This is a genomic window from Lysinibacillus sp. FSL P4-0201 (assembly GCF_038593425.1).
GTDB classification, from domain to species: domain Bacteria; phylum Bacillota; class Bacilli; order Bacillales_A; family Planococcaceae; genus Lysinibacillus; species Lysinibacillus capsici.
On record NZ_CP151995.1, the window covers coordinates 4,031,433 to 4,146,775 of the forward strand.

Below are 115,343 nucleotides of genomic sequence, written 5' to 3' on the forward strand. Positions count from 1 at the left end.
CTATATTTCCCTACCAAAATTAACACAGTAGGTAAAAGTAGTCAATGCTCTCTACTTAAAACATACATATTTTATACTAGCTGTTCCTTCATTAATAATTATATAAATTACTTAATTATGATTCATCTATTGAACAAAATAAAAACAGCTACAACCTCAATTAGCGTTGTAGCTGTCCACTTTCAATTCACTTACCCCTAAGTGTTTGAATAAATTATACGTTTTGTGTGACAAGTAATACGGATGGTATAAAGGATAACGCAAACATAGCGATATACCATACGGAAGTACGACGTAATGAAAAGCGTACTTTTTTTCGTTCCGCATAAAAAATATCTAACATAACTGCAACAATAAAAGGCATTGTAATACATGCAATAGCTACTAATAAGATGTCAAAATAAATCATACAAGCACCCCTTTGTCTGTGAACATTTTTCATCTTTTTTGTGAACATTTTGTGATAATTTTATTGTACACATTTTCGTCACAAATTGTCAACGAGTTTTAAAGAAAAAAATGGCACTTTATGATTGATATCCATTGTGCATTATGCTCTATATTTATATGTTAGGCCCCTTAAAAAATTTCGTACGAATGAATCGCCACACTCTTTATAATTACGATGACTTGGATTTCTTAAAATAGCACCTAATTCACCTTTTGTAACTTTAATGCCGCCGTCATATAAAATCTCAAGCATCTCCTCAGTTGTTAAAGCTAAAGCAATTTTTACTTTCTTTAGCAGCATATTATTTGGGCTTTCTTTACCTGACACAGGTAAAGGTCCAACAGCCTGTCCTTCTCTTGGTTTCTGAGGCCCACGTTTAAAAGTAATTAATCCATTTAAAAATGCCTCTAACATTTTATTATTACATTTGATGTATTCCTCTGGCGCTTCTTCCTCATCATTAATCTTAATCAGCATATTTAATACTTCTTCCTTTGAATAATCCATGCCACCAAGTTTAAAAATTTCTACCATATCTACATTTTTTATATCGAACGCATAGCGTAAACGAATTAAGATATCATTATTTGTCATTATATGTTCCTCCTTTAATTAACCTTATATAGTAAAGAGCCAGGCTTAATTATAACAGAGAGTTTGCTGATTATTGCTAGCTTTCCACAAGTTGTTGTTGTTAGCAAATAGCGTGTGCATTTCCTACTTTTTAAATGTATGAAAAATTTAATCGCAACCATTCTAAGGTCAAGGAGGTGAGAACAATGGCTAACAATAACCGCAGTTCAAATAAACTTCTAGTACCTGGAGTACATGAGGCTGTCAATCAAATGAAATATGAAATTGCACAAGAGTTTGGCGTTCAGCTTGGGCCAGAAGCATCTTCTCGCGCAAATGGTTCAGTTGGAGGAGAGATTACAAAACGCCTTGTTGAAATCGCTGAAAAACGTTCAAAAGGTTTATTATAATTAAATACTAATAAGAAAAGAACGAATCCCATTTACATAATTGGAATTCGTTCTTTCGTGCTCTATAAAATTATGCTGTTTGCAATTCCTTCCCTGAGCTCTTAAGCGTTAGCATAACGATAAAGGAAATACAATACAGTGCTGCTAAGTAAATCATCACGACAGTCATATCGTAGCTTTGTAAAATAAAGCCTACAAAGATTGGTGAAAACCCACCTATAGCTCGTCCAAAGTTAAAAATGGTGTTTGTTGCTGTACTGCGAATGTGTACTGGATAAAAGCTACTAATTAATGCACCATACCCTGCAAACATTCCATTAGAGAAGAATCCTACAACCGCACCGCCTACTAATATCGCTACTGCACCTGTTGCAAACGAGTAAAAGAATACAGCACATGCAGAGGCTACTAAAAATATCCCGAATGTTCGCTTTGCACCAAAACGATCCATAAATCTGCCAAACGTCAGCATTCCAATGATCATGCCAACTGCGGTACTAATTGTCCACAATGCTGAGCTTGAAACCGATAAACCTTGCGATTTCTGTAACATCGAAGGTAGCCAAATCATTAGACCATTATAGCCTGCGATTTGAACAGTAGCCATTAGAATTAGGGAGAGTGTTGTCATGGTGATACGAGGTGAAGCAAATAATTGTGCTAATTTCCCGTTCTCTTGCTTATTATTTTGTTGTTTCTGCGCTGCTAACCATTCTGGTGATTCATCAATATTTTTACGTACGATAAAGGCGAAAATAACTGGTAGTAATCCTACAAAGAATAATGCACGCCACCCTAAAGTTGGTAAAATAATAGCACTTAATAAAGCGGCTAAAATTACTCCATATTGTGCACCTACACTGACATAAGAGGATGCTCTGCCTTGTTTATTCTTTGGCCAAGCCTCCGCCACAAGCGCCATCCCAATACCATATTCTCCGCCAGCACCTAAACCAGCGATAAATCTATAAACATAAACTTGTTCAATACTTGTTGCTACTCCTGTTAAGGCCGTTCCGATGGCAAACAAAATAATCGTATACGTAAACACTTTTACTCGACCATATTTATCTGCTAATACTCCGAAAATAATACCACCCAGTAGCATCCCAATATTCGTGATGGATGAAATCAATCCACCTGTTGCAAGATCAATATTAAATTCTGCAATAATCATTGTCATAGCAAAGGAAATAAACATAATGTCCATTCCTTCTAGCGTTAGCCCCGCCACTGAAGCAACCACGGTTTTTTTACGATAATCCATTCTTTTTAGCCTCCATTTTCTAGTTGTCGATCTCTTTTAGTGAATGGATTATAGCTGTCTTGTCCATTCTCTTTTGAAGCCTCACGGGACTTCCTTTAAAAGAGGAGTACGGAACAATAATAAAAGCCCTTCCGTCACAGAGGACAAAAGGGCATGACAAAGCAAAGATATTAGCTTAAAAATATCACATAGCCCTTTTCAGCCTCTCTGGACCGTATTAAAGGATTTATATATCGTTCATTTATACCGTTCTACATTCTATAAGATTACTGAAGAAAAAGCAATGGTCGAATAGTGGAAATTCAACACGGTATTTCTATAAAGTTTTGAGCAAACTGATAAATTAGATTGGCAGGTACAGCCAAATTAAGGTTTTGACCATCATCGAAGCCTGCTGTAATCAGACCAACCAATCGCCCATGCATATCCAATAAAGCACCACCTGAACTGCCATTTGATATAGCGGCTGTGAATTGAATCATAGACATTTGCCGAATATCACGAAAACCCGAAACAATCCCATCAGAAACTGAGTTAAACAATCCTAACGGACTGCCAATCGCCACAATTTTTTGCCCTCGAACTAATTGTCCATCCATTTTTACAGGTAAAGGATGGCTTATTCTGTCTACCTTCAAAATAGCCAAATCATGCATATCATGATATTTCACAAATTGATGGGTAATATACTCGTTGGTATCATTTTCATAGAGCACAGAATAATATTTTCCACCACCTACAACATGCAGGTTTGTTAAAATATATCCATCTTGGTGGAGAATGACACCAGAGCCATAGCATAAAACCTTGTCATCCTCCCCGAAGGTCTTAATCATCACAACAGATGTGGCTAAGGAGGCTAATTGCTCATAGCTCCACTCCTCTGTCGCATTCGTTTTTTGAGCAAAAATGTTCAATTGTCTTGAAGTACTTTCAATAGGCAATGTTATTTCTTTTTCATAGAAATGACGACACATATGTATGGTAGATGACGCTTCTATTATAGGGTACAAATTGGCAATATCTCCTTTGGGATTCATGTAACAAATATCGCACCCCAGTGACGATAAGAAATATAAAAATAGTAATTCATGCTGCGTAATGTCACCTATAAAAACAATTTTGGGGGACGTTGAATTTTCCCCCGAAAAAATTTGTGGTAAATAATAATCCATCCAATACAAAAATTTAACTGCAAAATTTTTTAACAACGTTTCATTAGGATAAGGCTGATTTTCTTTAAATAGTTGAATCATCTGTTTAAAGCTTAGCTTTTTTGTCCATTCAAGCTGATCACTCGCTAATTTACTGCACAAAGATAGCTTATACAGTAATTGCGGGTTTTCAGCAGCAGTCTGCCACATTCTCCAACTTTCCGACAATCTATCTACATCTTCCTTATTACGAATGACCTCAAGCTTATGCAGTCGTAAATAATAAATGCTTTGCTTGGAGAAATACTCCTCCATTTTTAGAATCTCATCTTTATAAAAATCTACAGAATCAGGTATACCGATATATCGTAGAAAAACAACTTCCTTCGTAAGAGAATGTTTGTTGTGATTAATTTGCATAAACTCCTGAAAAGTATTTGCTGATTTATTGTATTTAATTTTTAACGGTCTAGTTGTCACAATCATCTTCATACAACTCCTATAAGCTCTTCATTACATATAATGGTACTTATATACAATTCTCTGATGTTGCTCTAAATCCTCTATTGATGCAAACAAAAAAGCCCGACTCTATAAAGAATTGGACGTAGCTTTGGAATAAAGATTTAGAATAACAACTTCCGTTTTTTCTATTTGTTCATTATTATTCCATTAGTTGTTGATGCCACTCTAACATAATTAAACACAAAAAAGATGTTTTATTCATTCAATATAGTGGAATAGATTGAATGTGAACATATATAGGAGGGATCAATAATGACAGTCAAATTGACAGTAGAAAACGTAGTACAGGCGAAACAAGAAGTGGAGAAATTAGAAGCGCAAGGATATCTTCGAGATAACATTTACATCTTTGCGCACTATGAAGAACGTGAAGATGATATTAACGAAGCACTCGGGACAGAAGAAGCTGGCATTAGCGAGCAAGGGTTCCTGACTTCTATGAAGAACCTGTTGAATTCCCGTGGAGATGAACTCCGCAACAAGTTAGCTTCTGTCGGATTAAGTGAATCGGAAGCTGCTCAATTCGAGAAGGAACTGGATACAGGTAAATTGGTCATAGTTGCCAATAAGTAAAAACAAACCCGGGAATCCAATCCCGGGTTTGTTTCATTTTTACACCTTCGTCTCTGTATTCAAGATAGCCTTTCAACTATTGTCAATGATCTGCTCGAGGAAATTTTCTTCTTCTTCATTAAAGAGTCTTCTTTAACAATATGGTCCTATTCATAAAGAACGATAATTTTCCTTATTACGGAAAAGCACCCGATAATGGAATAACTAAATATGATTTCCATCAGATTATTTCTCCCAAATTAATACTGCACGTTCTAAAACTGAATCCCAAGAATCCTTTCCTCCAGGAACCATCTCTTCTGAATCAAATTCCACATAATATACCGCATCGTTATTTCCACTTTCAGGTAGAACAAAGGTATCTTCTTGTCCAAGCCTCTTTTCATCATCAATCAGGTTTCTCGAAGGCGAATCAGCCACTGTTTTTGTATAATAAATAAAACTCACAATCTTTTTCTCTCCATCAATTTCAATTCCCATAGGAAACGTTCCGTGAACACCTGCACGGCTTTTGCCATAATATCGGGAAACCAACTGATGATCATTTTGTCTTTCGATTTTGATCAAATCTTCCGAATAAGAAATAACCGTTTCATAATAGAAAACAGACAAATAGGTCCCTAATAAAATAAGTGCCGTTATGAAAACCGAAGTAATGGAAATGATCACTTTTTTCTTACGCCATTTTTTACTGATCTCTTTAAATTGAAAAGCCTTATTTTCTGCCGGGATATAAAGTTCCTGTTTCATGGTTTCATATTCTTTTTGACATTTTTCACAATGCTGTAAATGTTCGTCTACCATTTCTTTTGTATCTTCACTAACTACCTCATCAACATACAGAGGTAAAACATCTTGAATAATTGTGCATTTAATCTCTTTCATAATTCATCGCCTCCATATACTCGATAATTTGTTTTCTCGCTCTGTAAAAGGTAACCCTTGCCCACCCTGCACTTTTTCCAAAAAGACGTCCTATCTTTTCAAAAGGTAATTCTCCAAAAGTACGTAATGAAAAGACCTCCTTATATGGCTCATTCATCGAGTGAAGAAACTGATGAACCATGAAGGCATCTTCTTCATTCATCAAATGCTTTACAATTTGCACTTCCATACTTGATTCTTCTACTGCACCTGAATCTACTTGTCGTTTCTTTCTTTTGTAGTGTGAGAAATATGTATTTTTCGCAATTGTAAAAAACCATGCTCGAATATCCTTAGAACCATCAAATTTTTTTATTGCTTTTAATGCCTTAAAAAATGCTTCTTGTGTTATTTCCTCGGCTATGCGCTCATCGTGACTTAATGATAGGATATATAAATAAACTTCTTTAAAGTATTCCTGATAGATTTCCTCAAAGTCCACCTATTTTCACCCCTTTCACTTATATAACTCTTAGAATTTAATTACGTTACAAAAATATGTTATTTTCGATTACCAATCTACAAATGATTCAGGGGCAATATTGTTATTTTCACAAACATAAAAACAAGAGCCCCCTAGCATCTGACAAAACCTCAATAGCGACAAATTGAAAGGAGCAAAGAAAGGGAAATCTCATCCTCAAATCTTTGCTCCTATTTCTACTGTTATTTACTTGACTTTATTGGTAGTTCCATCATTTCATTGTCATTCAATATTGTTTGATTCAAAGTTGTCCAGTAATACACGCACTTCATCCGTTGATTTTGTGTTCATCAATTGACTTCTTAATTCACCAGCTCCTCTGAATCCTTTGACATAAATTTTGAAGAAGCGATGAAGTCCTGTGATGGAACGTGGTAGTTCTTCCGCGTATTGATCTTGAAGATCGAGCTGCAGTCTTAAAAGATTAAGATACTCTTTACTGCTATGCTCTTTTGGCTCTTTTTCAAAAGCAAAAGGATTTTTAAAAATACCTCGTCCAATCATCACGCCATCAATCCCGTATTGTTCAGCTAGTTGGAGTCCCGTTTGACGGTCAGGAATATCTCCATTGATCGTCAGTAGCGTATTAGGTGCAATACGGTCACGAAGTTTTTTGATTTCCGGAATAAGCTCCCAATGCGCATCTACTAGGCTCATTTCCTTTCTTGTTCGTAGATGAATCGAAAGGTTCGCAATATCCTGCTTTAATATATGCGTTAGCCAATCCTCCCACTCATTTACATCCTTGTAGCCAAGCCGTGTTTTCACGCTAACAGGCAGTCCGCCCGCTTTTGCTGCTTGAATTAATTCTGCGGCCACATCTGGTCGGAGAATAAGGCCACTCCCCTTCCCTCTTGATGCTACATTCGGTACAGGGCAGCCCATGTTAATATCAATGCCTTTAAAACCTAGCTCTGCCATCCCAATACTCATTTCACGGAAATATTCGGGATTATCTCCCCAAATATGTGCCACCATTGGCTGCTCATCTTCTGTAAAGAGCAAACGACCGTGCACACTTTTCTTTCCCTCTGGATGACAGTAGCTATCCGAATTTGTAAACTCAGTAAAAAACACATCTGGTCGACCTGCTTCACTTACAACGTGACGAAAAACAACATCCGTTACATCTTCCATCGGTGCAAGCACAAAAAAAGGCCGTGGTAAATCGCGCCAAAAATTATCTATCATGTTAATTCCAAATCCTCTCACTATGGACATATTGATATATTTACCTCATTACCTAATAGAGGTAGAAGCATTATTTATCAAGAGCTAATGTAAAAATCAACAATGTTTATTTTAACGAAAATCAGTCCTAAATGGTATTTTAACAAACAAAAAAGTAGATGGTATAGATTATTTCTACCTCATCTACTTTTATTATACCTAATTTTCATTTCTATATTTTTTCGAATGGATCCATTTGTGAGGTGGATTTAAACAAAATAGATAATATGACTGCAATACTATCGGGTGGAACTCAAATATTTACTTTCTATATTTGAGTTCTGCCGTTATCTTCTTGCATCTGTTTATTATACTGTACCTCTGGTTTCTCTGGTTTTTTCGACCAATAGGTAGCGAGAATCGGACCAGAAATATTATGCCAAACAGCCCCAAGTACACTAGGTAGGGCCGCTAAGGGACCGAAGTGGGCAGTGGCTAACGCTACACCCAGACCAGAGTTCTGCATTCCAACTTCAATTGAAATAGCTCTTCGATTGCTTTCATCGAGGCCTAATACACGAGCTGTTATATAACCAAATAACAATCCGAATGCGTTATGAAGCACTACAGCTGCAAAAATAATGGAGCCTGCCGAAGCGATGGTATCGACATTACCAGCAACAACAGCAGATACAATAATCATAATAGCAACTACTGAAATAAGAGGAATCACATTAATACTTTTTTCTACGATTTGAGGAACAACTCTTCTGATAATAATCCCTAGGATAATAGGGATAATAATTACTTGAATAATTGAAGTAAACATTGCTATGGGATCAACTGGCATCCATTTACCTGCAAGCAATAATAGGATGAATGGTGTGGCAATTGGAGCTAATAATGTCGAAAAGGATGTCATTGTGATGGACAAAGGTACATTTCCTTTAGCTAAATACACCATGACGTTTGAAGCAGTTCCACCTGGTACAGATCCAAGAAGGACTAGCCCTGCAGCTAATTCTGCTGGCAAGTTCATTATATAAGCAATTAAAAAAGCGGAAAGTGGCATGATAACATATTGAGCACATACACCAATAATGACTGGTACTGGATTTGTTATAACCAATTTAAAGTCTACTGCTTTTAGCGTCAGACCCATGCCAAACATAACAATGCCTAGCAAAATCGTGATATACCCCCCAAATATTAAAAAGGGTTCTGGAGCTATAAAGGCAATAACAGCAATACAAATAACCCATATAGCAAAGTATTTACCAGCAATTGTACTAATCGTTTCTAAAATCTTCATATTTCCACTCCCTATATTTTTATTTTCAATATTTTATTTGGATTGAAAAGTGTGTCAGGGTCAAGTGCTTGTTTAATCTTTTCCATCACTAGAAGTGCTTTACCGTGTTCTTTCTCTTGATATTTCTGCTTACCAATGCCCACACCATGTTCTCCTGTGCAAGTTCCTCCTCGTTCTAGTGCATACATCACAATCAACTCATTTAATTCATCAGCTTTCTTTATTTCCTTTGGATCATTCATATCAATCATTAATAGTACATGGAAATTTCCATCACCAACATGTCCAACAACCCCACCTGTAAGCGCTAACATATCAAGTGCTTCTCTTGCATGTTCAATAGCCCCTGCTAACTCGGATATCGGTAAGCAAACATCGGTTACCATTAGTTTTTTTCCTGGATGTCCATGGACATAGGCGTAAGCTAAATTATGGCGAGCTTCCCATAGTTGATTTCGGGCTGCATTATCCATCTCAAATACAATATTTTTGCAATTATGAGCCGCTACAATCTCTTTCATAAATTCTACATCCTGCCTTAAGCCAGCCTCATTTCCCTCAAATTCCAAAAATAAGGTTGGTTGTTCCTCATAAGCTGTTTGACTATACAAGTTCACTTGTTTCATTGAAGGTTCATCTACAAGTTCAACTCTTGCAATGGGAATTGCCGCTTGTAGAATACTCACAACTCCTTCCACAGCATCATTCACTGTTTCGAAGGACGCTCTAGCAGCCATGACACATTCAGGAATACCATAAACTCTTAACGTCAACTCAGTAAAACAACCAAGTGTTCCCTCTGACCCAACAAATAGACCGTTTAAATGATAGCCCGATGAAGATTTCTCTGCTAAATTCCCTGTATGAATCACTGTTCCATCTGACAGAACAACCTCTAAATCTCGAACTTGATCGCGCATAGTTCCATATTTAACAGATGTTGTCCCACTAGCATTTGTTGCGGCCATTCCTCCAATTGTCGCATCTGCTCCTGGGTCTACGGAGAAAAATAATCCATATTTCTTTAACTCTTTATTCAATTGAGAACGTGTCACCCCTGGTTGAACTTTCACAAGAAAGTCCTTCTCTCTAACTTCTACTATTTTGTTCATGAGTGAAAAATCAATTGTTATCCCATGATTATAAGGAATCACATGTCCTTCTAAGCTTGTTCCTCTTCCAAATGGCACTATTGGTACTTTGTATTGATTTGCTATGTTCATTATCTTACTCACTTCTTCTGTCTTTGTCGGAAATACCACAATATCGGGTAGACAGGCACTATGATAGGATTCATCACTGCTATGCTGTTCTAAAATCGTTTGATTGATTGTCACTTCAATTTCTGGAAGAACACTTCGTAGGGCCATCACTAATTCTTCATTTGTAGTAATCATTTTTTTCCTTCCCCTTTTGCTCTCATAGTATTTGGATGATTTAATTAATAATTTTATATGTCATACCAATTTTCTACATTCTTAAAATTGGTCCAACCTTTTTACATTGTACTAAATATTCAGAAAATATCAACTATTAATTTTTTTCTTAAATTGATAAACATGCTGTATTTCTGTATGATTAAAGCGTTTATAGTACTATGCATTTAAGGTGGTGAGATAGGTAATGCCTCAACCAAAGAAAAAAGCGTATCAAGTAATTGTTGATCAAATAAAGGAATATTTTTTAAATGGTGAATTACAGCCTGGGGATAAACTCCCGACAGAAAGAGAATTAGCGAGTCGTTTTAATGTCAGTCGAACATCGGTAAGAGAGGCACTTCGAAAGCTTGAAATAAAGGGATTTATTGAAATTAAACAAGGCAGTGGTAGCTTTATTAAAACAGCAGAGTCTCATACTTTAGGTGAAGAACTTTCCTCTACAGTTATTAATACTGAAAAAAAATTAATTTATGAAATGTTGGAGCTTCGCCAAGCACTTGAAGTGGAGTGTGCCTTTTTAGCTTCACGACGAGCTACTTCTGTAGACTTAGAACGAATTAGCCAAGCATTAGACATGATGGATCAAGGTAAAAATGATGTAGAATTAGGAATTCAAGCAGACCTAAGTTTCCATCTTAATATTGTTCTCGCCTCACATAATTCAATATTTTTACAATTGTTTCAAACCCTTAGTGAGCATATGCAAGACACAATCCGAGCTACCCGCAGACAACGCTTGGAAGATTCGGAACGAATGCAAGAGACTATTGATGAACATAAAAAAATTTACTTAGCCATCGCCTCTGGAGATGCGAACCAAGCTAAGCAACTCATGGAAAACCATATCACGCAAATAAGACGAGAATTGACAGAGTCACTTTTAAGTCATATTGGAGAAAAAAACAATTAAAACTAGAGATACACAATTATATATAGTTTATAAGTGATGAGATGTTCTGAATGGTTTTTGTCAGTGGGAATTGGCTCAATTAGTGAATGTTACAGATGGAAGAAATTACATCGAAAAAAACTCGGATTCGTATTTGATCGAATCCGAGTTTTTATTGATTTTAACTAAATTCCGTCCTAAAACGGTAATTTTTATATTGTATAGATGAGTTTAGTAATGTGTTACACATTTAACTTAAGCCATGCCACGGCTTCACAATGTGTGGAGTGCGGGAACATATCCACTGGCTGGATTTCCTGCGTTTGATAGCCGCCATCCTCTAAAATGCGAAGATCGCGTGCTAGTGTGGCTGGGTTACAGGATACGTAGACCACTCGTTTTGGTCGTTGCTCTAGAATAGTAGTTAGCAGTGCTTCATCGCAGCCTTTGCGCGGTGGATCAACTACTAGTACGTCTGCTTCCTTGCCTTCTTTATACCATCTTGGGATAACTTCCTCTGCTGGGCCTGCCTCAAAATAAGTATTTGTAAAACCATTAAGCAGTGCGTTGCGTTTGGCATCTTCAATCGCTTGTGGGACAATTTCCACGCCCATGACAGCCTTTGCTTTTTGAGCAAGGAATAAAGAAATCGTACCAATTCCACAATACGCATCAATGACACGTTCATCTCCCTGTAAGTCAGCATAATCTAGTGCTTGCTTGTAGAGGACCTCTGTTTGCTCTGGGTTGACTTGATAGAAAGAACGAGCAGAGATTTCAAAACGTACATTACCGATAGTATCAATAATAACGTCTTTACCCCAAAGGTTGATTGTGTCATCACCAAAAATAACATTGGTTTTCTCACTATTCACATTTTGCATAATTGATGTAACGTTTGGCACTAGCTTTTGGATTACTGCAATAGCTGCCTCTTTTTGTGGGAACTTTTTCTTTTTCGTTACAAGGACAACCATGACTTCTCCTGTTGCTCGTGCTTTACGGATAACGACATGACGCAACATGCCTTCATGTGTATGCTCATTGTAAGAGCGAACACCTAACGTTGCTAATTCCTTTTTCAAGCCTGCAAGAATAGCATCTGCTTCTCCTGTTTGAATTAAACAGCGATCCATATCCACAATGCTATGCGTTTTTGTTTTATAAAAGCCTGCAATCGCTTGTCCTGCTTCATTTTCAGAGAAAGGAATTTGTGCTTTATTACGGTAGTGCCAAGGTTCTTTCATACCTTTTACTGGGTGAACAGGTGCATGAATTTTACCAATCCGCTGCATCACATTGCGCACCATATTTTCTTTCCATTTTAGCTGCCCCTCATAGGATAAATGCTGTAATTGACAGCCGCCACACTGCTTGAAGTAATCACATGGAGCTTCAACACGGTCTGGAGATGGCTTGATAATATCTATTACCTTTGCAAAGCCATAGTTTTTTAATGTTTTTAACACATGGATTTCGGCCGTTTCGTTTGGCAGTGCGCCTTGTATGAATAGTGGATAACCTTCAACCTTTGCGACACCATTGCCATCATGCGTTAGATCTTCTATATAAACTGAAAGTCGTTCATTTTTTTTCACGGGTGCTGACATTCGTACATCCTCCATTTCAATCTCCTTATTGTAGCATGTGTTGGCGAATGAAAAAAGAACAAGACTTGGCTGTTGCGCGTCTCTGCTAATTAACTTGAAAAAAGAGTCGCTATTCGCGACTCTTTTCCTGCTCTTTTGTAATATGATAATCCCTTGGTGCCCACCAAAATGCACACAAGATCCCAAGAATGACGACAATAAAAGGTGCATAAAAAATTAAAAAACTTTGCATATGTGCTTTCCTCCTATGCGTGATTGTCTTCTTTTCCTGTCACATATTTTTTATTGAATAAGAATAGTTTCATCAATAAATAAAGTGAAGGAAGAAGAAGACACAGTCCTAAAATAAATGCGATAACTAAAGCGATCGCCATTTGTGTGCTTGTAAAGCTATCGTAAATGGTTAAATACGGATACAGTAGGTATGGATATTGAGCAATTCCATAAGCAAAGAAGGCTACTGCAAATTGAGCAATCAGGAGCCCAACTGCAAGTCCGTACTTTTTACGCATGGCAATGAGTACGACTGTGACAATAAATAAGACAGCTGAAATCGCAAACATCCACCATAAATTTACCATATGACTGTAGCTCTCTGGGTTGATGGATTTCATTTCATACATAATGCCAAGCGCACTAATCATTAGCGGTGCTGCCCACACAAGAGCATATTTTCTCATTAGTTTCGTTGCTTCGCTATCATTTGCTTTATGCGCGTACCATGTTAAAAATACGGCTGAAATATACAATACCGCAGCGATACTTAGTACCACCATGCTCCAAGCAAATGGACTTGTATATAAAGTCCAGTAGTTCAGCACAGGCTGCCCATCAATTACATCAACATAGCCTCCACCAGCAATGGCAAAGACAACGGATAAAGAAGCGGGAATTAATAAACCTGCTACACCATATGTCAGTGTATATCCGATATGGCCTCGTGTACCATACGATTCAAAGGCATAGTAGGAGCCTCGAATTGCCAATAGTACAAGCGAAATACTAACGGGCACAAGTAAAATCGTTCCGTAATAAAAAGCGGTTTGCGGGAAAAAACCTACGATTCCTACAAAGAAGAATACTAAAAAGACATTGGTAACTTCCCAAACAGGCGATAAATAACGTTTAATAATATTTGTTAAAATATGATTTTTTCCAATAAGTAGGCTATATGCATTAAAGAAGCCAGCACCAAAATCGATTGATGCGACTATGACATAGCCAAATAGGAATATCCATAATACTGAAATACCTAAAATCTCTAACGTCATAGGATGTCACCGCCTTTTTCAGAGTGGCGATCTTCAATCTCGCGTTCGATTGGGTTCTTTTTAAACATTCTTACCAATACGACAATACTTCCCACTGCTAATACTGCATAGACTCCTGCGAATAAAAGCAGCATTAAATCCACATGGTCGCTCGTCGTAGCTCCCTCAGGTGTACGCATTAGTCCATAAAGTATCCATGGTTGACGTCCAACTTCGGCAAGCCACCAACCTGCTTCAATCGCGATAATTGATAGTGGTCCTCCCGCTACGATAATCCATCTATACCATCGTGAATGAATAAACTGCCAGCCCCGTGCTTTCCCTACAACATAAAGTAATGAAACTAGCATCATAAACATACCAATGGAAACCATGATATCAAAGAGATAGTGAATATAGAGTGGCGGTAGATCCTCTTCCTCAAATTGATCTAAGCCGATTACCTCTGCATTAGGATTAAAATGTGCAAGAATGCTTAAAGCATACGGAATTTTGATAGCATATTTAACTTCTTCTCCATCTAAGACACCAAATAATACAAGAGACGCCTTACCTTCTGTTTCAAAATGCCATTCTGCTGCTGCTAGTTTTTCGGGTTGATATTCAGCTAAGTATTTTCCTGAAAAATCTCCAATCACAGCGGCTGCTATGGAGAAAATCAAGCCAATTTTCATTAGTAAAAGTAGTGATTTTTTATGGTATACATGCTTCGAGCCTTTTAACATTCTAAATCCTGCAATAGCTGCTAGCACAAATGCCGATGTCATGTACGCTGTCACAAGTACATGTGCAACCTTCGTTGGCATGGCGGGGTTAAACATTGCAAGAAAAGGTTGAATATTAACAAGTTCTCCGTCTACGATATCAAATCCTCTTGGTGCGTTCATAAAAGCATTAACGATTGTGATAAAGACTGCTGACATCGATGCTCCGACAGCAACAGGGATTAACAGAAGCATATGCTTTTTCTGACTATCAAAGCGATCCCAAGTATATAAATAGATGCCCAAGAATATCGCCTCAAAGAAAAATGCAAACGTTTCCATAAAAAGTGGTAACGCAATTGTTTGACCAGCGAGTTGCATAAAATTAGGCCACAATAATGATAGTTGTAAGCCGATTGCGGTTCCAGTTACCACACCGACTGCTACAGTAATGACAAAACCACGGGCCCAACGTCTTGCCATTAAGATATAATGTTCATCATTCTTTTTATACCCAGTCCATTGAGCAATCATAATCATTAACGGGACACCCACACCAATTGTTGCATAAATAATATGGAACGATAATGTTAACTCCGTTAATGCTCGGCTCCAATAGACCGCTGATTCATTAATCATCTCATTGCCCCCTTAACTTCCAAATATTCTTCCAAGAATAGAAAGTAGCATAATGATTGCAACACCAAAGCTTAGCCATATAAGCTTCTTTTCTTGTGACTTATACAAAGGCAACACTTCCTTTCCCTTATCCATACCCCCATTTTCCACTATTCCAACGAAAAAAACCTTAATAACGGACCGAAACTTCAGTCTATTATTAAGGTTTCAAATTTTGTTCAAGTAATATACGCACATTTGCCAAACATTTTTCTAATTTCATTCACATTCTTACTTCTAAAGCTTAGTTTATGGGATTTAGCCAGTTTTAATGATGGAACTTTAATTTGGAGCGGCCTCTCCTCCTTTGAGAGCGCTTCAAGCAATCAACCAAAAAATACAAAATAAAGCTCATCCACAATAAAATCGGATGAGCTTTTCGGGTTCATTAAATACGGTCTTCCTCTCGAATATCTGCGAGTGGAACAAAGATTTCGATGTGACGCTTTAGGTTTTCAAATGTAGCAGGAGCGTCTCCGCCATATTCGCCATCGAGGTTAAGGTGGACCTCATTTTCTGTAGTAACTTTGACAACGCTAGCTTTTTTGTAGATGACACGATCATCATTTAAATGTTCGCCTCTTAGTGCCATGGCAGCTAGTTGAATAAATTCAGGAAGACTTACCTTCTTTAGCACTATTAAAGTAAAGTAACCATCATTAATGCTTGCATCAGGAGCTAGTTTTTCAAAGCCGCCTACTGAATTCGTTAACCCACATAGGAACATCATAGCGTCGCCATCAAATACTTCGCCATCATATTCAATGCGCATATGTGAGGCTTTGATGGATGGAATCATCTCAACTGCCTTTACATAATAGGCTAACTGACCAAGCATTGTTTTCATTTTGCTTGGTACTTCGTATGTTAGCTCTGTAATACGTCCGCCAGCAGCAATATTGATGAAATAGCGTTCGCCATTTAAGAGACCAACATCCACTGGCAATGTGTCGCCTTGAATAATAATGTCTACTGCCTCTTCAATATTTCGAGGGATATGCACGGCACGGGCAAAATCATTTGTAGTGCCCATTGGAATTAGACCAACTTTCGGACGGTTTTCAAATGGACTTACACCTGAAACAACTTCATTTAATGTGCCATCTCCACCAACAGCGATGATGATATCAAAACCGCGTTCTACCGCATTTTTTGCTGCAAGCGTTGCATCGCCTTCACATGTTGTTGCGTGACAGGATGTCTCATAGCCTGCTACCTCTAGTTTTTCCAACACCTCTGGTAGATGTTTCTTAAACACTTCGCGTCCAGATGTAGGATTATAAATGATTCTTGCTCGTTTCATAACATACCTTCCTGCTTCATAAGATTCTACTTCATTCAACGATTTGTACGTTGAAATGTTGCAATACTCTTGTTATTTTTGTAATGCTTCTGTTACTTGCTTCTTAAAGTCCTCATAAACAAATGTCCAATATGTTTGATTGGAGATATTTTCTTCACGAATTTCTGCATAAAGAGCCTTTTGTGCCTCTTCAAATGTTGGATCTTCTTTATCTGGTAAGCTTGCTCGTTTCGTTACGACGAACTCTTGTAATTCTGGTGCGCGTGGTCCCCATTTTCCAATCACTTCTCCAGCATCATCTAATAATAGATAAACTGGAATTGCACGACCACCGTTTGTTAAATAACGATCAATTAGTTCTGTATCAGCATCACGGAAAACGGTACGCATATCTAATCCTGCCGCTTCAGCAATACGGCGAATAATTGGATTATTTAACATTGCGTCTCCGCACCAATCCTCTGTAATCGTTAAAATTTTAGGTTGTTTTTCTTTTAATAACTCAATAAAATCATCGTTTGTTGGTACTTCAAAGCCATCATAAATACGAAAGCTTTCTTCTTTTAACGTCGTCATGTTCTCCATATATTGCTGTATTGATATAGCTTCATTAAAATACTGTTGTTCTGTTTTCATTGGCTCGTCCCCCTTATTACTGTCTATTCTATATTTTGCTATGAATACTCTTTTTAAACAACTATTAAGTTTCGCAAAATGCAAATTTGTTACATTTTTGAAAATTAATAGCCGAGGGAGCAATGAAGCTCTCTCGGCTATTATGTTACAACGAGTATTATCGTTTGGCAATTTCTTGTTGTAATAATTTATTAACCATTGGTGGGTTAGCTTGACCTTTTGTTGCCTTCATAATTTGACCAACTAAGAAGCCAATCGCACGGTCTTTACCATTTTTGAAGTCCTCGATAGATTGAGCATTGTTATCTAAAACTTCTGTTACGATTGCTAGTAATGCACCTTCATCAGAAATTTGCACTAAGCCTTTTGCTTTCACAATATCCTGTGCAGATCCGCCATTTTCTACTAATTCAGCAAATACTTTTTTACCGATCTTAGAAGAAATTGTACCGTCTGTGATTAATTTCACCATTTCAGCAAGGTTTTCTGGTGTTAATGCAGTATCTTTTAGATCTTTTTGCTCTGCGTTTAAATAAGCAGAAACATCTCCCATTAACCAGTTAGCAGAAAGCTTAGCATCTGCCCCATTTGCTACCATTGCCTCAAAGAAGTCTGAGATCTCTTTAGAGATAACAAGAACTCCAGCATCATAAGGTGTTAAGCCTAGTTCTTCAACATAGCGTTTTTTACGAGCATCTGGAAGCTCAGGAATTTCAGATTTCACACGCTCTAACCATGCATCATCAATTGAAAGACGAACTAAGTCTGGCTCTGGGAAGTAACGGTAATCGTCTGTTCCCTCTTTAACACGCATTAAAATTGTTTTACCTGTTTTTTCATCAAAACGACGTGTTTCTTGCTCAATCACGCCACCAGATAATAATACATCTGCTTGACGTAATTCTTCATGCTCTAAACCACGACGAACATAGTTGAAGGAGTTCAGGTTTTTAAGCTCTGTTTTTGTACCAAATTCTTCTTGACCATAAGGGCGAATAGAAATATTGGCATCACAACGTAATGAGCCTTCTTCCATCTTACAATCAGATACGTCAGTATATTGAATAATCGATTTTAATTTTTCGAGATATGCATATGCTTCGTTTGGTGTACGAATATCTGGCTCAGAAACGATTTCAACAAGCGGTGTTCCTTGACGGTTAAAGTCAACTAGTGAATGGTCACCAGCATGTGAAAGTTTACCAGCATCTTCTTCCATATGAAGACGTGTGATACCGATACGTTTTGTATAGCCGTCTACTTCAATATCAATCCAACCATTTTTACCGATTGGTTTATCGAATTGAGAAATTTGATAAGCTTTCGGATTATCTGGATAGAAGTAGTTTTTACGGTCAAACTTTGTTTCTTGTTCGATTTCCATATTGAGTGCAAGTGCTGCACGCATAGCGAAATCTACTACATTTTTGTTCAGGACTGGTAGGACCCCAGGATAGCCTAAATCGATTACTGTTGTATTTGTATTTGGTTCAGCACCAAAGTGAGCTGGTGCTGGTGAGAAGATTTTTGAGTTAGTCTTCAACTCAACGTGTACTTCTAAACCAATGACTGTTTCAAAGTTCATGTTATTTTCCCTCCCACATTTGAGGAACTTCTTTATGGAACTCAGTTGCTTGTTCAAAAGCATGAGCCACACGGTAAATAGTTGCTTCATCGAAATATTTACCAATTATTTGTAAACCTAATGGTAGGCCGTTTTCAAAGCCACAAGGAATTGAAATCGCTGGTACACCTGCTAAGTTCATCGGGATTGTTAAAATATCGTTTGCATACATTGTCATTGGATCATCAACATTTTCACCAATCTTGAATGCTGGTGTTGGAGCTGTTGGTCCAATGATAACATCAAAGTCTTCAAATACTTTATCGTAGTCTGCTTTGATCAATGTACGTGCTTGTTGTGCTTTTTTGTAGTACGCATCATACGTACCTGCACTTAGTGAATAAGTACCTAGCATGATACGTCGTTTTACTTCATCACCAAAGCCTTGTGCACGTGTTTCTTTATAAAGGTCCATTAAATTTGTAACGTTTTCTGCACGGAAACCATAGCGGATACCATCGAAACGAGATAAGTTAGAAGACGCTTCAGATGAAGAAAGGATATAGTACGCAGCTAGTGCATATTTCGAGTGAGGAAGTGATACCTCTTCTACAGTAGCACCTAAGCCTTTTAATACCTCTAATGCCGCAAGCACTGATTGACGAGCTGCTTCACCAACTCCTTCACCAAGGAATTCTTTTGGCACAGCGATACGTAAGCCCTTAACATCACCAGTAAGAGCTGCAGCGTAATTTGGCACCTCAACATTCGCAGAAGTCGAATCATTTGGATCTAATCCAGCGATAGCTTCTAGTAATAGCGCATTATCTTCAACATTGCGTGTAATTGGTCCAATTTGATCTAGAGAAGATGCGAATGCAACTAGACCAAAACGAGATACACGACCATATGTAGGTTTCATCCCTACAACACCACAGTAAGCTGCAGGTTGACGGATTGAACCACCTGTATCTGATCCAAGAGAGAATGGTACTTCACCAGCTGCTACAGCTGCTGCAGATGCACCTGAAGAACCTCCTGGTACGTGGTTTAAGTTCCATGGATTTTTTGTTGTTTTATAGTATGAGTTTTCGTTTGAAGAACCCATTGCAAATTCGTCCATGTTTAATTTACCAACTGTAATCATGCCAGCTTCACGTAGCTTGTTGACAACAGTTGCATCATAGATTGGCATAAAGCCTTCTAGAATTTTAGAGGCACATGTTGTTTCTAAGCCTTCTGTTACGATGTTGTCTTTCACACCGATCGGTAGACCGAATAATGGTCCACGCTTTTCAAATGGTACTTTATCCATTTCAGCAGCTTGAGCAGTTGCTTTTTCTTCGTTTGAAGCAAGGAATGCTTGTACATCGCCATCAAGCTTTGCAATACGCTCGTATGCTTCTTTCGTTAAGTCAGCGATTGATAAGTTACCCGCTTTAATTTCTGCTTGTAACTCCTTAGCTGAACGTTCAAATAGCGTCATGAGGAATCCTCCTATGTTTTAGTATTACATGATAGCTGGTACTTTTACTTGACCATCTTCTTGTTCTTTTACGTTTAACATCATTACTTCGCGGTCTAAACCTTTTACTGCTACGTCTTCACGCATTACATTCACTAATGGTAAAACGTGCGTTGTTGGTTCAACATTTGTTGTATCCAGTTCATTTAACTGCTCCGCAAAGTCTGTAATTTTACCAAGCTGTTCAGCAAATTTCTCTGCTTCTTCTTCTGTAATTGCAAGACGTGCTAAATTTGCCACGTGCTTTACTTCTTCTTTTGTTAATTTAGCCATTTTTCACACCTCCGAATACTTGTTCAATTCATTGTTTTTATTGATAACAATAGGGTTGAATAAAGTTAACCATGCCAATAATCATAACATTTTTCATTTTAAAAATCACAACTTTCACTAAAAATATAGAAACTTTCACTACTATAACAAAGTGTTGTCTCTATCATCCTGTTGTGTTCCTCTATTTCAATCCATTACCATAAAAAATATAGTCAGCACAAAGGCTGACTATATTAATCATAGACATGCACGTAAGGGTCCTTGTCATTGGCCTTTTTGATGATTAATGCCTCAGGACCATTCACTGAAGTAACACTCACTTCCACATGAATATTATCAAATTGATTGATTAAAATCCCTGTTAAATATTGCGTAAATCCTATTATCTCTGCTTTGCCGAAAAATTGGATTGGGATTTCAATCGAAAGGTTTTGTATTTGTTTATTACGATAGAAACCAGTTCCGATCACACTTGTATAGTTAGAAAAATATTTATCAACATCTTGCTTGAAGTTCTTGAAGTTATTGTTGACATCTCGGTATACATCTTGTGAATCATCTGTTGGGAACAAGACGTAATTTTCATCTATACCTTCCCAATCAGCGATGCTGTTCTGCCCAGCTTTTGCTACACCATAGCTAAAGTATGTCCCTGGAATAATTTGATTACGGGCTTGCTGCTTAAACAGACCGACTACAATCGGTACATCCTTTAACTCTTCACGTGAACGTAAACGAGAAACGATTTCAGTAGCCATTTTTTTGCCCTGCTCAATAAGAGTAGACTCTGAAATTGGTTCCTCGTAATATTCGCCATACTGTTCTTTTTGATAGTAATAGATAGAATTTAAGGCAAGACCGATTGAAATCCCGCCTAGTTTCACTTTATTATCCTTCGTTTTTGTTAAGTAGTTTTGCTCTACAATATGGGATAAATAAACTGGAGCCTTTGTTGCTCGCTCCTCAGGTGTCATTGTGTCTGTTGTCGGTGGATTTAATCCATCCTCTGTTTGTGAACTACGAGCAAGCCAAGAGCTTACTGTACTTTCAGCTAAATATTGACCTTCTTGGAAGTAGTAGTTTTCTGTGTCGAACTCGTTTTGAGATAAACGCATTAAACCTGATTCAACTTCCTTCATATCATATTTCGTATAAATGTTAGATACCACTAGACCTCTACTTGCACTCTCTTTATAAGGGATAAGCGTCTTATAATAAGATTCATCAATTTGTATGCTTGGGATAATTGTTGTTTCAGCTTTTTCTTTCTGTTGCGTTTCCTGTGTAAGCTCTGTCTCCTTCTTGTCAGAAGGCACACAGCCGACTAGCATTGCAGCAGCTACGATTGCTGGAATGAGTCGAAAAGACTTCATTATTTAGTGCTCCTTTACTAATAGTCAATTTTAGGTCGACGAATCTACTCGACGCCTTGTTGTAACGGTTGTGCACTCAACATTGCCTCCTATTCATAAAAGGGAGGATATCATGCACTTATTAAATGAGGTTAAGTTGTTCAATTAAGTTATCTTCAGTCCAAACTTCGATACCCAATTGCTCAGCCTTTGTTAGTTTAGAGCCTGCATCCGCACCTGCGATCACTAGATCTGTTTTTTTGCTGACACTACCCGTGACTGTACCACCTAACTCTTCTATTTTCGCTTTTGCTTCGTTGCGTGTCAATTGCTCAAGTTTACCAGTTAAGACAATTGTTTTACCTGCAAAAGGACTATCACCTATCGCTACTTCTACTTTTTTACCTTTGTATGTCATATTCACGCCTGCTTCAGCAAGACGCTTAATGACTGCTCGTGCATCTTCATTTGAGAAATACTCCACTAACGATGAAGCCATTTTATCTCCAATTTCATAAATTGCCACAAGCTGCTCCTCTGTTGCAGCCATCACTGCTTCCATTGAACCAAATTCCTCTGATACGATTTTGGCTGCTTTTTCACCAACATGACGAATTCCTAGTCCAATTAATAAACGCTCCATCGAATTTTCCTTCGATGCTTGAATGGCATTTACTAAATTAGTTGCTGATTTTTCGCCCATACGCTCCAATTCCACAAGCTGCTCTACCGTTAAATGATACAGGTCAGAAACATCATGTATTAAATCTGCACGTAATAATTGCTCCACTACTTTATCCCCAAGACCGTCAATATTCATCGCGTTTCGAGAAACAAAATATTTTATGCTTTCTGCAATTTGCGCAAAGCACGCAGGATTTACACAGCGCAGGGCAACTTCGCCTTCAATCCGAATCAATTCACTATCACAAACAGGGCAATTTTTTGGCATGACAAAAGGGACTGAATCCTCAGGACGTTGTTCTATTAGCACACCCACAACTTGAGGAATAATGTCACCAGCTTTTCGAATAATAACTGTATCTCCAAGACGAATATCCTTATCTCGAATTAAATCTTCATTGTGTAAAGAAGCACGTTGAACCGTCGTTCCCGCTACTTGTACGGGGGTTAAAATCGCTGTAGGAGTAACAACACCTGTACGACCTACTGTTAAATCAATATCAAGTAACGTTGTAACAACTTCCTCTGCGGGAAATTTATAGGCAATCGCCCAGCGTGGACTCTTTGCTGTATAACCTAGTTCATCTTGCTGAGCATAACGGTCAACTTTAATAACAATTCCGTCAATCTCGTAAGCTAATTTTGGACGGTTTTCTGTCCAATGTTCTATAAAGGCCATTACCTCTTCAATAGTAGAGCATCGTTGGCGTTCTTTATTGGAAGGGAAGCCTAAGCCTTCTAAATAATCAAGCATTTCTGCATGACCGTCGATACCATATACTTCACCGTCTCCGCCAATGGCATAGATAAACGTTGATAATTGGCGACTGGCCGCAATTTTAGGGTCTAACTGACGTAATGAGCCAGCAGCAGCATTCCGTGGATTAGCAAATAACTCCTCACCGTTGTCAGCACGTTGGGCATTTAAGTTTTCAAAGGATTTTTTTGGCATATACGCCTCACCACGTACTTCAATCGTAATGGGTTCCTTTAAACGAAGGGGAATCGCACGGATTGTCTTTAAATTGGCGGTAATATCTTCTCCTACCACACCATCTCCTCTTGTAGCCCCTTGTACAAACATGCCATTTTCATATTTTAATGAAATAGCTAAACCATCTATTTTCAGCTCACATACATATGAAAATTGATCTCCGATAGCCTGACGCACTTTACGATCGAATTCTCGTAAATCCGCTTCATGAAAAGCATTTGAAAGACTAAGCATTGGGTAATCATGCGTCACTTTTTTAAAACCCTCTACCACTGCTCCACCAACACGCTGCGTAGGAGAATCGGGGTAAATAAGGGATGGGTTCGCTTCTTCTAATGCAATCAGTTCCTGTAATAGCTGGTCATAGACACTATCTGCTACGACAGGTTTATCTAACACATAATAGGCATAACCATATTCATGCAGTAATTTATTTAACTCCGCTATACGCTGTTCTATTTCGTTCATTTACGTTCCTCCGCTTACGCTTTTTCAATCGGTGCAAATTGAGCAAGTAATCGCTTTATACCAATTGGTTGTGGGAATGCGATATCAAGCTCTGTACTATCACCTTCACCTTTTACACTAACAACCATACCTGTTCCCCATTTTTTATGAATCGCCTTATCTCCAGCTTTCCATCCAAATTGATCTCCCCCCGTTGCTTGTAAACGTGCTGTGGCAGGTTGTGTTTGCTGAATAGCACCCAGCGTACGCTTTTGATGGCCACCGGTTGAACGATTGTTAGTAGCAAATGGTACTGTTGATGTTGTCCCTGCCTTAGAAATTGACTCTGTAATATCTTGAGAAATTTCACCTAAAAATCGGGATGCATTATTAAAGCTTGAACGACCAAAAATCGTTCGGCTTTGGGCACATGTTAAATATAGACGTTCCTCAGCACGGGTCACACCTACGTACATAAGGCGGCGTTCCTCTTCCATTTCTTCTTGATCGTCTAGTGAGCGTGAATGTGGGAAGATGTTTTCCTCCATACCGATAATAAAGACAACTGGGAACTCTAAGCCTTTAGCTGCATGCATCGTCATTAAAATAATATTGCCTTTAGATGCATCCTCCTTGTCAAGTGCATCAATATCAGCTATAAGGGCTAAATCTGTTAAAAAGGCAATTAAGCTTTTATCATCACTGCGCTCTTCAAAAGCCTTTGTGACAGATAAAAACTCTTCAATATTTTCTAAACGGCTTTCTGCTTCAATTGTTTTTTCGTTTTGTAACATTGCTCGATAACCCGATTTATCAATAACTTGCTCCACAATTTCAGTGACAGATAGATATTCCTGCATTTGTGTAAAGCCTTTAATCATGGCATAAAATTGCTCAGCCGAATTTGCTGCTTTCCCTGATAATCCCATGAAAACAAGATCATTCATCGCGTCAAAAATCGAACGATCCTGATCTATCGCATAACGTGCCATTTTTTCAAAGGAAGTTGCACCAATACTGCGCTTTGGCTCATTAATAATACGTGCTAGTGATAAATCATCATCATTATTAGCAATAAGTCGTAAATATGCTAGTAAGTCCTTTATCTCTTTTCGATCATAGAACTTTGTTCCGCCTACTATTTGATAGGCCATATTGGACTTAACAAGTACTTCCTCCATTACACGAGATTGAGCGTTTGTACGATATAAAATAGCAAAGTCATCAAATGAACGATTTTCTTTTTCAATTAACTGTTGAATCGTTTGTACAACAAATTGCGCTTCCTCCTGCTCGTTATAAGCTTTATATAGTGCAATCTTTTCACCTTCTGAATTTTCTGTGCGTAATTCTTTTGGGTAACGTGTTGTATTATTTTGAATGACGTCATTGGCTGCCTGTAGGATGCGTTTAGTTGAACGATAATTTTGCTCTAGCATAATCACCTTTGCAGTTGGATAATCCTTTTCGAAGGATAGGATATTCCCAATATCTGCACCACGCCAACGATAGATAGACTGATCGGAATCACCTACAACACAAATATTTTTAAATTTCTTTGCTAGTAATTGTACAAGTAAATACTGAGATTTATTGGTATCTTGATATTCATCGACATGAATATATTGAAATTTATTTTGATAATATTCAAGCACTTCAGGTACACGTTTAAACAACGTAATCGTCGTCATAATCAAATCATCAAAATCAAGGGATTGGTTGCGGCGTAATCTTTTCTCATAGCCTTTATAGACACGTGCAACTGTTTGTTCATAAGGATTCTTATCATTCATTTGGCCTGCGTAATCATCCGCTGCTATACACTCGTTTTTTGCTGCACTAATAGCATTTAAAATTGCTCGTGGCTCAAAACGTTTTGGATCAATATTTTCTTCCTTCATCACATTTTTGATGACTGAAAGCTGATCCGTAGAATCTAAAATAGAGAAATTACGAGAAATGCCTAGTTGATCGATATTACGACGTAAAATTCTTACACACATAGAGTGGAAAGTAGAAACCCACATACTATCGCCCGTACCATTACCAAGAATGCCATCAATACGTTCACGCATTTCTCGTGCTGCTTTATTTGTAAATGTAATCGCTAAAATTTTAGAAGGATATACTTCCTTTTCGATAACTAGGTAAGCAATACGATGTGTTAAAACTCGTGTTTTTCCTGACCCAGCGCCTGCCATAATGAGTAATGGTCCTTCAGTTGTTTTAACTGCTCTTTCTTGTTCAGGATTCATGCCTGCTAGTAAATTTTTTGTTAACTGTTCCATTTCGCACCGCCTTACAAACATTTGTTCTAAAATTATAACGTATTTTTAACAGCCTTAACAGTCGCAAGTGCAGCTTTTAAATCTTCGTAAATAATATTTCCAACTACTACCGTATCTGCAACGCGTGCCATTTCCTCTGCTTGCTTTACAGATGTTATGCCACCACCGTAAAAGAGTTTGGTATGCTTCAGTTCGTTTTTCACAGCACTAACTACCTCTAGATTGCCATACATTCCACTGTACTCTAAATAAAAAACAGGCAGTTTAAAGAAATTCTCTGCCATGCGTGCATAAGCTACCACGTCATCAATCGTTAAATCTGTTTTCGCACCCGTTACATGGGCTACTTTACAATCAGGATTTAAAATACAATATCCTTCCGCTACTAATTCATCCCATACCATAATATCGCCGTATTCTTTAATAGCCTCATGATGTAAATTTTTAATCCATTTTGGATCATCACTATTTAATACCGTTGGGATGAAATAATAGTCGTAACCTGGTGTTACCGCATCGATCGTAGAAATTTCAAGTGCTATCGGCACCTCAAAACGACGCACTCGAACAAGTAAATCTAATACCCCATCCAACGTTACATTATCTGTTCCCCCGACCAAAATAACATCTGTCCCAGACTCGCAAATTTTTTCTAATGCTTCATCGGAAATGTCCTTCGCTGGATCTAGCTTGAACACATGTCTCCATTCTAAATAATCCATCTATGTTTACCACCTATCATTTTCTATCTATTCGTTTACAAGTATAGCTTATGATACACGACAAAAAAATGAAAAAGACCGAGTAGAACTTCTACTCAGCCTTTTTTCTGACTATTCTTTTGGTGCTTGGAATGGTTTTTCATCTGGATACAAACGACCTAACATTTCATCATATGTATCATTCCCATAATCGAAGCAGCGACGCACGCGCGAAATAGTTGCAGTACTTGCCCCTGTTTCCTTTTTAATGGATTCGTAGGTTTTCTTTAATCGTAATAAATGTGCAACCTCAAAGCGTTGTGCCAACGATTGAATTTCACTAATCGTACATAAATCATCAAAAAACTTATAGCATTCCTCGATGTCCTTCAACTCTAACACTGCTTTAAATAATTGATCTGTTTGATGCCCCCGAATTTTTTCGATTTGCATACAATTTTCCTCCCTTTAAGGCTGCGTTTTCACCATTGCTTGTAACCCTGGCGAAGATGGTACGAAATGAACCCACGACTTTCCTGGTACAAGCTTTACAGGATCCCCTGTTTGCTCTACAGCCATTGGTATTCCATTAACATTAGCCCATTTGACTTCCCTCAAATAGCCATTTTGAAATACATACGCATTTCCACCAGACGTTAAATCAATTGCTTGGCGACCAATATCATCAATTGTTTGGTGATCCATTTCGAAAAATAGAACATTTGCTAATGACACTGTTTCGCCTGTTAACATATCTTTTGTGTCCACGCTAGCCGATTGTCGTTCATAGTGATTAGTTTGATGATTATACACATACGCGTTATGGAAATCTTCATTATTTCCGTAATAAATGTCAACTTGACTTGTTTCAATACCTATTTTACCACGTTCATCTGGTTCATAAAAAGCCTGAAGTACTTTTTCACTGTAATTCATTGAAGCGCCTACCATTTCAGCACCTTTTAGAATGTTTTCTGATGTAATATAGGAATTGTGTGGCGCAACGCGGTCGTTAGAACGTTTAAACAGAATACCATCATAAGCCATACCGTTGATATTGTCGACGATACGATGATCAAGCATTGTTTTCGCCTCTGGACTATAGCCATGTGCTACATAAAAGGCATCAAATCCCTTGGCCATATCGATAAAATAAGAGCGTGCACTACGAACTGGCCCAATATTTTCAGGCAGTTCACTTTGGTATACTGCTAAAAAGCGTGTCACATTACCTTCTGCAAGCATTTCATAAATGATATCCGCCGCAGCTAAGCCTGATTGTGGACGTGCCGCTGGATGATTATTAATGGTTACGATAATTGGTCGCTGTGTAATTTCTTCTTGTACAGCCTCCCCAGTAAGTGGTGCAACAAATGCTGGTTGTTGCACAGGCTCCTCCACTACTGCTTCTTCCTCTACAATTGGTTCATCATCCTCTTTGACTTTTGGTGTATCCTTTGAACATCCCCCGATTACCAAAGCACTAAATGCAAAAGCAATCCATAATTTTTTCGATTTGAACACAAGCATATCTCTCCTTTGAACAATTACAATATTTGTAATTGTTTAAACAACTGAAATACTTTCACGAATTAGCGCATAACAGCAGGTAATAATAACTTATTCTTCATCACATCGAAAATTCCTTGTGGTGTTATACGAATATATGGTAAATGAGTAGATTGTAAAAATAATAATGTATAAATGGCATCTCCTAATTGATAGCCTCTATCTGCTAAAGCTTGTTTTAAAGCCTTTTCTTTCTCTGTTAAAGTGAATACATCTCCATCATATAAAAGTCCACCAATTGTTAATGGTATGTCCGCTATAACTTCTCCTTTTTCGACGAGAACAATACCACCATTCATTGCCTTCATTTCTTCGAAGGCTTTAATCATATCGTCTTTATTTTTTCCAATTAACAATATGTCACCAGTGTTTGAATAAGAGGATGCAAAGCCTTGGACATCTGTTGCAAATCCTTTAATCATTGTATTTACATGCCAGTTGCCTTTTCGGTTAATGAGCATTAAATAGCACTCATCATGATTTGCCAATTGCCCTTCTTTCGTAATTAAAGAATTATAAGGCTTTGTAATCACATCATTAACTAATTGAATCCCAAACGGCATAGAAAACTGGAAATCCTGTGAATCTAATGAGAAATCTAAATCTAAAGCTGGGATGGCAGAATAATCAATTGTCGCCATTCTATGCACACGATCCCCATTACGCTTCAACCAGACACCCTTTGATAAAACACTTTCTGGAACAGGATGATATTCATCTTGTAAAATATTGAGTGAAGCAAAACGCCCTGTTGCGATAAAACCATGTAAATTAGACATGTTGTAATAACGTGCTACATTATAGGAAGCCATTTGATAAGCATCAATAGGAGATACCCCTGCATCTAAAGCTACTTGAATGCATTTATCCATCACACCATCCTCATGGAATGAAGGAGTTGAACCGTCTGTTGTCATCATTAAATGATCAAAGATTGGAAGCTCTTTTTCTACTATTCCTTTTAGTAGATGTGGTAAATCTGGTCGTATGGAAGAATGACGTAAAGTTACAGCATAGCCCTGCATAATACGACGCTCTACCTCTTCTACTGTCATTGCCTCATGATCACCATCAGCACCGAGCAGTTTCATTCGTGCCAATGTTCTTTCTGAAGCTCCAGGGAAATGACCTTCAATTTTTTTTCCCAGTCCCTTAGCCATTTGCATACGATAAAGCATTTGATCGTCGCCATGCAACAGCTTAGGCCAGCCTGTCAACTCTCCACCAAGTAAGACATCACTTCGCTCTAACCACTCTAATATAGAAGTATTAGAGAAAACCTCTTCTTCTTGCTCCAATTCAGTTTGTGAGTCAAAGCGAGTCCACCAATAAAAAGAAAAAGGTAGCTTTTTCAAACTCTCTAAAATTGAAAACGCTTTCTTATTTTCTAAATTTAAAACAAAGCTTAAATTATCCGAAATAAAAGTTGTTGTCCCAAGCTGACCACAAAAATCTGCAAATGACTGTGGATGATAAAGCTGGAATGGGTGTACATGTGGCTCAATATAGCCAGGTACGATTGTTTTTCCTGTACAATCCACCACTTCTGTTCCTTCTAATAAAGGAGGCATTCTGTCACCAGCATAGACAATGCGATCTCCCAAAATCCAAATGTTCCCTACTATGAATTGCTTTAACATACTATGCAAATAACGTGCATTCTTCAGCACGATATCTGGTGCCTTTTTCCCATCGATTACTGCTAATTGTTGACGTATTTTTGTTATTTTCCATACTGGATCCATGCTATTCGCTCCTTCCTAAATTACGTAATTTTTCATTGTGTAAATCCAACTTGAAATCACATACTACTACTGCATAATCGCATATTTTCATAAAAATTATGCTTTATGCAATCATCTTGTTTCAATCGTAACACAGCACTTTCATAAAGCAAAGTGCACCTCGCTTATTTTTTCCACAATGACTAAAGGAGGAAGTAATGATGATGCAGCAAGCAAATTTAAGCGAAAAGAATGCATTTTGTCGTTTTGCCATGGGGACAAGTTTAACCGCATTTGGTATCGCTAAAGTTTCTAGAAATCCTAATTGTACAAAAGGTCGATTAATGATTGCATTAGGTGCCATGAAAATGGCTGAGGGACTTTTTAAATATTGTCCAACGAAAGCAGTTTTAAGCTCCAATATGCAGAATGCCATGAACACCTCTATGCAAAGTATGTTCAGCGGGCAAAATTCTATGTCTACTGAACAAATCGATAAGCTCATGAAGGATTTTTCCTCTGCTATAGCTGGTAATTCTTCAGGTTCACAAGCTACTGCTTCAAAACAATCTAACACCAGCACTTCAACTCAAAATTCCTCAAATAGTAGCGATTCTTCAACGAATAAAGCTCAGAATCCTTCTTAGTCAAAGGAGCCGTCCCAATCTATTATTGAGACGGCTCTTACCTCTTACGTTTTGAAACAACAAGAGGTTTCAAAAGACGATAAAAAATATTTAGTGAAAATAATAATTACTTAAACGTACGCCAGCCAATATCTTTACGGAAGAAAAAGTGATCCCATGTTTCCGTTGCAATACCTTCATAAACCTTTTCCTGTGCTTCTTGTAAAGTAGCTGCTTTTGCACCAACTAAAAGTACACGTCCTCCATTACCAACGAATTGACCGTCTACTAATTTTGTACCTGCATGGAAAACTGCATGTGATGTCGAAATTGCCTCTAAATTCGGTAATACCTTACCTTTTTCAACGTCTCCTGGGTAACCCTCTGCTGCAATGACTACACCAAGCATTGCTTCTTCTGACCATTGTAAATCAAAAGGCTGTTCATCCATTAACGCCATCATAAATGCACCAAAATCTGAAACCATACGTGGCAATACAACTTGCGTTTCAGGATCACCAAAACGAGCATTAAACTCTATGACCTGAGGACCTTTCTTCGTTAAAATTAACCCTGCGTATAAAATACCTGTAAAGGAAGCACCATCTGCCTCCATCCCTTTAACAGTTGGTTCTACAATAGTTTGAAATGCAATATCTACTACCTCTTGTGGGATTTGTGGTACTGGTGAATAAGCACCCATACCTCCTGTGTTTGGTCCTTTATCACCGTCATAAGCTCGTTTATGATCTTGTGCAATAACCATCGGATAAATTTGTCCTTTGTGCACAAAAGACATAAAGGAGAATTCTTCACCGTCTAAAAATTCCTCAACGACAACACGTGAAGAGGATTCACCAAAACGTTGGTTTCCAATCATATCCTCTACAGCTTCAATCGCTTCTTCCTCTGTCATTGCCACAACGACGCCCTTACCAGCCGCTAAACCATCAGCCTTAATGACAATAGGCGCCCCTTGTTCTTTAATATACGCTATTGCTTTTTCTGCTTCAGTAAATGTTTCATGTGCTGCTGTAGGAATATTGTATTTATTCATAATTTCTTTCGCATAGGATTTACTGCTTTCTATTTGAGCAGCAACTTTTGTAGGACCAAAAATACGTAAACCTCTAGCTGTAAAGAAATCGACAATGCCTTCAGCAAGCGGCTGTTCTGGGCCAACAAATGTTAATGCAATATCATTTTCCTTGGCAAATTGAGCGAGACCTGCGAAATCCATTGTATCAATAGCAACAACTTCTACTTCGCCTCGCATCCCATCATTTCCTGGCGCTACGAATACGTTGTTCACTGATGGAGAGATGCTAAATTGTTTAGCGATTGCATGCTCACGGCCACCGCTTCCGATTACTAATACATTCATTTTAGAGAATCCTCCTCTTTGTAAGTAAAACCGAGATGAACCAACATCTCGGTCTGTTTAGATTTCTATATAATTCTACAATTAATGTTTAAAATGACGTACGCCTGTGAATACCATCGCAATGCCGTATTCATTTGCTTTATCAATGGAATCTTGATCTTTAATGGAACCACCTGGTTGAATAATTGCTGTAATTCCTGCAGCTGCTGCCGCCTCCACAGTATCGCTCATTGGGAAAAATGCATCCGATGCTAATGCAGCACCTTTCGCTTTTTCTCCAGCTTGTTCAAAGGCAATTTTAGCTGCACCTACACGATTCATTTGCCCTGCACCAACCCCAAGTGTCATTTGAGAATCTGTTACAACAATCGCATTGGATTTCACATGTTTGACAACAGACCAACCAAGTTGCAATGCTTCCCATTCTTGCTCTGTTGGTTCACGATCTGTCACCACTTTAATATCCGCATTGCCAAAGCCATAACGATCTGGCTCCTGTACAAGAAGGCCACCCTCAACTGATACTACATTGAATGAATCTTGTTTCGCTTGCTCGAAAGGAATTGTTAGTAAGCGGATATTTTTCTTTTTCGTTAAAATATCTAATGCTTCTTGTGAGAAAGCAGGTGCAATAATAATCTCTAGGAAAATATGACTTAGCTTCTCAGCAGTTGCTGCATCCACTTCCATATTTAATGCGATAATACCGCCAAAAATAGATGTTGGATCTGCTTCATATGCTTTATCGAATGCTGCCTCTAACGTGACACCAGTGCCAACACCACATGGATTCATATGTTTCACCGCTACAGCAGCTGGCATTTCAAATTCTTTTACAATTTGCAATGCTGCATTACCATCTTGAATATTATTGTAGGATAACTCTTTACCATGTAATTGTGTAGCATAAGCTAATGAAAAGTCAGAGCCAAGACGCTTTTGGTAGAAGGCCGCTTTTTGGTGAGGGTTTTCGCCATAGCGTAAATTTTGCTTTAATTCATATGTCATCGTTAAGCTCTCTGGGAACTCTTCTTCAGTCAGGTAGTTCGAAATATAAGAATCATAAGCGGCTGTGTGACGGAAAACTTTCGCAGCTAGTTTACGACGTGTTTCAATTGTTGTGGCACCGTCTGCTTTAAGTTCCTCTAATACTGTTGCATAGTCATTGCTGTCCACGATTACTGTTACATATTGATGGTTTTTTGCAGCAGAACGTAACATTGTTGGACCACCGATATCAATGTTTTCAATTGCATCATCCCAAGTTACATTAGGCTTTGAAATTGTTTCAACAAACGGATAGAGATTAACACAAACAATTTCAATTGGTTCAATTCCATGCTCATTCATCTGTGCTTGATGAGAGACATCATCAAACTTTCCTAATAGACCACCGTGAATCATGGGATTTAAAGTTTTCACACGACCATCTAAAATTTCAGGAAACTTCGTTACTTCATCTACTGCTGTTACAGCTACCGCATTATCCTGTAACATTTTTTTTGTACCGCCAGTTGATAAAATTTCATAACCTAATGCTACTAATTCCTTTGCAAATTCTAAAATACCATCTTTATTGGAAACACTGATTAATGCACGTTTTGTCACAACAATATCCTCCTAATTTTTATCGTGCTGTCCACGAACTGACTTGCTTCAATAGATTAATAGAGTTAGGTCTTACTTGTTGAGTAGGATTCTCGACCTAACTCCCTCTTCAGTTACTGTAATAATTGCTGTAATGCCTTTGTATATAATAAATGCTCTTGTTTATGAATTTCAGCTTCTGTTGCCTCGCGATTTCCTTCAATGACAGGTACCGCTGCCTGAGCGATAATTGGTCCAGTATCCATTCCTTCATCAACAAAATGCACTGTTACACCTGTTATTTTCACACCATGATTAATGGCTTGTCCAATAGCGTCCTTTCCAGGAAAGGCAGGCAATAGGGACGGGTGAATATTAACAATTCGCTGTGGAAAGGCTGCTAATAATACGTCACTGATTAAACGCATATACCCAGCAAGCACAATCCATTTCACATCGCACTCATGTAAAGCTTCGATAATAGCTGTCTCATATGCTGACTTCGAGACAAACTCTTTTGGATTCAATGCTAACACTGGAATCCCAAAGTTTTCAGCACGTGTTACTACAAATGCTCCAGGCTTATCTGTGACCACTAGTGCGACCTTTGCATGGAGTTCACCACGTTCAATGGCCTCTTGAATGGCTTGAAAATTGCTACCGCTACCTGACGCGAACACGGCTATTTTTGTTGGTGCAGTCATTACACTAAACTCCCATCATGTGAGCCATTAAATACTACTCCGTCACCTTTAATAACACGTCCGATTGTATAAGCCTTTTCACCATTTGCTTCAACTGCAACGATTACTTTATCAGCTTCAGTTTCTGGCACAGCTATTACAAATCCAATACCCATGTTAAACACATTATATAAATCTTTATCTTCTAGCTGACCTTTCTCTTTTAGGAATTCAAAGATACGTAATACAGGCCAAGAACCTAAGTCGATTTCCGTTGCTAGTCCCTCTGGCATCATGCGTGGTAGATTTTCATAGAAACCGCCACCTGTAACATGTGCACAGCCATGTACATCTGCTGCCTTTAAAGCTGCTAGCACAGGTTTAGCATATAGCTTTGTTGGCACTAGAAGCGCCTCACCGATTGGGCCTAGATCTTCATAGCCTTCTACAATAGCATCCACAGCATATTGATGATCTGCAAAGACAATTTTACGCACTAAAGAATAACCGTTTGAATGTACACCACTTGATGCAATTCCAATAAGTACATCGCCTTCTACGATTTCTTCACCTGTCACGATAGCAGACTTTTCACATGCGCCTACTGCAAAGCCAGCTAGATCATATTCATCTTCTTCATAAAGACCAGGCATTTCCGCAGTTTCTCCACCTATTAGAGCCGCACCTGATTGCACACAGCCATCTGCAACACCTTTGACAATTTGTTCGATTTTTGCAGGCTCTGCTTTTCCAAGAGCTACGTAATCTAAAAAGTACAGCGGTTCTGCTCCTTGAGCAACAATATCATTTACACACATTGCTACACAGTCCACACCGATTGTATCGTGCTTGTCTACCATGAAGGCTAGCTTTAGCTTTGTTCCAACACCATCTGTCCCCGAAATAAGAACAGGTTCTTTAAGATTCAGTTCTGACAAGTCAAACATGCCACCAAAACCACCAAATGTCCCCATTACACCTAGACGGTTCGTACGTTCAACATGAGACTTCATTCGTTTTACGGCTTCATAGCCCGCTTCAATATTTACACCTGCTTGTTCATATGCCTTTGACACGCAGAGTTCCTCCTTATCATCCAAGTCGCCTAAGTTTCCTAGATAGAAATGACTGTAAGACACTAATTTGTTGCGATGTTGTTCTTAACGTAATAATTCTTTTTCATGTGGCAAAATCGTATCCGGAAAAATCTCTGTTGGATATTTGCCTGTAAAGCATGCAAGACAAAGTCCTCGGTTTTCATCTTCGTATGGTCGTGCAATTGTTTCTACCATCCCCTCAACAGAAAGGAATGTCAGAGAGTCTGCACCAATTGCTTCACGAATTTCATCTACATTATGACTAGAAGCAATTAGTTCTTCATGCGTTGATGTATCAATGCCATAATAACAAGGGTTTGTCATCGGCGGTGATGAAATCACAACATGAACTTCCGCTGCACCAGCATCTTTTAGCATTTTGACAATGCGACGAGATGTTGTACCACGAACGATAGAATCATCAACCATTACTACTTTTTTTCCTTTTACGACTTGAACAACAGGTGAAAGTTTCATTTTCACACCACGTTCACGTAGCTCCTGTGTCGGCTGAATAAACGTACGACCAACATAACGGTTTTTAATAAGACCTAATTCATAAGGGATTCCACTTTCTTCTGCAAAACCAATCGCTGCGGAAATACTTGAATCAGGAACACCTGTTACAACATCTGCTTCAATATGCGCACACTCACGAGCAAGCTGTTTACCCATACGTTTTCGTGCCATATGAACGTTAATACCATCAATATCCGAATCAGGACGTGCTAAATAAACATATTCCATCGCACACATCGAACGTTTATCCATATCAGCAAAACGATCTGATTTTACGCCCTCATCATTAATAATGATTAATTCACCTGGTTCTACCGAACGAACGAATTCTGCACCAATTAAATCGAATGCACAAGTTTCAGAAGCTACCACCCAGCCATCTCCTAGCTTTCCAAGAGATAATGGACGTAAACCATGTGGATCACGTGCAACAAGCATTTCATCCTTTGTCATAATTAAGAAAGAATAGGCACCCTTTAAAAGAGACAGGGCATTTTTCACCTTCGCACGGAATGGTGAATGCGAACTTTTCTTAATAAGATGCGCCAACACTTCTGTATCAGAGCTAGAGTGGAAAATGCTACCTTGTCGCTCTAGATATTGCTTTAAATGTGTCGCATTGACTAAGTTACCGTTATGGGCAATTGAAAGGCTACCAGTTGAGGAGTGGAATAATAATGGCTGTACATTTTCAATACCGCCACCACCAGCAGTCGTATAACGAACATGCGCAATAGCTGCTTTGCCGTTCACTGCTTTTAATTTATCTTCGTTGAAAACATCATTAACTAGTCCTTCGCCTTTCACCGCGCGAAGATGCTGTCCGTCTGAAACGACAATTCCAGCGCCTTCTTGTCCACGGTGTTGAAGAGCATGAAGCCCGTAATAGCTAAGGTGCGCTGGACTTGGGTTACCCCAAATACCAAACACCCCACATTCTTCGTTTAAGCCTCTGAGTTCAGCAAGCATGGGATTGCTCCTTTCCAATTAGAACGGAATTCCTCCACTGTACCTTCTACAAGCACACCTTTGTCCCCGTTGATTTTCACAAGTGCATCGTTTGTTACGACACCAATTTTTTGAGCATCTTTCATGATTTCTACAAATGCTGCAGCATTTTCTTCTTTAACTGTAACAACAAAACGAGATTGACTCTCACTGAATAGCGCGGTTGTTGCAGAGCCTGTTAATGTTACATCCACACCAAGACCGTTAGCGCCAAATGTTGTTTCAGCAATCGCCACAGCTAGACCTCCCTCTGCTACATCATGCGCAGATTGAACAAGGCCAGCTTTAATCGCCTTTAATAAAGATTGCTGACGTGTTGCTTCAACCTCTAAATCAATAGCTGGCGCTTTCCCTGAAATAACACCATTATTTAAAAGTTTTTGAAGCTCTGAACCGCCAAATTCTGTTTTTGTCTCACCAATAACAAAGACAAGATCTCCTGCTGCCTTTACATCCTGTGTCGTTACATGTGCTAAGTCTTCAATAAGACCAACCATACCAATTGTTGGCGTTGGATACACCGCTTCGCCTGAACGCTCATTATAAAGAGAAACGTTACCTCCGATTACTGGAGCATTTAATGCCGTACAAGCTGCCGAAATACCATCTGCAGATTTTTCAATTTGCCAGAAGATTTCTGGTTTCTCTGGATTACCAAAGTTTAAGCAGTCTGTAATCGCAAGTGGCGTGCCACCAGTTGCCACGATATTACGAGCTGCTTCGGCTACTGCGATAGCACCACCCACTTCTGGATCTAAATAGATATAACGTGAGTTACAGTCTGTTGTCATTGCCAACCCTTTATTTGTGCCACGTACTCGAATAACAGCAGCGTCAGAGCCTGGTTTAACAACTGTTGATGTACGTACCTGATAATCATATTGATCGTATACCCATTCTTTAGAAGCAATTGTTGGTGCTTTTAATAAAGCAATGAGTGTTTCTTTGTAATCAGTCACAGCAGGTTCAGTGTTTTCGATTGCTTGGAACTGAGCATAGTATGCAGGTTCTGCAGATGGTTTATGATAAACAGGTGCATCTTCTGCTAATGCGTCTGCAGGTACCTCTGCAACTACTTGTCCTTTGTGTAGCAGACGAAGCATTTTATCATCTGTAACGCGACCAATCGCTACTGCATCTAAATCGTATTTATCGAAAATCGCTTTAATTTCATCTTCGCGACCTTTTTTCACAACTAAAAGCATACGTTCTTGAGACTCAGACAACATCATTTCATATGCTGACATTCCTGTTTCACGCTGAGGCACTAAGTCTAAGTTCATTTCTACACCAGAACCAGCCTTTGAAGCCATTTCTGCTGAAGAAGAAGTAAGACCAGCTGCACCCATATCTTGAATACCAACTAGAGCATCCGATTTTACAACCTCTAAACAAGCTTCAAGTAAAAGCTTCTCCATAAATGGATCTCCAACTTGTACTGCTGGACGTTGGTTTTCTGATTCCTCAGTTAATTCCTCAGAGGCGAATGTTGCACCATGAATACCATCACGGCCTGTTTTCGCTCCAACATACATCACTGTATTACCTACACCAGCAGCAATGCCTCGTTGAATATCTTTATGATCAATTAAACCGACACACATAGCATTCACTAGAGGATTACCTTCATAGCAAGGATCAAATTGAATTTCGCCACCTACTGTTGGGATTCCGATACAGTTACCATATCCTGCGATTCCCGCTACTACTTCTTCAAATAGATATTTACCACGTGCTGACTTTAATTCACCAAAGCGTAACGAGTTTAACATAGCGATTGGACGTGCACCCATTGAGAAAACGTCACGGATAATACCACCGACACCCGTTGCAGCCCCTTGATAAGGTTCAATTGCAGATGGATGGTTATGCGATTCCATTTTAAACACTACTGCTTGTTCGTCACCAATATCAACAATACCTGCACCTTCACCTGGTCCTTGTAATACCTGTGGACCTTTAGTAGGGAATTTACGTAGTACTGGCTTTGAATTTTTGTACGAGCAGTGTTCAGACCACATTACTGAGAAAAGACCTGTCTCTGTCCAGTTAGGTAGACGTCCTAAAATACCTTCTACCATTGCAAATTCTTCGTCTGACATCCCCATTCCAGCGTATAGCTTCTCATCTTTAATCTGCTGTGCTGTTGGCTCAAACTTAGTTGTTGACATGATTTTCCCTCCACTGCTTCACGATTGATTTAAATACTGCTAGACCGTCTGCGCCGCCCACCAGTGCATCAACAGCTCGCTCTGGGTGTGGCATCATCCCTAATACATTGCCGCGCTCGTTTATAATCCCTGCGATATCTTCTAAAGAACCGTTTGGATTGTCACCTGAGTATGTGAATACGATTTGATTATTATCTTTTAGTGATTGTAAAGTTTCCTCGTCACAGTAGTAGTTACCTTCACCATGTGCGATTGGAATATTGATGATTTGACCTTGCTCATATTGATTTGTGAATAATGTATTGTTGTTTTCAACTTTAAGCTGCACTGTACGGCACATAAATTTTAAGTTTTTATTGCGCAATAAAGCTCCTGGCAATAAACCTGCTTCCGTTAGGATTTGGAAGCCATTACATACACCTAATACAGGTTTACCAGCATCTGCTGCCTTCTTAACTTCTGTCATAATGTTAGATTGATTAGCCATTGCACCACAACGAAGATAATCCCCATAGGAGAATCCTCCAGGTACTAATACACCATCAAAACCACTTAGATCTGTTGCTGTATGCCATACATATTCTACTTCTTCACCTAGCTCGTCTTTAATCGCATGATACATATCGATGTCACAGTTTGACCCAGGGAATACGAGTACTGCGAATTTCATGATTAAATAGCCTCCTCGACTTCGTAACGGTAGTCTTCAATTACAACGTTCGTTAAAACCTTTTCACACATTTCTTTTACTAGAGTATCAATGTCACGTTCTGAATCTTTAATTGATAGTTCAAGATATTTACCGATACGTAAATCTTCTACTTCACCGTAGCCCATCTTAGCTAAAGAACCTTGTACTGCAGAGCCTTGAGGATCAAGAATACTCTCACGTAATGTTACATAGATTTTTACTTTTTTCATTGTTATTTGCCTCCGAGTCTAGAAAGTATAATAGTATAAACTTCAGTTAAATTACCAAGGTCACGACGAAAAACATCTTTGTCTAACTTTTGCTTCGTTGTTGCATCCCAAAGTCGGCATGTATCTGGTGAAATTTCATCTGCCAATAATACATGACCATCCATATCACGGCCGAACTCTAATTTAAAATCAATCAATGTCACATTGACATCTGCAAAGATCGGCTGTAGCACTTTGTTAACGGCTAATGCACCATCATAAATAGCTGTTACTTCAGTTGGTGTGGCAAGTTCAAGAACATCAATATGTTCTGTCGTAATAAGTGGGTCGCCTAAATCATCGTCTTTATAATAAAATTCAACGATTGGTCGTTTTAAAGGTGTCCCTTCTTCAAGACCTAGACGCTTTGCTAAACTTCCAGCAGCAATATTACGAACAACTACCTCAATCGGAATAATTTCTACTTTTTTTACAAGTTGTTGTGTATCGGATAATCGTTTTACGAAATGTGACGCAATTCCGTTAGCTTGTAATTTTTCGAAAATTAATGAAGTAATGCGATTATTTAAAATGCCCTTACCTTCAATTTCCTCTTTCTTTTCACCATTGAATGCTGTTGCACTATCCTTGTACTCAACAAGTAGCACATTTGGCTCCTCTGTTGTGAACAATTTTTTTGCTTTACCTTCATACAAAAGTTGACCTTTAGTCATTTCGTTTTCCCCCTGATATTATGAGATACGCTTGTAATAATGTTCAGAATTGAACCGTATCTCTACGATTCAACTCTGAAACTTTTACTGGTGGCTCTAACATTTATTATTAGATGGCTAAATAAATATTAGTTAAGTCCTAGTCGTTCAAAAATCATATCAACATGCTGTAAGTGGTAGTTGTAATCAAAACAATCATCCAACTCTTCTTTTGTTAAATAAGATGTGATTTTTTCACTTGCATCGACTAATGTACGGAACTGAACTTGCTCGTCCCAAGCCTGCATTGCTAAAGGTTGTACTGTATCATAAGCTTCTTCACGTACTAGTCCTTTATCAATCAATGCTAGTAAGATGCGTTGAGAATAAATAAGACCAAATGTACGATCCATATTACGTTTCATGTTCTCAGGGAATACTGTTAAGTTTTTCACAATATTACCGAAGCGATTTAGCATATAGTTAAGAGTAATTGTTGCATCCGGTAAAATAACACGCTCTGCAGATGAATGTGAAATATCACGCTCATGCCATAAAGCTACATTTTCATAAGCAGTCACCATATAACCTCGCATTAAACGAGACATACCAACCATGTTTTCAGAACCGATTGGATTACGCTTATGTGGCATTGCAGATGATCCTTTTTGTCCTTTTGCAAAAGCTTCCTCCACTTCACGTGTTTCAGATTTCTGTAGTCCACGAATTTCTGTTGCGAATTTTTCAATTGAAGTAGCGATTAAAGCTAATGCACCTAAATACTGAGCATGGCGATCACGCTGTAAAGTTTGTGTGGAGATCGGTGATGCTGCAAGTCCTAATTTATCGCAAACATATTGCTCAACACGAGGATCGATATTGGCGTATGTTCCAACAGCTCCAGACATTTTTCCTGTTTCAATTACTTTGGCAGCTGCTTCAAAACGTTCAAGGTTACGCTTCATTTCCTCATACCATAAACCAAGTTTCAAACCGAAAGTTGTTGGTTCAGCATGAACACCATGTGTGCGTCCCATCATAACTGTATGTTTATGTTCTTTTGCCTTAGTAGCAATAATATCAATGAAATTTACTATATCTTTTCGTAAAATATCATTTGCTTGTTTGATTAAATAAGAAAGTGCTGTATCTACTACGTCCGTAGAAGTTAAACCATAATGTACCCATTTGCGCTCTTCTCCAAGTGTTTCAGAAACAGCACGAGTAAAGGCTACAACGTCATGACGAGTTTCTTGTTCAATTTCTAATATACGATTCACATCAAATGAAGCATTTTCGCGAATTTTAGCAACATCCTCTTTAGGGATATCTCCTAACTCTGCCCATGCTTCACAAGCTAAAATTTCAACCTCTAGCCAAGCTTGGTATTTATTTTGTTCTGTCCAAATTGCGCCCATTTCGGGTCTTGTGTAACGTTCAATCATCGCGTATCTCCTTCTATTCTGACCAAATGCCAGAACTCTCGATTTGTTGTAGTGTAGCTTCTAAGTCTTTTGTCATAATCGTCACATGGCCCATTTTACGGTTGACCTTAGCTTCAGCTTTCCCATAAAGATGTATGGACCATTCAGGATATTTAGCAATTGAGTTACTGAGTGGCACGACATGCTGCCCTAATACATTGACCATAATGGATGGTGCCCATAGTTGTGGCTTACGTAACGGCCATCCACAAACAGCACGAATATGCTGATGGAATTGTGAAACATTACATGCTTCAATTGAATAGTGACCAGAATTATGAGGTCTTGGTGCTAATTCATTGATAACAATACTACCATCTTCTAATACAAACATTTCTACCGCTAGCGTTCCTACTAAATGTAAATAATCTGCAATTTTCAAAGCTTCTCGTTCTGCAGCTTGAGCTGTGCTTTCAGTTATGCGAGCAGGTACTATTGTCTCGTGAAGAATATGATGAACATGAATGTTCTCTCCAACTGGCTGACAATATGATTCACCATGACCATTTCTTTGAACAATGACCGATACTTCCTTTACGAAAGGAACAAATCCTTCTGCAATACATTGCGAATGCGTGAATAATTCTTTCGCTAAAGGCAAATCTTCAGTTGATTTTAAAAGCTGCTGTCCCTTGCCATCATAACCACCTCTTGCTGTTTTGACTATACAAGGATAACCAATCGAATCAATATTGGCTACTAATTCTTCATAAGTTTTTGCAACAATATATGGTGCTACTGGGCAACCAGCTTTCACAATAGCTTCTTTCTCTGTTATACGGTTTTGTGTAATACGTACCAACTCTGCTCCTTGAGGAACATAAGCCATTTGTGATAAACGCTTTAAGCCTTCATAATCAATATTTTCAAATTCATATGTGATAATATCACTTACTTCTGCAAGTTCTTCTAAAGCAGCTTCATCATCATATGGAGCTACAATGCGAATATCTGCAACCTGCCCACAAGGTGAGTCCATTGCTGGTTCAAGAACAGCCACTTTAAAACCTGACTCCTTTGCAGCAAGTGCCATCATTCGACCAAGTTGCCCTCCGCCTATAATGCCTATCGTTTGTCCAGGATAAATAATCTTCGTCACACTAAGTCACCTGTACTTTCTAATACTTGCTGCTTTGTTGCTTCACGTCTAGCATCTAATTTATTAGCAAGCTCCGCATCTGTTGTTGACAAAATTTGAGCTGCAAGTAACCCTGCATTAGTCGCTCCTGCTTTGCCAATCGCTACAGTAGCTACAGGTACGCCACCAGGCATTTGAACGATGGATAATAGTGAATCAAGTCCATTAAGTGCACGGGATTGAACTGGTACACCGATGACAGGTAATGTTGTTTTAGCTGCCACCATTCCTGGTAAATGTGCAGCACCGCCTGCTCCAGCAATAATTACTTGTATTCCTCGCTCGCGAGCTGCCTCTGCATATTCAAACATTAAATCAGGTGTACGATGTGCAGATACAACTTTCTTTTCGTACGGTACTTGTAATTCATCTAAAATATCACATGCATGTTTCATTGTTTCCCAGTCACTTGAACTACCCATAATGACACCGATTTTCGGATTCATAAATTGTCGCTCCTTTTAAACGATAGAAAAATGATCAATTATTTATTGTGCTAGCCTCTATTTTGAATAGCTACTGCAATTCTTATTTACAAAGAAAATCCCCAAATAAACTACTCTCTACCAGTACACGTGAAAGCAGTTTACTTGAGGATTATTCGGACAAGATCGTCTCCATGTACATAGCTGTACAAAGACCTTCTCACCTTACGCCAAAAGTGCTTTCCCGCATAGTCCAGCATTTACGGTGCCGGGTAGAGACACTAGAGCCAATCCTCTAGCATATATGTGGGATCTATTTGTTTTTCCTTCTCACATTTTAACAAGGGATTGTCTTATCGTCAATCCAAAAATGCGAACATTTTTTATTAGGTGAAAAAAAACGTTCGGTTTTTAATCAAAATCATTCGATATCTTGAGCAGGTATACCTTTAAACTGAATTTTTTGGCGCAAATAAGCTGGCTCACCATCTACGATATGAAAAAGTGGCTCTTCTTTTCGTCCTATGACCATAAAGCCATCTTTCCGCATTCTTGCCAAGCAATCCTCGATTGACTCGTTTTCCTGTACCTCATACCAAATTTGCTTTTTTCCCAACTTTTTCTTCCTTTCCATTGTACATATTCATTCACAACCAATTTGTAATTCATTATACCTTTTGTTGCTTACAGAAGTATGTAAGAACTTAAATAAATAGAAAAAACTGCAGAATTCCTCTCCGCAGTTTTGATGAATGCTCATGGAACAAAAAATGCCTTTAAATAGATACAAAAAAATAATAGCAGTAGGAACAAATGAAGGACAACAAGAACCATACGATATCCTTTGATGCCAAATAGGGCGCTGGTGATGCCTAAACCACCTAAAATAAACGGCATAAACATATTTACACGATAGAGAAATGTAAAAAAGTTTCCATACCATTTGGTTGAATCATAGCCAAACATAAAGAATATAAGTAGTAGACTTGAGATCGAAATCGCAGAAAAAATGTTCTGCCTCATTTTGATTCCTCCATTATTAAATCCAGAATGTATCTAGGCGAAAGAAATTTCCTTTAAATCCACTTGAAAATATTAAATATATTATAGCATTTTATGAATAGTTCACAAAATAAAAAAAGTCATGGAATAGATCCATGACTTTTTAATTGCCTAGCGACGTCCTACTCTCACAGGGGGAAGCCCCCAACTACCATCGGCGCTAAAGAGCTTAACTTCCGTGTTCGGTATGGGAACGGGTGTGACCTCTTTGCCATCATCACTAGACTATGGTCGACCTTCCATACACGGCGTACTGCTGTATCTAGAAGCTCTCTTTTTAGAAAGATTTGCTCTTTCAAAACTGGATAAACGGTGCATTGAATGTTTCAAACTTTTTTGGTTAAGTCCTCGATCGATTAGTATTCGTCAGCTCCATGTGTCACCACACTTCCACCTCGAACCTATCTACCTCATCGTCTTTGAGGGATCTTACTTACTTGCGTAATGGGAAATCTCATCTTGAGGGGGGCTTCATGCTTAGATGCTTTCAGCACTTATCCCGTCCACACATAGCTACCCAGCGATGCCTTTGGCAAGACAACTGGTACACCAGCGGTGTGTCCATCCCGGTCCTCTCGTACTAAGGACAGCTCCTCTCAAATTTCCTACGCCCACGACGGATAGGGACCGAACTGTCTCACGACGTTCTGAACCCAGCTCGCGTACCGCTTTAATGGGCGAACAGCCCAACCCTTGGGACCGACTACAGCCCCAGGATGCGATGAGCCGACATCGAGGTGCCAAACCTCCCCGTCGATGTGGACTCTTGGGGGAGATAAGCCTGTTATCCCCGGGGTAGCTTTTATCCGTTGAGCGATGGCCCTTCCATGCGGAACCACCGGATCACTAAGCCCGTCTTTCGACCCTGCTCGACTTGTAGGTCTCGCAGTCAAGCTCCCTTGTGCCTTTACACTCTACGAATGATTTCCAACCATTCTGAGGGAACCTTTGGGCGCCTCCGTTACCTTTTAGGAGGCGACCGCCCCAGTCAAACTGTCCGCCTGACACTGTCTCCTGCCCCGCTAAGGGGCATGGGTTAGAATTTCAATACAACCAGGGTAGTATCCCACCGACGCCTCCTTCGAAGCTGGCGCTCCGAGATCTCTGGCTCCTACCTATCCTGTACAAGTTGTACCAAAATTCAATATCAGGCTACAGTAAAGCTCCACGGGGTCTTTCCGTCCTGTCGCGGGTAACCTGCATCTTCACAGGTACTATAATTTCACCGAGTCTCTCGTTGAGACAGTGCCCAGATCGTTACGCCTTTCGTGCGGGTCGGAACTTACCCGACAAGGAATTTCGCTACCTTAGGACCGTTATAGTTACGGCCGCCGTTTACTGGGGCTTCAATTCGCAGCTTCGCTTGCGCTAACCACTCCTCTTAACCTTCCAGCACCGGGCAGGCGTCAGCCCCTATACGTCACCTTACGGTTTTGCAGAGACCTGTGTTTTTGCTAAACAGTCGCCTGGGCCTATTCACTGCGGCTCTCATGCGCTTGCACGCTCAAGAGCACCCCTTCTCCCGAAGTTACGGGGTCATTTTGCCGAGTTCCTTAACGAGAGTTCTCTCGCACACCTTAGGATTCTCTCCTCGACTACCTGTGTCGGTTTGCGGTACGGGCACCTCTCACCTCGATAGAGGCTTTTCTTGGCAGTGTGAAATCAGGAACTTCGTCCATACGGACTCGCCATCACAGCTCAACGTTACAGTGTGCGGATTTGCCTACACACACGCCTTACTGCTTGGACGCGCACAACCAACGGCGCGCTTACCCTATCCTACTGCGTCCCCCCATTTCTCAAACGGTGAGGAGGTGGTACAGGAATATCAACCTGTTGTCCATCGCCTACGCCTATCGGCCTCGGCTTAGGTCCCGACTAACCCTGAGCGGACGAGCCTTCCTCAGGAAACCTTAGTCATACGGTGGACGGGATTCTCACCCGTCTTTCGCTACTCATACCGGCATTCTCACTTCTAAGCGCTCCACCAGTCCTTCCGATCTGACTTCAACGCACTTAGAACGCTCTCCTACCACTGACATCGTAGATGTCAATCCACAGCTTCGGTGAATCGTTTAGCCCCGATACATTTTCGGCGCAGCGTCACTCGACCAGTGAGCTATTACGCACTCTTTAAATGATGGCTGCTTCTAAGCCAACATCCTGGTTGTCTGTGCAACGCCACATCCTTTTCCACTTAACGATTACTTTGGGACCTTAGCTGGTGGTCTGGGCTGTTTCCCTTTTGACTACGGATCTTATCACTCGCAGTCTGACTCCCGTGTATAAATATCTGGCATTCGGAGTTTGTCTGAATTCGGTAAACCGGGATGGCCCCCTAGTCCAAACAGTGCTCTACCTCCAGTATTCTCATCACGAGGCTAGCCCTAAAGCTATTTCGGAGAGAACCAGCTATCTCCAAGTTCGATTGGAATTTCTCCGCTACCCACACCTCATCCCCGCACTTTTCAACGTGCGTGGGTTCGGGCCTCCAGTAAGTGTTACCTCACCTTCACCCTGGACATGGGTAGATCACCTGGTTTCGGGTCTACGACCACGTACTATTTCGCCCTATTCAGACTCGCTTTCGCTGCGGCTCCGCCTTCTAAAGCTTAACCTTGCACGTAATCGTAACTCGCCGGTTCATTCTACAAAAGGCACGCTATCACCCATTAACGGGCTCTAACTACTTGTAGGCACACGGTTTCAGGATCTCTTTCACTCCCCTTCCGGGGTGCTTTTCACCTTTCCCTCACGGTACTGGTTCACTATCGGTCACTAGGTAGTATTTAGCCTTGGGAGATGGTCCTCCCGGATTCCGACGGAATTTCACGTGTTCCGCCGTACTCAGGATCCACTCAGGAGAGAACGAACTTTCGACTACAGGGCTTTTACCTGCTCTGGCGGACCTTTCCAAGTCGCTTCATCTAACTCGCTCTTTTGTAACTCCGTATAGAGTGTCCTACAACCCCAAGAGGCAAGCCTCTTGGTTTGGGCTCTTCCCGTTTCGCTCGCCGCTACTCAGGGAATCGATTTTTCTTTCTCTTCCTCCAGGTACTTAGATGTTTCAGTTCCCTGGGTCTGCCTTCAAGACGCTATGTATTCACGTCAAGATACTACGCGATTAAACGTAGTGGGTTCCCCCATTCGGAAATCTCCGGATCAAAGCTCACTTACAGCTCCCCGAAGCATATCGGTGTTAGTGCCGTCCTTCTTCGGCTCCTAGTGCCAAGGCATTCGCCGTGCGCCCTTAATAACTTAACCAAGTTATTAAGCCTATAAAAAACTTAAAAAATAAATGTGTTTGTTACAATTTCAATGTCGTTTTATCCAGTTTTCAAAGAACAAGTTTTGAAGTGTTTCATTCAGATAGAATGAACCTTCAAAACTGAACGCAAAACGTAATCTTACAAACCCAAGGTTTGTATTCCGAAATAATCCTTAGAAAGGAGGTGATCCAGCCGCACCTTCCGATACGGCTACCTTGTTACGACTTCACCCCAATCATCTATCCCACCTTCGGCGGCTGGCTCCAAAAGGTTACCTCACCGACTTCGGGTGTTACAAACTCTCGTGGTGTGACGGGCGGTGTGTACAAGGCCCGGGAACGTATTCACCGCGGCATGCTGATCCGCGATTACTAGCGATTCCGGCTTCATGTAGGCGAGTTGCAGCCTACAATCCGAACTGAGAACGACTTTATCGGATTAGCTCCCTCTCGCGAGTTGGCAACCGTTTGTATCGTCCATTGTAGCACGTGTGTAGCCCAGGTCATAAGGGGCATGATGATTTGACGTCATCCCCACCTTCCTCCGGTTTGTCACCGGCAGTCACCTTAGAGTGCCCAACTAAATGATGGCAACTAAGATCAAGGGTTGCGCTCGTTGCGGGACTTAACCCAACATCTCACGACACGAGCTGACGACAACCATGCACCACCTGTCACCGTTGCCCCCGAAGGGGAAACTATATCTCTACAGTGGTCAACGGGATGTCAAGACCTGGTAAGGTTCTTCGCGTTGCTTCGAATTAAACCACATGCTCCACCGCTTGTGCGGGCCCCCGTCAATTCCTTTGAGTTTCAGTCTTGCGACCGTACTCCCCAGGCGGAGTGCTTAATGCGTTAGCTGCAGCACTAAGGGGCGGAAACCCCCTAACACTTAGCACTCATCGTTTACGGCGTGGACTACCAGGGTATCTAATCCTGTTTGCTCCCCACGCTTTCGCGCCTCAGCGTCAGTTACAGACCAGAAAGTCGCCTTCGCCACTGGTGTTCCTCCAAATCTCTACGCATTTCACCGCTACACTTGGAATTCCACTTTCCTCTTCTGCACTCAAGTCCCCCAGTTTCCAATGACCCTCCACGGTTGAGCCGTGGGCTTTCACATCAGACTTAAAGGACCGCCTGCGCGCGCTTTACGCCCAATAATTCCGGACAACGCTTGCCACCTACGTATTACCGCGGCTGCTGGCACGTAGTTAGCCGTGGCTTTCTAATAAGGTACCGTCAAGGTACAGCCAGTTACTACTGTACTTGTTCTTCCCTTACAACAGAGTTTTACGATCCGAAAACCTTCTTCACTCACGCGGCGTTGCTCCATCAGGCTTTCGCCCATTGTGGAAGATTCCCTACTGCTGCCTCCCGTAGGAGTCTGGGCCGTGTCTCAGTCCCAGTGTGGCCGATCACCCTCTCAGGTCGGCTACGCATCGTCGCCTTGGTGAGCCGTTACCTCACCAACTAGCTAATGCGCCGCGGGCCCATCCTATAGCGACAGCCGAAACCGTCTTTCAGTCTTTCACCATGAAGCAAAAGAGATTATTCGGTATTAGCCCCGGTTTCCCGGAGTTATCCCAAACTATAGGGTAGGTTGCCCACGTGTTACTCACCCGTCCGCCGCTAACGTCAAAGGAGCAAGCTCCTTTTCTGTTCGCTCGACTTGCATGTATTAGGCACGCCGCCAGCGTTCGTCCTGAGCCAGGATCAAACTCTCCATAAAAGAAATTTGATTAGCTCAAATTGTTTTGCTGGCATCATGTTTGATGTCCAAAATTGTGTTTCGTTCACTAGCAAAACTAGCTACTTAAAACTTTATTGATTACGTTTTGCTTGTTCAGTTTTCAAGGTTCATTTACTAGTTACACTAAGTAACTTTTTATAATTTAACATAATGTTAACTCGTTGTCAACTGTTTATGTTAATATTTTTTAAGTTGTTCGTTTATTTCGTAACAACGTGTTTAAATATATCATCATAAATTTAAGTTTGCAAGTGTTTCATTAAAGTAAAACTATTCTCATTATTTAAAACCGAGTTCCTTCTATATAAATGTAAAAATAATACCTTCTTTAATTTTGGATCAACTCAATAAAAAACACCTTTAATTGTTAGCAACTTACTAACAATTAAAGGTGTCTGTTTAACTAACGTACCCAAATGAAGTATGCAAGGAAAACAAAGAATAGACCATACATCATTGGGTGAATTTCTTTTTTACGACCTGCTAATAACATTGTAATTGGGTAGAATACAAAGCCGATTGCAATACCAGTAGCAATTGAATAACCAAGTGGCATCATTAATACTGTAAAGAATGCAGGTACTGCTATTTCGAATTTGTCCCAATCAATTAAGCGTAAGGACGATACCATTAGTACCCCTACGATTACTAAAGCTGGAGCAGTAACTGCTGGTGTTACCACTGCTAGTAATGGTGAGAAGAATAATGCAACTAAGAACAGTACTGCTGTTACGACTGCTGAAAATCCTGAACGAGCGCCTGCAGCAACTCCAGAAGTTGACTCTACGTACGCTGTTGTTGTTGACGTACCAAATAAAGAACCGATAGTTGTTGCTAGTGCATCTGCCATTAAGGCACGTCCTACACGCGGTAATTTATTATCTTTTACTAAACCTGCTTGTGTCGCTACAGCCATTAAAGTACCAGCTGTATCAAAGAAATCAACAAACAAGAATGTTAACACTACTACTAAAAACTTCACGTTAAATAATGTACCGAAGTCACCAAGTGGTTCTAGTGCTACCATGAATGTAGAATCTACACTTGGAATAGCTGATACAACGGCTGTCGGAGGATCAATGATACCTGTGATCATCCCAATAACTGCAGTAATCACCATCCCTAAGAAAATACCGATACTGCGCAATTTAATAATAAGAATAACTGAAAGAATAATTCCGAATACCGCTAATAATGTAGCGCCTGTGAAACTTCCTAAAGTGACTAAAGTAGCTGGGCTATCGACAATGATCCCTGCTCCTTGTAAACCAACAAAAGTTATAAATAAACCAATACCTGCAGAAACTGCATATTTAAGTTGTACTGGTATAGCATTAATAACAGTTTCGCGGATACCAGTTAAAGATAAAATAATAAAGATAATCCCTGAGAAGAACACGCCTGTTAAACCAGTTTGCCACGGAATACCGTATGCTCCGACTACAGTAAATGCAAAGAATGCATTTAACCCCATCCCAGGAGCAAGTGAAATCGGAAACTTAGCGAAAATCCCCATAATCAAAGAACCGACTGCTGCTGCTAATGCTGTTGCTACGAAAACAGCACCTTTATCCATCCCTGCATTTTCTAGAATACCTGGGTTAACAGCTAGAATATATGCCATTGCAAGGAAGGTTGTAATACCGCCTATTATTTCGCGGCGATAATTAGTTCCTAATTCATCGAACATGAAATATTTTTTCATTATCAAAAAATCCTCCGTGTGGTCGTCTTCAATATCGAAAACAAAAAAGACACGCTGACTACTCTACTAGTCGCATGTCTACGATATATTTCATCACAATTAGTGTGTGAAACAAATTAGTGTTTATACATTTATGTATAAACCTAAATCGTAGTCAAGTTATTTACGGTAACTTGGTAGAAACTCACGGGCCTTATCCCCGACATTATACGACGACGTATTTAATTTACATTCGTAATATATCATTTCGTTTTTTAGATTTCAACCCTATTTCCGAACATTTTTCTAAAAAGAAATACGAAAGTTCGTGTAAAATTCTTATTTAATGTTCAGGTTCTATTAAATGTATTACTAAAGAGGCTTTGTACTGAACATTTCAGCAATTAGTTTAAAGAAAAAATCCCCTAGAAATTCTAGAGGATCCTTCTTTTGAACTTATGTTTTAACTCATCACTTTTCTTTGCAAGACTTGAATTCTTTTTTCTAATTTTTCTTTCCAATCTTTTGCTAATGCATCTACTGCTTGTATTTGTTTCATAGCGATTGCATCATTGTTTTTGAAGTACACTTTATTGCAATACAAAACAGAGATACGTGCAGGATGCTTTTCTACAAGCTCAATTGTTGAATCTGCACAGATTGTCCCTTCTTCAAGTACACGCGCAAGGAAACCTGTATAGCCTGTTTCGATTAAACGTTTGAGTAATGTGTTTGCCTCGGTATATCTATCAATCGTACTACATGGAATACGTCCCTGTGTAATTTGAATGACAGCATCTCCAATTTTATAAATATCACCAATACAAACATCTGATTCTAACATATTTGTTACGGTTAAATTTTCGCCAAATGCAGCAACGGGTAACGTTTTTCCAAGTTCCTGTTCCCATTGTATGTAATGCTCCGCAGGATATAAACAAACTGCTCGATCAGGGCCACCGTGATGTTTTTTATCTGCCACATCATCCCCTTCAAAGCCTTGAGAGGACAAATAAACTTCTTGCACTCGTTGCTTTTCAATCCCTGTAATCATTGAACGTCCTTTACTATCAACTAATTCTTTTGGCATCCCAACCGTTAATGTATGAATCATTGGTTTATTTTTCTCCATTTAAATCCCCCCTAATCTGAATAGTATAATTTCTTGTGCATTCATTTAGTTTACTACATACAACACTTTACCAGCAATTTTTGCAGTTGAGATACTTCATTAAGCCATTAATTCAGAAGGAAATAAATCAAAAAAAGCCCTAAAAACCTCTCAGGGCTTTTAGGGCTTTTGCTATTATTCCCACTCAATCGTTGCTGGTGGCTTAGATGTAATATCATACAGCACGCGGTTCACGTGTTTTACTTCGTTTACAAGGCGGACGGAGATTTTCTCTAGTACATCCCAAGGAATACGTGCCCAGTCAGAAGTCATACCGTCGATAGATGTAACGGCACGGATACCGATTGCATAGTCATACGTACGAGCATCGCCCATTACACCTACTGAACGGATATCAGGTAATACCGTAAAATATTGCCAAATGTCACGATCAAGGCCAGCTTTTGCGATTTCTTCACGTAGAATGAAATCAGATTCGCGAACGATTTCTAATTTTTCTTCTGTTACTTCACCAAGCACACGGATACCTAATCCAGGACCTGGGAACGGTTGACGCCAAACGATTTTTTCGTCTAGTCCAAGCTCTAAGCCTAGCGCACGTACTTCATCTTTAAATAAAGTTTTCAGTGGCTCAATTAGTTGGAATTGCATATCTTCAGGAAGACCACCAACATTATGGTGTGATTTGATTGTTTGTGCAGTTGAAGTACCAGATTCAATAATATCTGTGTAAAGAGTTCCTTGTGCTAAGAAATCCATACCTTCAAGCTTAGATGCCTCTTCATCAAACACATAAATGAATTCATTACCGATAATTTTACGTTTTTTCTCTGGATCAGAAACCCCAGCAAGTTTGTCCATGAATCGTTTACGTGCATCAATTTTAATAAGATTCATGTCAAAGTCTTCTGTGAATGTTTTCATTACTTGTTCAACTTCGCCTTTACGGTTTAAGTTGTGGTCTACGAACATACAAGTTAATTGATCGCCTATTGCTTTATGGATTAACACCGCTACCACTGATGAGTCTACACCACCAGAAAGTGCACATAATACTTTTTTATCGCCAACGATTTCACGAATTTTTGCAATTTCAAGCTCAATGAAGTTTGCCATTGACCAATCGCCTTTCGCTTCACAGATGTCGAATACGAATTGACGTAATAGATCATTACCATATACAGAGTGACGTACTTCTGGATGGAATTGTACAGCATATAGTTTACGTTCAACGTTTGCCATTGCAGCAATCGGACAAGATGCACTAGTTGCGATGACTTCAAATCCAGCTGGAACTTCTGTTACATGGTCACCATGGCTCATCCAAACGATTTGTTCTGTAGGTAATTCACCAAATAATTTGTTTGGTGTTGTTACTTGAATTTCGGCTTTACCATACTCGCGTGTTTCAGCACCTTCAACTTTACCGCCGTTTGTATGGGCCATTAATTGCATACCATAGCAAATACCTAAAATCGGTAAACCTAATTCGAAGATAGCTGGATCCACATGAAAGGCATTTTCATCATAAACAGAGTTTGGACCACCTGAGAAAATAATACCTGTTGCGTTCATATCTTTAATTTCTTCTGCAGTTACCGTATGTGGATGTAATTCACTGAAAACACCAAATTCACGAATACGACGTGTAATTAATTGGTTAAATTGGCTACCGAAGTCTAGTACAACGATTTTTTCTTGCTCTTTTAATAAAGGGCTAGCTGTCAAAATTTCCACCTCTTCTATTATTTTTAAAGGATTTTTCATGTGTTCAAAGAAAAACGCGAAGAAAGTAAAAAAACTTTCTACGCGTTCATAAGCTCTAGAATATTGATAAAGGCGAATGCGTAGCAAAGTAAAGTGATTTACTATACTTTTCACCTAACGAAAACATCCGCCTTCATAGAGAAATCATTTAAGGTGATTTCGTAGAAACATCCGAACCCTATTATCGAACTTATATGAAAGCAATCCTTGCATTTAATTTTTTTCATTTTACTCTTTGTCTACGTTAAAATCAACTGATAGTGCGATTGATTAAATATTCCCAACTTTCTTTCAGCTTCACAAAATCAACATCTTCTTTGTCTTTCCCATAAATATGTTGCTCGTAGACTACCGTCAGCTTTTGCATTTCATCTGTTTCTAATGCTGAATCTACACGCTCTGCGAATGCACTTAACGTTTCTCCATCTTTTCTGCGCAAACCAATACGAGATAATTGCTTCACTAAAACATGGTAGGAAGAATCGAAATTTGACCAATCCGCTACTTTTTTACGGTATGCTCGAACATGCATCTTAGGAATCCACGTTTTACGTTGTAAGAATAAAGAAATACCTGTGATTATTAATAATACAACAATTATCACCCAAACATAGGCAAACTTTTTCATCCATAACCACATTGCATCAAAGCTAAATGTTGATTTTGTCTGTTCCTTCTCGGTTACCTGTTCTTGCGGTTGTGGCTGCTCGGGTTTTCGTTCTGGCTGCGCCACTTCCTCCTCATCAGACGCATCTAACGGAATATCATAATCGATGTTAACATTCCCAGAAAAGCCGATTGTAGGCTCAAACTCCATCCATCCCGTTCCAGGTATAAAAGCTTCTACCCATGAGTGTGCATTGTCATTCGTGATGCGATATTCGCGTAATCCATCTGACACAGGTCCTGCAGTCCCAGGTGCAAAGCCTTTCACCCATCTAGCTGGGATTCCTACTGAGCGTAAAAGTACCACCATTGAAGTGGAGAAATTATCACAATACCCAACTTTTGTATCGAACAAAAATTGATCGACATAATCCTGATTTTCACCAGGAATGGCAGCTTGCGTTTTATCGTACTTAAAACCATTTGTTCTAAAATAACTTTCTACAGCCTTAATTTGTTCATAAACCGTATCTTTCTTTTGCGTTATTTCAGACGCTAAGTCCCTTACACGCTGAGGAAGTTGGTTAGGTAACTGCAAAAATCGATCAAAGGAAGAATCCATTGTTTCAAGTGTTGCTGGATATGATAATTGGAGCTGCTCCATACTATAAACAGGCTCACTATAAGACAATGAATAGTTTGATAATGATTTCGATTCCCCTACCTGTTGTTCTATATTCATTCTTTCAGTCTGCTCATCTTGAATAAATAAAGTGGAATCTTGAGCCGAAACAGAAAGCATACCATATGTTTGAATTAAAAATGGCATTGGAACAGCAATATCTAATTGAATCTGACGTTCACTTTCGGGAGGCCCTACTTGTAAAGAAGTCAGAATAGGTGTATTTGACTCATAAACATTTTTCCCAAAGTTCCCCTCTGAAACAATCCAACCTTTTGACGTATACGTATCTTTTGTTTCAATACGCCAATAATGACGGTCACGGGAAGAGGCAGTGAATATTAAAGTATTATCTCCTTGGAACGGACCACCTAACTGACTATCATCCTGGCTATAACCAACTGATTTTTGACCATTTCCATTTCCGTCTTGTCCAGTAACCCCTTGGATAAACGGCACCGGATCTGCCCATGTTGGCCCAGTCTTTGGTAAAAAGTATGCTACAGAACTAACGAGTAATACAGATACTAGCATGGGAATAACAATTTTCCATTTTTCCATTACCGTACTTGTAGTTTCTACTTGAAGCCATAGGCGCTTGACAAAAAGCACACCTGTCATGATTAATCCTAAAACAACAACTTTTACAATTGCCGCTTTACCATCATAGTCACTAAATGTATCCAAAGTAGCAATAAAGAATACGGTCATGGCAAAGAAGTAGAATATATTTTTTCGCACCGAAACCCAATGGTGAATTAAATAGACCAGCATCCAAATCAATACAAGAAATAACACTGTTCTGAAAACATCTGAAACCTGTCCAAAGTCACCTGTTAAAATCGTGGCCATGTTCCCTCTCCATTCGGCCAATAAAAAAGGCAATGTATCACCAGATAATACAGGACTAGGGCTATAGATAAAAACGACAAACCAGGTAATATAACCAAACTTCACTAATCCTGATAGTAAAGGATGTACGCGGAAAAGACTTAGCGCTAAAGACATACCGATAAACACTAAGAAAAAATGCATCCCACCTGTATTCGTTAATTGCATAATGGGAATAAGCCATTCACGCAAAATGAAAAATACAATAACATAAGCTATGGCTAATTCTAAAAATTCTCCTAATGATTGCTTCACGGTCTTATCACCTCCGTGAATAAATGATAGAAATCTGCTGGATTTACATAAATAACTTGTATATGTTTATACCGCATCGCAAGCTCAGATTGCACTGGTGGCTGCTTTGCCACTACAAAACAAATACAGCTTTTCACTATATTCGCAAGAGTATGTAGGAATTCATCTGAAACATCACTTGTCACATAAAGCAGTGTTGCAACTTGCTTAAAGGCTTGTTGGTCATGAAATCGAAACTTGACATTCTCTGTAGGCTTTATCGCAGCTAAATGATACATGACTTGATCTAAATGCTTGTCACCCTGTATAGCAGGGAATACTTTCGTCATTGCTCCAGCAGAAATAAATGATAAATCTCCTCGTTCCTGAACGATCATTTGTAGCATTGAAGCTACTAACTCCACTTTTTCTTCAAACATCGAGGATTTTGTAGCGTCTAGCACTAACATTAGTTCAGATGATTGTCGATCCTCAAATTCCTTAGACTGTAACTTTTGAGTACGTGCAAATGATTTCCAATGAATCCATGAAAAACGATCTCCTGGAACGTACTCTCTTAATCCAACAGCCATCGATGTGTCCTTCACAATAGAGTATGGTGACATCATCGGGCCAACATCATATTTTGTTTGAAGCGCAGCATATTTCATCTCTTGTACTCTTGGGTAGACTAAAATAGTTTGGTCCTTTTCTGCTACGACAACCTTTTTAGCCCAGCCAAAAAAATCATAGAAAACAATTGTAACACCTAGGTAGCGATGTTCACCACGTGGCATATTTTCCAATTCATATTGCCAGCTAAAGGTCTTTTTAAATCCAACGAACTTAATGGCATTCGCATTTTGTATTTTAGCTTGCACTAATCCCTCACTATCCACAAGTTCCTCCATTACGATATAGGCAAATGGAAAACGTGTTTTACGTTCTATCGTAATAAGCACCTTCGCTGATTGACCTCGTTCTATATGAATCGGGTCAATCTTGCGTTCGATTAGTAAAATATCTTCTCTAACGACAAAGAAAATGAATGCATATACTAAAAATGGGCTAACCGTAAAAAATACAAACCAGCTCACAAACCCACCTTGGAACATTGCATAACAAAATGTTACGATCATCAAGAAAGCGATTAATAGGAAATGTTTACTTTTTTCTACAAAAGCTTTCCATTGCCTCATTGTTCTGCAAACCTCTTTGTCGGAACTGGTGTTTTAGCAATGATCCGCTGGATAATTTCGTCTGCTGTCACGTTATCATAGCGTGCATCTGGTTTTAAAACTAAACGATGGTTAAAAACAAATGGCACTAAATATTGAACATCATCAGGGGTAACATAGCTTCGTCCTTTTAAAAATGCGTAAGCTTGAGAAGCTTTCATTAGCGCTATTGTGGCACGTGGACTCACACCTAAATAGACATAATTATTTTCTCTTGTTAGGGTAGCAAGCTCCACCATATAATTTTTAACAGAATCTTCTACATACACACCTTGAACAAGTTCCTGTAATTCGATTAATTGCGCTACCGATAATACTGCTTCGATTTTTTCAATGGCTTTACCATTCTCAGCTCTTCGTAAAATTTCAACCTCTTGCCCCCTAGATGGATAGCCCATTTTTATCTTTAAGAGAAATCGATCTAGTTGTGCTTCAGGTAAAGGATAGGTACCTTCATGTTCAATCGGATTTTGTGTAGCCATCACAAAAAATGGCTGATTGATCATCATCGTTTTCCCATCAATTGTAACAGAACCCTCTTCCATCCCCTCTAACAACGCTGATTGAGTTTTCGGAGACGTTCGGTTAATTTCGTCGGCTAATACAACATCCCCCATGATTGGTCCTGGACGAAATTCAAACTCCATTGTCTTGGGATTATAAATAGAAATACCGACTACATCTGATGGCAATAGATCTGGCGTAAATTGAATACGCTTAAATTGTGCATCAAACGATTTTGCAAGTGCTCGCACCATCATTGTCTTTCCTACTCCAGGTACATCCTCCAATAAAACGTGTCCCCTTGCTAATAATGCGACAATACTGAGCTCAGCAATTTCTCTTTTACCAATCATTACTTTTTCTATATTTTCTAAAACATTCTGTATTTGAGCATTCATTAATCGAAAAGCCTCCCATTCCATCAAGCAATTGTGTGAATTGCAAGCAAACTTAATCTAAGCATAGCGAAATCTGTCTTGTAAAACAATTATCTGAAACTTCTACTTCCTACGAACATTCATAAAAAAGGCTTGTTTGATAACATCCAAACAAGCCTAATCCTTATTATATAACGTCATTAACCATTAGAATGTTACAAATTCAATCTTTTTAACCATATTTCTTCTAAAGATGTAGAATTTTCTTGCAAGAAAATTTCAGATATCGCCCCAGAAATGATAATTTCACCTTCATGTAAAACTAATACATCATCTGCTATTTCTTCAGCAAAAGATAGCAAATGAGTAGAGAAGATAACGGTATTGCCTTTTTTCTTCTCCTCCAGCATCATGTTTTTCAACTGTGCTATCCAAAAGGGATCTAGACCATTCGTTGGCTCATCTAAAATTAACAATGACCCGCTACCAAGTAAGCTCTGGGCTAGGTTTAGCCGTTGGAGCATCCCTTTGGAAAAGTGTTTAGCTCTTTGCTTCCGAACATCCCACAAGGAAACACGCTTCAGTACATTCTCTTGCTCATATTTATCTACTTGTTTTAAAGATGCCAACAGCTCTAATATTTCAGCTGCAGTTAGCATAGTTGGAAAGTTTACATCATCAGGCATAAAACGGATTGTTTGTGGTTGATGCCATATTATTTCACCAGATTGCTGTTTCTCTTGACCCGTTAACAAACGAATCAAAGTACTCTTCCCAGCCCCGTTTCCTCCAACCAATGCAAGAATTCGACCAGCTTGCAGCTGAAAGGAGGCTTCTTTTAATCCTCTATCATTTTCATAAACCTTAGCTACATTTTTTCCCTCTAACAGAATCATCGCCGCTCCCCCTCCTTTAACAGCTTCGTAGCAAGCATTAACGGTAGTACAATCCAGAGTATTGTTATTATTCCATACACCACCTGACCAAGAGGTGATAAGTAAAACCTCGTTACATCATAAAAGGCTGGACCAAGCACACTAGCTTGATTACTAAATATAAAATAGCCGAAGCGCAGCCATTCTACTGGATTAATATGTATCGTTATGATGATGAGCTTTTGTAAAAGATGTCCTGAAACAACTGCACCTATAGCCATTAAAGCATAAGAAATGAGCAATAAAAGAAAGGACCATACTACAAGTGATAATGCAAGTGCAAATAATCTTGTTTTTGCAAATACCCCTAGCAAGATTCCTAAAGACACAAAGATAATAATACATAATAGCGTAAGAATAACTAAAACAATTGGTAACCGTACCCCACCTAGTAACCCACCTACGGTTAATACAAAACCAAATGCCACTACTATTACTAATAAAAACGCAAGTACCGTAGCTACATATTTGCCTGTAATATATTGCTTCCGCTTCATAGGGTATGTTTTTAATAACGATAACCAACCTGATTCTATATCACCAGCTATACTCATACTACCAATGGTGAGGATAAATAGCGGCAGCAGAAATAATAACACACTTAAAAATGATGCAGTTTGACGTGTAAAGCCTTCAATATCTGGCAAAGCCATTTGTTGAATGACGACTATGGCAACGAAAACAAACGTAAACAGAAAGGCTACTAGTTGCATCCATCGACTTCTTAAAATCTGCTTCAGCTCTATTTTTACAAACATCACTCATGAATCCCCCAATTCAATGTCAGCAAATCACGATAGGCAAATAGTTGACCTTCTTCTTCATCATTCATCCATTCTTTGGCTTCGTCTTTTGTAGCAAATGCAATAACACCATAGTTCATCGGCGTCCAATAATTTTTGTTGTACACATAAATCGCTTTATAAACGTCAATCCATTCATTCGTTGCTTTATTTTTAATATAGGCTGCTCCCACTTCACCATCGCCATTTAGCTCAATGTAATCCATTAAGCATCCAATATCATCAAAAGTCTCATAGTCTCCATTTTTCAAAACAATTTGCCCTGCGTATTCATTATGAACAATACTCATATTACAAACTTTACAAACATCTGTTTCACTATTGATTTCACGTGGATGGTATGCTTTTTCACCACAGCCTCCTAAAATAACGCCACATATAATTACTATCATTATCCATCTAGTCACACTCGTATCCCCCTTTTCCAAAGCCATAAACTTCCCATAAACACAATAAAACCAATCACTAATTGTAAGATATTTAATGAAAACTCTATCTCTTTCATATTGCTCAGTAATTTTGGTTCATTATCTACCATTAGATTTCGTTCTGTTTTATTAATCTGTTGATCTAGTGACGTCAGGATAACAACGCTTGGTGATGCCACAAAAAATTGATAAACTGGTTGTCTCACCATCCATTGTCCAAAACTCGACACAGCCACATATGGAATATCTCCAAAACCATCACCTGTAACATCTAGCCCTGTATAATCATCATAAAAATTATGAATTAAACGTAATCCTCGATTATCTGACCTTGCTGTTAATATATTGCCTGTAAACTGATTATTCATAATGATTGAACGCTCATCGACTTTTGTACCTTCTAATGCAGTTTGATTCATCTGAAAGCGATTTTCTTGTATTTGAATCACTGAACTCTTCTGCAACGCTACCCCTACACGATTATGTAGAAAGCTATTTTCTCTTACCATTGCCTCCTGTGTGTCATACATCATAAGTCCATAACTATTGAAGCCATTATGAGCACTAATTGTATTACTACTTATTTCTAAATTAGTAGTCATCATCACCATAAGACCTGTAACATTCTGTAAATATGTATTGAACAACACCTTCACATTGCTTGAATACATAAAATGTGTTCCATAACGGCTATTTGTTACCTTGTTTCGCTGTACATCTATTCGCGTCCCTTCTTCAACATATATACCATCCTGGACTTGTTCGATCGTATTTTGATCGATCACGACATCTTCACTTTTAAAAACCGCAATTCCATTTCCTTTTTCAGCAAAGTGAGATTCATTTCCAATGATCCTATTTTCTAAAATTCGAATATGCCTTGATTGTTGAAGATGTATACCAACTCGGATATCTTTTAGTTCAATAGCTCTTAGCTCTAAATTATCCGCCTCATTAGCAACAATTCCTTTATTTTTTGCTGTTATCCTTATATTTTCTATGGAAACATTCGATACATGTTCAATTTTTAATACAGGTTCATCATTTTGAGCATAAAGCTCAGTCCCTTTTTGTCCGTACAGTTTGATCGGTTTCTTCACCGTGAAATTCCCTTGGTAACGACCAGCAGGAATATGAATACTATCTCCAGCTTTTGCTTGATCGATAGCATATTGAATATCAAATTCTGCATACGCCGTTTGACTTGTCATGAGAAAAAATAAAAAGAACAACATGATTTGCTTCATTACTTTCCACCTCCTCATTCAGCAAGAAAAGACTAGAGGATTTCCCCTAGTCTATAATTTAATGACCGTGCCCTTCTTGATTCATCTCATTCGAATGCATAGAACCGGATGCATCTTTTTCATCCTCAGCCTTTTTTTGCATCATTTTCTTACGTCTCTCCAATGCATCATCTTTAATTTTTTGTAGTTCCTCCACATAAGCTTTCGAATTTTCTTGCATATATTTATCTGCTTCAGCCTTGTCCACGAAATAAATATAGCCCCAGTTCATCGGAGATTTCAGCTCTGTTTTTATAATTGTTACATCTTCAATCTTTGCCCAATCTTTCGACACAAAATCACGTACAAATTTTTCGTTTTTTTCTTCATTAGCAACCTCTGCATTTAATAAACAGCCAATATCGTCATAAAAAGCAATTGTTCCATCTTCTTTTATTGCCTGTGCTGAAAATACACCCATCTCATGGTCTTTCATATAAACTTTCATATTACACATTTCACAAGTTGTCTCTTCTTCGGGCTCTTGTAACCGTGTATCTACTAATGAAGCAACTTGCACGGTTTCTGATTCATTTTTCGTAACTTCTTGCTCAATTTCCGTTTCTTCTACCTGTTTTTTTTCGCTACCACAAGCTGCAAGTACAAATAATAATATTAGTGCAGGTAACCATAATTTTTTCACAACTTTATCCTCCAAGTTTAGTTTTTTGTTGCCATCTCCTACACTACAGATTAGTTGTGAAATTAGTTAAAAATCGCTGTGAAGAAATGGAAAAATTACCTTGAACATTCCATGAACATCTTCACTTCAAATATTTTGAATTTAGTACTTTCATTTACTTCCCCTCAAAAATAAAAACTCTCCACACTGATGTGGAGAGTTTGGCTTATATGGAAGAACGGTAACTATTGAGACGCTTCTTTTGTTTGTTTAAACGACTGAGCTTTAATGCCGTCTCATTTAATTCACGGCGAATTTCCAAATCACTAGCGCTATCTATATGGATAGGTGTAATCGGTTGCTGCTGTGAATTTACAGAAATAGTTGTTGAATTGTATGTCTTCTCTTTATTTTTTTGTAATCTATTCCGAAATTGCTTTTGTGGATTTTGCCCAAAGTTATGGCTGAGATCACCAGCATGTAAATACTGTTGTTCCTGCCGAAAAACACTACTTGTCGTTGCACTCACTCTAGAAGTCCTCATAAAAAGTTACCCTCCCCTACATTTTATTATCCTTATAGGTAATTATATCGACATTATATGCTGACAATTAACAACATAGAACCATAATACATAAAAAAAGAGTGAAAAGAGCTATTTTTAAAAGTGAAACCACTTTCTTTATAACCCTTTTCGCTCATCTTATTTCCAAAAATCATCAAATATTGTAATTGGCATATGACGTTTATGCTGGGAACGCAAATAATACCCTTCTAATCTTTGGCGAGGTTCTTCTGGAATTTCTTTCCCCTCTAAATAATCATCTATTTGATCATACGACACACCTAGCGCCACTTCGTCTGGCAACGAGGGCCGATCTTCTTCTAAGTCTGCTGTAGGCACCTTTTTATAAAGATGCTCAGGGCATTGAAGTTCTGCTAACAATTGCTTTCCTTGTCGTTTATTTAAACGAAAGATTGGCATTAAGTCTGCTCCACCATCACCGAACTTTGTATAGAAGCCTGTAATAGCTTCCGCAGCATGATCTGTTCCTAATACAACCGCTCCATTCATTGCAGCAATTGAATATTGGACCTTCATACGCTCACGAGCCTTTTCATTCCCTTTCACAAAGTCATTCAGCTCAACACCCGCATTTGTTAGAGCTCTCACACTAGCATCCACTGCGTCTTTTATATTTACTGTATAAACCTTCGTTGGCTTTATATAATCAATGGCATCTTGGCAATCCTGTTCATCAGCTTGTACGCCATATGGTAATCGTACAGCGAAAAACGAATACTTCATTTCTCCCTCTTCTGCATTTAATTCATCAATAGCCAACTGCGCTAGTTTTCCTGTTAATGTTGAATCTTGACCACCAGAAATACCAAGAACAAAACCTTTTACAAAACTATAGCGTTTTGCATATTCCTTTAAAAAATCAATTGATTTACGTATTTCCCTCTGTACATCAATGTTAGGCAGTACGCGTAATTCCTCAATAATTTGTTGCTGTAAAGTCATTGCACCCGTCACTCCTTTTTACATTCGTTTAACCATCGCATGCACTTCTTCAATATTACGCATCTTATTATCCCAGCATTTTTGACTGAGATCGACCGGATATTCTTCAGGATTCATCGCACGCTTATATTCATCCCACAACAGCTCTAAATTCTCCGCCGCGTAATCACGCATTTCCTCTAATGTAGGGTTTTGATAATTGATCGCTCCATTTTTAATAACATGCTGATGTAAATTTTTTGCTTCAAAATTTGTGACAAACTTTGAGACAAACGTATGAATCGGATGGAACATTTTGATACGTTCCTCAGCTTGAGGATTTTCATCGTGCATTGTGATGTAGTCTCCTTCTGCCTTTCCATTCTTTTTATCGATAATACGATAGACATTTTTCAAGCCTGGCGTTGATACCTTTTCCGCATTAGCTGAGATTTTTATTGTATCTTCAAGTTGCCCTTCGCTATTCTCGATAGCCACCATTTTATATACTGCACCTAACGCAGGCTGGTCGTAAGCTGTAATAAGCTTTGTACCAATTCCCCAAACATCCACTTTTGCTCCTTGAGCTTTTAAATTTAAGATGGTGTATTCATCTAAATCGTTTGAGACAATGATTTTGGCATCATGGAAGCCTGCAGCATCCAACATACGACGAGCTTCTTTTGATAAGAAAGCAATATCGCCGCTATCTAAGCGTATGCCAATAAAGTTAATTTTGTCTCCTAGCTCTTTAGCTACTTTAATTGCAGTTGGCACCCCTGATTTCAATGTATTATAAGTATCTACCAAAAACACACAATCGCGATGACGTTTTGCATAAGCATGGAATGCATCATAATCATTTTTATAAGCTTGTACTAATGCATGGGCATGTGTACCAGAGACAGGAATTTTAAAAAGTTTACCTGCTCGAACATTACTTGTGGAAGCAAAACCACCGATAAACGCGGCACGTGTTCCCCAAATAGCAGCATCCATCTCTTGTGCACGCCTTGTACCAAATTCCATTGCCACTTCATTCTTAATAATTTGCTTGATACGGCTAGCCTTTGTAGCAATTAATGTTTGATAGTTAACAATATTAAGTAAGGCTGTTTCAATTAGCTGCGCCTCTACTAATGGAGCTTCAATTCGGACGATTGGTTCATTAGCGAAAACCAGTTCCCCTTCTACCATGGAATACATTTCTCCAGTAAATCGGATGTTCTTTAAATACTGAATAAAGTCATCTTTATAACCTACTTCATCACGTAAATACGCAATATCCGATTCACTAAAATGAAAATCACGAAGATAATCAAGCATTCGCTCTAACCCAGCAAATATGGCATAGCCATTACCAAAAGGTAATTTTCTAAAATACAATTCAAAAACCGCTTTTTTATTATGTATGCCATCCGCCCAGTAGGATTCTGCCATATTGATTTGATATAAGTCTGTGTGTAGCGCTAAGCTATCATCTGCATAGTTTGATCTCAAAAGAAACCCCTTCTTCCGCTTTGATAATTAGTCCTAGTATACACTATATACCCAAATTCTTGCGTATTACTTTCCCTCTTGTAGATGTTAGGTTTTCTAACATAAATAGTCAGAAAATTTAGAACTGTACACATTTTAGACACAAATTTTAGTACCGCTTTCATTCCCTTTATAAAAACCTTTTTTCTAAAATACTTCGAGACCAGAAATATTATGTGTAAACTAACCTTACATAGAATTCAAAAAAACAATTGCACTGTTTTTAATACCGTTTTAACATGTAAATTAAATTTACGCAAGGAGCTGGTACTCATGAAAAAAATTGAAGCAATCATTCGTCCTGAAGTTTTTGGAGCTGTTCGGGATGGTCTTGCACAGGAAGGAATTGCAGGGTTAAGCGTTTCTGAAATCGCTGGTTGTGGTCGTCAGCTAGGTCGAACAGGACTCTTCCGCGGCAATACGTATGAAATTGAATTTTTACCTAAATTAAAATTAGAAATGATTGTAGACGATGGCAAAGTTGATGCCATTGTAGAGATTTTATTGCGTGAAGCAGCAACCGGTAAAGTTGGGGACGGGAAGATTTTCATTTATCCAGTAGAACAAGCAATTCGTATCCGAACAAAAGAAGTCGGATCGATTGCAGTAGAATAAAGGGGGCGATATAGATGGATGAGGTACTATTATCTGTTAATTTAATTTGGGTGATGCTTGGCACTATTTTAGTATTCTTTATGCATGCAGGTTTTGCTATGGTTGAGGCTGGATTTACCCGCTCAAAAAATGCAGTCAATATCATCATGAAGAATTTTCTTACCATTTCTCTTGGTGGAATCGTCTATTTTTTATGTGGCTATGCCATTATGTTCGGAGACTCAGTAGGTGGCATTTTCGGCACAAGTGGCTTTGCTTTAAAAGGAGTAGATGATCTTTCTTTCTTTATCTTCCAAACGATGTTTGCTGCAACTGGAGCAACTATTTTATCGGGGGCTGTTGCAGAACGTACTAATATTTTCGCTTATGTTGGAGTTATTATACTTATGTCTTTAGTTGTTTATCCTGTAGTAGGCCACTGGGTTTGGAGTGGTCAAGGTTGGTTAACAGATTTAGGTTTTGTTGATTTTGCTGGCTCGACAGTTGTCCACTTAACAGGGGCTGTTGCAGCATTTGTCGCAGCAGTTATGGTTGGACCTCGACTAGGCAAATATGAAAATGGTCGAGTAAATGTTATTACAGGACACAGCATTCCATTAGGTGCATTAGGCGTATTTTTACTTTGGTTTGGTTGGTTCGGCTTCAATGGCGCTTCTACATTAGCTGCTGATCCAGAGCTAGTTCCTAGTGTTATTGCTAATACGTTTTTTGCAGCTGCAGCTGGTGTCGTTGCCACTGCTTTCTATACAAAATTTCGATACGGACATATCGATGGCTCTCTTACATTAAATGGTGCATTAGCTGGGCTTGTAGGGATTACTGCTGGTGCAGCGAATGTCAGCATTTTTGGCTCACTTATCATTGGTTTAATTGCTGCCCCTTTACTTGTGGAAGGTGTACGCTTCCTAGAGTGGAAGCTAAAAGTTGATGATCCTGTTGGAGCAATTGCTGTTCATGGTATTTGTGGTATTTGGGGAACACTGGCAGTTGGACTATTTGATATTGGTGGGCAAGGCTTATTTTATGGTGGGGGTTTTGGTCTATTAGGTATTCAAGCAATCGGCGTTATTGCAACTATTGCTTGGGTTAGTGTATCTGTAGCTGCAGGTTTATTGATCATCAAAGCATTTGTCCCATTACGCGTAACGGCTGAAGAAGAAATTGCTGGATTAGATGTAATGGAACACGGAACGCCTGCCTACGAATACCAAGATATTTTCAAAAGCTCCGCTGTACGAGGCGAAACCTTCGCTCATCGTTTAACACATTTCGGTAAAACGCAGAACAATGTTCAAGAAGAACAACATGTATAGTTAGTTCATCTGCTCCTTTATCTATGGATAATGGGGCAGATTTCTTTTGGTGCACTCCTACATGTGAAACTGTTCATTTACAGAGAAAGAAGGTTACTTTGTTTGAAGTGATCCAATCCATAGAAAAAGCGCTCTTTCCATTATTTCGCAAGAGACTAACATTTACCGCTTCACTCGTTCTATTCCTTCTCTAACTCAAGTAAAAATTGTTTCATAGCTAAGCCGCTTCTGAAGCCTGTTAATTGACCATTTTTGCCAATAACCCGATGACATGGAATAATTGCCAGGATTGGGTTTGCTCCAATAGCAGTCCCCACCGCTCGAACCGCTTTGGGATTACCAATGCGTTGAGCAATATTTCCATAAGTTGTTGTTGTACCATAGGGTCATTCTTTTAATGCATCCCACACTGCTAATTGAAATGCTGTCCCTTTCACATGGATTGGAAGATTAAATTCAATAAGTTCCTTCTTAAAATAGGCTGTTAACTGCTCTTTATATGGGAGCAACTTTTCTGAATTCTCTTCAAAACAATATCCTTTAAATGGTTTTATAGCCCACTCCTTTACCTCATCGAATGCTGCATTTGGTGTACCTATATAAACAAGTCCTTTGTCTGAAGCCACAACATACATATCGCCTTGTGCATATGTTAATGTATCGAAATACAATATTTCCATTCCCAAATCCCCTTCTTTCTTTTATTTCAACACCATCTTCCAGTCATTTCATGCTACAGTTATTTTACTGACTAAAGTAAAGGAGTTTCAATAGATGAATATGTTATATGAACCTGCCATTCACTTTCAACAAGTTCATTTTTCAGTAAATGACAAAATGATATTAAAGTCAATTACTGGGTCATTTCCGAAAGGGCAAATCACCACTCTCGTTGGCCCCTCTGGCGCTGGTAAAACAACATTACTTAAATTATGTAATGGCCTTCTCTCACCATCAAATGGGCATATACTCATCGATAATCAACCTATTTCTACATATGATCCAACAGCTTTAAGAAGGCATGTTGGTATTGCTTTACAGGCAGCTCCTATGATAGCAGGTACAGTGTTAGAGAATCTTGCACTTCCCCGTACACTGCAAGGACAAAAACTTTTGCAGCAGGAGGCTATTCAATATTTAGAGGACGTTGGGTTAAACGAAAGCTTCCTGCATCAATCTACAAATGATCTATCAGGCGGACAACGTCAAAAGGTATCCATCGCTCGAACACTTATCAATAAATCCTCTATTTTATTATTAGACGAAATAACGTCTGCCTTGGATCGTCAATCCGTACAGGATATTGAAAAATTGATTGTCACCATTAACAAAAAATACAATGTTACCATGATTTGGATTACCCATAATTTGCAACAAGCGCTAACGATTGGTCACTATACATGGGTTATGATGAATGGGGAGCTAGTTGAAACTGGTAAAAGTTCATTACTCGATGCACCAACAAATCCACGTGTTTCCGAGTTTGTACAGGGGGTAAACAAATGACATATACAGCCTTATCACTGACATTAATTTTTGTTTGTATCCCTTTACTATTATCCAAAATATTAAAATTAGACCTTGAAAAAGATACGCTTATTGCAACATTACGCTCCATCATTCAATTGCTTGCTGTCGGCTATATATTAAAGTTTGTGTTTGATGCAAATAGTTATAGCTATATTTTACTGATGGTAGCACTAATGATTATCGTAGCCACGTTAAATGCACGAAAAAAAGGAGCAGGTATTAAAGGAATCACCTGGAAGATAGCACTGACTCTTGTCATGATAGAAATAATTACACAAGGTGTTTTGCTAGGCTTTCATATTGTTCCAGCAACCGCTCAGTATATCATTCCCATTAGCGGGATGCTAATTGGTAATTCCATGGTGCTATCCATTTTATTCTTAAATCGTTTTACAGCTGAAATTATTAACCATAAGGATCAAATGGAACTAATACTATCCCTGGGTGGCACACCAAAACAGGCTATTCATCGCCAATTAATTAATGCCATAAAAGCTAGTATGATTCCTACGATTGAGAGTCAAAAAACAATCGGGCTAGTACAGTTACCAGGTATGATGAGTGGTCAAATTATTGGGGGAGCCGACCCTATTCATGCAGTCCAATTTCAACTTTTAATTATCTTTGCTCTCTTAACTACTGCAACATTATCCAGCGTTATGATTGGCTTTTTAAGTTATCCTGCACTATTTAATGAACGTATGCAATTACTCGAAATGAAATAATTGTTAGGCTGAATGTAATATAGTTTAAAAAATTTATGTTATACTAAAAAGAAAATGCAGTTAGGAGAATGACCATGTTATTACGCGATTTTTTCATCCACTTATCTGAGAACCAACTATTAAATAGTGCTGCAAAGAAATATGGCCTAAAATTAGGAGCACAAAGTGTAGTAGCTGGTACAAATATCGAAGAAACAATTGCAAGCATCAAAGAACTAAATGCACATAATATTTCTTGTACAGTAGATAACCTAGGTGAATTTGTTTCAAGTAAAGAAGAAGCGACTGCTGCTAAAGAAAAAATCCTTACTGTGATCGAAGCTATTCACGAAAATGGTGTAGCGGCACATATTTCATTAAAGCCATCTCAATTAGGCTTAGATATTGATGTTGATTTTTGTTATGACAATCTGTATGAGATTGTAGAAAAAGCCGCTTCATACGATATCTTTGTTAACTTTGATATGGAAGACTATGGACGTCTACAAACTTCCTTCGATATGGTGGAAGAATTATCGAAAACATTTAATAATGTTGGTACAGTCATCCAATCATACTTTTACCGTGCAAAAGATGATATTGAAAAATTTAAGGACTACCGTTTACGTATCGTAAAAGGTGCTTATAAAGAGCCAGTTGAAGTAGCCTATCAAGATAAATTAGATATTGATTTAAACTTTATTGAGTTGATTGAATATCACCTACTAAATGGTAAATTTACATCAATCGCAACTCACGATCACAATATTATTGCGCACGTAAAACGTTTTGTAGCTGATCATAATATTCCGCTTGATAAATTTGAATTCCAAATGCTATATGGTTTCCGTACAGATATGCAAAAAGAACTTGCAAAAGAGGGCTATAACTTCTGTGTGTACGTTCCATTTGGTGAAGATTGGTACGGCTATTTCATGCGCCGTTTAGCTGAGCGTCCTCAAAACCTTAATCTTGTCACAAAACAAGTATTTACGAAAAAAACGAATACTGTTCTTGCAGTAGCAGCAGGTGCATTCGTTCTTGGCCGTTTAACTAAACGTAATAAGTAAAAAAAGAGAACCTTTTCGCTTATGATGCAAAAAGGTTCTCATTTTATTTATTCCATCCTTTTTCTTTAAAGCGTGCAATGGCCTCAATTCGATTGCCGACGTTTAGTTTTTCTAAAATCGTCGAAATATAGTTACGAACTGTGCCAGCAGACAAAAACAGCTCAGCAGCAATTTCCTTTGTCGTCTTGCCCTCTGCTACAAGTGTCAGAACTTGACTCTCTCGCTCCGTTAAAGGATTTTCACTATCATCTTCATAGACAAAATCAACGAGCTCTGGCGCATAAATGCGTTTACCGTCCATGATTGTACGGATTGCGCTCACTAACTCCTCTATAGGGCTATCCTTTAATAAATAGCCTCTGACACTCGCTTTTCTAGCACGTTCGAAATAACCAGGTCTAGCAAATGTAGTTAAAATAATGACTTTACAACCTGAGCCAGTGCTATGCATTTCTTCTGCTGCATCTAGTCCCGTTTTCACTGGCATTTCAATATCCATAATACAAATATCAGGCTGATGCTCTTCCACAAGCATCAATGCTTCCTCACCATTTTTTGCTAAGCCAACAACCTCCATATCCTCCTCCATACTAAGTAAAGAGCGAAGCGCGCCTAATAGCATACCCTGATCTTCAGCAATCACAATTCGTATCATGTCACAATCCTCTTTTCTATATATTCTTCAGATTGTCTTTGACATTCTGATGCGTAATAGCTACTGGGATAGTTACCGTTAATGTGGTGCCCTCAACACTTTCAATTTTGAAGGACCCATTAATAAACTCTAAACGTTCCCGCATTCCTTTCAATCCATTACCAGTTCTCCAGGCTTGTTTTTTCGTAATGCCCTGTCCGTTATCTCGCACTACTAAGTAAACTTCTTTAAAATTTTGATGGAAGGCAATTTCACATTTTGTTGCTCCACTATGTTTGACAACATTATTAACCGCCTCTTTTAAGCACATAGATAAAACATTCTCTACAAGTGGTGGAACTTGCAGTGCGTTTTTATCCCCCTCAAAGACAAACTCCATTTCAGCTGCCTTTAGTATTTGTGAAATACGCATGATCTCATCTTCAAATTTTGCCGTGCGCATATCTGAAACTAATTCCCGAACCTCTTTTAAAGCAATACTAGCCGTCTGGCGTATATCCTTAATCTCAATCAAGGCCTGCTGGGGATTTCGTTCAATCAGCCTAGAAGCTAGATCACTCTTCAAACCAATCATGGACAATTTTTGTCCTAATGTATCATGCAAATCTCGAGCTATTCTTTGTCGTTCCTCAAAAACAATTAACTCAGCAATACGTTCATTTGCTGTTTCTAACTGTCCCTCTAAATTTTCACGTTTATTTTTGGAATAAAGCGTTAGCGGTAAAAGGACAACAGCTAAAATAGTTAATACAACGAAAGGCAACTGCGATAAAAATAGGTTGAGCTCTACAAAGAATCCAGCACCAGTTGAAATAACTGTAAAGCCAATATGTAGACCATACATAATATAAAAGCCGACGGGTCTTCGGATATTCCCAATAAAAAATGCTGTAAAAATGGACAAATAGACATAGCCATACAAGATGGTCATAATAATGTTTATGACCATTTCAAAGCTAATCCACATATAAACTAAACCGCTTTTCGAATTCATGGCAAATCGATAGAAGATAAAATAGAGCATTAAAAATGTAATGCCTATCGAAATTTCGATGTAAGAAGATTTCCTAAAAATGAAGAAAAACGGTAGGAAACAAAAAATTATCCACAAATATACACTGAGCATCGGACTATTCGGAATAATACTATGCCATTTCCTCAACATAATCTCACGCTCTTTCCTACTTTTCCCTTATTATAACAAGAAAATTAAATTTATGCCTGTTCATGCTTTGACCCATATTCTTCTCTTTACATAAAACAGCCATCTCTCTTGCAGAGATGGCTGTTATCAGCTAAGCGGCAATACTGCCTCTTGCTTTACGTTTTATTATTTCATTTACTTCTTTAAACGTTACAAATTTACCTTGATCTTCATCATATAACTTGTAACGTAGTGATTCTAAACTCGTACGTAAAGTAATCGTTGTTGCCATGTGTAATGGCGGTGTCTCATTGTGTGCCTTTTCAAGATTATAATTAGGTACACGAGGAGCTAAGTGATGAACATGATGGAAACCAATATTCCCTGTTACCCATTGTAAAAGTTTTGGCAATTTATAATAGGAGCTTCCTTCAACTGCGGCTTTCACATAATCCCACTCTGAATCGTGTTCAAAATAAGAATCTTCATACGTGTGCTGGATATAAAATAGCCAAATTCCTAAAGAACCTGCAATAAATAAAGTAACGCCTTGCACTAATAAAAACGCTTGCCAGCCCATGAAGAAAATTAAAGCGGCACAAATTCCCACAATGACAATATTCGTTAAAATTGTATTGAGACGTTCCTTCTTCTTCGCATCCTTACGATTAAAACGATTTAAGACAAGAACCATATAAAGTGGGCCTAATCCAAACATCACAAATGGATTACGATAGAAGCGGTACCATAGACGTTGCCCTTTTGAGGCTTGCATATATTCTTCAACTGTCATCATATCAATATCACCGATACCACGCTTGTCTAAGTTTGAGCTTGTTGCATGGTGAATTGTATGTTCACGTTTCCATTTTTCATAAGGGAATGATGTTAGCACCCCAGTAAAAAATCCAACCCAGTCGTTTGCCTTTTTACTTTTGAAAAATGAGCCGTGTGTACAATCATGAAAAATAATAAAAGTTCGTACGACAAAACCTGCTGAAATAGCACTTAAGCCGACTGTTAGCCAAGGTGATACATCCACTAACAAGTAACCAGCCACCCATAATGCAATTAACGGTACAATTGTATTTATAATCTGAAAAACACTTTTACGCGTATCTGATTTGGCAAATGGCGCTACATCTTGGCGTAACTTTTTTGTTTTTTCTTTAATAGTTGCCATCTTTTACTCCCTCGTTTCTTTTTTTCTTATGACCTCATCATAAAACAAGAATACAAGTCAGTAACAGACGCAAACATCACAAAAAGGATATGACATTTGTCATATCCTTTTATGATTTCGGTCCAGTCAAATGAAGTTGATAGAACACAAGGTCTAGCCATTGTTCAAATTTATAGCCTGCATTTTTAATAGTTCCTGCATATTCAAAGCCTAATTTTTCATGTGCTTTAATACTACCAATGTTTTCTCCATCAATACCAGCAACAAGCGTTTTGACACCATTTTCTTCAGCGATCGCTATCAGCCTGTTCATGAGCTTTGTCGCAATCCCTTTTTGATAATGTTCTTTATGCACATAGACAGAGTGCTCCATTGTATATTTATAGCCTGGGTAAGGTCGGAATTGACTATAGGTAGCAAAGCCAGCGACAAGCCCATTATCCTCAAATACAAGTAAAGGATTATCTAATGCTTGTTGCTCCCTAAACCACTGTACTTTTTCATCTAAAGTTTGTATGTCGTATCGATAGACAGCCTTGCTTGTTAAAATAATATCATTATAGATAGCTAAAACCTCGGGAATATCTCTTTCTTCCATGAATCGTATCATTCTGCAAACTTCCCTTAACCAAATGTTTTCTTCTATAAAGGAACAGAGATAGACAGTCATTGAATAGACTATCTATCTCCTCTTATTTTATGCCTTAAACATTGAAGTAGCGAGCATCAGGATGAGCAAAAACGATTGCAGATACAGATGCTTCAGGCTCCATCATAAAGCCTTCTGTAAGATGGACACCAATATCCTCAGGTTTTAATAGGCCGAATAGTTTCTCTTGATCCTCCAAGTTCGGACATGCAGGATATCCGAATGAAAAGCGTTGACCTTGATATTTTGCAGCAAAACGATCTCTCATAGTGAAATCTGTTGCATCAGGGAAGCCCCATTGGTCACGAATTTCCTGATGCATACGTTCAGCAAAGCCCTCTGCTAATTCTAAAGCAGTCGATTGCAAGGCATGACTTTCAAGAAATTTCCCATCCTCTTTTAACTGGCGTGCTTTAGCCATAACTCCTTGACCTGCTGTTACAACCATGAGTGCAATATAGTCCATTTCACCACTCTCTACCGTTTTTAAGAAATCTGCAAGACATAAAAATGGTTCAACCTGCTGACGAGGGAAGGTAAAACGTTCAATTTCTGTCTTACTATCAGCAGGATCATACACAACGACATCATCACCATCTGCTTGAGCAGGGAAAAATTGATACAAACCTGATGGCTTTAATAGATCACTTTTTAAATAATCATCTACTAAATCCTTGAGCTCTGTTGCTCTTGAATCGCCCGCATCAAGCAATTGCTGAACTTGCCCTTTCAAGCCTAGATGGTGTCCCAGTAATGTACGCATATTAACATAAGGGTATAAATGAGATACAGAATAGTCTTTTTTCACATGACGTCGTAAATCCGCTGGTAAAAATACTGGCGCTCCTTTTACTGTTCGTGCAGGCTTTATTGTTACCTCTTTTGCCGGACGAGCAGCTCGTTTTTCATCGGCCGCTAAACGTTTTTGACGGGATTCTTCAATTTCTGCTAAGAAATTTTCACGTGTCCCTTCACCCATTAATAGATTCGCTTGCTCTAAGCCTTGCATAGCATCCTTTGCATAAATAACAGGACCACCATATTCATCTGCAATTTTTGTTTCAGTAAAACGACGTGAAAGTGCAGCACCACCAACTAAAATAGGAACATCAATTCCCGCCTCTTTAAAATCCTGAGCAGTAATAACCATCTGTTGCGCTGATTTCACGAGTAAACCTGACAGCCCAATAAAATCAGGTTTTTCCTTACGAATCGCTTCAATCAATTGGGCAGGAGTTACTTTAATGCCCAAATCGACTACCTTATAGCCATTATTACTTAATATAATATCAACAAGGTTTTTCCCAATGTCGTGAACATCACCTTTTACTGTAGCAAGTACCATTTTCCCTTTTCCAGCACTCTCTTCATCCTTCTCCATGAATTGCTCTAAATGAGCCACTGCGGCCTTCATCACACCTGCTGATTGTAAAACCTCTGCTACAATGAGTTGATTATCATTAAATAATCGACCTACCTCAGCCATGCCCTCCATTAAAGGACCATTAATTATATCAAGTGGCGCCTCGAAGATTTCCCGTGCAGCGTCTAAATCCTCAATTAGCCCTTCTTTTGTACCTTCTAATATATAGTAAGCTAAACGACCTTCAACCGTTTTTGGAATATCAGCTTCCGTTTTTTCCTTCTTTTTATCTCGATAAAAATCTGTAAACACTGCTAATGTTTCATCATTTGTATTAAAGAGCAGGTCATTTGCGAGTTTGATTTCCTCTTCAGGGATGGATGCATAACGCTCCAATTTCTCTGTATTAACAATGGCATAATCTAAGCCCGCCTGTGTACAATGATAGAGATAAACAGCATTCAGTACTTCACGACCAACAGGTGGTAAGCCAAATGAGATATTACTTACGCCAAGTACAGTCAATGTCTGCGGCATTTTTTCTTTGATGAGACGAATGCCTTCAATCGTTTCTAGCGCTGAACCAATATACTGCTCATCCCCAGTTCCTACAGGGAACATTAATGGGTCGAAAATGATATCCTCTGGTGCAATCCCCCATTTTTCCGTTAAAAGTTGATAGGAGCGCTCGGCAATTTCGAGCTTTCGATGACGGTCAACCGCCATCCCTTTTTCATCTATCGTTCCAACAACTAATGATGCACCATATTTTTTCACGAGTGGTAATACTGCATCAAATCGTTCTTCACCATCCTCTAAATTAATAGAGTTAATGATGGCTTTCCCTTGTGAAAACTTTAATGCTTCCTCAATTACTTTTTCATCAGTTGAGTCAATCACAAGAGGCACCTTAACCTTTTTTACAACCTCCTGCATAAATCCACGCATATCGGCTAATTCATCGCGATCAGGGTTGGCTAAACAAATATCAATAACATGTGCACCATTTTTGACTTGAGCACGTGCAATCTCTGCGGCCTCCTCAAATTTCCCGTCAATGATTAAATTCTTAAATTTACGAGAGCCGATTACATTTGTTCTCTCCCCAATAAATAACGGACGCATAGAATCGTCATACAATAACGGTTCAATTCCTGATACCGCATGACCATGTGTTTTTTCTGGTAATTGACGAGGTTTTTCATCTTTTAAGATCTCACGAATGGCTGCAATATGAGCGGGTGTCGTCCCACAACATCCACCTACAATATTAAGCCAACCCTTTTCTGCAAAGCCTTTTAATTTTTGTGATAGCGATTCTGGTGATTCGTGATAACACCCTTCTTCATCTGGTAAGCCAGCATTTGGGTAACAGCTAATATAGCCTGTTGAAAGCTCTGCTAATGAACGAATGTGATCCGTCATAAACTCAGGTCCCGTCGCACAGTTTAGGCCAACTGATAATGGTTTAATATGCTCGATCGAAATATAAAAGGCATCAATTGTTTGCCCTGCAAGCGTTGTACCCATCGGTTCTATTGTTCCTGAAATCATGACAGGTAGCTCTTTTCCCGTTGATGCAAAAGCGCGCTTTACGCCAAGTGTGCCTGCTTTGACATTGAGCATATCCTGACTTGTTTCTAATAACAAAACGTCGGCTCCTGCCTCAATTAATGCTTTTGCCTGTACATAAAAATTTTCCTCTAGCTCTTCAAATGTAATACCACCTGTTACTGATAACGTTTTTGTTGTTGGCCCCATAGCCCCTGCAACAAAACGTGGCCAATCTGATGTGGAATAACGATCCACTGCTTGGCGAGCAATTTCCACTGCACGCTTATTAATTTCTTCTGCTTTTGTGCCAAGATCATATTCATTTAACACAAGAGGCGTCCCACCAAATGTATTTGTACAAATAATATCTGCGCCTGCCTCTAAGTATTTATGGTGAATTTTTTCAATAACATCTGGTCTAGTAAGCACAAGATTTTCATTACAGCCATCAAGTTCCTCGCCACCAAAATCCTCTGCTGATAAATTTTCATTTTGTAGCATTGTTCCCATTGCGCCATCAAGAATTAAAATACGTTTCTCTAGTTGCTCTTCAATCGAGTGCTTAGCCATGTATACTTACTCCTTTTTTCTGTTCATCCAATTGCTCTATATATTTCATCAACTCTAGTGTCACATCGTAACGTAAAAATGGTGTAATAAGGTAAATCCCATTGAAATATTGCGTAGCCACTTCTACTAATTCTTTGGCAATAGCAATCCCTTCCAATGTTGCCCTTTCTTTATCTTCTCCACATGCTTTCATTCTTGTTAAGGCATCTTCAGATAATTTGATACCTGGCACTTCATGATGTAAAAATTCAGCACTTTTATAACTCGTAACAGGCATAATACCGATGTAAATTGGAGCTTGTAAATGCTTTGTTGCCTCATAAATCTCTACAATTTTCTCTTTCGTATATACTGGTTGAGAAATGAAGTAGTCTGCCCCATGCTCAATTTTCTTCTCCAAGCGTGTCACAGCACGATCTAACACACGGACGTTTGGATTAAATGCAGCAGCAACTGAAAAATTTGCTTTTTTACGAAGTGGCTTACCTGAGAAAGAGACCCCTTCATTTAATTGCTTAATTAATTGGATTAGCTCCATGGAAGATACATCATAAACACTTGTCGCACCTGGGAAATCTCCTACTTTCGTTGGATCACCCGTAACGGCCAACACATCATGAATACCTAAAGCATTTAACCCCATTAAATGAGATTGTAGACCAATTAAATTACGGTCTCGACATGTAATATGAGTTAGTGGGCGTACACCATGTGAGCTCTTCAACAATGCGCCCATTGCAATATTGCTAATACGTGGAGAGGCCAATGAATTGTCTGCCATCATAACTACATCTGCACCTGCATCATATAATTGCTTTGCTCCTTCAAGGAACCCATCAATCTCTAAATGTCTAGGTGTATCCAACTCTACTATGACAGAACGTTCACGTTTAACTTTTTCATGAAGAGGCTCATACTTTGTTGGCTCCGCTTCCCGAACAATCTCAATCTTTTTAGGCTTCGCAAGCTTCTCCTGAACCGGTGATAACTCTTCTAAATACTTCTTTGCTGCTGCAATATGTTTGGGTGTTGTACCACAGCAGCCCCCTATTAAACGTACACCTTGATCACGCAATTCAACAGCCGCTCGACCAAAATAATCAGCTTCTGATTCATAAACGACACGCCCATCCTCTAAGTCCAGAAGTGATGCATTTGGATAGGCCGACATAAATGCCTTATTAGGAAGTTCTACACCTTCAAATGCCTGAATTGTATGGTGTGGACCTAGTCGACAATTGACACCAACAATATCAGCACCTAGGGCTTCAAGCTCATGGAGAGCATTATTTAAAGACAACCCATTTTGTAGAACACCGGGCTCATGCATAGAAACTTGTGCAATAATCGGCAATTTTGTTTTTTCTCGTAGCATCTTTAAGGTTGCTGTTAATTCTTCAAAATCATAATAAGTTTCAAGTAAAAGGCCATCTGGATTCCCTGCAAGTAAGACGCTTGCTTGTTCTTCAATAGTCGCTAATATTTCATCCAAGGTTGCATCACTTTTACGAATTCCCCGAATACCACCAATTGTTCCTAAAACAAATTGACCGCCATCAGCCGCTGCTCGTTTTGCGATGGTGATAGCAGCTTCATTAAATTGTTGGACACGTGATTCCAATCCATAGCGAGCTAATTTAATGGCATTTGCACCGTACGTATTCGTTTGAATGATGTCAGCACCAGCCGCAATATATTCTCTATGAATCTTTTCAATTAACTCGGGTCTCTGAACATTCATTTCCTCATGGCAATACTCCAATCCATAGCCATATAGCACTGTGCCTATTGCACCGTCTGCCGTCAATACATGCGTTTTTAACCTTTCAAGCAATCCCATAAAATTAGCCTCTCTTCCTATGTCTCTATATAATAAAAAGCCTTCTTTCATAAAAAAAGAAGGCTTTAACGATTCATCATTGTTGTTCCTTCTCATCTTCGACTCAACGGTCTTCTGGATTTAGCACCTGACAATAAAGTTGGTTGCTGAAGCTTCAATGGGCCAGTCCCTCTGCTTCTCTTGATAAGAATTAAGTATGAATTTTTTAAATAATTAAAAGAATCATATCGTTTACTGACGAATGAGTCAAGACTATTTCACATAACAAAGTTTTTTTCCACTTAAAACCTTAGAAATTGGCAAGTTCCTTTGCAAGCTCTTCACCAATTTTTTTCCCGTTTTGAATGCAAGCACCAATACCTACGCCAAAATACGAGCACCCTGCAATCGATAAATTAGGATATTTCTCATGTAATTCTTGTAGTAATCCTTGTAATGCTTCACGATGCGCTAGATCATATTTAGGCATTTGATCAATCCATTTTGTTACATTTACAACGGTTGGCTGCTCCTCTATTCCTAGGCTCTTTCTCACATCTTCTAAAGCAACTGCTGCCAATTCTTCATCCGTCATGGCGCGTAGTTGCTCATAGGCTGGATTGATGCTCTTATAAAAGAGTCGCACAAGTAATTTATTTTCTTTCGATGTATGCTTCCATTTACGACTAGTCCAAGTTGCCGCATTACAAGTTACGTCTGAATTATGGGAAACAATATAGCCCGTTCCATCTGCTGGCAATTTAGCGTCTGGCACATCAAAACCCAAATAGATAGTAATCGCTGACGCTGTCGTAAATTGGTCAAAATAGCGGTTTAAAGATTCATCCTGTAGCAGATTTTGTACAGTATCGTTCGGTAATGCTAAAACGACATAATCTGACTCAATAATTTCACCATTAGCTAAGGAAATTGTGTAGTTCTTATCTTGTTTTTGAACATTTAGTGTAGTAACACCCTTGATAATTTCTACATCGGATAAGGTCTGTTCAAGTCGATCAATTAAAGAAGATAAACCATTTTTAAAGGATATAAATTTTTTGTTCGCTGCTTTAACAAATTGCTCACGATTCGCATCAAAGCCTTTAATAATACTTCCAAAATCATTCTTATAATCAATTAAATACGGTAAAGTAGAGCCAATAGAAAGCTGATGTAAATCTCCCGAATAAACACCTGCAAGGACTGGTGCAATTTGGTTTTTCACCAGTTCCTCTCCTAAATAGTAAGTTAAAAATTCACCAATAGAACTTTCCTTTGTGAAGCCATTGTTTGGCAATGTTAAATCCTTCAACGCTTCTTTTTTTCCCTGCTCGGAAATAAGTGTACTTTCCTCTAAGGATGCTACACTCATCGGTATTCCGAAAGTTGAATCTGCCGGAATAGCATGTAACTCATTATTCGTATAAATATAAGAAATACCTGTTTCGTTGTAAACTAATTCCGCCTCAAAATCAAGCTCCTGCACGAGTTCCATAACGCCTTGATGACGGGCTACAATAGAATCAGCACCCGTTTCCATGATGAAACCTTGTTCATGTGCTGAATATAATTTGCCTCCTAAATATGTATTTTTTTCTATAAGCACTAGACGAACATCTAAATTATGTTCCTTCACTTGACGTTGCAAATAATGAATTGTACATAGTCCTGTAATACCGCCGCCTAAAACAACAACTGTTTTCATCATAACCGCCCCTATTATTCATTCTTTCTACAGTATAATCCTTTTTCATTGAAAATTACGTTAAATCCTTTACAAATTTAGCAAAAATAGAGCTATTTCATCAGTGAAATAGCTCTTACTTTCTGAATCTCTATAAAATTGATCCTCTATAGCGATAACTTCACAACAAGCATTTAAATAGGTACTATAGTGTTTATTACGTCTAAAAATATGAAAAATAGAATGTAAATGTTAGTAGTCTATCCTTTTAAATTTTGCGCAAAGCTCGCTAATTTTTCAGCTGAATTTGTTACCTCAGTAAATGAAGTGCCTAATTCACTTAATATGCCTACAATTGCTTGTATTTTTGTTGCCATACACTCATTTTGATCTTTTGCTTCTGTCATGGCTCCCAATATACTCGTAAATTGGCCTTCAGTTTGTAACATATTTTCTTCACCTGCTGCAACTTCATCTTGAATGTTGGTCAAAGAATACTCTAATTTCTCTGTTCGTTCACCTGTCTTTTTCAATAACAAAGCCACCGCTGTAACAGATTCTTTTGTCTGAATTGATAATTTACGTACTTCATCGGCCACTACGCTAAAGCCCTTTCCCGCTTCCCCAGCACGTGCTGCTTCAATTGCAGCATTTAAAGCCAATAGATTCGTTTGATTCGCAATATTGGTCACAACACTCATAATTGTTTCCATTTCCTTAGACATACCTGATAATTGTTCAATATTTTCTTCTATATCATGAAGAGAATGACTAATATTGAGCATATTTTGTGATTGATTTTTTAAACGCTCGCGACCCTCAAGTGCTTGGTTTTCAGCCAGTGTAGACACATCGAGTGATTTTTTTGCCAAATGTTTAATTTCGTCAGATTGCTTACTTAAGCAGCAAAATGAATTATTGGTTTCCTGCGAGATAGCTGCAAGTGCTTCCGAAGAATCTACAATCTGTCGTTCAATCGCTTCTTTTTCATGAACCATTTTTTCTTTCAGTTGTTCCACAGTGTTTTCAAAAGCTTCTAAAACGAGTTGTTGCTCAAAATTACAAATTTTCGATATAGCTCTGATCGTATTAAATTGATCTTGTGGAAATTCTATATTTTTTTCGACTAAATCAATAAATGATATCGATAAATCTTGGAATGCGCAGATATACCACTGTGTTCTAAGCCCAATGTGGACATGCACCTTTGCAATTTTTACACGCCTTTGGTAATACATCTCATCAATGGTTCCGTTAAACATTTCAATAATATGTTGCCGTAATGTTACTTTAAGCTTTTCTACAGAACTATGATGACTGATAATATCTACCAAATGATGCTCTGTTCCAATCATGTTGTAAAAACGGTTTACGATGTGATCTACATTATCCATAACTATTGGTTGGAAAGCTTTTAAATATTGTAAGTCGTTCTTCGTTAAGTTCAGCATTTCAATTTGCTTCGCCATCGATTGACGAGAGGACAAATCCATTTTCACTGTGTATTGCTGTAAATCCAATACCTTCGTCTTTCTCTGTTTTTGAAAAATCACACATCTTCCCTCTTTCATTCCGTTTACTTTCATCAGGCTGAGAAACATCAAATCCCTTTTAACATATTGATGGATACACGAAAAAATACCGATAAAATCTGATTAGTCAGATTTAATGGTTACAATCGATAGCGCAATTTCGTATGACAGACTTCCTCCAAAAGTATGTCGGGTACCCCTTTGCTCAATTTATCCTAAGGTCATTTGCTCTCAGCAAACAGATATAGTCCTACATGACTAACAGTAAATTATTTACGTATGCTTCTTTTCAAAATCACTCATTTACATTAATCATTTTATAAATGACTGTCAATCTTATTAATACCATTATTTTACACAAAATGTATAAAAAGTCCTTGTTGTTAAATAAAGCGTAATAAACTATAAAAAAGCTACCACAATATTATTGGGTAGCTTTTTTAACTATTTTTTTGTTTATTATGCTTACTTGCTTTATATTTATTCTACTTTTTTATCGATCATCTTCAAATTTCACTATACTAATATTTTTTATCCTCAATCATGATCTATCTAAATACTCGTAAAAAGCAGTATGATTTAGACTAAAATACCCATATACCCTAGCATTATAAATAATTCTAAAAGCCTATGTTTTTTTAACACTAAATTTACAATCCTTTAAGTTCTTGTAATATTTTAGCCGCTTCTTCGGATCCTGCATCTGCCGCGAGTCCATACCATTTAATAGCTTCTTTCAGATTTCTATCTAACCCTGTATCTTTATTAAAAATATGCCCCAATTGTAGCTTGGCTTCCACATCTCCTTGAAGTGCAGCCTGCTTAAACCAATGAATACCTTTTTCGAGATTGCGTATTCCTGCCAGACCATTACTCCATATATAACCTAAATCATAAAAGGCGTCTACATGATATTGCTCCGCAGCTCTTTCATACCAAAGCAGACCACGATTGACATCTTTCGCTTGGCCTAAGCGCCCCTCTAAATAAATTCCACCAAGTCGATATTGTGCTTCCACATACCCTGCCTCAGCTGATTTTTTATAGGCGTTAAAAGCTTCTTTCTCATCTACCTCAACGCCTAACCCCTGCTCATAAATTATTCCTAACGTAAACATTGCCTCTGCCACATTCTTTTGTGCAGCATAATCAAACCATTTTTTTGCTAATGTATAATTCGTTGCTACGCCCTCGCCATTAAAGTACATATCTGCTAAATTATTGGCAGCATCCGCATGTCCCTGCAAAGCTGCTTTTTCATAGTATGAAAAGGCAAGGGAATAATTTTCCTCCATACCTATGCCCCCAAAGCAAAAATTCCCAAGCATATATTGAGCATCTGCATTTCCCTGGGCAGCGGCTAGCTCAAACCATTTCAATGATTTTTCAGGTTGAAAATGTTTACCCTCTCTAGAATTATAGTATTCACCCAGTTGATATTGGGCATCCCCATCCTGCTCTTCAACCGCTTCTTTATACAAATCAATAATGAGCTCATGATCTAAGTCCTCTTCATCTAGAGCAGCAACTTGTTCATCTTGATGGCGAAAATACCACTCTACAATATCAAGCACATCATCTACTACTTCTATACTGTTTTTTAACTTTTCTAGCGAAGAAATTTGCCAAATGAGTATATAGATAGGCTGTGGAATGGCATCGCGCAAGACATCATCATATTCTGCCAACAGCGTTAATACATTCTCCTGTATCGATTGAGATTGCACTGTATGGACAATCTGTAAATGACGTTGTTGCTGTTCTTTTAATAACCCTCGTACTACTTGATACAGTATTTTCTGCAAGGCTGTTAGGTTAACTTCAGCGAATGTAAGTAATTTTATATTTTGAGCAAACCACTGATCTTGAGTTTGTGTAAGATTTTGTAGGGAAATTATTCGTTCTTTATTTCGCTTGGCTAAAATTTGCTCGTACATTATTTTCCTCCCTTGCACACTATGTAAAAAAACTGCCTTACCACTATTATATGGAAGACAGTTGAAGTTTGGTTACACATATGCTCTCAATAGTAAGCCTACGAATAGCGTAATAATTAAAAATACTGTGACATGGGTCCATTTATACATGGCTAATAAACCTATAAATTCTCGTGTGAATGCATTAGGAACATAGTAAAAAGCAGTTTTTGAACCAATCCCCTCGGCATCTAATGCTGCTTTCCTAGCATAAATACTTGCGCGAAACACATGGAAATTATTAGTAACAAAAATGGAACGATAGTTCTCTCCATGAGAATGGTGGTCCATTATTTGCTTTGAAAAGATCATATTTTGTTCTGTATTGGCTGAACAATCCTCCATAATTATCTTGTCAGTCGGAATATGATGTACTTCTATTAGGTATTGTTTCATTGCATATGCTTCTGATACCTTTTCATCATTTCCTTGACCACCAGAGACAATGATATAAGGCTTCATCTCATACTTTATATATTGCTTTACTGCTTCATCTAAACGGCTTGCTAAAAGTGGAGGTACTCTATCGCCAATTAATCCTGAACCTAATGCAATAATGTAATTTGGTTTATAACGTATTGGTGTAAGAAGATACAATATTGAATAAGCAAGGACACTAGTGTATAAGAACATTGTATAACCAAAAATCAAAAACGCATAGAAGAAAAGAATATGCCAAAATACATTTTCAATTTCAATAAAAATGACGAATACATACCATAACATCATAATAACAAAACTTAGCCCTAATATGGCTAACATTAAGTTACGGAATTTGCGTCCTTCCTTTTCCAATAATACTTTACTATTGAAAAACATGGCTATTGATAAAATAAACATAATACTTGGAAAGCTTCCTAATATAATGAATATCCCCATTTCAGAAATAATCCCCTGATCATTTGGTAGCAATAAAGGATAATGAATAATAAACGCTCTGACAATATATATCCCTATCACGCCAAGGACTACAACGTTGAGAAAGCGCCTTTTTTCTGTTAGGTACAAAATGATAAAAATGGTAAGGAAGATTGATAAAGTTAGTAGCATTTTTTCACTCCTTCCTATTGCATAATTTCTACAATCATTACATCTGCCACTATTTGTCCATATTTTTTGATATAGCTTAATTTTTGAAAGCGTTTGTTTTATTTTTTAATATAGTTCATGTAATATTACTATATAAGAACTAGTTTATGATTAAATTAAAAATTATATTGGAGGAATGTATGTAATGAAAAAAATTCTTGCCGCTCTTTTTGCAGCGACACTGATATTTTCGACTGTTGGTGCAACATTATTTATTTCTGATACACCAACGGCAGAAGCTAAATCCTATAAATCGGGTAAAAAGGGCTTCTCTAACAATAATAATAGCTCGAATATCCAAAAGTCGGATACTACTAAAGATCAAAACAATGCAACAACAAATAAAAACAACTCAACATCTACTAATAAAGCAGATACTACTAAAAAAGGTGGTTTTTTCTCAGGTGGTCTGATGAAAGGATTAATGCTTGGCGGACTTGCTGGATTATTATTCGGTAGTCTATTTAGTGGTATGGGTATACTGGGGAATATTTTAGGTTTACTTATTAATGTGGCAGCAATTGTTGTTATTGTGATGCTTGTTGTGAAGATAATAAATATGTTTAAAGATAAAAAGCGCAAAGAGGAAGCACAATGGCACAAATAATCAACGAACAAGATATTATTAATGCTATTTGTTTATCTCAAGCCTACTATCAAAACATTCGCCCTGAGGATGTTCTTGTTGAATTAACTTACGAGGATGATGTAGGTTTTGGTGCAGAGGTCGAAGTCAACGGTCAAATCGAGGTGCTTAATACAGCAGCCATGATTGGTGCCTTACGTGTTTGGATCAAGGATGTTCTACACGGTGATCCATTCTCGACAGGGATTGAATTAGTTTTAGATGACGAAGAAGGCATTATTGCCAAACTATCATAAAAAAATAGCAGTACAATGAATCGTCCAAAAAATTCATTGTACTGCTATTTTACTTTTTCAAACGTTTTTTAACCTCTTCTTTTTCTTCTTCATTCAGAGAAAAATCTACGATAGAGCGTCCCAGCATTAATAACATGATAAACATTACTCCTGTACCAACAATTAAATAAATCATTGTAAATACTTTAGAATAAGCCGTTGTTGGATATAGTCCTGTTTCGACTCCAGTTGGAATTAAGCTCACTACAGCAAAATACATGGCATCCAACCAGTACCATCCTTCTGTCCCCTTGTAGAATAGAGTTCCTGATAGAATGATTAAAAATAGTGTAGTAAATAATGATAGGAACTGTGGACGTTTAAAGGACCTCCACAGTCCTTTTCCTAATCTTTTAGCAGATAATATAAATGACAGCATCCCATTCTCCTTTATTTAGATAGACTATACTTCGTTTTTTACGAAAACATCAAAAGGTAGAGGAGACAATCCCCCTACCTTTTAATGATTATTGAATGAGTAGCTGACTAAGATTGGTAAATATTTTAGCTGCTTGACCTCTTGTTGTGACAGCCTCAGGTGAAAATTTCCCTCCATCCCCTGTCACGATTCCTAATTCATACAGCATTGTGATTGCACGTTTGGTTTCTGCATTATATGAAGCGACATCTACAAATGGCACATTGCCTTTTGCAATATACGGCTGATTAGATTGCTGTTCATAAGCGCGATGAATCATTAAAGCTAATTGAGCGCGTGTCACAGGGTGTCCAGGCTTAAATTTCCCATCTGTTCCTTTAATAAGACCATGTACATATGCTGCCGCAATTTCTGCCTGTGTTGCTGCATCATAATTTTCGATATCAGTAAATGGTGCTTTTTCTTCTGTAGTTAAGCCAAGGCTTCTTACAAGAATAGCTGCAGCTTGGGCACGTGTTACACTACTCTCAGGTCTAAATGTCCCATCAGTATAGCCGTTCATTATACCTATATTTGCAGCTGTTTGAATATAATCTTTTGCCCAATGATTCTGTGTATCTGTAAAGCTAACTGTTCCTTTCGTAGTGAAAGTTACTGTAGGATTTTGAACACTTTCATTACCAGCAGCATCAATTGCTTTGATAGATACATTGTAGGTTGTATTTTCTATTAAATCTTTGAGCGTAATTGTAGTAGTGTCAGCATTTAATGTTGAAGTTAATTTTCCATTCACATAGACAAGGTAATTTGCTACGCCTACATTATCTGTCGCTTCTTGCCAGCTAACCTTAACAGTTGTACGATCTTTTACCTCTAATCCAATAGCCTGCGTGACATCCCATAAAGAGCTTGTTTTAATGATTGGTAAAAATGCTTCATTTGCTACTGCTAAATAACCAGCTTCACTTAAATGAATATTTTCAGGGTTTGGTAGATAGTTGGCAACATCCTTTGCAACAACATCATATGTAGGAACAAAAATAGCGCCCGCTTTTTCAGTAGTTGTTTTAATTGTTGCATTCAATGTAGCTAATAACAAATTAAATTGTTTTTGTAAGTTCTCACTATAGTATGGGAAGGAATTATAATAGCCCATTACATATACTTCAGCTTGTGGATTAATCTTTTTGATTTCAGATAGAATAGTAGCAATGTTCGATACAGCTTCTTTAGTAGCTTTTATGATAGCCACAGTGTCAATTCCCGTTGCTTGAGATTCTTTTAATATTGGCAATAGATCATTTGCCCCAGCTGTTAATGTGATGATTTCAGCTTCTTTAATAGAAGCCCGTAACTTTGCCTGTTCGTCTGTATAGCCAAAACCAGTCACTGTTTTTGCAACATCATTTTGTAGATCAGCTAAAACATTTTTAGTTGTGTAGCCTGACATAGCAAAGCCCTTATTAAAGGAAGTAAGGAAGCCGTCTTGCTGTAATGCCTGTGCAATAAAATCGGTATAGCCTAATCCAATTACACCTACTTCATTCATCCCATGTGCTAATGAATCACCAAGTGCCACATAATCGGTTTGTACAACCCAACTTGGTGCTATATGGTCACCCTGTCCTTCTTCTGCACTAGCTGCTACAGGTATAGCTAATTGCAAAGCCAATACACTTGAAGCTAAAAAACGAAATTTCTTTGATAATCGCATTTACTCTCTCCTCTACTTATAAAATAGTCGTTATTTTCACTATTTTACTAGAGGAACGATAAAAATAGGTTAAATTACAACAATCTTTTTGAAACATTTCATTTTTTATCTAATTAACCTGTATCTTTCCATAAATCCCACCACCACCAACTTCAATGGCTAATTGGCCCTTTCTCGCTAAATCGATTAAATGGGCTAGTTTATGTGGCACAATTTGTTCAAGCTGGTCGATTGTTACACGATGCAAAATATTCATTTCTGTACCAAATGCTTCGATTAAACGTTCCATCATTTTAGGACCAATACCTGGAATGAAATCAAGTGGTATCTGATGAATATAAGGTGGTCTATTTCGTTTATTGGGAAAGTCTTCAGATAGCTCCTGTATACGGGTAGCTACTCCCTTTATAATTTGAGTACTCCCACATTTTGTACAAATGGTAGCCTCTTTACTTAGCTGTTGACTACATTTTGCACAAACTGTTTGATGATATTTGCCAAGCAAAGGGTTTAGGCCATAATTGGCTATTACCGCTCGTCCCTCTTGCTCATGCAGGGCCATTTTTAATTCTGTAAAATTCGCTTCTGCTAATCGTAACTTTTGATACTCTCGTGCTAATTTCCCAAGCGAATGTGCATCAGAATTGCTAACGAATGTATATGCTTGTAATTCTTTAATATGACTTACCATATTTGTATCAGAGCTTAAACCTAATTCAATACCATCAATAAGCTGCGGATCAAAGACTTCAGTTAAACTTCGACGAACCCCTTTGCCAAACAAGCTTTTAAATGGTGTAAATACATGTGCAGGAATAAAAATACCTCCCAATTCATGTACCTTTTGCTGCAAGGTCTGACCATCACAATAAATACGCTGTGAACTTAAATGGATATTCTTCATATGTTGTGACATCCATTCTGAGAACAGCTTCATGAGCTCTAGTGTAGGAAAGTAAGCAAGCACATGAATAGGACCCTGACAATGTTGATCATAAATTTCGATCTCTGATCCGGGAATTAAAGTTGTTTCCTGAAATCGCAGACCACCTTCTTTAAGTTCTTGCAGTTCTCCGTGTTCAATCATCCTCACCATTTCTTCGATTACTTCAGGTGAGTGACAGTCAATGATCCCAATGATGTCTAATCCCTTTCTTGCACTAGCCGTCTCTAAAATTCGTGCTAATGTTAACGTTTTACTGCCAGTAATTTTCACTGCCCTTCCACTAGAAGTACGTCCAATATGAATATGTAAATCAGCATAGAATTCATTCAATTCAAACACTCCTTTAAATACATTCTATAAAACGAAAATACCTTACATTACTGCAAGGCATTTCTCACTTCATTATGATGGATGATTTGTAGTAGTGCTATTATTTGACTCAAAAGCGCCGGAACCGTGTGATGGTGTGGAGGAAGCATCATAGGCAACTAATGTTACACCAATCTTTTCTTCAAGCTCATTAATTTTTTCTAGTTGCTGCGGGTCTAATTGTGCAAACTTAATTTCTTTCATGGTCATCAATCCTTTCAATTATACAATTCCCCGAAATATAGAAAATATACTCCTTCGCATAATTGTGGAATTACAAACGAACATTGGATAATAAAAATGACTGATAATCAGTCATTTTTATTGACATTATTTTTCTTATTCTATAACATAATAATTAAGTAAGGCAAAAGTGAGGGATTGCATGTCAAAAGAAGAAAAAATTATTCAAGCTGCCATTGAGGTTTTTCGAGAAAAAGGTATAGAAAAAACAAAAGTTTCAGATATCGTTAAAGCTGCTGGGATCGCTCAAGGAACATTTTATCTTTATTTCCCATCACGCCTTTCTGTTATGCCTGCTATTGCAAAAAATATGGTAGAAAGAATTATTGCTACCTTAGATGAAGGTATTTCAAGTCATAAGCCCTTTGAACAGCAACTTGAAGAGGTTGTGGAAATGGTTTTCTTAATCACGAAAGATTATGGAGATATCGTTGCACTTATTTATGCAGGTATTGCGCAAACTGAGCATTTAAAAGAATGGGAAAATATATATGCACCCTATTATGACTGGATGAGTCATTTCTTATTATCTGGCCAGCAACAGGGAATGATACGTGATTCAATTGACCCAACACGTTCTGCTAAACTGATGATTGGTCTAATTGAATCTGCTGCTGAACAAATTTTTTTATTTGATGATAGCAAGGACGAAACAATGAAATTGCTCAAGCTTGAGCTTATAGACTTCCTATCTCACGCACTTGGCCTACGTCACCCATAAAAGTGACGTTCTCTTTTACCTCGAAAATGACTGAATGTCAGTCATTATATTACCTAATAGAAAGGATTTTATTGATGAAAAAAGAATGGATGTACGTCGTTTTAACAAGTTTATTTGAATTGCTTTGGGTATTTGGCTTTAACGTAGCAAGCTCATGGTGGCATTGGATAATTATTGTGACAATCATTGCTATAGATTTTCATTTCTTATCGAAGGCTTGTGAGAGCTTACCTACTGGTACAGTCTACGCTATTTTCGCCGGAGCAGGTGCAATCGGTACCACATTAATGGATATTTTCATTTTCGAAGGAGAATTTAATGCCATTAAAGGACTGTTCATGATTATTTTATTATTAGGTGTGATTGGTCTAAAATTAGCGGATAATTCCTCTAAAGAGCAGGTGCAAACGAAAGGAGAGAATGTATAATGGGTTGGGTACTTATTATCTTAGCTGCATTGTCTGAAATTATAGGTGTGGTTGGCTTACGCTTCTATAGTCAGCATAAAACATTACGAAACTTAATGTTATATATTGGTGGTTTTGGTGTGTCTTTTGCCCTTTTATATGCATCCTTCAACTATTTGCAGTTAAGTATTGCCTATGTTGTTTGGGTAGGAATTGGTACTGTTGGAGCTGTACTCGTAAATATCATTTTCTTTGGCGAATCCAAAAATCTATCACGTATTATCAGTATCATAGCAATTATCATAGGTGTAGCAGGCTTAAAAGCAGTATCTTAATGGCTTTACAATATAGGACGTCACCCTTAAATCGGAGGCGTCCTGTATTCATTTATTTAAAATGGCATAACGAAGAAGGATGGGAGTAATTAAGATAAAAATTCATAAATACCTTCCGCAATAAATTCTGCAGGACCACGCATCCAGATATGGTCATTGTCAGCCCATCGAATGACTAAGTCACCGCCACTAAGTTGGACTACTATCTCTTCTCCCTTCTGACAAAAACCATTTAATATAGCAGCCACTACCGCTGCACAAGCACCTGTCCCACATGCCTCTGTTATACCCGAACCTCGTTCCCAAACGCAGCATTTTAATGCCTTCTCATGAACAACCTCTACAAACTCAACATTGCAGCGATAAGGAAATCTCATATCGTTTGCTATAATACCGCCTAATGTTCCTAATGGTACTTGCTCGATCGCATTCACAAAAACTACAGTATTCGGATTGCCCAAAAACAAAGCTGTTACCAAAAGAGATTGTTGGGGTAAAGGAAATATCTCATTGATGACAAGCTCATTTGGGTTTCCTAACATCGGAATGTCTTTGCGCAATAAGAGAGGTTTGCCCATATCGACAATCACTTCTATTACACGATTGTCTTGCACCACTACCTGTGCCAGCATAATCCCGGATTTCGTTTCAATCGTAATTAGCTCTTGTCGTACAATATGACGTTCAAAAATATACTTAGCAACACAGCGAAGACCGTTACCACAATTTGTCCCCTCAGATCCATCTTTATTAAATACACGCATACCACAGTCAGCAATTTTAGAGGGTTGGATAATAATCAATCCATCTGAGCCAATACCAGTATGGACATTGGCCATTTTTTGAGCCAATTCACAAAAGATATCTTCCTTGTAATCATGTTGGAAAAGATCAAGATAGATATAGCTGTTGCCAATACCATGCATTTTCGTAAAGGCTATTTGCATACAGTCACTCCTTAAAGGATGTTTTATGTATCTAATAGAAGATGAAACTTTTCTATATTTGGCTAAACCCCTTCGTGAACTGTTCAGGAACATATGTAAGATACGGCTTCCCTGTCATTGGATGTATTTGAATATCCGCAAAAACACCAAATACATCTTGCAGCACTGTTGGCGTAAGTACTTCCTCTGGTGTACCATGACAAACTATTCGCCCTTGCTGTAAAACGTAAATTTGATCGCAATACATAGCAGCAATATTCAAATCATGTAAAGCTGCTACTACGGTTAAATGCAAAGTCTGAATTAAATCCATAAGTTGAAGTTGATGTTGAATATCTAAATGATTCGTCGGCTCATCTAATATTAATATCTGTGCTTGTTGAGCGAGTGCCCTTGCAACCATGACACGTTTTTTCTCGCCACCAGAAAGCGAACTAAAGCTTCGTTTCTCTAAATGCGATATGCCCGTTTGTCTAAGAGCCTCTTTAACAATTTGAAAATCTTTCTCTTGATCAAGCTCTAACAGCTTTTTATGTGGGGTTCTTCCCATACTGACTAAATCATGCACAGTGAAATCAAATAATACGGGTGTCTCTTGGCTTACAACAGCCAAATTTTTCGCAATTGCTTTACTTGATTGCTTTAATATATCTTGCTCATTTAATACTACCGATCCACTTTCAGGTTTTAGGAGACGATACATATTTTTTAACAATGTTGATTTTCCGCTCCCATTAGGACCAATTAATCCAACAAATTGCTTTTCTTTTATTTGAATGCTTACATCATGCAGTATACGCTGATCGTAAATGGAGAATGATACTTGTTTCGCTTCTAATGTCATGGAAGTTAATCTCCTTCACCGAAAGAATAGTTGTTACGACGGAGAAGCCAAATGAAAAATGGTCCTCCACAAAAAGCTGTAATAATACCAATTGGCATTTCCTGAGGAGCAATAATAATTCGAGCAAAGGCATCTGCCCACACTAAGAATATTCCACCTATTAAAGCACTGATAGGTATTACGTATTTATAGTTTGAGCCCACAATTAAACGCACAATATGGGGAATAATCAAACCCACAAATCCTATAGAACCACTAACTGCGACAAGCACACCTGTTAATAGAGATACTAGTAGTATTAACTGAATGCGGAATTGCTGAAGATTAACGCCTAATGTCACTGCCGCCTCTTCTCCTAGTAATAATAAATTTAAATTGCGATAGTGTAGCCACAGTAGCCCAAATACAATAAAAAATACGAAAGCTGGAATCACAATATTATTCCATTTGGCTCCAGCTAAACTACCTAGCATCCAAAACATAACAGCCTTTAAGGCCCCTTCTTGCTTTGACATCATTAAAATAAAGTTAGAGATAGCCGTTAAGATAAAGGACACAGCCATGCCTGCCAATAGCAAGCGGAAAATAGAGACACGTCCCCCAACACGTGATAAGAAAAAGACAAGTGCAATGGCAAGTAATGAACCAAGGAATGCGGATACTGAAAGAGCGTAAATACCTAAAAATGAAAAGGCTCCTAAAATAATCACAGAAGTAGCTCCGACAGCTGCCCCTGAAGAAATCCCTAGAATATACGGGTCTGCAATAGAATTACGTACTAGTGCCTGAATGGCTGCCCCTGCAATAGCTAACCCCGCTCCTACTATCGCAGCTAGCAAAACACGAGGTGCTCTTATTTGCCAGATGATGATTTCCTGAGAGCGACTCCAATCTTGCTCGATCGAATTTTGTATAAAAGGAATTTTAGAAAGAATAACTTTCCATACATATAACGGTGTAACTGAAACTGAGCCAACCATTACAGCAAAGGTCATTGAAACAATTAATACCATGAAAAGTACGAAGGAAAATAACATAAATTTTTTATTCATCTGTTTTAAACTCCTACTGAATATTGATGAATGAAGCAATAAAAAAAGGTATCCCATGCGAAAATGCGCATAGAAATACCCAAGATTAAACAAAGTCAGAAAAATATCCAGCTATTGTCCGTAATTGCTTGCATCCTCGTGGGCATTACAGGTATTACTAAATGGCAGGTCTCCTGGCTTCGATTCACTATCCTATAATTGCCTTCCCATTCTTAAACAGTGGCAAATCATATTATAGGATTCCTCGTTACAGTTGCGGGACAGCGTCGGACTTCCACCGACTTCCCTTTTAAGTGACATTCAAAATGTCACACCAATAGTATTTGAAGTTATAAAATTGTGACGGTTCTATCATACATTTTTATAGATAGATAGTCTACTTCAATTTAATTCAGCAATTGAGTTAACTTATATAAATAATAAGGTTGACACAAATACATTCGTTTTTTACACTAGCAGTAATAACTTATAAAACGAGGTGAAATCATGGCAACTGTTACACAACATAGTCACCATAAGTTAAGAACTGTTGACATTACCTACATTGGATTATTTACAACGTTAATGATGGTGGGTGCTAATATCACTTCCTTTGCACCTTTTATGGTAGTTGGTGGTGTACCCATTACGCTTCAAACCTTCTTTGCAATTTTAGCAGGGCTTATTCTTGGTAGTAGAAAAGGTGCGCTTGCCTGCACAATTTATATGTGCGTAGGATTGGCAGGAGCTCCTGTCTTTGCTCGTTTCGGGGGTGGAATTGGCCAAATTTTAAGCCCTACCTTTGGGTTTATTATTACTTTTATATTTGCGGCATTTGTTGCGGGGTTAATCGTAGAACGAAGCGGAACAAAGAAAAGTTTTATCGTAGCTGCTTTGGTAGCAACGGCTATAAATTATTTGATAGGAACAAATTGGATGTTTTTTGCCTATAAGCTATGGGCAAGTGCGCCAGAGAATTTTTCATATAAGCTCGCTTGGCTTTGGATGATTCCTCCACTACCAAAAGATATTATTTTAGCTATTTTTGCTGGTATCTTCGCCCATAGATTACAAAAAACATTGAAGATCATGCCTATTCAATAGCATATCTCCCCGCCAGACTAAAGAAATGTTTTTCATAGGTTATATCCATCGTTTCTGCACATTTATTTGCTACATTAGGAGCACATAGTGAGGAGGATATCATATGAAATTCAATAAAAGATGGTCAGTCGGACTATTATCAGTAGTCGCTCTAATTAGTTTATCGGCTTGTACAGAGGATCAAACAAATCCTGCGTCCACTTCTAATGAAGCTGCTGAAGAAATGGATCATTCTACAATGAACCATTCAAGTTCTGGCGAAGTACCAGTAACGTTAAAAAAAGCTGAAAATCCGAAATTTCCTATAGGAAGCACAGCCATTATTACAGATGGACATATGGAAGGTATGAAAGGGGCCGAAGCAACAATAGTAGGTGCCTATACTACAACTGCCTATGTTATTTCCTATGAGCCTACAACTGGTGGAAAGCGAATAGAAAAGCATAAGTGGGTAATTCATGAAGAATTAATTGACCCACAAGAAGCACCACTGGCTCCTGGAACAGAAGTAAAAACGGACGCAACACATATGGAAGGTATGGAAAATGCGACTGTCCTTATTGACGAGGCTGTGCAAACAACTGTATATATGGTTGATTATACTTCCACTACAAGTGGTGAAGCTGTAACAAATCATAAATGGGTAACAGAAGAAGAGCTTAGTCCAAAATAATAGAAATAACCTCTACCTTCAATTCTGGTAGAGGTTAATTTCTAGCTTTTATGTTCCATTTGCTTTCTCTTTGCAGACTTATGCCATTTATAGCCGATGCCCCAAACGGTTTGCAAGTAATCATCCGCCGGAAAACCACTTTTTCTTAATTTTTCTCGTAAATTACGTACATGTGAATCAATGGTACGATCTTCAATCGTTACATCATATCCCCAAACGGCATGTATAAGGTGTTCTCTAGAAAATGCTCTATTTTGATAATCTAAAAATAGGGCGAGCATGGCAAATTCCTTTGGTGTTAATGGAATTGCCTTATGCTGAAAATATACTTCAAAGGACTCTCTATCTAAACAAAGCCCTTCAAAGTTAATCACTTTTTCTTCAGATATCGTTCTTCTTAATACAGCATGTATGCGTGCTAACAATTCTTCCTCATCAAAAGGCTTTAAAACGTAGTCATCAGCACCAAGATTTAAACCTTTTACAATATCAGCGTGTTCTCCTTTTGCAGTAAGCATAATGATAGGAACATCCCAAAACTTCCTAATTTCCTGGCAAACCTGCCACCCATCCATCTCTGGCATCATTATATCCAAAAGAACTAAATCCACATGCTCTTCTTCTAAAAAATCCAATGCCTCTTGTATAGAAGACATTGCTCTACAATTAAATAGTGGTTCCAAATAAAGGGTTAATAAATCTAACATTCTTGGTTCATCATCAATGCATAAAATCGTTTTCATTCATTTCTACTCCTTTAAATGATAATTCAAAAGTAGTCCCTTTATTTATTTCACTTCTAACCTTTATTTCTCCCCCATGTGCTTGTACTAGCTCCTTGACAATAGCAAGCCCAAGTCCAGATCCACCTAAAGCACGACTACGTGATTTTTCCACTCGATAAAACCGATCAAAAATATACGGTAAATCCTTCTTTGGAATTCCTTTCCCTGTGTCTTCAACGATGATGCTTAAAATTCCACTGTCTTGTTTTACAGTGACTGTAGTCATATCTCCTGGTGCACAATAGATTAATGCATTATTTAATAGATTAATCAGAATTTGCTCAAGTCTTGCTTCATCTGCACATAGTGTTAAGCCATTATCACAACGTACAACTAAATAGATACCTTTATCTTGAAAAGCGGGACTTAATTTTTCTTCAATGCTTGTAAAAAACGGCTCTAAATGTAAGCAATGTTTTTCAATTACAAATGAGTTTTCATCCATTTTCGCTAAATCAAATAAATCTTTGATTAATCTAGAAAGTCTATTTGTTTCTTCTATTATAATAGCTAAATACTTTTGACGATCTTGCCCTGTTAAATCCCGTTTAGCAAGAATGTCTGTATAGCCTTTAATAAAAGTTAGCGGTGTACGAAGCTCATGTGCAATACTCGATAAAAACTCCTTACGCTCTTGCCTTAGATGATTTAAATCATTGGATAAAAGCTGGATAGCATTTGATAAATCCCCAAGCTCATCTTTTCCATTCGTAGAAAGAGCAACTGTAAAATCACCCTTACTCATTTTCAATGTAGCCTCTTTCATTTGAATAAGTGGCTTAGCCAGCTTACGAGATAGAACAACAATGACTGCAATACTGACTAGACCAGATACAATACCCACGATGAGAAAATGCTTATTCAGCCGTTTCATTAATGCATGGATGGAATCGGTATTTTGAAACATAAATACATAGCCAATCGTTCCTTGCTGATTTTGAATAGGGCTTATAGTCGCAATTGCTTTAACTTCTTGCCAATTGTCTTGTAAAACCCTTCCTTCATAAGGTATTTCCCCCTCTATTTCACGAATCAGATCACTGATTTCTTGATGTGGCTGTGAGGATGCAAGGATTGTCCCGAAATGGTCAGTCACCACGACATCTGTACTTGCTTCTGATTCCATAAGAACGACATGTGCTAGTGTTTCATTATTGAAGTTCTGTTCTAATATAGTACGATGTGAATTTCCTCTCGCTTGTAAACGCTCTAGTTCCTCTTCCACTCTAGAATTCGTCAGGGAAACATGCAAAAAAAACATCATAAAGGTTTCAATACAAAACAATGTGATGAAGAAGATAATGCCCAGCTTTAATGATAATTTTCTCATCCGTAACCACCATTTTAGAATTTCTTAAAAGTATATCTTGAAAGTGTGAAGATTTCATGCAGAAGTAGCCAAACAAAAAATGCCCATAAGTATATTGTATACCTATGGGTCATACTATTGAACATTCATTAGAATTTGTATGAAAAAGGCTTGCTGTTTCACAAGAATTACCATCTTAGCAAAGATTTTATGGGTAACTAATCACTTCTCCAAGTGCCTATCCTTTCTCTAATGGGCTATTTTATCCGTTACTGCTAATATGAAAAATAATCTCTTGATGTATGGTTGATTGGAGAGGAGCTAGCTTCACAGAGTAGACCCTAGAGCGAACGGAATTGAGGGAAGCGGCATCGGACGCTAGCGGAACCGAAATCAACCATTCGCCTTAACAAAAGAGCTTTTTTTGCTAGTGACATCCTCTTTTTTTCAACAATATAACCCATAAGTATATTGTATACTTATGGGTTATATTTTAATTAAACGTATTTTTTTGCCCAACTTAAGAAATTATCAATAACTACGTCAAGGAATTTCACTGTACCTTCATCAGTTAAATTGCCTTCTTCATCAAATTTAGTGTGAACAGCACCAATATAAACGTCATTACCGCTAAGTAATGGTGAGTTAATGCCTGGAGAGAATAAAATATCACGTAAATGTAATTGTGCTTTTACAGTACCTAAGTTCCCCATTGATGCACCCATAATGATAGATGGTTTGCCAATCATTACTTTATCTACACGAGATAGCCAATCAATAGCATTTACCATAACCCCAGGAACTGTACCATTATATTCAGGTGTAACCCAAAGTACAGCGTCTGCAGCTTTTACTTTTGCTTTAAAATCAAGAACTGCTTGTGGAGCCTCATTTTCAATATCTTGATTATACATTGGTAGGTCCTTTAAGCTTAATACTTCAAGATCTAACTTTTCTGTATAACGTTTTTGAATAAATTGAGCTAATTGCATATTATAAGATTCTTTACGGATACTACCTACGATTGCTACTACTTTCATGATGTTTCCTCCTAAATGTACATTATTCATAGTATTTGTATAGCTATTGTATTTTATACCATTTCAATAATAAATGGCAAATTCTTCAACTGGCTTGCGATACCCACGTAATCGACGACTGCTTTCTTTTTCTTTCCCAATAGTAATCATTAAGGCTATTTCATGTGTTTCTGGCACATTGAAAAGCTCACGCATTTTCTGATTATCAAAGCCAATCATTGGGCAAGTGTCCCAACCACGATTTTTCGCAGCTAGCATGAATAACATTGCAGACAGAGAAGCATTACGAATGGCTTCATCTTTCATGAATCCTTCACCGCGATCCTCATAAAATCTTGTATTCTCTGCTACAATATCCTCTAGTTCACCCGCTGTAATTATGCCTAAATCCACCATGCCCTGACTTAACTCAGCAGTATTTTTATATGCTTCCTTGTCACCTAGTACAAGAATTACACCTGAAGCTGAATGTACTTTATATTGACCATATGCTGCCTCTCTCACCTTTTCTTTCATATCCTCATCCAGCACAACAATATAATTAGCATGCTGTAAGTTAAATGCTGAAGGGGCAAGCTTAACATCCTCCAAAATAGGGCGTATATCTTCTTCAGTCATTTTAACGTCCTTGATAAAATTATTAGCAGAGCGACGCTTATCAATCAGCTTGGAAAATTCCATTTTTTTATCCCCCAATACAGTTATGTATACATCCAGTGGGGCTTTGCTTTCCCAACTGGATGAAATTGTGTTACTCATATTCTTTATCGAACATAATGGAACTTCTTACAGTGTCAATCGGACGAACAATACTTTCAATCTGTTCACGTTTTGGTTCTAAAAATGGTGGTAATGACAGTTTTTCTCCTAATGTTTCATATGGCTCATCGCCCATAAATCCTGGACCATCTGTAGCCAATTCAAATAAAATCTGCGGAGCTACTCGTGCATACAATGATTCAAAGAAATGACGATTTACATAGCCAGAAGTGTGGAAACCAAAACTTTCGAAACGTGCAGTCCATTCATCTAATACCGAACGATCCTCTACACGAAAGGCAGCATGGTGAACAGTCCCAAAACCTTGACGAGCAACGGGTAACACTGTGTTGTGCTCGACAATAATCTGGGCGCCATTTCCTCCCTCGCCTACTTCAAATAAATGGAAGTCCTCTTCTTCTGCAATCTCTGTAAAGAGCATTACCTTTTCTAAAACATCCTTAAAGTATTTAAAATTAGCGACACGGACAAATACTGGTCCTAAACCTGTAATGGCATACTCAAGTGGGATGGGGCCATCCTGCCAAGGCGTACCTGCCGCCACACCTGTATTGTGCTCATCAGAAATTAACTGATAGTGCTGATCATCAAAATCTACGAAAGATAGTGTTTTTTTACCAAACTGTTCTTTCATACCTGTATGCTTCACATTTAAACGGTCAAAGCGCTTTATCCAATAATCTAAAGCAGCATCCGTTGGTACACGGAAAGAAGTCTTTGAAATTTCATTTGTACCATGTACACCTTTTGGGATATTAGGGAAATCAAAGAACGTCATATCTGTACCCGCACTACCCTTGTCATCTGCAAAGAATAAATGGTATGTTTGAATGTCATCCTGATTCACTGTTTTCTTTATTAAGCGCATTCCTAAAACATAGGTAAAGAATTTATAATTTTCTTCAGCACTACTTGTGATAGCCGTTACATGGTGTACACCTTTTAAATGATTCATAGTATGCTCCTCCTATATATCTCGATATCGAGATATATATTTAAATTTTTTTATTGGTTAGTGGCGTTCTTGCCAACTTTTTTAAGTGATAAAATCATGTTGTCCAGCTCCTGGGCTTCCAATACTTCAAATATCTCATTTATTTTCTGTTCATGCTTAGGGAATATTTCCTCCATCAAAACCTGTCCCTCAAGCGTTAGTAATACGTACGTAACACGACGATCTCTTGGACATGCCTTACGGTACACATAGCCCTTTTGCTCGAGCTTATCAATCACATAAGTAATACTACTGCTTGCAATTAATATTTTTTTACCAATCATTTGAACTGGTTGTTCACCATGGTGATACAAAAATTCAAGAACCGAAAATTCAGTTTGATTTAAATCGAATTGAAGTAAATCTCTTCTAGTTGCATCTTGAATCGTTTGATATGCTCGGAACAAGACCGTAAATGCTTTTAAGTTACGATTGTTTTGCTTCATACGACTCCCTCTTTTTACTTCGAATTTAATTATCTCTAATTCGAGATAATAATAACATATACATTTTTAAACAGCAAACAATTTGTTTCTTTATGTTTGCCATCTTTTCGTTCGGGTAGAAGGTAGTTGTAACTTATAAAGGAGGATTCTAAATGAAAAAAGATGTCAATCAAAAACAACAACAGCTAGAAGCATTCCGAGTAAGTGATAAAGATCAACCTCTCACAACCAATCAAGGATTAAAAATATCGGAAGATGAACATTCACTAAAAGCAGGTGAGCGAGGACCCACTTTACTAGAGGATTTTCATTTCCGTGAAAAAATGACTCACTTTGACCATGAACGAATTCCTGAACGAGTAGTACACGCACGTGGCTCAGCCGCTCATGGAATTTTTGAAACATATGAATGCGCAAGTGATATTACAAAGGCTCAATTTTTAAATGGAAAAGGCACTAAAACCCCTGTTTTTGTCCGCTTCTCTACCGTTGCCGGGTCTAAAGGCTCTGCAGATACTGTTCGTGATGCACGCGGCTTTGCTACTAAGTTTTATACACAAGAGGGCAATTATGATTTAGTTGGAAATAACATACCAGTATTTTTTATTCAAGATGCTATTAAATTCCCCGATTTTGTACACGCTGTAAAGCCCGAACCAAATAACGAAATACCACAAGCACAAAGTGCCCATGATACTTTTTGGGATTTCATTGCAAATAATCAGGAGTCTGCTCATATGGTTATGTGGCATATGTCAGATAGATCGATTCCACGAAGCTATCGAATGATGGAGGGCTTCGGAGTTAATACTTATCGCTTTATTAATGCCGAAGGAAAAGCCCACTTTGTTAAATTTCATTGGAAACCTGTACTTGGGGTAAAATCATTAGTATGGGATGAAGCACAAATTATTGCTGGAAAAGATCCCGATTTTCACCGCAGAGATTTATGGGAATCCATTGAACGTGGGTATTTCCCAGAGTGGGAGCTTGGTGTGCAACTTATTCCCGTTGAAGATGAATTCAAATTTAGCTTCGATATTCTTGAAGCCACGAAAATATGGCCTGAAGAAGAAATTCCAGTACGCATTCTTGGGAAAATGACCTTGAATAAAAATGTGGATAATTTTTTTGCAGAAACGGAACAAGCCGCATTCCATGTCGGGCATGTTGTGCCTGGCATTGATTTTTCAAATGATCCTTTATTACAAGGTCGTTTATTCTCCTACACCGATACACAGTTAATACGACTGGGAGGACCTAATTTCCATGAGCTTCCTATTAATAAACCAATTTGTCCATTTCATAATAACCAACGAGATGGCTATGGCCGACAAACCATTAATGTGGGACAAGTTAGCTACCATAAAAATTCCTTAGCCAATAATACACCACATCCTGTTTCTGAAGCAGATGGTGGATATAAGCATTATGAAGAAAAAGTTGAAGGGCATAAAGTACGTGCACGTAGTGAGAGCTTCAAAGACCATTTTTCTCAAGCAAGATTATTCTGGCTTAGTATGACAGATATTGAGAAAAAGCATATTATCGATGCCTTTAGCTTTGAACTTGGCAAAGTAAAAAATAAAGCGATTCGAAAACAAGTTGTAGACATGTATGCTCATGTCAGTTACTCACTTGCTTCAGCTATCGCTGAGCGTATTGGTATAGTTCCACCTGTAGAAGTGGAAGTACCACATATTCAACAAACTTCTCCTGCTGTTAGCCAAGTAATCAATGCAAAGGAAAGTGTCAAATCTAATAAAGTAGCTGTAATTGTTACAGAAAATAGTAGTGAAAAATTAAATGAACTTATTGCTACATTTTTAAGTGAAGATATCGTAGTTGAACTAGTAAGTAATAAACAAGGCATAGTAAGCGGTTATGAAATTCACGAAACATTTGCTACTACCTCCTCAGTTCTTTATGATGGGGTTTATGTTACAGGAGCCTTTCAGAATTCCTATGAACAAGCAAAAGCAGAACAGTTTATTGAACAAGCCTATCAGCACTGTAAAACAATAGGTTATACGGAAAATGTTTTATTTTTACAGCATATAGCCAATAAACATGGGGTTGCAACCGATCCAAAATCTTTTGTTCATGCCCTTGCTAAACATCGACATTGGGTACGAGAATGTAAATGAATGTAAAGCCAGCTAACTGATTAAATCAGCTAGCTGGCTTGTTTTTATTATTTAATTCGTTTAAATTCCTTTTCATTGCCGTCTACAAATTCGACATCCACTTCAATGGATTGATAGTTATCTTCAATATTGAATACTTTGATTACTTGATCAATCACTTCATCATTAGATGTTGTAGAATCAAAATTCAACTGCTTAAATAACGGCTCTAATTTAGTATAAGCTTCATCGCCCTGCAGTTTTTCATTTTTTCGATCATCTTCTAATTTTGCTTCTATTCCTGTTTTTTTATCCTCATATTCTACCTCATAAGACTCCGTTGCAGAGTAATCAACATCTAAAGAAAACTCTAAAAAATTAAATGTCACTTGGTCAGTTGGCGTCTCACCCGTCTGTTGAGTAGCATTCTGATCTGCTGGAGCATTTGCAGGCACATCTTTTACCTCATCCTTATTACAGCCGTAAAGAATAACAGTCATTAAAGAAATCACTAAAATAAATTTCAATTTCAATTTATTCACTCCTTTCTTTACATATTATTTCCCCATTCTTCTACAAACTAACCTAAAAAGGGCATCTCCTACAAATAAGGAGATACCCTTTTCATGGAATGCGACTTAATAATAGAAGTTACGATCCACTTTATTTTCTTGAATAGCTTTTGCTAAACGAACTGTTGACACAGCCAAATCGGCATATGACACACTCTTGGTAGCATTAAAGTTATTTTGCTGTGTATCAATCAGCCCCATCCCATTTGCTATTGCTATATAGCCTGTATACGCTGGATCAATAGAAGCTGCATCCGCAAAGTTTAATTTGTAAATATCCTTATACTTTGCAACATTCTCCAATTGCATTGCTTTAACAGCCCATACTGCTAGCTCTTGACGAGTCAATGTTTCATCCAAAGCGAATTGGTTTGCTGGCTGTAAAATTCCCATTCTTACAGCTTGTTCAACCACTCCATATAATGGATGGTTTTTATCGATATTGCTGAAGGTTTGCTTTTCACCATCGCCACTACCAAAATGGCCATATGTTAAAGATTTTAGTAGAATCTTTAATGCTTCTCCCTTTGTCACAGCAGCATCAGCATTAAAGTTTGCTATATCTTTTATCTCTAATACATTTTGATGTAGAAGATAATTTAATTCATTGGCTGCTGTTGGGTGTGAAATAGATTGCTTTTCTTTTGAGCCATCTACCTCATACAACCATTCACCAGTAATTGCATCAATTTGATTAACTAAGCTACCGTTGTAAGTTGGAGCATAGACTAGATCATAATGTTGTTTACCTTCAGTATCCTGCTTTACATATTGTAGTTGTAATGTAAGGGCCTTACTATATGCTTCTTTTGCTTTATCAGCAGAGATTACTTGACTAAGAGAAGGCCAGTTATTAATCTTTTGTTTATTAACATTCAATGAACGTAATGATCCATCAGAGCCAATACCTACGTTTATTTCATCTCCAACAACCGCAATTCCGTTTACGATGCGTGGGAAGGAGAAGTAATAATCTTTACTATAATCATCATGTACAGGATCATCAATTGGCATCGAATACTCATGTAAATAGGATGGAGCCCATTGCTTTAAGTATTCAACAGCCTTTGCTAATGCCGCATCCTTAGAGAGGGTAGTTGTTTTGTCAGTGTTGATAAAATCTCTCATAATATCGTGATACTGCACGATATCGCCTGTTGCCTTATTAATTTCTAAAGAGGTACCAGACCCGCCATTATTGTACATATACATGTAATTTACTGTATAAACCGTTTCACCATTGTCATTTTCTCTTTCGTCAACCATATCAATAGTGAGCTTTGCCTTGTCTTCATCAACTTTTAATAAATTTTTAGCGAATTCCTCAACTTCTGCTACTGTCATACCGCTTTTTCTTGGTGGTAATTGCTGTGAGGATATTTTCTCAGCGCTTTTCGTCTTAGGAACTTGTGTAGAGAAGCCATTCGTTGTTTGCCATTGACCTGTTAAAGCATGTACACCATTAAATCCTGTTGCTGGCATATAGACAAGCTTCACATTACGTTGATCGCTAAAATAGTCAACGTAATAACGAAGTTCAACTGCTAAGTTATCACGTACTTGTGCAACAATTTCTTCCTCATTTTTTTTCTGGTTTGAGTTATCAAAGGTTGCTTTACCAATTGATTCTGTATTTTTATACATTCCTGTTATTTGACCATTAGCAAGAACATCTATAGTGATACTTTGATCGCCAATAAGCACTCCATTATAGGTTGGTGAATAAACAAATGAGTAGGTAATTGGTTGTGATAATGGACGATTAATGACATTGTAATAACCGAAGCCATCTTCACGGAGTTTATAGTTCTCTATTTTCGCAAATTTTCTTAGGAAGTCATCTGCAATTTTTTTTGCTTCAGTCTCTGAATATTTTGCGGGATATACTGCTTCAGCGATATTAGCTGGCTGATAATAGAAATGTTCTAACTCTAAATCTTCACCTTTAAATGTAAAACCACCATATACATCTTTACCATTTACCGTTTTATGGAAGTTTAAATCATAACGGACCGTTGTATCATCTCTAAAGAAATGACCGCCTCCAGAATTAAACTCATTATCAGCTACAAATTTGAACTCTTCAGGGAATAGTGCACGTAATTTGTTAATTAGCATACCTTTTGTCACTTTCGTCTCTGAGGCAGCCAACTGTATTGCAATACGCTCTGAAGGTTCTTTCACATTTGCAGAAGCTTGTGAAACGGGTGCTAGAATACCAACAGAAAATGCAGTAGTGGTTAAAATAATACCTAACTTTTTAAATTTACCCAAAATATACCTCCTAAAATACTATTTACCATAATTATAATATATTTACCCATAATTAGAAATGAATTTTACAGATAATTTCCTCTTCGAAGAAAATACATTGGGCAATCCGTCCTTTTTTCTTCATTTTCTCATTTCTTTACCACATCAAAATTGGCACCAATTAACACCCAGTTCTGAGGGAATGGTAGTCCTAATTTCCAATAACCAATACCACGAAGGTTATATTGTTTAATGAGATTGAATTTAGCTTGAATAGATCTAGCATCTTCAAACCACACCATATGCGCCCTACCTTGCTCATCATAGTATTCAAAAAATGGTGCTTGGGCTCTCCAATCATACTGAATTGCTGCATTATAACGTTTAGCAATTTCAATGGCTCGCTGTGGACTAAGCGCTTCTGCATACGGTCCCCCCTGAACAAAAGGTAACGTCCAATCGTAGCCATATAAATTTTGCCCTAACATAATTTTGCTTGCAGGTATTTCACTCACCGCATATTTTACAACTGCTTCTACCTCTGGGAGAGGTGAAACGGCCATTGGTGGGCCAGCTGAATATCCCCATTCATAAGTCATGAGTAAAACAAAGTCCACGATTTCCCCATGTGCTCTATAATCATGTGCCGCTGTCCATGGTCCTCGTTCACTATCACTTGTTTTAGGAGCTAATGCTGTAGACACTGTATATCCTTGAGTGTGAAATTTTTCTACAGCTCTTCTTAAAAAATTGTTATAGGCTTGTCGTTGATCTGCTGGCAAATTTTCGAAGTCAAAGTGGATATCTTTAACATCCCCAAGTCGCTTTGCTTCTGCAAGAATATTATCAAATAATAAATCTTGAACAGCTGTACTTTGAAAAATATCTCTCGCTAATTCACCACTAAAACTAAAATTCTCCAAATTAGAAATAACCATTGCCATTGATGCTCCCGTATCATTTGCAATTTGTGTCACACCTTGGCTTGGTGGCCTCTGTAAAGTACCATCACGCCTAGCCTCATAGCTAAATAAAGCTAAATATGTTAAATTAGGACCCGCTTCCCTCGCTTGATTCAAGAGTGCTTCACTAACTGATGTTCCTCTCGGCTCTAAATAGGCTAAAGTTTCTGCCCTTGTTTTTGGTGGCTGTGGGATATATAATCTCGTTCCAACTGCTAATGGTTGATTTGGATTAATGCCATTTACTTGTGCAAGTGTTACATAATTAATACCGAAACGTTGGCCAATTGACCATAGGCTATCACCTGGCTGTACATAATAAAAGCTTCCGACAATCGGGATTACAAGAGCTTGCCCCACAACTAAACGATTTGGCTCTGGAATTTGATTGGCATCTATAATGCTCTGAACCGTAGCCCCATACGCCTGTGCAATTCCCCATAAAGACTCGCCAGCCCGTACAACGTGTATTTGAATGATTTTGCCTCCTTCTAGCTTTATAAAATCATACCTATAAAGCTTATGAAATCAGAGATGAAAAGATGTCTCTTAACAACTCCACAAAAGTACACCACTATTTAAAGCAAATAAATAGTATGCTATATTATGTCACCTATTTAATACTAATGAGAATAATCTTCGTTTACGAGATTTCATGAAAGAATGTTCTTTTAAATACGTATGTCTAAAAAGTTACCTGAGTAATATATTCTGCTTCTTCACCGTTATTAGAATAAAAAAACGCAAAATGATACTTATCTTGATAACAATAATCGTACAAACGTTCTACTTTCCGCATAATCTTCAGTAAATTTTTACCCACTTTCTACCCTACAAATCAGTTGTAGCAGGCTACTTTTGATAACACTTTTCCCAAATTTTTTTACGCAACTAGCGTCATATGCCTTATTCTTTTCCCTGTTCTCACTCTTGTATAATGAAATTATTGTAAGGAGGTGTTAGATTGCGTTTATTTTACCAGCAAAAAGTAATCGGTAAGAAGTCTCGTAAACTTGAAAAAATTTCATTTTCAATTGAAGAGCCTGTCATAACGTTACAAGATTTACTTGTTCAGCTTGTTACACAGCAGGTTCAACAATTTAATGAGAAAATGGTAGATACACCACTTCATGTTTATTTATCGGATCAGCAACTAGAAGAAGCTGCTCAATATGGCAAAGTACATTTTGGAGAAAAGAAAAAGGATACTGTACAGTCAGTGGATCAAGCTATTTCCACAATGCTTCAAGCCTTTCAGGACGAGCTGTTTTTAGTCCTTCATAATGAAGAATCTTTAGATTCTCTTTCTACACCATTAAACATACAGGAAGACGATGTCTTTACATTTATTAAACTTACTATGCTTGCAGGACGAATTTGGTAAGGAGGGATTTATATGACACTTTCACATGAACAAAAAATACATTTTCAAAGTATAGTTGATTCTGCACCTATAGCAATACAGCCTTTAGCAGCTGCACTGTTAAAATACATGGACAATAGAGATTATGACATTGAAACGCTTATAGCTGCTCAGCAATATTTATCACTTGAAGAACTATTTAGTGGACCATTATTTGAAGTGCTTACCATGTTTTCTTCACAAGAACGTGCACTTAAGATCAAGAAACTAGCATTACGCTTTGATGCTACAATGTTCCAAAGAGGTGTTTTACGTCGATCTTTTCGTTCTTCTCAACCAGTGCAAGACCATCTGTTTCAATGTTTACAATTAATAGAAGAAATGCTGACATTTGAGGAAATTACTTTGCAGGAGTTGTTAACGAATCATCGTCAATATGAGCATGGAACCTATCCAAGCTATAGCTCCTATGTCTTAAAGAATGAAAATACAAAAGTAATGGGTTTTAATGTCTTTGAGCAGTTGCTTGCTGAAGAACTATCATTAGAAAACCCGTCAATTGAAGAAGCAGTAGAAGGTATTTTATTTGATGAACATCAAAGTAGCTTTTTCGGCCATCCATTCATTCGAGGTATTTTTAAATCAAGTAATCATCGGATGCATGATGCCCTTGGCAAACTCTTATTAGCAGCTGCACGACAAGAAGGTTTACGACAGGCAATAGTAGAAAATATTGACCATGGCAATCTTGATGCACAACTCAACATGATGAAGCTTATTCAGGAACATCGCCTAACACGCTTCTCCTCTGTAATTCGAGCAGTCGATACTTGGATGGGACTTGGCTATAATAGTTTCGAAAATCAAAAAATAACAGAGGAAGTTCTTGCATTAGCCATCCAAGCAATCGAAGAAGACAGCTTTGTTGAGCAACTGTTAACGAGTGAACGTACAATTGATATCTATGTTGCATTATGGGCAACTGCTACAAAGGACTATACGAAATTAAATGACCTTGTAACAATACTCTTAAAACGTGATAAACATATCCAACTTACAACGCTTGCCTTTTTGAAAAACTTATCGAAAATTTCCTTCACAGCGCCATTTGTAAAGGATTTAATCTTATCAACAAAAGATATCGAGTTGTTTGCCTTTGCATGGGGCAATTTTCTTTATGCTAATCACCATATTAATAGTGAGTATGCAAGAGACAATGAATGGGCGCAAATCCTTCAAACCTTCATGCAAGAAAACACACAGTTACAAGGGATTGAATACCTTTTATTTGAACAGCTTGAGTGGGCAAAAAGTGAAATTACGAAAGACGGACTTAACATTACAGGCAAACCTCTATCCTTTGTCCATGTCCATTTGTCATTAGAAGATTTAATTTCAACACAAATTATTTTAGCCCATCATGTACAAGACGAGGCATTATTCCAACGAATTATTGAGCATGCAGATTCTTACTCACCATCTAGCAGAATCGGCCTACTGAATATTTATTGTCTAGAACCTGTCACACAAGGTCAACGCGAATTTTTATTTAATTCTTTACGAGATCGTAGTTCCATTAATCGTTCTCTCGCGTTAAAAAAAATACGTGCTTTAACACCAACAGAAGAAGAAATAGCAAAGATTGAAGATCTTTTAGCAAATAAATCAGGTGCACTTCGTAAAGAGGCTATTTCACTCTTAAAAGTTCAGGCACAGAATAATCTGTTACAAAGTGCTGAAAGGCTGTTAAAAGATAGTAAGCAGTTAAAGAGACTTGGAGGGCTTGAATTACTATTAGAAGCCTCTAAGCGACACAACTTAGCAAGCGAGCAAATTACAGCTTTATGCTCCTTATTACCAAAAGTAACTAAAAACGAGCAAGTTTTGTTAGAGCAATTAATTACAAGGGATGTCCCTGAGTATAACGAGAGTAATGGCTTTGGCTTGTATACGCCACATCCCCCTATTCAATACGGCTGTATTTCGGATGGAGCCATTCAAATGAATGGTGTAGAGCCTTGGCAACAGCTTGCTCCACTTTATGTACAGGCACCTACACCTTTTGAAAAATTCTTTCAATATGATGTTGATAAATTATTATCTAAGCTAGAGCAGCTTATTCAACTTTTAGATAAACATGCTGAACTAGAATATGAAACATACCAATGGAATGACACACCCATTAGCACTACATTAGGACAAAGATATAGTGTAATGGCAACTAAATCGGATAATCAACGACATGCTAGTCTTGATGCTTATCCTATCCCCAAAGAAATTGTTCAATGGATGAAGACAGCATTATTTAGTAATGAGGACTTAGCCTATTTTAATTTTTACCATAATCTATCAGAATACCCTGCTGCTCATGATCTTTCCGAAGCAGCTCATACACTAATTAAACCGTTCTTCCAATACAAAGATTTAAAAGTACGTGTTGCGCAATTTAATTCCTTGAAATATGACGATACAATTCAACAGATTTTCTCAGTGCTATCCCAAGACATCGACAAAATCTCAGGTGATACAGTGCTACATCAGGAAGCACTTTCATTACTCGAAAAGCATGCACCCGAATTTAATCGCTTCGAACAGGCAGTAGGCATAATGTTACAGCTATTCAAACAAATCCCTGCTGATCAGTGGCAACTTGATGTTCGAGAGAAGGGTTATTATTACTATCGTTCCACTTCTACCATTATCGATTTAGATGTCATTGAGACATTTGCTGATCGATGCTGGTCTGATTACTCAACCTATGGTGAATATGTCAAAATGCTAGCTCTCAATGAAGAGCTAACAAAGCGTATGAAAAATGAAAGCTATAAGCCAAACGTCTACAATTTATCTTTATTCCAATATTTAGACGCAATGAAGGTTGGTTTATTTACGCAAGATCACTTATTTGAGGCCATCTTTACCAATACGCTCGCTTCAGAAATATTTAACGAGCCAACTAAATTACGAGAACGCTATCAACAGTCATTTGAAGATTTAACCGATTTCTTTACTATTCGTGAACAAGCAATTGATCGAATTTTAGCCATAGAGCTAAAACGTGGTGATACGCCTACTGCTGTTACAAAGTTAGCTAGTAGCATTTCTTATTTTGAGGGTATTAATTATTTCTTACAAATTCTACAAGCACTTGACGGAGAAAAACTTGCGCGAGGATATATTTGGCAGGCAGAAACGAAAAAGGATGTATTCTCCAGATTGCTAACTAACTGTTACCCTAAAAAAGAAGAAACAGCCCAGCAATTAAAAGAAGCATGGCTGAAAACAGACATTTCTAAAGAACGTTTAATTGAAGCCATGATGTATAACCAGCATTGGATAGACCTTGTCAGTGAAGTGATTGGGTGGGATGGACTAAAAGAATCAGCCTGGTATTTTATCGCTCACACCACAGATTCTTTATCCGACTTTGCCAAAGATCAGATTGCCCTTTTCTCTAGCATAACTGCTGAGGATTTCCGTGATGGTGCATTCGATTTAGCTTGGTTCCAAAGCGCCTATCAAACACTTGGGGCTAAGAAATTCAAACTTGTTTATGATGCTGCAAAATATGCTTCTGAAGGAGCCAACCATCGTCGGGCACAGCTTTATGCAGATACAGCTATCGGTAAGCTCAGTCCAAAACCGTTAATGCAAGAAATTCAAGATAAACGCAATAAAGATAAACTGCGCGCACTTGGTCTTATCCCTTTAATAAAATCCGATGACAAAGACGCCCTGACACGCTATCAATTTATTCAACAGTTTTTGAAGGAAAGTAAGCAATTTGGTGCTCAACGCCGCGCAAGTGAGGCTCGAGCAGCAAGTATCGCTCTAGAAAATTTAGCGCGCAATGCAGGGGATGGAGAAGCCACTCGCTTCACATGGCGTATGGAGTTATCTGCCTTTAACGATATGAAGCAATTATTTAAAGCACAACAAATCGAGCAAATTACAGCCCATCTACAAATAGAGGATGATGCCTCTGTAGCTATTATTGTTGAAAAGGATGGTAAACGTCTAAAGAACGTTCCTGCTGCATTAAAAAAGCATGCTGATATTGTAACCTTGCAGGAAGCCCGAAAAGACTTACAAGAGCAATATAAACGAGCACGCCCAGCGCTTGAGCAAGCAATGGAATTAGAAACAGTATTTTCGGTCGAGGAGCTCATTCATTTATTAGCTCATCCGATTCTAGCTCCGCTGTTACAAAAACTACTATTTATTAGCGATAATTACGTTGGAATGCTGACATCAGAAGGTTTACAGCTTTTATCGGCTGACGTTGTGAACCTTGCTCCTACGTCCTCTATAAAGATTGCTCATCCTTACCATCTTCTAGAGAGCGGTCAATGGAGACAGTGGCAATCCTATATGTTCGAGCACAACATTAAACAGCCATTTAAGCAAGTGTTCCGTGAGTTATATCTCATCAATGCTGATGAAAAAGCACAGAAACATTCATTGCGCTATTCAGGGCATCAAGTAAATCCTTCACAAACAGTAGCCCTGTTGAAAACACGTGGCTGGCAAATCAGCTATGAAACAGGACCACGTAAAGTATATTATAAGGAAAATATTGTGGCATCCTTGTATGCACAGGCAGATTGGTTTACGCCAGCAGAAATTGAAGCACCTGCAATCGAAGGTGTTTACTTCTATGATCGACTAACAGGCAAAGATATCGTTTTAGATGATATTCCAGCTGCGATATTCTCTGAGGTTATGCGAGATATTGATCTTGTTGTCAGCGTAGCTCATGTTGGTGGTGTAGACCCTGAGGCAAGTCATTCTACTGTTGAAATGCGCAGCATTATCGTAGAAGAATTGGCTAAATTATTGAAGCTAAACAATGTGGAAGTGAAAAAACAACATGCCCTCATAGAAGGTAAGCTAGCAAGTTACTCCTTACATTTAGGAAGTGGAGTGGTGCATCAAATAGGCGGTTCCATGATCCCAATTATTGCTGTCCCATCTCAGCATCGTGGACGAATTTTCTTACCGATGGTGGATGATGATCCACGGACGGCTGAGATCATGACCAAGCTCTTATTACTATGTGAAGATACAAAAATTAAAGATCCAGCT

General features: G+C 38.2%; 98 protein-coding genes, 3 rRNA genes, 1 pseudogene and 6 riboswitches (2 of these 108 cut by a window edge). Of the genes and pseudogenes, 19 read left to right on the forward strand and 83 right to left on the reverse strand.

Features of this window, described 5'->3' with window-relative positions:
* Positions 1–11: riboswitch (cyclic di-GMP riboswitch) on the reverse strand; it reaches 75 nt to the left of the window's first position.
* A gap of 203 nt (positions 12–214) precedes the next feature.
* Together MKY76_RS20375 and MKY76_RS20380 are read right to left on the reverse strand one after the other, a co-directional pair.
* Positions 215–409, reverse strand: a complete 195-nt coding sequence (locus tag MKY76_RS20375; RefSeq protein WP_004225659.1) for a hypothetical protein — start codon at positions 407–409, stop codon at positions 215–217.
* Positions 410–550: 141 nt separating this feature from the next.
* Complete coding sequence (locus tag MKY76_RS20380) at positions 551–1,045, reverse strand: DUF1456 family protein (RefSeq protein WP_048394854.1); 495 nt, start codon at positions 1,043–1,045, stop codon at positions 551–553.
* 185 nt (positions 1,046–1,230) lie between these two features.
* Between MKY76_RS20380 and MKY76_RS20385 the strand changes: the two genes are divergently transcribed.
* Positions 1,231–1,434, forward strand: coding sequence for an alpha/beta-type small acid-soluble spore protein (locus MKY76_RS20385; protein ID WP_004225662.1), 204 nt, complete (start codon positions 1,231–1,233; stop codon positions 1,432–1,434).
* 70 nt (positions 1,435–1,504) lie between these two features.
* On the opposite strand, the gene MKY76_RS20390 is transcribed toward MKY76_RS20385, so the two are convergent.
* Both MKY76_RS20390 and MKY76_RS20395 read right to left on the reverse strand, forming a co-directional pair.
* Positions 1,505–2,701, reverse strand: coding sequence for an MFS transporter (locus tag MKY76_RS20390; RefSeq protein ID WP_342557089.1), 1,197 nt, complete (start codon positions 2,699–2,701; stop codon positions 1,505–1,507).
* A 302-nt stretch (positions 2,702–3,003) separates the two neighbouring features.
* Positions 3,004–4,341 carry a trypsin-like peptidase domain-containing protein gene (locus tag MKY76_RS20395; RefSeq protein WP_342557090.1) on the reverse strand — a complete coding sequence of 446 codons (1,338 nt, stop codon included), beginning with the start codon at positions 4,339–4,341 and terminating at the stop codon, positions 3,004–3,006.
* A 291-nt stretch (positions 4,342–4,632) separates the two neighbouring features.
* Here MKY76_RS20395 and MKY76_RS20400 point away from each other — a divergent pair, with 291 nt between their 5' ends.
* Positions 4,633–4,953, forward strand: coding sequence for a general stress protein (locus tag MKY76_RS20400; protein WP_342557091.1), 321 nt, complete (start codon positions 4,633–4,635; stop codon positions 4,951–4,953).
* A 225-nt stretch (positions 4,954–5,178) separates the two neighbouring features.
* Here the strand turns inward: MKY76_RS20400 and MKY76_RS20405 are convergent, their stop codons facing one another.
* The 5 genes from MKY76_RS20405 to MKY76_RS20425 all read right to left on the reverse strand — a co-directional run bounded on the left by MKY76_RS20405 (position 5,179) and on the right by MKY76_RS20425 (position 10,240).
* Positions 5,179–5,838: a zf-HC2 domain-containing protein gene (locus tag MKY76_RS20405; RefSeq protein ID WP_131521980.1), complete on the reverse strand. Its 660-nt coding sequence runs from the start codon at positions 5,836–5,838 to the stop codon at positions 5,179–5,181.
* On the reverse strand, positions 5,825–6,319 hold the full coding sequence (locus MKY76_RS20410; RefSeq protein WP_342557092.1) for an RNA polymerase sigma factor: 495 nt from the start codon (positions 6,317–6,319) through the stop codon (positions 5,825–5,827). Before MKY76_RS20410 ends, MKY76_RS20405 begins: the two co-directional genes overlap by 14 nt.
* 264 nt (positions 6,320–6,583) lie before the next feature.
* Entirely contained in the window at positions 6,584–7,552 is a 969-nt protein-coding gene (locus MKY76_RS20415; protein ID WP_048394862.1) for a tRNA-dihydrouridine synthase, read from the reverse strand.
* A gap of 307 nt (positions 7,553–7,859) precedes the next feature.
* Positions 7,860–8,843 carry a bile acid:sodium symporter family protein gene (locus MKY76_RS20420; RefSeq protein ID WP_328025618.1) on the reverse strand — a complete coding sequence of 328 codons (984 nt, stop codon included), beginning with the start codon at positions 8,841–8,843 and terminating at the stop codon, positions 7,860–7,862.
* A gap of 11 nt (positions 8,844–8,854) precedes the next feature.
* The gene (locus MKY76_RS20425) at positions 8,855–10,240 is read right to left on the reverse strand and encodes an FAD-linked oxidase C-terminal domain-containing protein (RefSeq protein WP_342557093.1); all 1,386 of its coding nucleotides are present in this window, start codon (positions 10,238–10,240) and stop codon (positions 8,855–8,857) included.
* Positions 10,241–10,466: 226 nt separating this feature from the next.
* On the opposite strand from MKY76_RS20425, the gene MKY76_RS20430 reads away from it, so the two are divergent.
* The gene (locus MKY76_RS20430) at positions 10,467–11,192 is read left to right on the forward strand and encodes a FadR/GntR family transcriptional regulator (RefSeq protein ID WP_281217434.1); all 726 of its coding nucleotides are present in this window, start codon (positions 10,467–10,469) and stop codon (positions 11,190–11,192) included.
* A 221-nt stretch (positions 11,193–11,413) separates the two neighbouring features.
* On the opposite strand, the gene rlmD is transcribed toward MKY76_RS20430, so the two are convergent.
* The 16 genes from rlmD to MKY76_RS20510 all read right to left on the reverse strand — a co-directional run bounded on the left by rlmD (position 11,414) and on the right by MKY76_RS20510 (position 30,515).
* Complete coding sequence (rlmD, locus tag MKY76_RS20435) at positions 11,414–12,781, reverse strand: 23S rRNA (uracil(1939)-C(5))-methyltransferase RlmD (protein ID WP_054549033.1); 1,368 nt, start codon at positions 12,779–12,781, stop codon at positions 11,414–11,416.
* 109 nt (positions 12,782–12,890) lie between these two features.
* The gene (locus MKY76_RS20440; protein WP_004225690.1) at positions 12,891–13,013 is read right to left on the reverse strand and encodes a hypothetical protein; all 123 of its coding nucleotides are present in this window, start codon (positions 13,011–13,013) and stop codon (positions 12,891–12,893) included.
* 13 nt (positions 13,014–13,026) lie between these two features.
* Positions 13,027–14,052, reverse strand: a complete 1,026-nt coding sequence (locus tag MKY76_RS20445) for a cytochrome d ubiquinol oxidase subunit II (RefSeq protein ID WP_342557094.1) — start codon at positions 14,050–14,052, stop codon at positions 13,027–13,029.
* Positions 14,049–15,395: a cytochrome ubiquinol oxidase subunit I gene (locus MKY76_RS20450; protein WP_048394871.1), complete on the reverse strand. Its 1,347-nt coding sequence runs from the start codon at positions 15,393–15,395 to the stop codon at positions 14,049–14,051. The genes MKY76_RS20445 and MKY76_RS20450 overlap by 4 nt, the downstream gene beginning before the upstream one ends.
* A gap of 427 nt (positions 15,396–15,822) precedes the next feature.
* Positions 15,823–16,737, reverse strand: coding sequence for a diacylglycerol kinase (locus tag MKY76_RS20455; protein WP_004225701.1), 915 nt, complete (start codon positions 16,735–16,737; stop codon positions 15,823–15,825).
* 72 nt (positions 16,738–16,809) lie between these two features.
* The gene (locus tag MKY76_RS20460) at positions 16,810–17,373 is read right to left on the reverse strand and encodes a thioredoxin family protein (RefSeq protein ID WP_048394872.1); all 564 of its coding nucleotides are present in this window, start codon (positions 17,371–17,373) and stop codon (positions 16,810–16,812) included.
* Positions 17,374–17,530: 157 nt separating this feature from the next.
* Entirely contained in the window at positions 17,531–18,958 is a 1,428-nt protein-coding gene (gatB, locus tag MKY76_RS20465; RefSeq protein WP_048394874.1) for an Asp-tRNA(Asn)/Glu-tRNA(Gln) amidotransferase subunit GatB, read from the reverse strand.
* 1 nt (position 18,959) lies between these two features.
* Complete coding sequence (gene gatA / locus MKY76_RS20470) at positions 18,960–20,423, reverse strand: Asp-tRNA(Asn)/Glu-tRNA(Gln) amidotransferase subunit GatA (RefSeq protein ID WP_004225706.1); 1,464 nt, start codon at positions 20,421–20,423, stop codon at positions 18,960–18,962.
* A gap of 24 nt (positions 20,424–20,447) precedes the next feature.
* Positions 20,448–20,735, reverse strand: coding sequence for an Asp-tRNA(Asn)/Glu-tRNA(Gln) amidotransferase subunit GatC (gene gatC / locus MKY76_RS20475; protein ID WP_004225708.1), 288 nt, complete (start codon positions 20,733–20,735; stop codon positions 20,448–20,450).
* Between the two features lie 233 nt (positions 20,736–20,968).
* Positions 20,969–22,108, reverse strand: coding sequence for a CamS family sex pheromone protein (locus MKY76_RS20480; protein WP_054548985.1), 1,140 nt, complete (start codon positions 22,106–22,108; stop codon positions 20,969–20,971).
* Positions 22,109–22,229: 121 nt separating this feature from the next.
* The gene (gene ligA / locus MKY76_RS20485) at positions 22,230–24,233 is read right to left on the reverse strand and encodes an NAD-dependent DNA ligase LigA (protein WP_048394879.1); all 2,004 of its coding nucleotides are present in this window, start codon (positions 24,231–24,233) and stop codon (positions 22,230–22,232) included.
* A gap of 14 nt (positions 24,234–24,247) precedes the next feature.
* Entirely contained in the window at positions 24,248–26,500 is a 2,253-nt protein-coding gene (gene pcrA, locus MKY76_RS20490; protein ID WP_112116710.1) for a DNA helicase PcrA, read from the reverse strand.
* A 32-nt stretch (positions 26,501–26,532) separates the two neighbouring features.
* Complete coding sequence (locus tag MKY76_RS20495) at positions 26,533–27,222, reverse strand: heptaprenylglyceryl phosphate synthase (RefSeq protein ID WP_054548982.1); 690 nt, start codon at positions 27,220–27,222, stop codon at positions 26,533–26,535.
* Between the two features lie 111 nt (positions 27,223–27,333).
* The gene (locus MKY76_RS20500; RefSeq protein WP_004225717.1) at positions 27,334–27,654 is read right to left on the reverse strand and encodes a YerC/YecD family TrpR-related protein; all 321 of its coding nucleotides are present in this window, start codon (positions 27,652–27,654) and stop codon (positions 27,334–27,336) included.
* A gap of 15 nt (positions 27,655–27,669) precedes the next feature.
* Entirely contained in the window at positions 27,670–28,725 is a 1,056-nt protein-coding gene (locus MKY76_RS20505; RefSeq protein ID WP_308339970.1) for a DUF3048 domain-containing protein, read from the reverse strand.
* A gap of 68 nt (positions 28,726–28,793) precedes the next feature.
* The gene (locus MKY76_RS20510) at positions 28,794–30,515 is read right to left on the reverse strand and encodes an adenine deaminase C-terminal domain-containing protein (protein ID WP_342557095.1); all 1,722 of its coding nucleotides are present in this window, start codon (positions 30,513–30,515) and stop codon (positions 28,794–28,796) included.
* A gap of 197 nt (positions 30,516–30,712) precedes the next feature.
* Between MKY76_RS20510 and MKY76_RS20515 the strand changes: the two genes are divergently transcribed.
* Positions 30,713–31,141: a YgaP-like transmembrane domain gene (locus tag MKY76_RS20515; RefSeq protein WP_269897892.1), complete on the forward strand. Its 429-nt coding sequence runs from the start codon at positions 30,713–30,715 to the stop codon at positions 31,139–31,141.
* A gap of 106 nt (positions 31,142–31,247) precedes the next feature.
* On the opposite strand, the gene purD is transcribed toward MKY76_RS20515, so the two are convergent.
* The 31 genes from purD to MKY76_RS20670 form a co-directional block, all read right to left on the reverse strand.
* On the reverse strand, positions 31,248–32,504 hold the full coding sequence (gene purD, locus MKY76_RS20520; protein ID WP_342557096.1) for a phosphoribosylamine--glycine ligase: 1,257 nt from the start codon (positions 32,502–32,504) through the stop codon (positions 31,248–31,250).
* Between the two features lie 81 nt (positions 32,505–32,585).
* Positions 32,586–34,112 (reverse strand): bifunctional phosphoribosylaminoimidazolecarboxamide formyltransferase/IMP cyclohydrolase, encoded by a 1,527-nt coding sequence (purH, locus tag MKY76_RS20525; protein WP_066038207.1) that lies wholly within the window; start codon positions 34,110–34,112, stop codon positions 32,586–32,588.
* Between the two features lie 113 nt (positions 34,113–34,225).
* Complete coding sequence (gene purN / locus MKY76_RS20530) at positions 34,226–34,795, reverse strand: phosphoribosylglycinamide formyltransferase (RefSeq protein ID WP_004225729.1); 570 nt, start codon at positions 34,793–34,795, stop codon at positions 34,226–34,228.
* Positions 34,795–35,850: a phosphoribosylformylglycinamidine cyclo-ligase gene (gene purM / locus MKY76_RS20535; protein WP_257962134.1), complete on the reverse strand. Its 1,056-nt coding sequence runs from the start codon at positions 35,848–35,850 to the stop codon at positions 34,795–34,797. Before purM ends, purN begins: the two co-directional genes overlap by 1 nt.
* 84 nt (positions 35,851–35,934) lie before the next feature.
* Positions 35,935–37,359, reverse strand: a complete 1,425-nt coding sequence (gene purF / locus MKY76_RS20540; RefSeq protein ID WP_048394893.1) for an amidophosphoribosyltransferase — start codon at positions 37,357–37,359, stop codon at positions 35,935–35,937.
* A complete protein-coding gene (purL, locus tag MKY76_RS20545; RefSeq protein WP_112116715.1) occupies positions 37,335–39,569 on the reverse strand; it encodes a phosphoribosylformylglycinamidine synthase subunit PurL in 2,235 nt (744 codons plus the stop codon). Before purL ends, purF begins: the two co-directional genes overlap by 25 nt.
* Positions 39,556–40,239: a phosphoribosylformylglycinamidine synthase subunit PurQ gene (gene purQ / locus MKY76_RS20550; RefSeq protein ID WP_048394895.1), complete on the reverse strand. Its 684-nt coding sequence runs from the start codon at positions 40,237–40,239 to the stop codon at positions 39,556–39,558. Before purQ ends, purL begins: the two co-directional genes overlap by 14 nt.
* A gap of 2 nt (positions 40,240–40,241) precedes the next feature.
* Positions 40,242–40,490: a phosphoribosylformylglycinamidine synthase subunit PurS gene (gene purS / locus MKY76_RS20555; RefSeq protein WP_004225741.1), complete on the reverse strand. Its 249-nt coding sequence runs from the start codon at positions 40,488–40,490 to the stop codon at positions 40,242–40,244.
* Positions 40,491–40,492: 2 nt separating this feature from the next.
* The gene (gene purC, locus MKY76_RS20560) at positions 40,493–41,203 is read right to left on the reverse strand and encodes a phosphoribosylaminoimidazolesuccinocarboxamide synthase (RefSeq protein WP_048394896.1); all 711 of its coding nucleotides are present in this window, start codon (positions 41,201–41,203) and stop codon (positions 40,493–40,495) included.
* A 128-nt stretch (positions 41,204–41,331) separates the two neighbouring features.
* Positions 41,332–42,627 (reverse strand): adenylosuccinate lyase, encoded by a 1,296-nt coding sequence (gene purB / locus MKY76_RS20565; RefSeq protein ID WP_004225746.1) that lies wholly within the window; start codon positions 42,625–42,627, stop codon positions 41,332–41,334.
* Positions 42,628–42,640: 13 nt separating this feature from the next.
* A complete protein-coding gene (gene purK, locus MKY76_RS20570) occupies positions 42,641–43,765 on the reverse strand; it encodes a 5-(carboxyamino)imidazole ribonucleotide synthase (protein ID WP_004225748.1) in 1,125 nt (374 codons plus the stop codon).
* Entirely contained in the window at positions 43,762–44,250 is a 489-nt protein-coding gene (gene purE / locus MKY76_RS20575; RefSeq protein WP_004225751.1) for a 5-(carboxyamino)imidazole ribonucleotide mutase, read from the reverse strand. Before purE ends, purK begins: the two co-directional genes overlap by 4 nt.
* Before the next feature lie 208 nt (positions 44,251–44,458).
* Positions 44,459–44,557, reverse strand: a riboswitch (purine riboswitch).
* A gap of 93 nt (positions 44,558–44,650) precedes the next feature.
* The gene (locus MKY76_RS20580) at positions 44,651–44,845 is read right to left on the reverse strand and encodes an NETI motif-containing protein (RefSeq protein ID WP_036076850.1); all 195 of its coding nucleotides are present in this window, start codon (positions 44,843–44,845) and stop codon (positions 44,651–44,653) included.
* A gap of 140 nt (positions 44,846–44,985) precedes the next feature.
* Positions 44,986–45,252 carry a hypothetical protein gene (locus tag MKY76_RS20585; RefSeq protein ID WP_066038204.1) on the reverse strand — a complete coding sequence of 89 codons (267 nt, stop codon included), beginning with the start codon at positions 45,250–45,252 and terminating at the stop codon, positions 44,986–44,988.
* Positions 45,253–45,400: 148 nt separating this feature from the next.
* A 5S ribosomal RNA gene (gene rrf / locus MKY76_RS20590) occupies positions 45,401–45,516 on the reverse strand.
* Positions 45,517–45,627: 111 nt separating this feature from the next.
* A 23S ribosomal RNA gene (locus MKY76_RS20595) occupies positions 45,628–48,555 on the reverse strand.
* 181 nt (positions 48,556–48,736) lie between these two features.
* A 16S ribosomal RNA gene (locus tag MKY76_RS20600) occupies positions 48,737–50,288 on the reverse strand.
* Together the 16S, 23S and 5S rRNA genes form the textbook arrangement of a ribosomal RNA operon.
* 424 nt (positions 50,289–50,712) lie before the next feature.
* The gene (locus tag MKY76_RS20605; protein WP_342557097.1) at positions 50,713–52,014 is read right to left on the reverse strand and encodes an NCS2 family permease; all 1,302 of its coding nucleotides are present in this window, start codon (positions 52,012–52,014) and stop codon (positions 50,713–50,715) included.
* Between the two features lie 131 nt (positions 52,015–52,145).
* Positions 52,146–52,247: riboswitch (purine riboswitch) on the reverse strand.
* A 209-nt stretch (positions 52,248–52,456) separates the two neighbouring features.
* A complete protein-coding gene (locus MKY76_RS20610) occupies positions 52,457–53,125 on the reverse strand; it encodes an MOSC domain-containing protein (RefSeq protein ID WP_315062728.1) in 669 nt (222 codons plus the stop codon).
* Positions 53,126–53,299: 174 nt separating this feature from the next.
* Positions 53,300–54,853: a glutamine-hydrolyzing GMP synthase gene (gene guaA, locus MKY76_RS20615; RefSeq protein WP_036076059.1), complete on the reverse strand. Its 1,554-nt coding sequence runs from the start codon at positions 54,851–54,853 to the stop codon at positions 53,300–53,302.
* 155 nt (positions 54,854–55,008) lie between these two features.
* A riboswitch (purine riboswitch) is annotated at positions 55,009–55,110 on the reverse strand.
* Positions 55,111–55,142: 32 nt separating this feature from the next.
* Positions 55,143–57,326: a transglutaminase domain-containing protein gene (locus MKY76_RS20620; RefSeq protein WP_342557098.1), complete on the reverse strand. Its 2,184-nt coding sequence runs from the start codon at positions 57,324–57,326 to the stop codon at positions 55,143–55,145.
* A complete protein-coding gene (locus MKY76_RS20625) occupies positions 57,323–58,504 on the reverse strand; it encodes a DUF58 domain-containing protein (RefSeq protein WP_342557099.1) in 1,182 nt (393 codons plus the stop codon). The genes MKY76_RS20620 and MKY76_RS20625 overlap by 4 nt, the downstream gene beginning before the upstream one ends.
* Complete coding sequence (locus MKY76_RS20630) at positions 58,501–59,445, reverse strand: MoxR family ATPase (RefSeq protein ID WP_342557100.1); 945 nt, start codon at positions 59,443–59,445, stop codon at positions 58,501–58,503. Before MKY76_RS20630 ends, MKY76_RS20625 begins: the two co-directional genes overlap by 4 nt.
* 194 nt (positions 59,446–59,639) lie before the next feature.
* Positions 59,640–60,320: an ABC transporter ATP-binding protein gene (locus MKY76_RS20635; RefSeq protein ID WP_053075732.1), complete on the reverse strand. Its 681-nt coding sequence runs from the start codon at positions 60,318–60,320 to the stop codon at positions 59,640–59,642.
* Positions 60,317–61,117 (reverse strand): ABC transporter permease subunit, encoded by an 801-nt coding sequence (locus tag MKY76_RS20640; RefSeq protein WP_066038122.1) that lies wholly within the window; start codon positions 61,115–61,117, stop codon positions 60,317–60,319. The genes MKY76_RS20635 and MKY76_RS20640 overlap by 4 nt, the downstream gene beginning before the upstream one ends.
* Positions 61,117–61,569, reverse strand: a complete 453-nt coding sequence (locus MKY76_RS20645; RefSeq protein ID WP_233436264.1) for a nitrous oxide reductase accessory protein NosL — start codon at positions 61,567–61,569, stop codon at positions 61,117–61,119. The genes MKY76_RS20640 and MKY76_RS20645 overlap by 1 nt, the downstream gene beginning before the upstream one ends.
* Positions 61,566–62,837 carry a NosD domain-containing protein gene (locus MKY76_RS20650; RefSeq protein ID WP_328025428.1) on the reverse strand — a complete coding sequence of 424 codons (1,272 nt, stop codon included), beginning with the start codon at positions 62,835–62,837 and terminating at the stop codon, positions 61,566–61,568. Before MKY76_RS20650 ends, MKY76_RS20645 begins: the two co-directional genes overlap by 4 nt.
* A 58-nt stretch (positions 62,838–62,895) precedes the next feature.
* Positions 62,896–63,519 carry a nitrous oxide reductase accessory protein NosL gene (locus MKY76_RS20655; RefSeq protein WP_257962257.1) on the reverse strand — a complete coding sequence of 208 codons (624 nt, stop codon included), beginning with the start codon at positions 63,517–63,519 and terminating at the stop codon, positions 62,896–62,898.
* A 205-nt stretch (positions 63,520–63,724) separates the two neighbouring features.
* Positions 63,725–64,042 (reverse strand): NAD synthetase, encoded by a 318-nt coding sequence (locus MKY76_RS20660; RefSeq protein ID WP_257962256.1) that lies wholly within the window; start codon positions 64,040–64,042, stop codon positions 63,725–63,727.
* Between the two features lie 159 nt (positions 64,043–64,201).
* On the reverse strand, positions 64,202–65,026 hold the full coding sequence (gene nadE / locus MKY76_RS20665; protein ID WP_048395002.1) for an ammonia-dependent NAD(+) synthetase: 825 nt from the start codon (positions 65,024–65,026) through the stop codon (positions 64,202–64,204).
* 18 nt (positions 65,027–65,044) lie between these two features.
* Complete coding sequence (locus MKY76_RS20670) at positions 65,045–66,505, reverse strand: nicotinate phosphoribosyltransferase (RefSeq protein ID WP_082148178.1); 1,461 nt, start codon at positions 66,503–66,505, stop codon at positions 65,045–65,047.
* A gap of 312 nt (positions 66,506–66,817) precedes the next feature.
* On the opposite strand from MKY76_RS20670, the gene MKY76_RS20675 reads away from it, so the two are divergent.
* Both MKY76_RS20675 and MKY76_RS20680 read left to right on the forward strand, forming a co-directional pair.
* The gene (locus tag MKY76_RS20675; RefSeq protein WP_016995352.1) at positions 66,818–67,159 is read left to right on the forward strand and encodes a P-II family nitrogen regulator; all 342 of its coding nucleotides are present in this window, start codon (positions 66,818–66,820) and stop codon (positions 67,157–67,159) included.
* A 14-nt stretch (positions 67,160–67,173) separates the two neighbouring features.
* Entirely contained in the window at positions 67,174–68,472 is a 1,299-nt protein-coding gene (locus MKY76_RS20680; RefSeq protein WP_016995351.1) for an ammonium transporter, read from the forward strand.
* A gap of 179 nt (positions 68,473–68,651) precedes the next feature.
* On the opposite strand, the pseudogene MKY76_RS20685 reads toward MKY76_RS20680, so the two are convergent.
* Positions 68,652–69,152, reverse strand: a pseudogene (locus MKY76_RS20685) (methylated-DNA--[protein]-cysteine S-methyltransferase).
* 94 nt (positions 69,153–69,246) lie between these two features.
* Here MKY76_RS20685 and MKY76_RS20690 point away from each other — a divergent pair.
* The 3 genes from MKY76_RS20690 (at position 69,247) to MKY76_RS20700 (ending at position 71,776) form a co-directional block, all read left to right on the forward strand.
* Positions 69,247–69,978 carry a phosphate ABC transporter ATP-binding protein gene (locus MKY76_RS20690; protein WP_342557101.1) on the forward strand — a complete coding sequence of 244 codons (732 nt, stop codon included), beginning with the start codon at positions 69,247–69,249 and terminating at the stop codon, positions 69,976–69,978.
* Entirely contained in the window at positions 69,975–70,727 is a 753-nt protein-coding gene (gene fetB, locus MKY76_RS20695; RefSeq protein WP_066038126.1) for an iron export ABC transporter permease subunit FetB, read from the forward strand. Before MKY76_RS20690 ends, fetB begins: the two co-directional genes overlap by 4 nt.
* A 74-nt stretch (positions 70,728–70,801) precedes the next feature.
* Complete coding sequence (locus MKY76_RS20700; RefSeq protein WP_048394992.1) at positions 70,802–71,776, forward strand: proline dehydrogenase family protein; 975 nt, start codon at positions 70,802–70,804, stop codon at positions 71,774–71,776.
* A gap of 43 nt (positions 71,777–71,819) precedes the next feature.
* Here MKY76_RS20700 and MKY76_RS20705 read toward each other — a convergent pair whose 3' ends face one another.
* From MKY76_RS20705 to MKY76_RS20750, 10 genes are all read right to left on the reverse strand, one after another.
* A complete protein-coding gene (locus tag MKY76_RS20705) occupies positions 71,820–72,431 on the reverse strand; it encodes a response regulator transcription factor (protein WP_048394990.1) in 612 nt (203 codons plus the stop codon).
* 16 nt (positions 72,432–72,447) lie between these two features.
* Entirely contained in the window at positions 72,448–73,455 is a 1,008-nt protein-coding gene (locus MKY76_RS20710; protein ID WP_175400777.1) for a sensor histidine kinase, read from the reverse strand.
* A gap of 271 nt (positions 73,456–73,726) precedes the next feature.
* Positions 73,727–74,758, reverse strand: coding sequence for a fatty acid desaturase (locus tag MKY76_RS20715; RefSeq protein ID WP_054548858.1), 1,032 nt, complete (start codon positions 74,756–74,758; stop codon positions 73,727–73,729).
* Between the two features lie 109 nt (positions 74,759–74,867).
* Entirely contained in the window at positions 74,868–75,368 is a 501-nt protein-coding gene (locus MKY76_RS20720) for an N-acetyltransferase family protein (RefSeq protein ID WP_342557102.1), read from the reverse strand.
* A gap of 94 nt (positions 75,369–75,462) precedes the next feature.
* On the reverse strand, positions 75,463–78,894 hold the full coding sequence (gene metH / locus MKY76_RS20725) for a methionine synthase (protein WP_342557103.1): 3,432 nt from the start codon (positions 78,892–78,894) through the stop codon (positions 75,463–75,465).
* Positions 78,887–80,734: a bifunctional homocysteine S-methyltransferase/methylenetetrahydrofolate reductase gene (locus MKY76_RS20730; RefSeq protein ID WP_342557104.1), complete on the reverse strand. Its 1,848-nt coding sequence runs from the start codon at positions 80,732–80,734 to the stop codon at positions 78,887–78,889. The genes metH and MKY76_RS20730 overlap by 8 nt, the downstream gene beginning before the upstream one ends.
* An 89-nt stretch (positions 80,735–80,823) precedes the next feature.
* Positions 80,824–80,924, reverse strand: a riboswitch (SAM riboswitch).
* 99 nt (positions 80,925–81,023) lie between these two features.
* Entirely contained in the window at positions 81,024–82,418 is a 1,395-nt protein-coding gene (locus MKY76_RS20735; protein WP_342557923.1) for a protoporphyrinogen oxidase, read from the reverse strand.
* Between the two features lie 239 nt (positions 82,419–82,657).
* A complete protein-coding gene (locus MKY76_RS20740) occupies positions 82,658–83,950 on the reverse strand; it encodes a globin-coupled sensor protein (RefSeq protein WP_048394980.1) in 1,293 nt (430 codons plus the stop codon).
* A gap of 629 nt (positions 83,951–84,579) precedes the next feature.
* On the reverse strand, positions 84,580–85,866 hold the full coding sequence (locus tag MKY76_RS20745) for a tetratricopeptide repeat protein (protein ID WP_342557105.1): 1,287 nt from the start codon (positions 85,864–85,866) through the stop codon (positions 84,580–84,582).
* 72 nt (positions 85,867–85,938) lie between these two features.
* Entirely contained in the window at positions 85,939–86,955 is a 1,017-nt protein-coding gene (locus MKY76_RS20750) for a YdcF family protein (RefSeq protein ID WP_342557106.1), read from the reverse strand.
* Positions 86,956–87,139: 184 nt separating this feature from the next.
* Here MKY76_RS20750 and MKY76_RS20755 point away from each other — a divergent pair, with 184 nt between their 5' ends.
* The gene (locus MKY76_RS20755) at positions 87,140–87,601 is read left to right on the forward strand and encodes a hypothetical protein (RefSeq protein WP_048394976.1); all 462 of its coding nucleotides are present in this window, start codon (positions 87,140–87,142) and stop codon (positions 87,599–87,601) included.
* A complete protein-coding gene (locus MKY76_RS20760; RefSeq protein ID WP_054548866.1) occupies positions 87,589–87,876 on the forward strand; it encodes a DUF2653 family protein in 288 nt (95 codons plus the stop codon). Before MKY76_RS20755 ends, MKY76_RS20760 begins: the two co-directional genes overlap by 13 nt.
* Before the next feature lie 49 nt (positions 87,877–87,925).
* On the opposite strand, the gene MKY76_RS20765 is transcribed toward MKY76_RS20760, so the two are convergent.
* The 4 genes from MKY76_RS20765 to MKY76_RS20780 all read right to left on the reverse strand — a co-directional run bounded on the left by MKY76_RS20765 (position 87,926) and on the right by MKY76_RS20780 (position 91,527).
* Complete coding sequence (locus MKY76_RS20765; RefSeq protein WP_048394973.1) at positions 87,926–88,294, reverse strand: ion channel; 369 nt, start codon at positions 88,292–88,294, stop codon at positions 87,926–87,928.
* Positions 88,295–88,382: 88 nt separating this feature from the next.
* Positions 88,383–90,008: an S-layer homology domain-containing protein gene (locus MKY76_RS20770; RefSeq protein WP_054548867.1), complete on the reverse strand. Its 1,626-nt coding sequence runs from the start codon at positions 90,006–90,008 to the stop codon at positions 88,383–88,385.
* 109 nt (positions 90,009–90,117) lie between these two features.
* On the reverse strand, positions 90,118–91,284 hold the full coding sequence (locus tag MKY76_RS20775) for an endonuclease Q family protein (protein ID WP_054548868.1): 1,167 nt from the start codon (positions 91,282–91,284) through the stop codon (positions 90,118–90,120).
* 72 nt (positions 91,285–91,356) lie between these two features.
* Positions 91,357–91,527, reverse strand: coding sequence for a hypothetical protein (locus tag MKY76_RS20780; protein WP_175400775.1), 171 nt, complete (start codon positions 91,525–91,527; stop codon positions 91,357–91,359).
* Between the two features lie 181 nt (positions 91,528–91,708).
* On the opposite strand from MKY76_RS20780, the gene MKY76_RS20785 reads away from it, so the two are divergent.
* From MKY76_RS20785 to MKY76_RS20795, 3 genes are all read left to right on the forward strand, one after another.
* Positions 91,709–92,287 (forward strand): TetR family transcriptional regulator, encoded by a 579-nt coding sequence (locus tag MKY76_RS20785; RefSeq protein ID WP_342557107.1) that lies wholly within the window; start codon positions 91,709–91,711, stop codon positions 92,285–92,287.
* A 74-nt stretch (positions 92,288–92,361) separates the two neighbouring features.
* Complete coding sequence (locus MKY76_RS20790; protein WP_054548870.1) at positions 92,362–92,715, forward strand: SMR family transporter; 354 nt, start codon at positions 92,362–92,364, stop codon at positions 92,713–92,715.
* Positions 92,715–93,029, forward strand: a complete 315-nt coding sequence (locus MKY76_RS20795) for an SMR family transporter (RefSeq protein ID WP_054548871.1) — start codon at positions 92,715–92,717, stop codon at positions 93,027–93,029. The genes MKY76_RS20790 and MKY76_RS20795 overlap by 1 nt, the downstream gene beginning before the upstream one ends.
* A gap of 89 nt (positions 93,030–93,118) precedes the next feature.
* Here the strand turns inward: MKY76_RS20795 and dapF are convergent, their stop codons facing one another.
* Genes dapF through MKY76_RS20810 form a run of 3 tightly spaced genes read right to left on the reverse strand, consistent with a single transcriptional unit; the run spans position 93,119 to position 95,872 of the window.
* A complete protein-coding gene (gene dapF / locus MKY76_RS20800; RefSeq protein ID WP_054548872.1) occupies positions 93,119–93,976 on the reverse strand; it encodes a diaminopimelate epimerase in 858 nt (285 codons plus the stop codon).
* A 52-nt stretch (positions 93,977–94,028) separates the two neighbouring features.
* Entirely contained in the window at positions 94,029–94,820 is a 792-nt protein-coding gene (locus MKY76_RS20805) for a heme ABC transporter ATP-binding protein (protein WP_131522345.1), read from the reverse strand.
* A gap of 5 nt (positions 94,821–94,825) precedes the next feature.
* Positions 94,826–95,872 carry an iron chelate uptake ABC transporter family permease subunit gene (locus MKY76_RS20810; protein ID WP_048394957.1) on the reverse strand — a complete coding sequence of 349 codons (1,047 nt, stop codon included), beginning with the start codon at positions 95,870–95,872 and terminating at the stop codon, positions 94,826–94,828.
* A gap of 145 nt (positions 95,873–96,017) precedes the next feature.
* Positions 96,018–96,205, reverse strand: a riboswitch (cobalamin riboswitch).
* 153 nt (positions 96,206–96,358) lie between these two features.
* On the opposite strand from MKY76_RS20810, the gene MKY76_RS20815 reads away from it, so the two are divergent.
* Positions 96,359–96,955, forward strand: a complete 597-nt coding sequence (locus MKY76_RS20815; protein WP_048394956.1) for a biotin transporter BioY — start codon at positions 96,359–96,361, stop codon at positions 96,953–96,955.
* Positions 96,956–97,058: 103 nt separating this feature from the next.
* Positions 97,059–97,628, forward strand: coding sequence for a YdhK family protein (locus MKY76_RS20820; protein ID WP_054548875.1), 570 nt, complete (start codon positions 97,059–97,061; stop codon positions 97,626–97,628).
* 41 nt (positions 97,629–97,669) lie between these two features.
* Here the strand turns inward: MKY76_RS20820 and MKY76_RS20825 are convergent, their stop codons facing one another.
* From MKY76_RS20825 to MKY76_RS20850, 6 genes are all read right to left on the reverse strand, one after another.
* Entirely contained in the window at positions 97,670–98,371 is a 702-nt protein-coding gene (locus tag MKY76_RS20825; RefSeq protein ID WP_054548876.1) for a response regulator transcription factor, read from the reverse strand.
* Positions 98,349–99,743 carry an ATP-binding protein gene (locus MKY76_RS20830; RefSeq protein ID WP_175400776.1) on the reverse strand — a complete coding sequence of 465 codons (1,395 nt, stop codon included), beginning with the start codon at positions 99,741–99,743 and terminating at the stop codon, positions 98,349–98,351. Before MKY76_RS20830 ends, MKY76_RS20825 begins: the two co-directional genes overlap by 23 nt.
* A gap of 476 nt (positions 99,744–100,219) precedes the next feature.
* On the reverse strand, positions 100,220–100,762 hold the full coding sequence (locus MKY76_RS20835; protein WP_048394950.1) for an NADPH-dependent FMN reductase: 543 nt from the start codon (positions 100,760–100,762) through the stop codon (positions 100,220–100,222).
* A gap of 63 nt (positions 100,763–100,825) precedes the next feature.
* Entirely contained in the window at positions 100,826–101,443 is a 618-nt protein-coding gene (locus tag MKY76_RS20840; protein WP_004224402.1) for a nitroreductase family protein, read from the reverse strand.
* A gap of 70 nt (positions 101,444–101,513) precedes the next feature.
* A complete protein-coding gene (locus MKY76_RS20845; RefSeq protein WP_103118879.1) occupies positions 101,514–102,497 on the reverse strand; it encodes a ring-cleaving dioxygenase in 984 nt (327 codons plus the stop codon).
* A gap of 50 nt (positions 102,498–102,547) precedes the next feature.
* On the reverse strand, positions 102,548–102,982 hold the full coding sequence (locus tag MKY76_RS20850; protein WP_004224400.1) for a MarR family transcriptional regulator: 435 nt from the start codon (positions 102,980–102,982) through the stop codon (positions 102,548–102,550).
* Positions 102,983–103,134: 152 nt separating this feature from the next.
* Between MKY76_RS20850 and MKY76_RS20855 the strand changes: the two genes are divergently transcribed.
* Positions 103,135–105,129, forward strand: coding sequence for a catalase (locus tag MKY76_RS20855; RefSeq protein ID WP_342557108.1), 1,995 nt, complete (start codon positions 103,135–103,137; stop codon positions 105,127–105,129).
* Between the two features lie 47 nt (positions 105,130–105,176).
* Here the strand turns inward: MKY76_RS20855 and MKY76_RS20860 are convergent, their stop codons facing one another.
* The 3 genes from MKY76_RS20860 to MKY76_RS20870 form a co-directional block, all read right to left on the reverse strand.
* Entirely contained in the window at positions 105,177–105,641 is a 465-nt protein-coding gene (locus tag MKY76_RS20860) for a YusW family protein (RefSeq protein WP_048394947.1), read from the reverse strand.
* Between the two features lie 105 nt (positions 105,642–105,746).
* Positions 105,747–107,954, reverse strand: coding sequence for a YcdB/YcdC domain-containing protein (locus tag MKY76_RS20865; protein ID WP_342557109.1), 2,208 nt, complete (start codon positions 107,952–107,954; stop codon positions 105,747–105,749).
* A gap of 128 nt (positions 107,955–108,082) precedes the next feature.
* Entirely contained in the window at positions 108,083–109,372 is a 1,290-nt protein-coding gene (locus MKY76_RS20870; protein ID WP_259951122.1) for a glycoside hydrolase family 18 protein, read from the reverse strand.
* Positions 109,373–109,859: 487 nt separating this feature from the next.
* On the opposite strand from MKY76_RS20870, the gene MKY76_RS20875 reads away from it, so the two are divergent.
* Together MKY76_RS20875 and MKY76_RS20880 are read left to right on the forward strand one after the other, a co-directional pair.
* Complete coding sequence (locus tag MKY76_RS20875; protein ID WP_048394944.1) at positions 109,860–110,279, forward strand: hypothetical protein; 420 nt, start codon at positions 109,860–109,862, stop codon at positions 110,277–110,279.
* 12 nt (positions 110,280–110,291) lie between these two features.
* Positions 110,292–115,343, forward strand: the 5' portion of a protein-coding gene (locus MKY76_RS20880) for a DUF4132 domain-containing protein (RefSeq protein WP_342557110.1). It continues 39 nt past the right edge of the window; 5,052 of the gene's 5,091 nt are visible here — the first part of the coding sequence; the start codon lies at positions 110,292–110,294; the stop codon falls past the right edge of the window.

Excerpts from the sequence above, each read along its gene's own strand:
- MKY76_RS20430 (WP_281217434.1), top strand. The coding sequence starts at position 10,467 with ATGCCTCAACCAAAGAAAAAAGCGTATCAAGTAATTGTTGATCAAATA.
- MKY76_RS20425 (WP_342557093.1), bottom strand. The coding sequence starts at position 10,240 with ATGATTACTACAAATGAAGAATTAGTGATGGCCCTACGAAGTGTTCTT.
- MKY76_RS20715 (WP_054548858.1), bottom strand. The coding sequence starts at position 74,758 with ATGGCAACTATTAAAGAAAAAACAAAAAAGTTACGCCAAGATGTAGCG.
- rlmD (WP_054549033.1), bottom strand. The coding sequence starts at position 12,781 with ATGTCAGCACCCGTGAAAAAAAATGAACGACTTTCAGTTTATATAGAA.
- purC (WP_048394896.1), bottom strand. The coding sequence starts at position 41,203 with ATGACTAAAGGTCAACTTTTGTATGAAGGTAAAGCAAAAAAATTGTTC.
- purE (WP_004225751.1), bottom strand. The coding sequence starts at position 44,250 with ATGAATCCGAAAATCGGTGTCATTATGGGTAGTTCAAGTGACTGGGAA.
- purL (WP_112116715.1), bottom strand. The coding sequence starts at position 39,569 with ATGTCAACAACTAAGTTTGAGCCAACAGCACAGCAGATTAAAGATGAG.
- MKY76_RS20675 (WP_016995352.1), top strand. The coding sequence starts at position 66,818 with ATGAAAAAAATTGAAGCAATCATTCGTCCTGAAGTTTTTGGAGCTGTT.
- MKY76_RS20375 (WP_004225659.1), bottom strand. The coding sequence starts at position 409 with ATGATTTATTTTGACATCTTATTAGTAGCTATTGCATGTATTACAATG.
- MKY76_RS20440 (WP_004225690.1), bottom strand. The coding sequence starts at position 13,013 with ATGCAAAGTTTTTTAATTTTTTATGCACCTTTTATTGTCGTCATTCTT.
- MKY76_RS20385 (WP_004225662.1), top strand. The coding sequence starts at position 1,231 with ATGGCTAACAATAACCGCAGTTCAAATAAACTTCTAGTACCTGGAGTA.
- MKY76_RS20785 (WP_342557107.1), top strand. The coding sequence starts at position 91,709 with ATGTCAAAAGAAGAAAAAATTATTCAAGCTGCCATTGAGGTTTTTCGA.
- MKY76_RS20650 (WP_328025428.1), bottom strand. The coding sequence starts at position 62,837 with ATGAAGCAAATCATGTTGTTCTTTTTATTTTTTCTCATGACAAGTCAA.
- MKY76_RS20395 (WP_342557090.1), bottom strand. The coding sequence starts at position 4,341 with ATGATTGTGACAACTAGACCGTTAAAAATTAAATACAATAAATCAGCA.
- MKY76_RS20765 (WP_048394973.1), bottom strand. The coding sequence starts at position 88,294 with ATGCTGTCATTTATATTATCTGCTAAAAGATTAGGAAAAGGACTGTGG.
- MKY76_RS20750 (WP_342557106.1), bottom strand. The coding sequence starts at position 86,955 with ATGCTACTAACTTTATCAATCTTCCTTACCATTTTTATCATTTTGTAC.
- MKY76_RS20710 (WP_175400777.1), bottom strand. The coding sequence starts at position 73,455 with ATGCTCTATTTTATCTTCTATCGATTTGCCATGAATTCGAAAAGCGGT.
- MKY76_RS20730 (WP_342557104.1), bottom strand. The coding sequence starts at position 80,734 with ATGGGATTGCTTGAAAGGTTAAAAACGCATGTATTGACGGCAGACGGT.
- ligA (WP_048394879.1), bottom strand. The coding sequence starts at position 24,233 with ATGAACGAAATAGAACAGCGTATAGCGGAGTTAAATAAATTACTGCAT.
- MKY76_RS20840 (WP_004224402.1), bottom strand. The coding sequence starts at position 101,443 with ATGGAATTTTCCAAGCTGATTGATAAGCGTCGCTCTGCTAATAATTTT.
- MKY76_RS20835 (WP_048394950.1), bottom strand. The coding sequence starts at position 100,762 with ATGAAAGTAGTAGCAATCGTAGGTAGTATCCGTAAAGAATCTTATAAT.
- MKY76_RS20855 (WP_342557108.1), top strand. The coding sequence starts at position 103,135 with ATGAAAAAAGATGTCAATCAAAAACAACAACAGCTAGAAGCATTCCGA.
- MKY76_RS20585 (WP_066038204.1), bottom strand. The coding sequence starts at position 45,252 with ATGAGGCAGAACATTTTTTCTGCGATTTCGATCTCAAGTCTACTACTT.
- MKY76_RS20755 (WP_048394976.1), top strand. The coding sequence starts at position 87,140 with ATGAAAAAAATTCTTGCCGCTCTTTTTGCAGCGACACTGATATTTTCG.
- MKY76_RS20660 (WP_257962256.1), bottom strand. The coding sequence starts at position 64,042 with ATGAGGACTTCTAGAGTGAGTGCAACGACAAGTAGTGTTTTTCGGCAG.
- MKY76_RS20760 (WP_054548866.1), top strand. The coding sequence starts at position 87,589 with ATGGCACAAATAATCAACGAACAAGATATTATTAATGCTATTTGTTTA.
- purN (WP_004225729.1), bottom strand. The coding sequence starts at position 34,795 with ATGACTGCACCAACAAAAATAGCCGTGTTCGCGTCAGGTAGCGGTAGC.
- MKY76_RS20805 (WP_131522345.1), bottom strand. The coding sequence starts at position 94,820 with ATGACATTAGAAGCGAAACAAGTATCATTCTCCATTTACGATCAGCGT.
- gatC (WP_004225708.1), bottom strand. The coding sequence starts at position 20,735 with ATGGCTAAATTAACAAAAGAAGAAGTAAAGCACGTGGCAAATTTAGCA.
- MKY76_RS20735 (WP_342557923.1), bottom strand. The coding sequence starts at position 82,418 with ATGAAAACAGTTGTTGTTTTAGGCGGCGGTATTACAGGACTATGTACA.
- purB (WP_004225746.1), bottom strand. The coding sequence starts at position 42,627 with ATGATTGAACGTTACACAAGACCCGAAATGGGCGCAATTTGGACAGAA.
- MKY76_RS20770 (WP_054548867.1), bottom strand. The coding sequence starts at position 90,008 with ATGCGATTATCAAAGAAATTTCGTTTTTTAGCTTCAAGTGTATTGGCT.
- fetB (WP_066038126.1), top strand. The coding sequence starts at position 69,975 with ATGACATATACAGCCTTATCACTGACATTAATTTTTGTTTGTATCCCT.
- MKY76_RS20445 (WP_342557094.1), bottom strand. The coding sequence starts at position 14,052 with ATGACGTTAGAGATTTTAGGTATTTCAGTATTATGGATATTCCTATTT.
- MKY76_RS20845 (WP_103118879.1), bottom strand. The coding sequence starts at position 102,497 with ATGAATCATTTAAAAGGTGTACACCATGTAACGGCTATCACAAGTAGT.
- MKY76_RS20480 (WP_054548985.1), bottom strand. The coding sequence starts at position 22,108 with ATGAAGTCTTTTCGACTCATTCCAGCAATCGTAGCTGCTGCAATGCTA.
- dapF (WP_054548872.1), bottom strand. The coding sequence starts at position 93,976 with ATGCAAATAGCCTTTACGAAAATGCATGGTATTGGCAACAGCTATATC.
- purD (WP_342557096.1), bottom strand. The coding sequence starts at position 32,504 with ATGAATGTATTAGTAATCGGAAGCGGTGGCCGTGAGCATGCAATCGCT.
- MKY76_RS20610 (WP_315062728.1), bottom strand. The coding sequence starts at position 53,125 with ATGGAGAAAAATAAACCAATGATTCATACATTAACGGTTGGGATGCCA.
- MKY76_RS20500 (WP_004225717.1), bottom strand. The coding sequence starts at position 27,654 with ATGCAAATCGAAAAAATTCGGGGGCATCAAACAGATCAATTATTTAAA.
- MKY76_RS20790 (WP_054548870.1), top strand. The coding sequence starts at position 92,362 with ATGAAAAAAGAATGGATGTACGTCGTTTTAACAAGTTTATTTGAATTG.
- MKY76_RS20605 (WP_342557097.1), bottom strand. The coding sequence starts at position 52,014 with ATGAAAAAATATTTCATGTTCGATGAATTAGGAACTAATTATCGCCGC.
- MKY76_RS20795 (WP_054548871.1), top strand. The coding sequence starts at position 92,715 with ATGGGTTGGGTACTTATTATCTTAGCTGCATTGTCTGAAATTATAGGT.
- MKY76_RS20415 (WP_048394862.1), bottom strand. The coding sequence starts at position 7,552 with ATGATAGATAATTTTTGGCGCGATTTACCACGGCCTTTTTTTGTGCTT.
- purS (WP_004225741.1), bottom strand. The coding sequence starts at position 40,490 with ATGAAAAAAGTAAAAATCTATGTAACATTACGTGAGAGTATTCTTGAT.
- MKY76_RS20635 (WP_053075732.1), bottom strand. The coding sequence starts at position 60,320 with ATGATTCTGTTAGAGGGAAAAAATGTAGCTAAGGTTTATGAAAATGAT.
- MKY76_RS20810 (WP_048394957.1), bottom strand. The coding sequence starts at position 95,872 with ATGAATAAAAAATTTATGTTATTTTCCTTCGTACTTTTCATGGTATTA.
- MKY76_RS20390 (WP_342557089.1), bottom strand. The coding sequence starts at position 2,701 with ATGGATTATCGTAAAAAAACCGTGGTTGCTTCAGTGGCGGGGCTAACG.
- MKY76_RS20700 (WP_048394992.1), top strand. The coding sequence starts at position 70,802 with ATGTTATTACGCGATTTTTTCATCCACTTATCTGAGAACCAACTATTA.
- MKY76_RS20705 (WP_048394990.1), bottom strand. The coding sequence starts at position 72,431 with ATGATACGAATTGTGATTGCTGAAGATCAGGGTATGCTATTAGGCGCG.
- MKY76_RS20745 (WP_342557105.1), bottom strand. The coding sequence starts at position 85,866 with ATGTACGAGCAAATTTTAGCCAAGCGAAATAAAGAACGAATAATTTCC.
- MKY76_RS20630 (WP_342557100.1), bottom strand. The coding sequence starts at position 59,445 with ATGAATGCTCAAATACAGAATGTTTTAGAAAATATAGAAAAAGTAATG.
- MKY76_RS20690 (WP_342557101.1), top strand. The coding sequence starts at position 69,247 with ATGAATATGTTATATGAACCTGCCATTCACTTTCAACAAGTTCATTTT.
- MKY76_RS20815 (WP_048394956.1), top strand. The coding sequence starts at position 96,359 with ATGGCAACTGTTACACAACATAGTCACCATAAGTTAAGAACTGTTGAC.
- gatB (WP_048394874.1), bottom strand. The coding sequence starts at position 18,958 with ATGAACTTTGAAACAGTCATTGGTTTAGAAGTACACGTTGAGTTGAAG.
- MKY76_RS20495 (WP_054548982.1), bottom strand. The coding sequence starts at position 27,222 with ATGGATTATTTAGAATGGAGACATGTGTTCAAGCTAGATCCAGCGAAG.
- MKY76_RS20625 (WP_342557099.1), bottom strand. The coding sequence starts at position 58,504 with ATGAGGCAATGGAAAGCTTTTGTAGAAAAAAGTAAACATTTCCTATTA.
- MKY76_RS20720 (WP_342557102.1), bottom strand. The coding sequence starts at position 75,368 with ATGATACGATTCATGGAAGAAAGAGATATTCCCGAGGTTTTAGCTATC.
- gatA (WP_004225706.1), bottom strand. The coding sequence starts at position 20,423 with ATGACGCTATTTGAACGTTCAGCTAAGGAGTTACAAGCAGAAATTAAA.
- purQ (WP_048394895.1), bottom strand. The coding sequence starts at position 40,239 with ATGAAATTCGCAGTACTCGTATTCCCTGGGTCAAACTGTGACATCGAT.
- MKY76_RS20420 (WP_328025618.1), bottom strand. The coding sequence starts at position 8,843 with ATGAAGATTTTAGAAACGATTAGTACAATTGCTGGTAAATACTTTGCT.
- MKY76_RS20515 (WP_269897892.1), top strand. The coding sequence starts at position 30,713 with ATGATGATGCAGCAAGCAAATTTAAGCGAAAAGAATGCATTTTGTCGT.
- MKY76_RS20825 (WP_054548876.1), bottom strand. The coding sequence starts at position 98,371 with ATGAAAACGATTTTATGCATTGATGATGAACCAAGAATGTTAGATTTA.
- MKY76_RS20380 (WP_048394854.1), bottom strand. The coding sequence starts at position 1,045 with ATGACAAATAATGATATCTTAATTCGTTTACGCTATGCGTTCGATATA.
- MKY76_RS20450 (WP_048394871.1), bottom strand. The coding sequence starts at position 15,395 with ATGATTAATGAATCAGCGGTCTATTGGAGCCGAGCATTAACGGAGTTA.
- MKY76_RS20460 (WP_048394872.1), bottom strand. The coding sequence starts at position 17,373 with ATGAAAACAGAACAACAGTATTTTAATGAAGCTATATCAATACAGCAA.
- MKY76_RS20680 (WP_016995351.1), top strand. The coding sequence starts at position 67,174 with ATGGATGAGGTACTATTATCTGTTAATTTAATTTGGGTGATGCTTGGC.
- purF (WP_048394893.1), bottom strand. The coding sequence starts at position 37,359 with ATGCTTGCTGAACTCAGAGGCTTAAACGAAGAATGTGGGGTGTTTGGT.
- MKY76_RS20405 (WP_131521980.1), bottom strand. The coding sequence starts at position 5,838 with ATGAAAGAGATTAAATGCACAATTATTCAAGATGTTTTACCTCTGTAT.
- nadE (WP_048395002.1), bottom strand. The coding sequence starts at position 65,026 with ATGACTTTACAGCAACAAATTATTGAGGAATTACGCGTACTGCCTAAC.
- metH (WP_342557103.1), bottom strand. The coding sequence starts at position 78,894 with ATGGCTAAGCACTCGATTGAAGAGCAACTAGAGAAACGTATTTTAATT.
- MKY76_RS20400 (WP_342557091.1), top strand. The coding sequence starts at position 4,633 with ATGACAGTCAAATTGACAGTAGAAAACGTAGTACAGGCGAAACAAGAA.
- MKY76_RS20850 (WP_004224400.1), bottom strand. The coding sequence starts at position 102,982 with ATGAAGCAAAACAATCGTAACTTAAAAGCATTTACGGTCTTGTTCCGA.
- MKY76_RS20830 (WP_175400776.1), bottom strand. The coding sequence starts at position 99,743 with ATGAGAAAATTATCATTAAAGCTGGGCATTATCTTCTTCATCACATTG.
- MKY76_RS20510 (WP_342557095.1), bottom strand. The coding sequence starts at position 30,515 with ATGGATCCAGTATGGAAAATAACAAAAATACGTCAACAATTAGCAGTA.
- MKY76_RS20820 (WP_054548875.1), top strand. The coding sequence starts at position 97,059 with ATGAAATTCAATAAAAGATGGTCAGTCGGACTATTATCAGTAGTCGCT.
- MKY76_RS20455 (WP_004225701.1), bottom strand. The coding sequence starts at position 16,737 with ATGAAACGAGCAAGAATCATTTATAATCCTACATCTGGACGCGAAGTG.
- MKY76_RS20780 (WP_175400775.1), bottom strand. The coding sequence starts at position 91,527 with ATGAAAGAAATTAAGTTTGCACAATTAGACCCGCAGCAACTAGAAAAA.
- MKY76_RS20640 (WP_066038122.1), bottom strand. The coding sequence starts at position 61,117 with ATGTTTGTAAAAATAGAGCTGAAGCAGATTTTAAGAAGTCGATGGATG.
- pcrA (WP_112116710.1), bottom strand. The coding sequence starts at position 26,500 with ATGGAACAGTTAACAAAAAATTTACTAGCAGGCATGAATCCTGAACAA.